Genomic DNA, 112,595 nt, shown 5'->3' with positions numbered 1-112,595 from the left:
ATTCTGATTCAGGTGCCAGGTATCGGCAGTGCATCTGAGTTGAAAGAGATCATTGGCACCACGGCCCAGTTGACCTTCAATCCGGTTGTCAGGCGTGGATCCGACCCGGATGCTGTTCCGGGGATTGGTGAGGAAATTGTACCCTCCATCGATGAAGATGGGGTGTATTACACAATCGAGTCTGCTCCGGTTGTGACCGGTGAAGAACTCGTGGATGCACAGCCTTCGTTTGACCAGAACGGGCGCCCGGCGGTCAGCTTCCGCTTTAACACATCAGGTGCCCGCAAGTTCGGTGACTATACGCTTGAAAACATTGGCGCACCCTTTGCCATTGTTCTGGATGACGAGGTAATCTCCGCTCCTGTGATCCAGAGCCATATCCCGGGCGGGTCTGGCATCATCACCGGTAACTTTACCGTTGAAGAAAGTACCAATCTGGCGGTTCTGCTGCGAGCAGGCGCATTGCCGGCCGGTCTGGAATTCCTAGAAGAACGCACCATCGGTCCGGAGCTGGGTCAGGACAGCATTGACGCAGGCAAGGTAGCTACAATCGTAGCATTTGTCGCGGTGCTGGTCTTCATGGCGCTCAGCTACGGTTTGTTTGGTCTCTTTGCCAATGTTGCGCTGATCATCAACGTGGGGCTCATCTTCGGCCTGCTGTCACTGATCGGGGCAACGCTGACCTTGCCGGGTATTGCGGGGATTGTTCTGACGGTTGGTATGGCCGTTGACGCCAACGTGCTGATTTTCGAACGTATCCGGGAAGAACTTAAATCCGCCAAAGGGCCTGCCCGAGCAATTGAGCTAGGCTATGAAAAGGCGCTGTCGGCCATTCTGGACGCCAACGTAACGACGTTCATCACGGCTGTAATCCTGTTTGCGATGGGTAGCGGCCCGGTTCGCGGCTTTGCCATCACTCTGGGCCTCGGCATTCTGACCTCGGTCTTCACCGCGATCTTCGTGACGCGTCTGATGATCGTCATCTGGTTCGAACGCCGCCGTCCGAAAATGATCGAGGTTTGATATGCGACTGAGACTTGTTCCCAAGGAAACCTCGTTCGATTTCTTCAGCCGCTGGAAAATCTGGCTGGGTATTTCAGGTCTGATGATGGTTGTAGCCTTTACCTCGTTCATGCTGCAGGGCCTGAACTTTGGTATCGATTTCCGCGGTGGTACGACAATCCGTACCCAAAGCGCGCAGGAGATTGATGTAGGCGCGTATCGTGATGCGATCGCTCCGTTGGAGCTGGGTGATGTTTCGATCACCGAGATCTTTGATCCGACATTTGGGCCGGACGAAAACGTAGCCATGATCCGCATTCAGGCTCAGGATGATGCCGAAGCGGTGACCGCAGCAACAATTACGGCTGTAGAAGAGGCACTCACCGGTGCCGCGCCTGACATTGAATTCGTGTCAGTTGAATCTGTTGGCCCCAAAGTATCTGGCGAATTGATCCAGACGGCGGTCATAGCGGTAGTGCTCGCGATTGGAGCGGTTCTTGTCTACATCTGGCTTAGGTTCGAATGGCAGTTTGCGCTCGGCGCCGTTGCTGCGCTGGTGCACGATGTGATCCTGACCATTGGTATCTTCTCGGAACTGCAGATCCGGTTTGATCTGGCGATTATCGCCGCGCTCTTGACCATCGTTGGTTACTCGCTGAACGATACCGTGGTCGTATTCGACCGTGTTCGTGAGAACCTGCGCAAGTACAAGAAGAAGGACCTGAAAGAGGTTCTGAACCTGTCCATCAACGAGACACTCAGCCGGACGGTCATGACCTCGGTTACGACCCTGCTGGCGCTGATCTCGCTTTATGTTCTGGGCGGTGACGTGATCCGCGGGTTCGTCTTTGCGATGATCTGGGGTGTTATCGTGGGTACTTACTCATCCATCTTTGTGGCCTCGACCATCCTGTTGTGGTTGGGGGTCAAGCGCGACTGGACCAAGCCTTCGAACACTGCGGGCAATCAGTTTGCCAACATAGATGCCTGAGGGTTTGCAAGCTGCCCTGGCTCTGCCGGGCATCGGATGGTTGATTTGCACCATAGGAGCCGCGGGTCTTGTCCGCGGCTTCACCGGTTTTGGCACAGCCATGATATTCGTGCCGATCGGAACCCAGTTCCTGCCGGCAACAGATGTCGTGTTTCTGATGGCTGCGACTGGTATTGTCTCCACCCTCGCGCTGGCTCCGCAGGCGTGGATGGAATGCGACAAGTCCGAAGTCGGGACACTTGCTCTGGCTGCTGCTGTGACTGTGCCACTTGGACTGTGGGTGATGGTACAAGTCGATGCGCTGGTCTTGCGCTGGATCGCATGCACGGTGGTTGGGTTAACCTTGCTTGCGGTGGCAACTGGCTGGCGTTGGAATGGACGATTGGGGCTGCCGGGGCGGCTTGCCATCGGCAGCAGCGCGGGCGCAGTCGGTGGAATGACTGGTCTGACTGGACCGGTTGTGATCGTCTTCTATCTGGCAAGCTCAACCAATGTTCGCAAGGTACGTGCGAATACGATTATCTTTCTGGCTCTGCTGGATATCGTCATCGTCACGAATATCATGATCGGCGGCCTCTCGGATACATCCGCGCTTTGGGTGGTTCTGTTGCTGAGTGTGCCTTATGTGATAACCACACTCATCGGCAAGGCGCTGTTTGATCCATCGCTGGAGAAGCTTTACCGGGTGGCGGCTTACTCCGTGATCGCGCTCGCGGTTATAACTGGCCTGCCGATCTTCGACTGAAGGGGTTTTGGAATGCGACTCAATCAGGTGACCTTTACGGATGCCAAGCCTGTTGATGGCTATGGTCCGGGCTTCTTTCGTATCGGCGGTGAGGTTTTTGAGGGCGCGGTGCTAACCGGGCCAACTGGAACAAAGGCGTGGGGGCAGTACACCGATGTTCAGCCGCTGCTTGATCTTTCAGAAGAAGTAGATGTTCTGTTCATTGGCACCGGCAAAGAGATGGCGCATATCCCCGGTGATTTGCGGTCGACCCTCGAAGCCGCAGGAATTGGCGTCGAGGTCATGAACTCGCCAGCCGCCTGTCGAACCTACAATGTGCTGCTCTCGGAAGGGCGTCGTATTGCTCTGGCCTTGATCCCGGTCTGATTGTTCGGACAAGGCGTGGGCTTGTACCTGCGGCAAATCCCTCCTTTTGCCCTTCACGACAATGAGATAAGCGAAGGCAATGACACTGACCGTTACCGATCTGTCGATTGCCCGAGGGGGTATTCCCGTGCTCGAAGGGTTGAGCTTTGTGCTGAAACCGGGCCGGGCACTGATCCTACGTGGACCGAACGGGATCGGAAAAACCACTTTGTTGCGCACTTTGGCTGGCTTGCAGCCATCGTTGTCGGGCCGCATTGAGGGTGCCGAAGATCAGATTGCCTATGCGTCGCACTCAGACGGTTTGAAACCAACGCTGACAGTGACTGAAAATCTTGATTTCTGGGCGTCGGTTTTCGGGACAAAGGATATTCAACCTGCGCTGGACGCTTTCAAACTGAACGATTTGTCCGACCGTCACGCTGGTAACTTGTCCGCCGGTCAGAAACGGCGACTAGGCCTTGCCAGAATGCTGGTCACCGGGCGACCGATCTGGATGCTGGATGAGCCGACCGTGTCACTGGACCGCGAGGCCGTGGCCCTGTTCGCCGATACGGTTCGCACACATCTGGGGCAGGGCGGGTCAGCACTGATCGCCACCCATATTGACCTCGGTCTGGAGGGAGAAGTTTTGGACGTCGGCGCCAACAAGGCTAAGCCCAAACCGATCGAAGACTTTGACGGAGGTTTCCTGTGATCGCCTTGTTGTTGCGTGATCTGAAGCTTGCGTTCCGTGCCGGTGGAGGGTTTGGGCTGGGTCTGGCCTTTTTCCTGATCGTGACTGTCCTGGTGCCATTTTCCGTTGGCCCGCAGTCTTCGCTGCTGTCGACCATTGCGCCGGGTGTATTGTGGCTGGGTGCGCTTCTGGCGTGCTTGCTGTCACTGGATCGGCTTCTGGCACTGGATTGGGAGGACGGATCTTTGGATCTGTTGGCAACGGCTCCCTTGCCGCTGGAGGGCGTAGTAACCATCAAAGCGCTGGCACATTGGATCACCACGGGGCTGCCTTTGGTATTGGCCGCACCTGTGCTGGGTGTGCTGCTGAATCTTCCGGTTCCGGGGTATCTCTGGCTTGTTATCTCGCTGCTGATCGGCACACCGGCCCTGAGTGTCATAGGGACATTTGGTGCGGCTTTGACCGTGGGACTGAAACGCGGTGGTTTGCTGCTCTCGCTGCTGGTCCTGCCTTTGTATGTCCCGACACTGATATTTGGGGCAGAAGTAGCGCGACGTGGAGCCATAGGTATGGAGACACAAACCCCGCTGCTGATGCTGGCCGGGATCACCGCAGCCACCGTGGCGCTATTGCCGTTTGCCAGCGCTGCCGTACTACGTATCAATCTTAGGTGACAGCGGGGAACATTGATTGATGTCAATTGAGAACCGCTCCGACTCGGACTAGATAAGGCACATGTCGATCGCAACAAAAGCCAACGCCCTTTGGGAATACGCCAACCCGCGAAAGTTCCTCGCGACCAGCGAGCGTGTCCTGCCGTTTTTCTGGATCACATCGGCTGTATGCCTTTTTGTCGGATTGATCTGGGGGTTCTTCTTCACCCCTGACGACTACAAGCAGGGATCGACCGTCAAAATCATCTACCTGCACGTGCCGGCAGCCCTTATGGCCATCAATTGCTGGCTCATGATGCTGGCGGCCTCATTGGTCTGGCTGGTACGTCGTCATCACGTCAGTGCGCTGGCCGCACGCGCGGCCGCGCCGATCGGCATCGTCATGACCTTGATCGCGCTTGCGACGGGTGCCATCTGGGGACAACCCATGTGGGGCACGTGGTGGGCATGGGATCCGCGCCTGACCTCGTTCCTGATCCTGTTTCTGTTCTACCTGGGCTATGTGGCCCTGTGGGAAGCGATCGAAGACCCTGATACTGCCGCAGATCTGACCTCGGTCCTGTGTCTGGTTGGCTCCGTGTTTGCGGTCCTTAGCCGCTATGCTGTGAACTTCTGGAACCAAGGGTTGCATCAGGGGGCATCCGTTATGCGGGCGGGTGCAGTAACGGGCGCAGATACAGAAGAAAAAGTCAGTAACATCTATTTCTATCCTCTACTGGTTTGCATCGTGGGGTTTGTGCTGCTGTTTGTTGCGTTGCTTCTGTATCGCACAGGCACTGAAATCCGGGCGCGCCGGATCAATGCGTTGCTTGCGCGTGAAAGGATAAATGGATGATCCCAGATCTGGGCAAATACGCCGACACTGTGTTGTCTGCCTACGCGGCATCGATCCTGCTGTTGATCGCGCTGGTGGTTTTCAGTGTCCTTCGTGGTCGCAAGGTCAGGGCCGAGATGGAGAAGGTCGAACAAAGGATGTCCAGGAATGGCTAAGATATCGCCTTTGATGCTTGCTCCGCCTCTGATTTTTGGTGCGTTTGCCTTGCTGGCAGGCGTCGGAATGTTCCGTGACGACCCGGATTCCCTGCCATCCGCACGTGAAGGGCAGCCTGCTCCTCCTGTTGTGATGACCGAATTCCCGGGGAAGCCATTCTTTGATGACGCGACCCTGCGGGATGGCGAAGTCAAGCTGGTCAACTATTGGGCATCCTGGTGCGCCCCATGTCGCGCCGAGCATCCAAACCTTGAGGCTTTGTCTCAAGAGGGCATCCCCGTCTACGGCATCAACTACAAAGATAAAGTCGGAAATGCCGAGTCATTTCTGGACGAATTGGGTGATCCGTACCGTGCTATCGGACGTGACGAGAACGGGCGCATGGGGCTGGATTGGGGCGTGTACGGCGTGCCAGAGACCTATGTGATCGACGGAGAAGGCACGATTATCCTGCGCTTTGCAGGGCCGATCACACAGCGCGTCATCGAAAGCACGATCCGACCCGCGCTTGAGAAAGCGGCCGGAGAATCTGACTAGCGGCGTAGCCAGATCCATAGCATCGCGCCGATAAAGGCGAACGTGACCAGATTCATCAACGTGTCTGTCAAATCACCGATCAGCACGGGATTCTCCTTCCTCACGAAGGCCACGGAACAGGCAGACCATCAACAATACTGAAATGAACACAAAGGGCAGGGCGCCCAGCGATATCAGGACTTTCACCGAGTCCACTGATCCTGAAAGGATCATTGCCACGCTTAGCAATCCAAGTAGTGCCCCCCAGATCAGGCGTATTTTGGGTGGAGGGTTGGCATCACCTGCTGTTGAAAACGTCCCCAAAACGAATGCTGCGCTTACGACACTTGTGACAATAAACAGGAACGCAGCCAGGACCGTTGCAAGAGTGGTCAGTACTGGGAACGGCAAACGTTCGAGCAGCCCAAAAGTAACACGTTCAACGTTCGTTTGAGTCATGTTCAGCAATTCACCCGCGCCATTCAACGCCTCGAACAATCCGATACCTCCGAATGCGCCAAACCAGAGTATTGAAAATAGGGTTGGAGTAAACAGTACGCCGATTACGAATTCGCGAATGGTACGTCCTCTTGAAATGCGAGCTACGAATACGCCGACGAACGGACCCCACGCGATCCACCAGACCATATAGGTGAGGGTCCAGTCGCTGAACCATTTGGCGACGTCATCGCCAAAGAATGTATAGGTTTGGAAACCCCGCGATATTACGTTTGTTGCATAGTCACCAAAGCCCTGCACAACCGTATTCAGCAAGTACTCGGTAGGCCCGAGGACGATTGTATAGGCGACCAACGCAATAGCGATAAGCATAGCGGCGTTCGAAAGACGTGACATGCCCTGGCCTAGGTCAATCATCAGCGCGGGAACGTACGCTGCGACCATCGCGATAAAGACCGCGCCGATAAGCAGCGTTCCCGCTACCTCGCGATTCATCATGACCGCGACGCCATCAGCAACTTGAAAAACGCCCATCGCCATAGAACCGCCAACCCCAATAGCGATAGCTATGATCGCCATTAAGTCCGACCACCAACCGACGATGACAGCCCATCTCTCGCCGGGAAAGAGGCTTTGAATAGGGGCACTGACCAGCATTCCGGTACCTCTGCGAAAGCTGAAATACGCAATGGTCAGCGCGGTTGAGCCGTAGATTGCCCAGGCATGCAGGCCCCAATGGAAATTAGTAGCCAGCATGGCCTGTTGCGCTGCGATGAAGTCCGGGGCCATACCGGATATGAAGCGATAATGCGTTAGGGGTTCGGCTACAGCCCAAAACAGTAACCCGACCCCCATACCCGCCGAAAAAAGCATCGCAATCCAAGAAGCAGTCGAGAATTCAGGTTCCTCATCATCTCGCCCCAACTTGATGTTTCCGTAGGATGAGAATGCCAGAAACAGACAGCCGATGAGCATACCTGAGGCGGCAAGCATTACAAACCAGCCCCGGCTGTGAAAGGTCTGTTGAACCAAGCCGCTTGCCCAACCGACCAAACCGTCGATATCGATGACGCCCCATATCCCCACCACAGCAATCACGCAGAGAGAGCAAATCAGCAATGCATTCGGTTTAGCCATCCTCGAACCTGTCCATCTGTGAAGCATAGAAAGATTGCAATGTTTTTGGGGTCGTTGCCACAACTTAGCTTCAGCAACCGTTGCTTTCTGTCGTTTCGGCAGTAACCAGACGCTGCTAAAGCCGATATCCGCCAGTTACCGGCAGTACCTCACCGGTGACGAAGGACGCGTTGTCCGACGCAAGAAAGCGAACCGCTTTGGCGATATCTTCTGGTGTTCCTGCGCGCCCCAATGCGGTGTCTTTCACAAAAATCGCAGTCAGTTCATCTGAACGCGGCGCTTCGGGTATGTTGATCGCGCCCGGAGCCACTGCGTTCACACGGATGCCCTCTGGTCCCAGTTCTTTGGCCATGGCATGGGTCCAGAGGTTAAGGGCCGCTTTGCTTGCGCCATAGGTCGCCGCATCCCGAGGGGGCAGTGTAGCGTTCATTGATGATATGTTCACGATCGCTGCACCCGGTTTCAAATGGGGCAAGGCAGCAGAAAGCAATGCGGCGGGCGCAAGCAAGTTGAGATCAAGAATTGCACGGTGATCTTCGTGCTCAAACTGATCTTTGGGCGTGCTCCTGACAAGACCGGCGTTGTTTACGATTACGTCTATCCGACCATAATGCTCAATGACCCTCCGGATGACCTCAGATGCCTGATCGGGCTCTCTCAGGTCAGATTGAATCGCGAGGTTGGTGTCGGCGCACAGTGCTGCGGCAGGCTTGGATGTAAGCCAGGTAAAGGCGACTGAGTGATCCGTGCCCAGGTCTTCGACGATTGCGCGGCCAATGCCTCGGGCACCGCCTGTAACCAATGCTACTTTTTCCATGCGATCCTCCTGCCGCCACCAAATCCGGAAAAGTGCCCGAAGACAATATCTGAATAGATTGATATAGCCGTTGCAATTAATTCAAATGAAAAGAGCGCCTTAAAAGGCGCTCTTTACGTCGGTCTTCAGGTTTGTTTTTAGTCAGCCTTGGCAAGATTGCGCAGCACATATTGCAGAACACCACCGTTCTCGATGTACTCGATCTCGGGTGCTGTATCGATACGGCACTTGAGCGTGATGGTCTTTTCGGATCCGTCACCATAAACGATTGTGCAGGGCACTTCCTGCAGGGGTTCAACCGTATCCAGGCCGTGGATCGAAACCGTCTCATTACCTGTTAGGCCAAGCGTTTTCCGAGTGTCGCCGCCAGTGAATTCGAACGGGATGACGCCCATGCCAACCAGGTTCGAGCGGTGAATACGCTCAAAGCTTTCGGCGATCACAGCTTTGACGCCAAGCAGAGCAGTACCCTTGGCAGCCCAGTCGCGTGAGGAACCTGCGCCGTACTGTTCGCCGCCAAAGACGACCAGCGGGGTACCGTTTTCCTGATGCGCCATTGAGGCATCAAAGACCGAAGTCTGCTCACCATCCGGGCCCTTGGTGTAACCACCTTCTACACCATCCAGCATCTCGTTCTTGATGCGGATGTTCGCGAAGGTGCCGCGCATCATGACCTCATGGTTGCCACGACGAGAACCGTAGGAGTTGAACTCGCGGGGCTGAACCTGACGATCCAGCAGGTATTTTCCGGCCGGGCTGGTGGAGGCAAAAGAACCGGCTGGTGAGATGTGGTCGGTTGTGACCATATCACCCAGGATCAGCAGAACCTTGGCGTTGTCGATATTTGAAATCGTGCCCGGTTCAGGCCCCATGCCCTGAAAATAGGGCGGGTTCTGAATATAGGTCGATGTTGGGGGCCAGTCATAAGTTTCCTGCTGCGGAACTTCGACTTCGCGCCACTTTTCATCACCTTTGAACACGTCAGCATATTTCGACTGGAACGCTTCACGCGTGACGGTCTGCTGAACCAGATCTGCGATCTCTTTCTGATCCGGCCAGATGTCCTTCATGTAGACGTCGTTGCCGTCTTTGTCAGTGCCAATCGGTTCTGAGGTCAGGTCGATGTCCAGCGTACCGGCCAGCGCATAAACCACAACCAATGGCGGCGAAGCGAGATAGTTGGCACGAACGTCAGGTGAAATACGGCCTTCGAAGTTCCGGTTGCCCGACAGAACGGAGGTAGCGACCAGATCACCTTCGGCAATCGCATCAGACAGTTCGGCCTGAATGGGGCCGGAGTTTCCGATACAGGTGGTGCACCCATAACCGACAAGGTTGAAGCCGATCTTGTCCAGATCATCCTGAAGTCCAGCGGCCTCGAGATAGGCAGAAACCACCTGCGATCCCGGCGCCAGAGAGGTTTTGACCCAAGGTTTGCGGTTCAGGCCCAAGGCGGCGGCCTTACGCGCAACCAGACCGGCACCGATCATGACATAGGGGTTCGAAGTGTTGGTACAGGATGTGATCGAGGCGATGACCACCTTGCCCGATTCCATTGTATAGTCTTCGCCCTTAACCGCGACTTCTTTGCCCATGGGACGCTTGAAGGTTTCTTCCATTTCTTTGTGGAAAGCAGCCTTGGCGTCGGTCAGCGCGACATAGTCCTGTGGGCGTTTCGGTCCAGAGATCGCGGGAACGATGGTACCCATGTCCAGTGACAGCGTGTCGGTGTAGATCGGAGCGTAGCTCTCATCACGCCAGAAACCGTTCTCTTTGGCGTAAGCTTCGACCAGTGCAATACGGTCTTCATCGCGGCCTGTGTTGCGCATGTAGCGCAGCGTTTCACCATCGATGGGGAAGAAGCCACAAGTCGCACCGTATTCCGGCGCCATGTTTGCGATGGTTGCACGGTCTGCCAGCGGCAGTCGATCCAGACCTTCGCCATAAAATTCGACGAATTTGCCGACCACGCCCTTTTCACGCAGCATCTCGACTACTTTCAGCACCAGATCGGTGCCAGTGGTGCCTTCGACCATTGCACCGGTCAGTTCAAAGCCCACAACTTCGGGGATCAGCATCGAAATCGGCTGGCCCAGCATTGCGGCTTCGGCTTCGATCCCGCCGACACCCCAGCCCAGAACAGCCATACCGTTGACCATGGTGGTGTGGCTGTCGGTTCCAACCAGCGTGTCAGGGTAAGCAACTTCTTCGCCGCTCTGGTCAGTGTCGGTCCAGACGGTTTGTGCCAGATACTCAAGGTTTACTTGGTGGCAGATGCCTGTGCCGGGCGGAACAACGCGGAAGTTATTGAACGCGTTCTGGCCCCATTTCAGGAATTGGTACCGCTCCATGTTCCGCTCATATTCGCGGTCCACATTCATCTGGAAGGCGCGCGGGTTGCCGAATTCGTCGATCATAACCGAATGGTCGATGACCAGATCGACTGGATTCAGTGGGTTGATCTTTTGTGCGTCGCCACCCAGAGCCTTAATCCCGTCGCGCATCGCAGCAAGGTCAACTACGGCAGGAACACCGGTGAAGTCTTGCATCAGCACACGGGCAGGGCGGTATGCGATCTCACGAGGGTTCTTGCCACCATTGGCACCCCATTCACCGAAAGCCTTGATATCATCAACCGATACAGAAAAACCGTCGTCCTCGAACCGCAACATGTTTTCCAGCACAACTTTCAATGCGGCAGGGAGCTTTGAAAAATCGCCCAGACCGGCTTCTTGAGCGGCGGGAATCGAATAATAGGAAATGGACTTGCCATTCACGCTCAGGCTGCGACGTGTCTTGGCGGTATCCTGTCCAACTTTGATGGGCATCTGTGGCCTCCCTCTCAAATGACTTAGATTTTGGGATTCGCTGAGGGCTATCTGTATCACGTTTGGCCACGGTTCAAGGCCTTACGAACAAGATGCGTCATTTTTGTATACTATTGTACACATTTTGGCGGAGCTTTGGTGTAAAACGTTTCAAGAAACCTTGATTGGAGGTTGATGTGTTAACCGTTTAAACCGGTCAGGCAGCCAAACGTACCGAGACGATAAAATGTTCAGATCCGCCGCCGCGACAGCTCTTGTTTCCATATTCTTTGCAGCTTCTGTAGCTGCTGAAAGCGATCCGGTCGTGGTCGAGTTGTTCACGTCACAGGGGTGTTCATCTTGTCCACCGGCAGACAAGATCATGCATGATCTGGCCAAGCGAGATGATGTTATCGGTCTGGCCTTGCATGTGGACTACTGGGACTACATTGGCTGGAAAGACGAATATGCCGACCCGGCCCATACATTGCGGCAGCGTGCCTATGCGCGCGAAGGCGGGCGGACAATGATTTATACGCCACAAATGGTGATTAATGGTCAGCATGATGTGGTCGGGGCCAAATCGCGTGAGCTGGACCGAATAATCAATGCACATCTGAAGGCAGCACCAGAAGCATCAGTTAAAGCCGTACGCTCGGGCAATGATGTGACTGTGGAAGTGACGCCTGTCGAACTGCCTGCGGGGGAGACCTATGAGATCCGGGTGGTGCAGTACTCCCCGATGCGTCACGCCTCGATCCGGCGCGGAGAGTTGGCCGGGCATGAGCTTGATTATGCGAATGTGGTCGAGACCTGGCTTACGGCAGGGCAATGGGATGGGGTAACGCCACAGCAGTTTTCGGCGTCCCTGTCATCGGATCTACCCGCCGTTGTTCTGGTGCAACGGGCAGGACATGGACCAATCGTAGCGGCCACGCGGGCCAAGTAATCAGGGCATATCTTCGGGCTGAACGCCCAAGCCATTCCACGCTTTCCAGCGGCGATGGATCCAAAACCACTGACCCATATGCTGACGCACCATGGTCTCTAGATCGTCATTGGTAAACTGGGTCATTGTTTTGGGATCCGTGTGCGGCACTGGATCATGCAGCACGATCTCAAAATCGATACCGTTGGGCTGGCGCACGGCATAACAAGGGATCAGAACCGCCTTGTATTTCATGGCAAGTTCAGCGTTCAGCACCGAAGTCACAGCCGGTTTGCCGAAGAACGTGAGCTCTTCGCCGCCTTGTGCGTGCAGATCTGAAACGATTGCAATGATGCCACCGCTTTTGAGCGTGCGAACCATTTCAACCATACCCCGGCGGCCTTGTTCGAACATGGGCTTTCCGGTCTTGTGGAATGCATCCACGTACATATCGTTGAAATAGGGGTTTGCCATACGGCGATACAGACAGCCAATCGGCTTCTGGCTGCGTGCTTGCAGCGCGATACGGGCAGCAAGGTAGTGACCGAAATGTGCCGTGATCATCATGACCGGACGCCCGTCGGCGACTGCGGCGTCAAAGGCTTCGATTCCTGGGCCTGAGATTTTTGCGTTTCTCTGGCGATCCGTGAACCCTTCGGGTGAAAAGTGTTCCATGATGGCCCGGCCGGCATTGTCAGGAACCGCCCTGCAAATACGTTTAACCTCGTCCTCGGGTAAATCCGGGCAAGTCAGTTTGAGATTGCGTCGAACACGCGTGCGAAACCCAACCACTGGTGCCAAAGTGCGCATGATTGCGCCCATCGCCGATATGCGACGCTCATAGGGCAGCAGCCTCATGGCACCGATGATCCCCTTAAGGCACAGGTTTGTCACATAGTATTGTCCAAGCTCAAATCGGCTTAGTTCCGACTTTTCGACAGGCATTCAGGGGACTCGCAAGAATTTCGTTCTAGGCGGCCAGACATACAGCCCCGATCCGCCGTTAACAAGTATTCGCAATTCCAGAACACAATGAACACGCTATGCTTGCCAAGCTGGGGTTCAGTTCCCGTCCTCTGTTTCGTCTTCACTTTCAATCAGAGTTATCGCACCCTCATCCGTTAGCGCGCGGATCACACCGACGATGTTTGCCATCGCCTCTTCAGCTTCGGTTTGTTTGACCTTCCCACGCTCAGTAATTTCCTCACGAAGGTTGTCGGCCATTCGGGTCGACATGTTAGAGAGCAGAAAATCGACCGAGGCATTTTCATCCTCGCCGCTGGCCCCCGCAAGAGCAGTTACCAGAACCGGCTGCTCGATCCCTCGCAGAACCACGGGGACGTCTCGCGGCATGATCCGGTTGGCAATATGCGCAAAGGTAAAGATCGATTGCCGCACGGCATTGGCGAAATCCTCATCCTCTTCGTCCAGCGCTGTAAGCAAGCCGTCGCGCGTAGCGGCGGCGGATTGGTTCAGAATCGCCCCCACACGTTCGTCCGGTCCGTCCTGAAATGCGGGGGTGGGGCGTTGATCCAATTGGGCAGCCAGCGACCAGCCAATCCGCTCCACGGCTTCGGGAGTTACATTGGCTGTCTTGGAAACGGCATAGGTGATCCTGCGCGCCACAGGACCGGGCAATTGACCAAGTAGTTGCGCAGCCTTCGGGGTGTCCAGTTTAGACAACATCACGGCAGCGACCTCGGTACTTTCTGCCTGAGCAATTCCGGCAAGGTCTTCTGGCGGCACTTCGCGCAGGCGCTGCCACGGATCGCCAATTTGCCGGACGCCTGCAACCTTACGAAGGCGGGCCGCCGTAGCGGGTGCGATCTTACCGTTGACGGCATCCAATGCTCCAGCCAAACCATGCGGGAAGGCCAGCCCGACGCTGTCCAGCGCATCTGCGAATTCCCCGGCAACAGCAGCCAACGTCACACGATCAACCAGTCCCATGCGTCCCAATTGATGGGTCAGCCTTTCTTGCAAATCATCTGGGAGTTCTTCCAGTGCGAGATCGGCCCCTTCGTTCAGCAAAAGTCGAACAACGACAGCTGCCTTTTCCCGGCTGTTCAGCGCGCGCGGGATCAGCCTCGCCTGGGTTTCCTCACTGTCTGCAACTGGTGCAGAAGCGCCCGGAGCCATTTGTATTAGTGCGGTTGTTTCCTGCATCTGCCTGTGGTGCCATTATTTTGTTCCACAGGCAGATTACGGAGAGTCGGGTAAAGAAACCCTGAAGTTTAGTAGCTGTATGTCAGCCCTGTCCGGATAGCCTCGCGCAATGATGCCTCGGCCCATGTGCCTTCGCCACCACGCGCTTTGATTTCGCGCCACTGCTGGATCGCAAGATCAGTTTTGCCTTCGGCAACAAATCCCTGACCCATATAGCTGCGGGCCAGAATGTTGTCCGGGTTCGTGTCGATTGCTTTCTCATAGAAAACGTTCGCCAGCTCGAGCTCTCCCATTTTACGGTATGTGAAACCCCAATAGGTTAGAACGCGATCATCGTTCTGATCGCTCATGACACGCAGAACATCCTGAGCATGTTCGTATTGGCCATCATAAGCCAATTCGCGAACCGCATCATAAAGCTGGTCGTCGGTGAAATTGGTTTTGTTCGGCTTGACGCAACGCCCCGCTGCCTCGTCATAGACGCGACCAAACAGGCATTTCTTGGTCGTACTGGTGGGCTTTGGCGGGCTGCTATCTCCGCCCGCAGCGTGAACTGCTGGCGCAAAGGCAAAAGCTTGAAACGCAATAGCTGAAGCTAAAACAAGGCGCATATTCCTACTCCGTTCTAAAGGCTGCTCTCAACAAGCATAGTGTGATCTGTAAAAAAGCTAACAATTGATGCTTCGCTTTTATTCACAAGTAGGAAAGAAAAATCTCAGCTGTTGACGGATTTCGCGCAGCTTTGGCTCTCGCTGTCCCAATATGTGCCCGGCGCACAGGATTGAGTTTGCTTGGAATGCGCGTTGCATGCTATCGCTGCCGAGGAAGCGCAGACAAGCGCTATTGAGCATAGAAGGGTTCGGATCATTGCGGTTCTCCCGATCTGGAAAATGCGGGATCAGGATAGCCGATTTTGTCATGTCTGGCAAAAGAAGAGGGCCCGAACCGCAATAAGCGCTTCGGGCCCCTGTCTGACGAATTAGATAGCGTGATTACTCGCCGAAAACACGGGCGAAGATCGTGTCGACGTGTTTGGTGTGATACCCGAGGTCGAATTTTTCTTCGATTTCTTCAGGACTCAGAGCAGCGGTGACATCTGGGTCAGCCAGCAGTTCCTCTTTGAAATCGGTGCGGTGTTCCCAAACCTTCAACGCGTTTCGCTGAACCATGGCATAGGCGTCTTCGCGGCTGACACCAGCCTGTGTCAGGGCCAGCAGCACCCGCTGGCTCATCACCAGGCCGGGGAACTTGTTCATGTTCTCGATCATGTTCTCGGGGAAGATCAGCATCTTGTCGATCACCCCAGTCAGACGGGCGAGCGCAAAGTCCAGCGTGATCGTGGCATCGGGTCCGATCATCCGTTCGACCGAGGAATGCGAGATATCGCGCTCATGCCAGAGCGCCACGTTTTCCATCGCGGGGATCACGGCAGCGCGCACCATGCGAGCCAGGCCGGTCAGGTTCTCGGTCAGGACCGGGTTTTTCTTATGCGGCATGGCCGACGAGCCCTTTTGGCCCATCGAGAAGAACTCCGCCCCCTCCAGCACCTCAGTCCGCTGCATGTGGCGGATTTCGATGGCAATGTTTTCTATGCTGCTGGCGATCACGCCTAGCGTGGCAAAGAATGCAGCGTGACGGTCGCGCGGGATGACCTGCGTGCTGATCGGTTCGGGGACCAAGCCTAGCTGATCGCAGACATGTTCTTCGACACGCGGGTCGATATTAGCGAAGGTGCCGACCGCACCGCTGATCGCTCCGGTTGCGATTTCGGCACGGGCATCGCGCATACGGGACAGGTTGCGGTCCATCTCGGCGTAGAAGCGCGCGAATGTCAGGCCCATTGTGGTAGGCTCTGCGTGAATACCGTGACTGCGGCCGATGCGGACAGTTTCCTTGTGCTCGTAGGCGCGGCGTTTCAGGGCGGCCAGCAGACCTTCGATATCTGCGATCAGGATATCGGCGGCGCGAGTCAGCTGTACGTTGAAGCAGGTATCCAGCACGTCCGAACTGGTCATGCCCTGGTGGACAAAGCGCGCCTCGTCGCTGCCAACATGTTCGGCCAGATGGGTCAGGAATGCGATTACGTCATGCTTGGTGACCGCTTCGATCTCGTCGATGCGAGCAACGTCAAATTCCACGTCCTTGGCTTTCCAGACGGCCTCGGCATTCTCGCGCGGGATTACACCCAGTTCTGCCATTGCATCACATGCGTGCGCCTCGATTTCGTACCAGATGCGGAACTTGGTTTCGGGCGACCAGTTGGCAACCATGTCGGGGCGGGAATAACGTGGAATCATTGGCAGCTGCACCTTTTTGTGATTTGGCAGGAGGCGATGCCGCGGGGTTTAAACCTGAGTAGGCGAGGGAACAAGGCGCGAGTGCTGATATGAGACGGTTTGCCCTGATTTTAGCGATCTGGCCCGGGGTTCCGGCTGCAGATGAGTTCCGGCAGCTTACCGGTGATGAAATACTGACCGCACTGACGGGCCAAAAGCTGGTTTACACCAATGGGGCCTGGCAGACATTCGATGACACGATGCTGACCCAGTACTTTTCGGGCCGGCCAAGCGCGGGTCATTGGGCCGTGCGCGATGATCAGTATTGCTCACTGTGGCCGCCCTCGGATCTGTGGGCATGTTATACGATTCAGCAGAGCGGAGATACAATCCGCTTTGTAGGTGAGAGTGGCGATCTGACAGATGGGACATATGAAAATTGACGGGACCGCGCGAGATTACTGATTTCGCAGGTAACTGGCAGTTAACGCGCGTGATACACGATGCCAAAGCAGGTCAGGTGTTTCAGGCTGACGGGGCCGCATACCTAACGACCTCTCAGACCGGGCTAATCTACGAAGAAGCCGTTACCCTGCGGTTGCCGGGCCAGCCCGCGATCAAAGGAACGCGGAAATACCTCTGGCAGGACGCTGGCGATGAGATTGACGTTCGGTTCGAAGACGGTAGGTTTTTTCATCGTCTGAAATTGGGTAAATCTGAAGCGACAGACCATCATGATTGCCCACCCGACAGCTATGACGTTGTGTATGACTTTTCGAAGTGGCCGCGTTGGGCTGCGCGCTGGACAGTTTCCGGCCCCCGAAAATCCTACGAAATGAAGACAGAATATGCTGCACTAGCGAAATAAACTTGCAGTGGCTGTTCTAAATAGGCATTCCTATTTCAGAATTTCTGTCTGAAGTGGGAGAAGACATGATGAATTCGAACGTATTGGCCGATGCAATCGGCCCGCGCGAAGGAACTGCGCTGCGTATCAAGCAAGTCGTCCTGGTTGTTCTGGGTATTGTCGCACTGGCGGTCGCCGCAAAGATCAAAGTGCCAATGTGGCCTGTTCCGATGACGATGGGTACTTTTGCAGTACTCACCATCGGGACTGCATTTGGTGCGCGTCTGGGTCTTGTTACCATGCTCGGTTATCTTTTGATCGGTGCGCTGGGCTTTGACGTCTTTGCGGGTTCTTCGGCTGAAAAATACGGCCTGACCTACATGATGGGCGGCACCGGAGGCTATCTGGTGGGTTACCTTCTGGCCACCGTCTTGCTGGGCGTTCTGGCGTCACGAGGCTGGGATCGCTCGGTCGGCAAAATGGCTTTGGCGCTGGTTCTGGCAAACGTCGTGATCTACGTGCCTGGTCTGCTTTGGCTCGGACAACTCTACGGCTGGGATAAGCCGATCCTGGAATGGGGTCTGACACCGTTCCTGCTGGGTGACGCGATCAAGCTGGGTCTGGCCGCTCTGCTGATCCCGAGCTTGTGGAAACTGATCGGTGATGCGCGCACTTGATTGGTGACCGTATCCTAAAACCGACCCGCGCTGATTTGGTTCGGCGCGGGTTTTTTGTTTTCTGAACAATGTCATACTGGACAAATGTCGTCGACAACGTGCAGTCTGATGGCGGACAACTGATCAGGTTATTGAGATATGCGTATTAATATGAGGTCAATGCTTGCCCCTTGCATTGCGGCCTTGATGGGGCTGGCAACTCCGACGGTGGCGGACACACCCGTCACATACACAGATAGTGGCAAGGCGTTGTTTCAATTCGAAGTTCCCGATTTTTGGACGCTTCGCGTTGGTGGACCGCGAGAGATCGAAGACTCTGCCGTCGGCGATACACGTGGTGTTGCCCGTGTCATGGGAATGCGGCCGGTTACAGATGATAATGTCTGGATTGGGTTCGTGTCGCCAACCGGTGTGAGCTCGATCGAGGGGGGTATTCGATATCTGCAGGACATCGACAAGTTTCTGGTCAAGGATCCGCAGGTATCAGGCAGTAGCAAAGCAACTATCGGCGGCCTTCCCGCGCAAGTGATCCGGGGAACTGGTCGTCGCGACGGGCGAGGTATCAATTTCACTGCGACCGTCATTGATTTGCCTGGAAACCGTGTCGCAGTCGCGGTCGCAATCCTGCGTGATGGTGCTGATCCCGCTTATGTGAATGATCTGAACGATATTTTCGGATCTTTCCGTTCAGCGCGGTGAGGAGGATCAGATGGCACATAAGCTTATGAAACGCACATTGCTGGCATTGGGACTGTGCGCGGCCGGTTTTTCGATTACCGGATGTGACGGTGTCTCAGTCGGTGTCGGATATGGTTATGATCCGTTCTATGACTCCATGCTGTGGAATGACTATTATCATGACGTAAACGTAAATGTTGACGTCAATCGTCCTGTCAGACCGGATCGGCCAATCAATCCCGATCGCCCGAGACCGCCTGATGGCAAGCCACCGGTGCGGCCTCAACCGCCCATTGCCAAACCACCCGCGCGACCACGGCCCCCGGTTGCACGCCCGCCTGTAGCGCGGCCACCCATACACAGACCCGGCCCCCGCCGTTGAGGCGAGATACCGCCTCCGACCAGATCGGAGGCGGTACACTCAGGTTGAGGGAAGGAGTTCGGTCGTGATGCGTGCCGAACCTTCCAGAGTTCGGTGGACCGGGCACTTATCTGCGATTTCCATCAGCTTGTCTCGTTGCGCCTGATCCAGTGGTCCTTCCAGCCTGATTTTGCGGCGGAACTGATCCACTTTGCCTTCGCTTGCCAGACCAGCGTCCTGTGCATGGACTTTGTCATGGCACACATCGACGCTGACGCCGGTGAGGGGCCATTTTTTGCGCCGGGCATACATGCGAATAGTCATCGACGTACACGCACCAAGGCCTGATGACACGAAACCATAGGGTGACATTCCCCGGTCCGTGCCCCCATAGGAGGTGGGTTCGTCTGCCACTGCGTGGTGGCGCGGTCCGGACTGAATATCCTGCATGAACCCGGATGGATCCGCCTCGGTTACGCGCACGACCCCTTCGGGTGCGCCCGGAGGTGGGGCAGGTGGCCTGAGATTGACGTAGCGAGAGACCCATGCCGCAATGACATCTGCTGCATAATCCGCATCCGCAGCCCGTGTGATCAGATGATCCGCATCGTCGAGTGTGACAAAGCTCTTTGGATGTTTTGCGGCCAGAAAAATCGTGCTGGCATTGTCAATGCTTACGGTTTCATCACGCGGTGCATGCAGGATAAGCAACGCCGCTTTCAGCTCTGCGATCGCAGGAGCCAGCGCAGATTCCGATATATCATCGACGAAGGCTCTACCGATCCGGAATGGTCGTCCACCCAGCGTGACTTCGGCGCTGCCTTCTGCTGCGATCTCTGGCAGGGCGGCTTCGAAATGATGAGAGACATGGCCCGGGTCAGCTGGCGCACCCAAGGTGACGACCGCCTTGACGGACGGAATGCCGGCACGTGCGCGCAGGACTGCTGCACCACCCAACGAGTGACCAATCAGCAGAGCAGGGGCCATATTGCGCCCGGCCAGATAATGCGATGCCGCGATCAGGTCTTCTACGTTCGAAGTGAAGGTTGTATTCGCAAACTCGCCCCCCGAATGGCCCAGCCCGGTGAAATCAAAGCGCAAAACGGCAATACCCATCGCAGCCAGTCGTGCAGAAATACGCCGTGCTGCCGGGATATCTTTGGAACAGGTAAAGCAATGCGCAAATAGCGCCGTTGCCAAAACCGGACCATCCGGCAGATCCAGGCGCGCGGCCAACTGACTGCCGTCATGACCGGAAAAAGTAATGCGTTCCGTTGGCATAGCTGCTCCTCGGAGTTGTTGGGATTTGCCTAATAGTGTGTACATCCAGGAAGGGTCACAACCCTTATGTCAGAAGCGTCACGGGAAGGTGAGTATCCGGAAGTAGAACTTGATAGGCGATGCAGGGTGAGGTTGTGGTGCTGCCGGCAATCTGATGTCGGATTGGCAGCTGTGCACATCTCATCAGAATCTGTGAAGTAAGGGCAAACAAATATTCGATTTAATTAAGTCCCATCAGCGCTCACATTGCGATTGTACCGACACCTTGAGCAAGGAGAGACAGATGGCACATGCTAATCCCCGTGCACACGATTTTCCGATACAACCGGGTTTACTGATTGCTCTTGCTTTGAGCGGCGCGATCGGATTTGCGCTTGGTCAGTACTCACCAACCTTCGGAGGAGCCAACTCAAGTTACCAGCCCCCGATAGAGGACTGGCATGGTAACGTTATGCGCTCACACTGGACAAAGTGAGCACTGCTTTTAGTTCTGCCCCATCAGCGCAGGATCGAATGGGTAAGTGGTCAGGTTCTCGTAGCCGTCTTCGGTGATCAGGACCTGATCCTCCAGCTTGATCGAGAAATCTCCGCCAACCTCACCGACGCAAGCTTCGACACACAAGACCATTCCGGGCTCGAGCGGATAGTCGTATGAACCCTCGACAGCCTTGTCAGGATAGGCCACCAGCGGCCATTCATCACACAGACCGACCCCATGCATCAGACAGCCGTATTTCTGGGCTTGGAATTTATCATCCAGCTTGTGCGCCATGGCTGTCAGTTCAGGGATCATCACGCCAGGCTTCAACATTTCCATGTTGGTCATGATGTGTTCGTGGGCATGTTGCATGGCATAGATCATGTCGGCACGCGGTTTCTCGTCCCCAATCCACCAGGTTCGTGAGATATCGATGCAGATACCGTAAGATCCAATCAGGTCGGTATCGAAAGCGATGATTTCATTCTTTTGGGTGATCCGAGGGCCGCACTCCTGAAACCAGGGGTTGGTGCGCTGACCCGAAGCCAGCAGACGGGTTTCGATCCATTCGCCACCACGCCGGATATTCTCGGCATGCAGAACGGCCCAGATGTCGTCTTCGGAGGTCTTGCCATCGCCGACATTTGCCCGGGCAAATTTCTCCATTTCGGCCACAGCCGTTTCGCAGGCATGATTTGCACAGCGCATGGCAAGGATTTCGTCTGGCCCTTTGATCGCACGGGTCTTTTCGGTCAGCTCTTCGCCTTCCATGATCTCAAAACCTTGCGCCTCAAGCGCGCGCAGGCCGTGCAGCATGATCTTGTCGACACCAAGCCGCTTGTTGTTTCCGCCGTGCTCCTCGATCAGTACGCGTACTTCATTGGAAAACACGTCTGCAGCAACATCAACTTTGTCGCCGCGGTCAAAGTAGAACAGGTCGGCGCCGGATCGTTGTTCGCGAACCAGCGGATTGAAGGTCGAGAGGAAGGGTGAGTTCTTGTAGTCCCAAATCACCATATAGCCATCGGCACACAAAAGAACGGCCCTGAACGGGTTGTGCGTGTTCCACAGCTGCATGTTCGTGCTGTCGGTGGCATAGCGAATGTTCAACGGATCGAACATCAACATACCACCATACCCGCGGTCTACGATGGCTTGCGTCAAGCGCTTCCAACGGTGTTCCCGCATTCTTTCCAGGTTTGGAAGCTCCAACCCTGCGTTGGCCCATTCACCAAATGCCAGTTGTGTTGGGCCGATTTCGATCCGGTCGTTCTCGTTCGGGGTTCCATCACCCAGCGTTGCGCCTCGGGTCGGATCAATCTTGCGGGTATCCCGGTAGTGGTGGTTCACGGCTCGCCTCCCTGCTTGCAGGTAAAGCTTGAAGAGACAAATCCGCCGCGTCTCGGTGAATTGCGACGATATGGCCGTCGCTTTTTGACCGACATGAGACGGATTGAATGCTAATTCAGGGTCATGACGGCAATTCTACAGCAAGAAATTCCATACAACCCCCTGATTCAACGTCCATTGCCGGGCATCCAACCGGCAAGCATGGAGACCTGGTTGCATCAGGATGATGCATTCGCCGAGCAGATGCAGCGAAGAGAATCTTTGCTGAGCGAGCGGAGATCCGAAGTTCTGGCGCTGGATCCTCAAGCAATGGCTCCTGCACAAGAACTTTTGGATATGGTTCTGGCGCAGGTTTATCCGACGGCATCGAATGTGGTCGTACGTCCAGATGGCGTTCAGGTCGCAATTGATCGAACGCAACCTCTCGATACTCTCTGCAGATTGGTGCAGGAGGATTTCTGCATCCTGCAAAAGATGGAAGATGAGCATGTGCTGACCGGTGCAATCCTGTGCTTTCCGGCAAGCTGGCGGCTGTCTGAGAAGTTCATGAGGCCGCTTCTCGATATCCACATTCCTGTTGCCAGCTATGATGCCAATGTTGCGCGACGCGTTCAGCGGCTCTTTGACGGGATACAGACGGGTCGTCCGCTCTGGCGGTTCAATGCTCTGTGGTACGAGGATGCAGAACTACATCAGCCCCGCAGTGCAAACGAGCCGCGGGAGATACGCGACAGGGGTAGGGCGCAATACATGCGAAGTGAACGGCAGACTTTGTTGCGCCTGCCAGAGACACGTGCGGTCGTGTTCTCGATTCACACCTACGTTCTTCCGGAACACGTGATGTCCGAAATGGAAAACCCCGCCTGATAGCGGGGTCTCCAAGGAGGGTCGTTGGTAGTAAGTTTACATGCCAAGCGCGTTGGCAACGTCGGCAAAAGCGTTACTTGCATTCAGTGCAACAATCGCGACGGTGAACACCAGAACCTGTGTATTCAAGCGAAAATCCTCACCACGGATGAGATTTACTGCAGCCATTGAAAGTGCGATCGGTGCAGAAAAACTTGCGACTGCCCCGGTCATGCCCCAGCTGGTAAGACGCAGAATATCACTGGGCTTTTCATCATCTGGTGCTTCAGCTTCTGGCTGGTCAACTTCGGTCACCGGCTCATTATCTGTTCTGAACGCGATGCTCAGCAACTGGTCATCAGTCAGCTTGATCGGGCGGCCTGATGTTCTTGATGCTGCGGATTCAAGATCGAATTCTTCCTGGTCGGCGATGTCGATACCAGCAAATTGACCCGTTACGGATTCGAAAATCTGTTTGCGCTCCCGAGGTTTTCGAGGAGTGAATGAATCGAACGTGCTCAGGAACTGTTCAATCGTCAGAACAGTGTTAGGCGACAGCCATTCAACTCGCTGGGTCGAACAGATATCGACCATGCGATATAGCATTACTACCAGGATCAGCTCGGAAATCTCGCTGTCGTCCAATAACTCGGAAACCGGGGTAATCGAAATCGCTAGCCTGTGCTTGGGACGCGAAACCGCAGGACGAGCCATGGTCTTCAACCCGGCCGCACGATCCAGACGTCCGTATCGGTCGTTCGCCTCATCATGCGTCGTTTCAAGATGCAGCCGAACAAGATAGTGGCTGGACACGATACTGGCTTCGGTCTTGCTGGTCAGCGTCTTGCGTTCGACCAGATGACCATAGTCTTCAAGTGTCGCAGAAACGGTGTGACAGAACCGCCGGAGCGCGCCTTCCGCGTCGCCGTTGAACTGAAGTCCACCATGGTATTTGTGCTTTGCAGTCACAGCACAGTCCTCTGCCATATGATTTCTGACACACAATCATAGCGAGAGAAGTAGGGGAAAATTTGACGAAAATGCAAAAAAATGAATTTTTCCGAGGATTGATTACGCTTTGGAAACCAATGAAACGTCGGGTCAACTGGTTAGATGTGGCGATAATGTGGCGAAAATTGGGTGCGGCCAGCTAAGGCGAAACTTGTCCTAGCTGTCGATTCGCAAGGCCATGATTGCGATGGATTGCTGATAAACAGATGCTGCGTTCCATTGCTGGATAACTGCAAAGTTTGGCTCGCCGGGTTGATAGCCCCGACCGGGTTTCCACCCTTTCTTACGCAAGAAATTTGCGGTCGAGGCCAGAGCGTCGGTCATGTTGTAGAAATCCACGCGGCCATCACCGGTGGCATCGACGCCATAGGTTATGGCGTTACCCGGCAGAAATTGCGTATGGCCCAGCTCGCCATGTTTTGCCCCTTTTGTCGCCATGGTGATGCTGCCCTGATCCACCAATTTCAGCGCTCCGATGGCATGAGGAATAAAAAACTCAGACCGGCGACAATCGTAGGCCAGTGTTGTTATTGCGGAAACAACCTGACTATCGCCCATGAAGTTCCCAAAGCCCGTTTCCATGCCGTGAATAGCGATCAGAACACCGGCGGGAACACCATATTGTCGTTCCAGAGCCGCATAGAATTGCGGGTTGCGTGCCTTCCGCTTGCGCCCTTGAGATACGATGGTATCTGCGCCCCGAACCCTCATGAATTTGTCTAAGGAATACTTGAAGCTTTTCTGATTGCGATCAGCTGCGATCGTCCTCGTGGCGTATTGGGTCTGCGCCAGCGCCTGCAGTCCCTTTTTGCGCACCCCTGCTTTGCGGGCCTGCTTGGCGAAACTCTGTTTCCAGGATTCAAAACCCGCACTGGTATTGCCGCATGACGCAGCCAATCCAACAGAGGCGAAAGAGATGGCAATGGCGGCAACGGGAGCAACAAAAAGCTTCATGAACAACACTCTTTCGATCTGACTAATCCGAATTTCAGGATAGCTGGCTCGGCTATCGCAAAGAAGTAAATTGATCAATTTGCGCCAAAACAGGCGTAAAACTACTTTGTCTGAGGCGCGTCGCCCTTGCAAGTGACCATGACTGGCTCCTTGACGGATCTCAGCCCTGCCATGTTCTATGAGTATGAAATCAGGTTTCTTTCTCAGGGGGAGGCGGAGTTCCAATGGGCAAGACGTCGAACAGTCGCTGGTGGGTTCTTACCGCGATGGGCGCAATTCTTGGTGTCATCCTTCTTGATGAAACCGTTGTGGGTGTTGCATTGCCAACGATCCAATCAGATCTCGGCCTGAGCAGTTTGAGTGCACATTGGGTCGTGAACATTTATCTGCTTGTGCTCGCAGCGCTTGCTGGTGCTGCGGGGCGGTTCGGTGACATCATCGGTACGCGGAACCTGATCATCGTCGGACTACTTGTTTTCGGCATTGCGTCACTCGCCGCAGGATATTCACAAAGTGGTTCAGGGATCGTCGTCGCGCGTGCAGTTCAAGGTATTGGGGCTGCCATTATCTTTCCGCTTTCACTTGTTCTGGTCTCGATGTCTTTTGATGAGGGTGAGCGTGGAATGGCCCTTGGCATCTACGGCGCGATCGGGACAAGTTTTCTGGCACTTGGCCCAGTGGTCGGAGGCCTGCTGACCGACTATCTGTCTTGGCGCTGGATCTTTTGGATCAACCCGCCAATCGTTCTGATCGTAGCTTGCATCACTTGGGTGCTCTGGCGCGATCCACCCCGACGAGCCGAGGCTGGATTCGACTGGGCAGGTTTGCTGCTTCTGGTCGGAGGTCTCACCCTCACCGTTTTCGGCATCATGGAAGGGCCCGAGCGCGGTTGGGAGCGGATTGATGTCATCGGGCCTTTGATCACCGGCATAGTGATGTTGGCTTTGTTCGTATGGGTCGAGCTGCGCACCACTGCGCCGCTTATCGCGATGCGACTGTTTTCCAATGGTACCTTTGCAGCATCAAACATGATCGTGTCGCTCGCCCAATTCGTCAAAATCGCGACCTTCGTCTTTGGTGCTTTGTATTTTCAGAAGTCTTCTGGTCTGTCTCCGCTGATGGCTGGGGTGGCACTGCTGCCAGCTGTGGTACCACCTGTGCTAACCGCGACCTTTGCAGGCAAAGCTGCAGATACTTATGGAACCAGACTTCCTTCATTGTTCGGAGTTTTGGGCACCCTGATCGGACTGGTCTGTATGGCGATCGGTATGGGTCTGGATCAGAATGTGTTCGTATTTGCAGGGTTGTTGATTTCGGGTGTGGCTATTTCCTTCCTCTTTGTTCCTCCGCAGCGAGCCGTGATGATCTCGGTTCCGCCTGGAATGCAGGGACAAGCCGGGGGTATCGTGCTGAGCAGCCAGTTGCTGGGAGGAACGTTGGGAATGGCGGTCTGCAGCAGCACCTATGCAATGCTGGGATCGTTCGCTGCAGTGTTCTGGATAACAGCAGCAATATCCGCTGCGGTTTTGATGTACGGCTACATCGCGATTGAGAGGAATGAGATCAACACGGCAGAAGGGACATGAAACGAAAAAGGGCGCCCATGAAAGGCGCCCCAGATCTTACCGCAAAGGGTTGAATTAGCAGCTGTAGTACATGCCGTATTCAACGGGGTGCGGGGTGTGCTCGTAGGTTTCAACCTCTTCCATCTTCAGTGCGATGTAGCCGTCGATCTGGTCTTTGGTGAACACGTCGCCCTGCAGCAGGAAGTCGTGATCGGATGCCAGAGCTTCCAGAGCTTCACGCAGTGAGCCGCAAACGGTCGGGATGTCGGCCAGTTCTTCTGCGGGCAGATCGTACAGGTTCTTGTCCATGGCTTCGCCCGGATCGATCTTGTTCTTGATGCCGTCCAGACCGGCCATCAGCAGGGCAGCAAAGCACAGGTAGGGGTTCGCTGCCGGATCGGGGAAACGAGCCTCGACACGCTTGGCTTTCGGGCTTTCGGTCCATGGGATACGTACACAACCCGAACGGTTACGTGCCGAGTAGGCGCGCAGAACAGGAGCTTCAAAACCTGGGATCAGACGCTTGTAGCTGTTGGTCGCAGGGTTGGTGAAAGCGTTCAGGGTTTTGGCGTGCTTCAGGACACCGCCAATGAACCACAGTGCTTCATCCGACAGATCGGCATACTTGTCGCCAGCGAACAGCGGTTTGCCGTCTTTCCAGATCGACATGTTCACGTGCATACCGGTGCCGTTGTCACCTGCGATCGGCTTGGGCATGAAAGTGGCCGATTTGCCGTATGCGTGCGCAACGTTGTGGATGACGTATTTGTATTTCTGCAGCTCGTCGGCCTGTTTGGTCAGGCTGTCGAAGATCAGGCCCAGCTCGTGCTGGCAGGACGCAACCTCGTGGTGGTGCTTGTCGACCTTCATGCCCAGACGCTTCATTGTCGACAGCATTTCCGAACGCAGGTCCTGTGCTTCGTCGATCGGGTTGACCGGGAAGTAACCGCCCTTGACGCCCGGACGGTGGCCCATGTTGCCCATCTCGTACTCGGTGTCAGTGTTCCACGACGCGTCGGTTGCATCAACTTCGTAAGATACCTTGTTGATGCTGTTCGAAAAACGAACATCGTCAAACAGGAAGAATTCAGCTTCGGGACCCATATAGGCAACGTCGCCGATACCCGATGCTTTCAGGTAAGCTTCTGCTTTCTGTGCAGTGCCGCGCGGGTCACGCTCATAGGCTTCGCCGGTGTCGGGCTCAACAACCGAGCAGTGCACGCAGATTGTCTTTTCTGCGTAGAACGGATCGACATAAGCGCTTTCAGTGTCGACCATCAGCTTCATGTCCGAAGCTTCGATCGATTTCCAGCCCGCGATGGACGAGCCGTCAAACATGAAGCCTTCTTCCAGAAAGTCTTCGTCAACCTGATCGGCCATCAGGGTCACGTGCTGAAGTTTGCCGCGCGGGTCGGTGAAACGAACGTCGACGTATTCGGCGCCTTCGTCCTTGATCAGCTGAAGAACTGCGTCCTTGCTCATTCTCTCATGTCCTCTGTTTGAGAATTCGATAATTGGCTTACAGAGCGTCCGAACCGGTCTCGCCGGTACGGATGCGGATGGCTTGTTCGACGGGCGAGACAAAGATCTTACCGTCGCCAATCTTGTCGGTTTTCGCTGCATCTACGATCGCTTCGATCGCTGCATCGACCTGATCGTCGTCCAGTACGACCTCGACCTTCACTTTGGGCAGAAAGTCGACGACATATTCCGCGCCGCGATACAGCTCGGTGTGTCCTTTCTGACGGCCAAAGCCCTTAACCTCGATCACGCTGAGTCCCTGGACGCCGACATCCTGCAGCGCTTCTTTTACTTCATCGAGTTTGAACGGCTTGATGATCGCTTCGATCTTCTTCATCCCGGGCTCCTATTAACTCTTGTCACTGTGGCACTGACCACGTCTAAATTTGGTCGGCAATGTGATTGCGAAAATGGTCCGGGTTGGGCGCCGAGAAAACGTGCGGCAGGTCAAATTTTGATCAGCTTGCACAAAAAGTAATCAAAATTGAATCGCCGAGGGATTTGAGATGACGGAATTGCTAACAGCGGCACAAATGCGGGCGATTGAACTTGCAGCAATCGAGTCTGGCGAGGTGACCGGTCTGGAGCTCATGGAGCGGGCTGGACGCGGCGTCGTTGAGGCGATTTTTGAAGAGTGGCCTGAGCTGTCGAAAACATCTGGTACAGCCGTGGTTTTGTGTGGTCCCGGCAATAATGGCGGCGACGGGTTTGTCGTGGCGCGGCTGCTGAAGGAGTGGGGCTGGGAGGTTGAGGTGTTTCTCTATGGCGATCCCGAAAAGCTGCCGGCAGATGCGAGAGTGAATTATGATCGATGGCTGGAGTTAGGAGAGGTTGTACCGCTGACCGAACAGAATATGCGCAAGGGTGGTTTTGCCGATCTTTACGTTGACGCACTGTTCGGGACGGGGCTGAAACGCGGTTTGGACGGTGAACTGTTCAAGGTCGTTCGGCATCTTTCTGGTGTGAATGGGGACCACTATACCGACCGCATGATCAGCATTGACGCGCCATCCGGCTTGTGTTTGGACAGCGGGCGGGCGTTGCATCAAGAGGCTTCGAACCCATGGTCTCGCGAGGTGCTGGACAGTTTTCCTGTAGAGATACGGAACAAGATTGCCCAAGCGGGCGGCGCGCGTGCTTTGCGCGACCGTTTTGCGTGGTTAACCGTTTGTTTCGACAGCCCAAAGCCCGGGCATTTCCTGGCGCAAGGGCCGGATTTGTGTGGCAAGCTTGTAGTTAAAGACATCGGTATCTCAATTCAGCGTTGCCGTTTTAACGGTGAACCATATGACGATGCGTTCACATTAGGCCCCAAACCTTTTCGCAGGGCGAGCCGCCCTGCATTTCTAACCCTTGCCGAAGCACCGGGCCGCGTGAAGGACGAGCGAACATGGGGTGGGTTGCCGCTCTATCGCTTGCTCAAATTCAAACAACATCACAAGTTCACCCACGGCCACGCCCTCATTTGCTCGGGTGGTCCGGCTAAGACCGGCGCTGCGCGGCTAGCCGCCCGAGGGGCTTTGCGCATTGGGGCTGGATTGGTGACGCTGGGTGTGCCTCCAGCGGCTCAGATGGAAGTCGCGGCGCAGGTGACAGCCATCATGCTACAGCAGGTTGAGGGGGCAGAGGGGCTGACCGACGTGCTGAAAGACGAGAGGCTGAACGCTCTCTGTCTTGGTCCTGGGTTGGGTTTAGAGTGTGTGCGGGATTTGGTGCCCGCAGCCCTTGAGGCAAAGCGCGCAACGGTTCTGGATGCCGACGCACTGACGGCTTTTACGGATGATCCGGCATTGTTGTTCTCTCGATTGCACGAAAACTGCGTGCTAACCCCGCACGGAGGTGAATTTGCACGACTGTTTCCGGATATTGCGGAGAGGCTGGAGGCAACGCCTACCAAAGGTCCGGCATATTCCAAGGTGGATGCAACGCGTGAAGCGGCCAAGCGGGCAGGGTGCGTGGTATTGTTCAAGGGACCGGATACGGTAATTGCTGCACCGAATGGGCGGTGTTCGATTAACTCAGCGCATTACGATCGTGCAGCGCCATGGCTGGCAACGGCAGGCGCAGGGGATGTGCTGGCAGGCTTCATAACCGGATTGTTGGCTCGCGGATTTAGTCCAATGCAAGCTGCCGAGACCGGAGCCTGGTTGCACGTGGAATGCGCGCGGCAGTTTGGACCCGGCCTGATCGCTGAGGATCTGCCCGAGCAACTGCCTAAAGTTCTTAAAAAGCTGAATGTTTGATTGCGTTGCGCAAATAGTGGCCTACTGAGCGTAGGATTGGCGACTTTATGCCGGTTCATTCTGCGTTAATGCATAGCGAGTGTTTGCCAGACGCATAACGGAAGGGCAGAATTTATTTGGGAGCAATTTGCTGCCACCTGGGCTTGTAAATGTAGCCTTTTGAAAAGAAATAATAATGTGTCTTTCATCGCTGTGTCGGCTGTGGCGGATTTGCAATGAATATACGGCATGGACTGAGCGCCTCTGGAACCATCGCGTTCAGTAAACATTTGAGCAGTACCTGAAACCGGAACTTTTCATGGTGAGTGAAATGACCCTTAATCTCAAACTCTCTTCCGCAGCTGCAGTACTGGCCGCAACGACGGCAATTCCAGCCGCTGCCGAATTGAAATACGAAAATAACAGTGGCGGATATGTCCTGCTGTACGGACAGTTCAACCCTGCACTCATCTCGGTAGATGATGGGCAGCAAACTGAGACACGCGTGTTGGACAACGATCTGTCAAACAGCCGCGTTGGTCTGCGCCTTATGCAGCCGTTTGGCCAAAACGAGTTCACGTTCCGGTTTGAATCGGCGCTGGGCCTGCCAAACTCGTCCGAATGGAACCAGCTTGGTACCAACTTCAGCGGCTGGACGCGTGAAGACATCCGCCACGTTGATTTTGCACTGAAGGGCAACTGGGGTAAATTCTCGGCCGGTCAGGGCAGCATGGTATCGGATGGTGCTGCCGAAGTAGACCTGTCCTATGTAGGTACGGCGCTTTACTCATTTACCAATGATGAAAACTCGGGCTTCTTTTACCGCGGCACTGACGGCATTCTGAGTGACATCACCGTCGGCGACTCCAGCAGCAACTTTGATGGCTCACGCCGCGGTCGTATTCGTTATGACACGCCCAGCTTCAACGGATTCTCTGCCGGTTTTGCATATGGTCAGAACATTCTGTCCAGCAGCGATGATGACGACTACTATGACGTAGGTGTTTTCTATAACAACACCTTCAGCGGTGGCGTCGAGTTCTCGGCGGGTGTCGCTTATGCAGTTCGTCAGGCAGACGATAACTCGGGTGATCGTAAGGACACCATCGGTTCGGCCTCGGTTCTGTTGCAAAACGGTCTGAGCTTTACCGTTGCAGGCGGTACGCGAAGCAATGATGCGGTCGGAGCATCTGATCCGAACTACTGGTATGGCAAGATCGCCTACGAGGATGACTGGATTTCGTGGGGTAAAACCGGGGTTGGTATCGACTACTACGACGGCGCTGATTTTGAGAATGACGGATCCAGCACAAGAGCCTGGGGTATCGCCGTTGTTCAGCGTATCGACAGCATTAATACGGATGCCTATCTGAAGTATCGCAACCATGACTTCAAAGACAGTGTGTCCTTTGACAAGAACGAAGCATGGGTGCTTGGCGCCCGTTGGAGGTTCTGACCAGATCTCTTTGTGATCTGAAAACGCCTCGGCTCGCACCGGGGCGTTTTTTTGTTTGTTAGGTCGGTAAAACAGGGCAGATCTGGCACTTGCCCCTTGCACGCGGGCGGCTGGGCAAATAGAAGGCGTCAAATTTGCCCGGCGCGCCGTTTTGCGCGCCCCGAATCCTATGGGGACTACCATAATGCAGGTTACCGAGACGCTGAACGAAGGTCTGAAACGCGGTTACAACATCACTGTCACCGCCGCCGAGCTGGACGAAAAGGTCAACGAAAAGCTGACCGAAGCGCAGCCGGAAATCGAAATGAAGGGTTTCCGCAAAGGCAAGGTGCCGATGGCGCTGCTGAAAAAGCAGTTTGGTCAGCGCCTGCTGGGCGAAGCGATGCAGGAATCCATCGACGGCGCGATGAACAAGCATTTTGAAGACAGCGGCGAACGTCCTGCCCTGCAGCCCGAGGTCAAGATGACCAACGAGGACTGGAAAGAAGGCGATGACGTCGAAGTCGCAATGTCCTATGAAGCGCTGCCTGAAATCCCTGAGGTAGACCTGAAGTCGGTCGAACTGGAAAAGCTGGTAGTCAAAGCAGATGACGCAGCTGTCGAAGAAGCACTGAACAATCTGGCCGAGACAGCGCAGGATTTCAAAGCGCGTCGCAAAGGCTCGAAAGCCAAAGATGGTGACCAGATCGTATTCGACTTTGTTGGTAAAGTTGACGGCGAAGAGTTCGAGGGTGGTTCAGCAGAAGATTATCCGCTGGTTCTGGGCTCGAACAGCTTCATTCCTGGCTTCGAAGAGCAACTGGTTGGCGTAAAGGCCGAAGAGGAGAAGGACGTCAACGTAACCTTCCCCGAAGAGTACGGTGCCGAGCACCTGGCTGGCAAAGACGCTGTCTTCACCTGCACCATCAAAGAGGTGAAGGAGCCGGTCGCTGCTGAGGTCAACGATGAACTGGCTACAAAGTTTGGTGCAGAAGATCTGGCTGCGCTGAAGGCTCAGATCGCCGAGCGTTTGGAAGCGGAATACGCCGGTGCATCTCGCGCAGTTATGAAGCGGGCCCTGCTGGACGCGCTGGACACCAAGGTATCGTTCGACCTGCCGCCGTCGCTGGTTGATGCCGAAGCCAAGCAGATCGCACACCAGCTGTGGCACGAAGAAAACCCGGAAGTGGAAGGTCACGACCACGCCGAGATCGAGCCGACCGACGAGCACAACAAGCTGGCTGAACGCCGCGTGCGTCTGGGTCTGCTGCTGGCAGAACTGGGTCAGAAAGCCGAAGTTGAAGTTACTGATGCCGAGATGACTCAGGCAATCATGAACCAGGCACGTCAGTACCCAGGACAGGAACGCCAGTTCTTCGAGTTCGTGCAGCAGAACGCACAGATGCAGCAGCAACTGCGCGCGCCGATCTTTGAAGACAAGGTTATCGACTACGTCTTCGAACTGGCTCAGGTTGCAGACAAAGAAGTCAGCAAAGACGATCTGCAGCAAGCCGTTGAGGCACTGGAAGAGGAATAATCCTCTTCCTTCCCCCGATCAGGGACCAAAATAAAGCGGAGCCGTCTGAAATAAGACGGCTCCGCATGGGTGGCTTTGACTTATGAGGTGAGGGGGTCAGGCCTCATGAGCAAAAGCACGGGGGGTCTTTAACAGAGCAGTCTTTTGCTCTGGGGTGAACCGATCCGAAAGTGCCTCGATCAATCTGAGAACAGCTTCGACTTCGGTTTTCGTTGTTGCCGAGTGCATTTGCTCGACAAAGTATTTTTCCAGTTCAGTGAGCGGTTGGTGGTCTAAATTCGCGGTCGTGGCGTCTTGCTGGAACGCAATACGGCCTGTTTCAAACCTTTCGAGTGCCTGCTCATCCGTCAGGAAGACGTCGTGATCAATATCGGCATATTCGCGAATGGCCGAGATACGTTCATCCGAGCAATCCATCAATGCCGCCATCGCAACAACCTTGCCCATTGGCTTTGCTGATCCGACATAATCGCACGGCGCATTGCCCGAACGCTGAAGAACCCGATTCATGACTGGGTCAATAACTGCGATCGCATCCAGAACACCCGCCTCCTGGGCGTATTCGAATGAGCCGATCATGACTTCGCTGGTTACGTAAGATACGGAATTCTTACCGCGTCCACGTCCAAGTTTCTTTGTGTCTACACAGAAGCGGGTTGCTTCCCAAACCTGAGAGCTTCGAATGGGCGGTTCGCCGTCCATGATCGAGCTGAATACATCGGCCAGCATGTGTGGCCCGGTGGTCTGCAACAGGCGCATGCACCCAACGACGTCCCCCTCGTCGTTGATGCTGACCACGTGTGCAGGATGCAGGTCGTCGAACTGGTCTTTTTCACGCCCGTCTTGGATATTTACATCCCACCCAAGGCGATCCCCGAACACACGTGCCCGCAGTTTATACATGTCATCCAAGACATGATTGAACTTATGCTGGTTGATACCATCAATTACGATGATCATTCCATCCCCCTACAGTCTGGTTACCGTAGAGAGGAGATTAACTTAGTTTCGAAACAAGACTATTGGGGATTTCCCGTAATTTTGGGCCTAATTTGATTACCCAGGGTAGATTAAACCCAGACCTATTGCCCTTCCGATGGCTTGCGGGGTAGTCAAAGCACCCAGTTTTTCGCGACCAGAACGCATATGAACTTCGACTGTACGGTGAGAGATGCAAAGAATATCACCGATATCCTGCTGAGACTTACCTTCAGCTGTCCATTGCAAGATCTCTTTTTCGCGCGATGACAGAGCAGGTAGATAAAGCGCCTTGGCCAGCAATCCTGACTGCATAACGGTATCATGCGCCTGTACAGCTGCCAGCTGAAGATCCCCCATGACGTGTTTCTTCAGCTTTTTCCATTCGGTGTCAGAACAATCCTTGGTGACACTCAACAAGCCACATTCGCCATATGGCCCCCGGATCGGAACAGTCAGCCCGCGATCGGTTATTCCGAAATCATGGGCGTCACGGAAAACGGCATTGAACTTGTCATCATGATTGAAACGCCCCCAATCAACGGGCGCAATACTCAGCGCGGATTGATAGAGCGTTGGATCAACCTTATGAAAGCCTTGGCTCCCATAATGAATCTTCCACTCGTCAGGGTAATTTGCATAACCCTGCACGTCGCCCTTAACTGGGTGTGTGGTCGCATAAGAGGCGTAGTCGAAGCCAAGCTCATCACATACAGAGTTAATGATGTCGTAAGCCGACTTCTCCTCGTGATCTATTGCGGCCAAGTCGATGAGCTTCAACTGTCCAACCTTTGTACCGTCGGCAGCGTTCCCCAACAAACTGCCATATCTTTCCCCATAGAAGTCTACGTTGCGTCAACCAAAGGGTCTTGTGCAAGCCATTTGTGTATATCACATGGGCTTATTGAGTGCTATTGGCAACAGATTAACGCGATTCTGTTAGTTTATTGCGGGTAATCCACACCAAACGGTCTTTGGCCGAGGGTTTTTCGCAAATCAGACGACATTATTCTTTGACCAACCCGGTCTCGACCAACATTCCACGCTTTTTTGCCTCGGGATAGTAGCCCTTGGCATACAAAAAGATTGCTCGTTGCTGATCACCGTCCGACAGAAGCCATGCGCCGCGCAGGTATTTTCCTGCAAACTCGAGATTTGTATCTGCATCCAGCAACCCTTGAGCATTTCCGGTGTAGCCCATCGATCGCGCGGTAGCGGGAAGGATTTGCAGTAAGCCATAGTAAGGGCGGTTTACGGCCCAGGGACGGTGGGTGCTTTCGCGAATGGCAAGTTTATGCAGCAATTCACGCGGCAGCTCGTAGTGATCCGCCCATTTGTTGATTGATTCACGCAGTTCGGGCGTTTCATTGGGGTAGAGTGGGGGATTGAATGTATCTTGCGTCGGCGTATCCGGGCCACCGCAAGCGGCCAGCGGAGCAAAGAGAACAAAGGCCAATACGCTGCGGCGAAAGTAGTCAGTCATGGGGAATCTCCGAGATGCGATGGCCGATGATATGGTGCCATCATCAGACTGCAAGCTTAGGTCTGAATTCTGGCCAAATTTTGCTCGTATGACGCAAAGAAAAAAGGCCGCGCAATCATACGCGGCCTTTCGTATCTGAAATCCAAAAGGATTAGGCTTTGGCTTCGTCTTCCTCAGCCGGAGCAGCTTCGGGAGCCAGCTCTTCGTCTTCCGAAGCGGCCGAGCCGATGTCGTCGAACAGTTCGGCGATCTCAAATTCAGCAGCGGCTTCTTCTTCGGCTGCCAGTTCCTGGATCGATTTGCCCGATGCCTGCAGTTCGGCTTCTTCTTCCGAACGGGCAACGTTCATCTTGATCTCAACTTCGACTTCGGGGTGCAGCTTAACTGCAACCGAGTGCAGGCCCAGTTCCTTGATCGGTGCGATCAGGATGACCTGTTTCTTGTCGACGGTGAAACCAGCGTCGGTTGCGGCGTCTGCGGCGTCACGCGGGGTGACCGAGCCATACAGGGCGCCAGCATCCGATGCCGAGCGAATCACGATGAACTGCTGGCCATCCAGCTTTTCAGCCAGTGCTTCAGCTTCTTTCTTGGTTTCCAGGTTGCGTGCCTCAAGCTGCGCTTTCTGGGCTTCGAACGAGGCGATGTTCGACTCGGACGCGCTCAGCGCTTTGCCTTGGGGCAGCAGGAAGTTGCGGGCGTAGCCGGGCTTGACGTCAACGACGTCGCCCATTTGACCCAGTTTCGCAACGCGTTCCAGAAGGATAACTTGCATGTCAGTCTCTCCTTACTTCACGGCGTAGGGCAGCAGGGCGAGGAAGCGGGCGCGCTTGATAGCACGGGCCAGTTCACGCTGCTTTTTCGCCGAAACGGCGGTGATGCGCGAAGGAACGATCTTGCCACGCTCAGAGATGTAGCGCTGCAGCAGACGAGTGTCTTTGTAGTCGATCTTCGGCGCGTTGTCGCCCGAGAACGGGCAAACCTTGCGGCGGCGGAAAAATGGTTTTGCGGCCATGGTATATGTCCTTTCGTCAGGCGTTGATCAGCGGCGCTCGCGGCGGCCTTCGCGCTCATCGCGCTTCTGCATCTGGACCGAGGGGCCCTCGGCATGCTCGTCGACCTTGATGGTCAGAACGCGCATGACGTCGTCATGCAGGCGCATCAGGCGTTCCATTTCCTGAACGGCGCCGGCGGGGGCGTCGGTCTTCAGGAAGGCATAGTGGCCTTTGCGGTTCTTGTTGATCTTGTAGGCCATCGTCTTAACGCCCCAGTACTCGCTTTCGACGACGTTGCCGCCGTTGTCAGCCAGAACGGTGCCGAAATGTTCGACTAGGCTTTCTGCCTGCGCGTTGGACAGGTCCTGACGCGCGATCATTACATGCTCATACAGTGGCATGTGCACTCCTGTTTCTATCAAGGCGCATTTCAAAGGCGGGGCCATCTGGTCCTTCGCGACCCTGCCACGAGAGGCTGCGCGATTCATGTATATTGCGAAGGATGGCCCCATATACACGTTTGTGCGGCAGGGGCAAGTCCCGCCACATATGCCTTGGTGAAGTCGTCCAATTTCCATTGGGGTGCCCAATTCCTGACGCTTTTCGGCTCAAAGTTGTTTGCAAGCCGGGAGTTACCCGGGTGGTCGGAAAACACAGACAGGGCAAAAGCGATGGCCGTGATGAATACGAACACATTTCAACAAGCGGCGCCGAACTCGGCGTATGATGAATCTGTACCGGTGATGATCACCTTCGCGCCGAACTGGAAAGCGCGACTGATCCTGTTCCGCGTACTCGGCGCATTTCTTATCGTTTCAGCGTTTTCGATGTGGCTGATGCCCGGTTCGGTGGCCGGTGCAGAGGTTTGGCCGATCAAGCTGGTGGCTTCGATGGTGTTCCTGATTGCAGGGGTAAGCCTGCTGACAATCGAAGTGCTGGATCCGCGCCCTGACGCTTATTTCGATCCGATCCGTCGCGAAGTACGCGTGTTGCAAAAGAACGAAAATGGACGTCCGCAGACGGTTCTGCGCCGCGGCTACGACTCATTGGGCGGTGCACGATTTGCAGATGATGAGGTCGAACTGTTTGATGTTGATGGCAGTGTTCTGATGAAGTTGCCGCTGGAATCGGCGGATGTCAGCCGAGCGCTGAAGGGTCAACTGAGCGGAAGTGTCGCGATTTTCGCTTAAAAACGCGTCTGTTCATTAAGGAACAGAATTTGTGAGAGAATAGAGGTTGTGTGCCGCCCTTGGGCGGCACATTTTCGTTGTTGAGCAACCCAATAGGTTTGCGAACACAAAATTGCGGAGATTGTCATGAAATCCACCCTCCTTGCTGCTGCACTGGCCGTATCAGCGACAACGGCGTTTGCGAGCGCCGAAAAATATGTTCTGGACCCCAGCCATAGCCAGGTCGTCTTCAGCTATAACCACCTCGGGTTTTCGACGACCTATGGCATGTTCTCAGGTTTCGAAGGCGAGATCATGTTCGATCAGGAAGATCCCGCAGCTTCGAGTGTAAGCGTCTCGATGCCTGTCGTTGAGATGATCACCGGCTGGAAGCCGCGCGAAGACCACTTCATGACTGAAGATTTCTTTGGCGTTGCCGAAGGTGACCTGATCACGTTCACCTCGACCGGAATTGAGGTCACAGGTGAAGGCACTGCGAACATCACCGGCGATCTTACTATGAACGGCGTAACTAAATCTGTGGTTCTGGATGCAAAACTGAACCAGGTTGCCGAGCATCCGATGGCAAAGAAGCCATGGGCAGGTTTCGACGCGACCACAACGCTTGTACGCAGCGATTTCGATCTGGGTCAGTTTGCACCCTTCGTCAGCGATGAAGTCGAAGTCAGGATTTCGGTTGAAGCTCAGAAAGCTGACTAAAGATCCGGTCATAAGACAAAAAGAAACCGCCGGTTGCTATCGCTCCGGCGGTTTTTTTTAATTTGCTCACATCTACTCGGACTCGGTTGCGGTAAGCTCAACCGAAACGGTGACGGCAAAAGCAAGCGAGTCTTCAGCAGGCATGGACTTTCCGACATCGAAATCAAGACGGTTCAGTTCCAATTCTCCTGCCATGTTCGCGGTGTCGTCTTCGATATCCAATGTGAAGGGTAGAACGACATCCAGTGTTTTATCTCTGATCGTCAAGGGGCCTCGGGCCTCGTACCCCTCGTCGGTTTTGTAAAGATCAGCCGAGAACTGCGCCGTCGGGAACTGGGCATTGTCGAAGAAGTCAGCTCCCATCGCCTGATCGGTGACGGTTCCAAGGCTGAGCGATCCAATTGCAACCGTGACGTCGACTGAACCGGCCAGCCCGGGATCATCGGTCTCGTCAAAGGTGATTGCAGCAGTCCAATCGGCAAATGTTCCGGTCACCGGGCTGCCAAGCTGAGTTATTGAGATGGATAAGTTGCCTTCCTGCACCTTCCAGTCGGATTGCACTTCGGTCAGTTCGGTCGCGTCAGTTTCGCCGTGTGCGTCATCATCGAAGGTGCCGGTCATCCAGCCACCGGACAACACGCCTACCCAGACAATAGCAGCAGCTAAAGCAGGAACCATCGAATGATGCTGATCGGGAGGTTGAGGGGCATCAGAGCGTCCAGGCAGCATGCGGCGCAAAGTGCTGTCCTTGTCCACGATATGGTGTTTCAAAGCGCCCATAATATGAAGAGCCAGTGCCCCGACCAAAGTCCACATGAACAGCCAGTGAAGGTTTGCGGTCAATTCGGCGAGATGCGCCGATTTGGGGACCAAGGGCAGGTTTTGTCCAAAGGGCCAGAGGATCGGAGCAAACCCTTCGGCAGCGGCGTGGTGAACCCAGCCACTGAGCGGGACGAGAACAAGCGATCCGTATAGAAGCCAGTGAACGGTTTCTGCGGCAAAGGCTTCGGGCTTGTTTTCTGCGTTCAAAAGACCGGGTTTTGTTTGCGTCAAGGCCCACAGAATGCGCGCAAGCGCGACGAAAAACACCGTGATCCCAATCGTTTTGTGCAACGAAAAAAGACGGGCTGCGCGCGCGATATCTTCTTCGGTTGACGCAATACTTGGGTCGTAGATTGCATGGGCCATACTTTCAGCGACCCAGCCGAGGGGCAGGGCCGTCAAAATCAGCAGGGCGGTTAGCCAGTGGAAGGCTTTGGTCACTCCGCCATAGCTGGATATGGTGTTAGTCAGGGGCATCTGTCGCAGGCTCCAATTGATTGGCTGCGGACACCCTAATTGGCTGGTGCAAACACACAATAGCGTAGTGCGCACAGAATAAGTGTCAGAATGCAGAGCTTGTGCGGCGGCGTCACTCGGTTTACACCCCGCCGCAACTTAACGTCATCCAAGAGGTCGCAATGACAATCGCGTTCGTTTTCCCCGGGCAGGGTGCCCAGACCATCGGAATGGGCAAAGCGCTGGCTGACGCATATCCAGCCGCGCAAGCCGTGTTTGATGAAGTGGATGAGGCACTGGGTGAAAAGCTCAGCACACTGATCTGGGAAGGCAACATCGAAGAGCTGACTCTGACACAGAACGCACAGCCTGCATTGATGGCAACGTCGATGGCGGCGATGCGTGCGCTTGAGGCTGAAGGTATTTCGATCGGCAAGGCATCTTTCGTAGCCGGTCATTCACTGGGAGAATACTCGGCGTTGGCTGCTGCTGGTGCGCTGTCCGTTGCCGATACAGCTCGTCTTCTGCGGACGCGCGGTCAAGCAATGCAGAGCGCCGTGCCGGTGGGTGAGGGCGCGATGGCCGCAATTCTTGGTTTGGACCTGGATGCTGTACGTGCAGTCGCAGATGAGGCTGCTCAAGGAGAGGTTTGCCAGGCTGCAAATGACAACGATCCGACACAGGTCGTGGTCTCGGGGGCTAAGGCCGCCGTTGAACGTGCTGCAGAGATTGCCAAGGAAAAAGGCGCAAAGCGTGCGATTATGCTGCCGGTCAGTGCCCCTTTCCACTGCGCATTGATGCAGCCTGCAGCGGATGTTATGGCCGATGCGCTGGCAAAGGTTGAGATCAAGGCACCTGCAGTGCCGTTGGTTGCTAATGTGTGTGCCGAAGCGGTCACTGACCCGGATCTGATCCGCCAGCTGCTGGTCGAGCAGGTCACAGGTTCGGTTCGCTGGCGCGAGAGTGTTCAGTATATGGCTGCACAGGGTGTGACCTGTGCGTGGGAAATTGGCGCTGGCAAAGCGCTGTCCGGTATGATCCGCAAGATCGAGCGGTCCATTGCATGTCAGGCAGTTGGTACGCCTGAAGATGTTCAAAAAGCCATTCAGGCAGACGCCTGATCATAATTTCTCGTCACTTTCGACGAACCAAGAGGGAAACCGAATGTTTGATTTGACTGGTAAGAATGCTCTGATCACCGGAGCTTCGGGCGGGATTGGCGGTGACATTGCACGCTCACTGCATGCGGCGGGCGCGACCGTTGCGCTTTCTGGAACCCGGGTTGAACCTTTGCAGGCACTTGCCGATGAACTGGGTGAGCGCGCGCATGTGTTGCCGTGCAACCTGAGCGATCTGGAGGCTGTGGCCGCGCTGCCGAAGCAAGCGGCCGATGCAATGGGTTCGGTAGATATTCTGGTGAACAACGCCGGTATTACACGCGACAATATCTTCATGCGGATGTCTGATGACGAATGGCAGAGCGTGATTGACGTGAACCTGACCGCAACGGCAAAGCTGTGTAAGGGCGTGCTGCGCGGCATGATGAAGGCGCGCTGGGGCCGGATCATAAACATCTCATCCGTCGTCGGTGCGACCGGTAATCCGGGTCAGGTAAACTATGCAGCATCCAAAGCCGGCATGGTTGGTATGACCAAATCACTGGCCTATGAGGTCGCAAGTCGTGGAATCACAGCCAACGCAGTGGCGCCTGGCTTCATTACGACTGCAATGACTGCAAAACTGACAGATGACCAGAAAGAGGGCATTCTGGGACAGGTGCCAGCAGGTCGGATGGGCGAACCGTCTGAAATTGCTGCGGCAGTTTTGTACCTTGCAAGCCCCGAAGCAGGATATGTTACCGGAACCACCTTGCATGTGAATGGCGGTATGGCCATGTTGTAGGCGCTGTCGGAGGCAGGTGCGAAAGCGTTTGCCTCTTGCGTAGTCTGTGTTATTAGGCGGCGCATAAATGCAGAGGCCGGTCATTTTGGTCGGCCTTCAACTTTCCCGGTGACCCGGGACGCAAACCGCCCGGTAAGGGCAAACAAAGCCACCCCGAGCGGGCAAGGGCAGAACCGGGCAAAGCGCCCTGAAATGGAATGAGGAATAGACATGAGCGACGTCGCAGATCGCGTTAAAAAGATCGTTGTTGAGCACCTGGGTGTTGAAGAAGACAAAGTGACCGAAAACGCTTCCTTCATCGACGATCTGGGCGCGGACAGCCTGGACACCGTTGAGCTGGTTATGGCCTTCGAAGAAGAGTTCGGCATCGAGATCCCTGATGACGCAGCCGAGACCATTCAGACCTTTGGCGACGCCGTCAAATTCATCAGCGAAGCTTCCTAAGAGTTTCGAAATTGATCAAAAGCGGCGCTTCCGGGCAACGGAAGCGCCGTTTTTTATGCCTGCAAGAAATTCGAGCTTGCGTGGTGAATCTCGGGTTTGCACTGTGAACCAGAGGCAAAACTTGAGCGGGCAAGGGCATGATAAGATCCACCCCGATGATAAATACTGCGCGTCTGACGCTGTGCGCGATGCGGCCAGAGGATTTCAATCGGTTCGCCGAAATCTGGCGTAATCCCTGTGTTGTGCGACATATCGGCGGCAAACCACGCAGCCGAGGAGAAGCCTGGGATTCCTTTCTGCGAAACGCAGGCCACTGGCAGATGGCCGGATTTGGCCAATGGGGCGTGGTCATGCAGTCGAATCGCGTACTCATTGGGCAAGCGGGATTCTTCTACGGTAATCGATGCCTGGGTGAGGATTTTGATACTTTCCCCGAAGCAGGTTGGGTGCTTGCTCCTGAGGCGCAGGGGCAGGGGTTTGGTTACGAGGCCGCGCAGGCTGCACATGACTGGTTCGACAGGGTCATTCCCGGGCCGCTTGTGGCGTTGGTGGATGCGACCAATACTGCTTCGCAGAGCCTTGCCGAGAAACTGGGATATGTGAAACTGCGCGAGTCTGTATACAATGATACGCCGGTTCATTTGTTTCGCCGCGACGGACCGCCTGCACGGATCTGAAACATATCCGGCCGGATGAGTGCCGCAAATAGAACCCGGTTTGCCGATACTGTAAAATGTGCACGCAATTGCCGCTTGTATGTTATTCTGGATTACCAGAGCGTAGGAGCGGGCTCATGATGATTTACCCCACCATGGAATTGCAGAATGGCCGTTGTGTCACATTGGACAAAGGCCGTCTGGACGAAGCGATGATCTGGCATGTCGACCCCGCCGAAACTGCGCGCGGATGGTCTACGGCCGGAGCAGAATGGATGCATCTGACCGACTTCGATGCGATCGAAGGCAGTGATACCAATGCTGAGTTGGTAGAGGAGATTATTCGTACAGCAGAAATGCCGGTACAACTGGCGGGTGGTATGCGCAGCCGTGAACAGGTCGAACATTGGATCGACAAGGGGGCCGGTCGCATCGTCATCGGCACTCTGGCAGCGCGCGATCCGCATCTGGTCAAGGAACTTGCCAAATTCTACCCGGACCAGATCGTTCTCGCGGTAGACGTCTGGCAGGGATATGTCATGACCGAGGGTTGGCGTAGCCAAAGTGCATTCACGCCCGAAGCGTTTATTGATGCGTTCGAGGGTACGCCCTTCGCTGCGATCCTTGTCACCGATATCGACAGCGACATGGAAGATGTAGAAGCGCAGCTCGGCTTGATCTCGGGGTTGGCAGCGCATTCTCGTACGCCAGTGATCGCAAGCGGTGTTGTCCGCACGGCTGATGACATTTCGCGACTGGCTTACATTCACAACATTTCCGGCGCGCTGGTCGGTCGGGCGCTTTTCCGCAAGTCGCTGGATCTGACCGAGGCTTTGGACGTTGCCAAAGCTGCTCACGAACCGGTGGCACAGTTCCAATAAAGCTGCCGAATTAAACGATGATCCGCTTCTTCTGATTTCTGAAAGGGGCGGATTTCGTTATTTCAATTCGAAATCTTCGGTTCAGAAGCCAGTTCTTACCCGTTTTGGCGGTATGATGCCGGTAGGGAATATGCTGTTGCTCTTGCCCCCGGACCCCGGGCCGGGGTATGAGCGGTTCTCAAACAGGAAGCAGGCAAGAGGCATTTCATGCGCAGAGTCGTTGTAACCGGTCTGGGATTGGTCACTCCTTTGGCCAGCGGGGTCGAGGAAACGTGGTCACGGTTGCTGGACGGAGAGTCGGGCGCAGGCCCAATCACTCAGTTCGATGCTGAAGCAAGTGGTGTAACCACCACCTATGCCTGCGAGGTTCCGCGCGGCGACGGGACAGACGGCACATTCAATCCTGACGACTGGATGCCGCCGAAAGAACAGCGCAAGATCGAGGACTTTATCCTCTATTCGATCGCAGCTGCCGAAATGGCCTGCAAAGATGCTGACTGGTTGCCCGAGGACGAAGAATCGCGCCTGCGCACAGGTGTGCTGATCGGTTCCGGCATTGGCGGTCTCGGTTCAATTGCCGATACTGCAAACCTGATCCGAGACAAGGGCCCGCGTCGGGTTTCCCCGTTCTTTATTCCGGGTGCGTTGATCAACCTTGCCTCTGGTCAGGTGTCGATCCGCCACGGGTTCAAAGGGCCTAACCACTCGGTCGTAACGGCCTGTTCAACAGGTGCTCATGCTATTGGCGACGCAAGCCGGATCATCCGCGCGGGCGATGCGGATGTTATGGTCGCTGGTGGTGGCGAAGGTTGTATCTGCGAAATCGGTATTGCCGGTTTCAATGCGTGCAAAGCGCTGTCCACCAAGTATGCTGACGATCCGAAGAAAGCCAGCCGCCCATACGATATTGACCGCGATGGGTTCGTAATGGGCGAAGGTGCCGGTATTGTGGTTCTCGAAGACTATGAACACGCCAAAGCGCGCGGTGCCAAGATTTACGCCGAAGTGCTGGGTTATGGCATGTCGGGCGACGCTTATCACATTACTGCACCGTCTGAGGATGGTGATGGCGCGGAACGTTCGATGAAAGCCGCGCTCCGCAGCGCCGGACTTGAGCCGAATGATCTGGACTACATCAACGCGCATGGTACTTCGACCATGGCCGACACCATTGAACTGGGTGCAGTTGAGCGTCTGTTGGGCGAGCACGCGAGTAAGGCGACCATGACTTCAACGAAATCGGCTACAGGTCACCTGTTGGGAGCAGCGGGTGCAATCGAGGCGATTTTCTCAATCCTTGCTATTCGCGATCAGGTCGCGCCGCCGACGATTAACCTGGACAATCCGGCTGTTGAAACTCCGATTGATCTGGCTCCTAACGCCAAGCGCGAGCGGGAAATCAACGTTGCACTGTCGAACTCGTTTGGATTTGGCGGCACCAACGCCAGCGTGATCTTCGGAAAGGTCAGTTAAATGTGGCGGGCTCTGGCGTCGAACATGCTGACCATCCTGGTGGTCGGCCTGTTTCTGATGGGTGGTCTGATCCTGTGGGGGCAGTCGCAATACAAGGCCGAGGGCCCGCTTGAAACCGCCATGTGCCTGCAGGTGAAGCCCGGGTCGAACATGACCAGAGTCAGCCGCGAGCTTGAGGATCAGGGAGCGATCAGCAGCGCCACGATATTCCGGATGGCAGCCGACTACGCTGACAAATCTCAGCAGTTGAAGGCAGGCAGCTTTCTGGTGCGTGAAGGCGCATCGATGGAAGAGATCGTCGATGAGATCACGCGTAGTGGCGCCAGCACCTGCGGAACCGAGATTGAATACCGTATCGGCGTGACCCGCACCCAGACGCGCGTGCGCGAACTGGATCCGGCGACACTGAATTTTGTCGAAATCGCTTCGTTCGAAGTCGGCGAGGATGAAGTTCCTGCAGTGTATGGTGAGAAGCGGAATGAGGCGGATACGCGCTATCGCATCTCACTGGCTGAAGGGGTGACAAGCTGGCAGATTGTAGAAGCTCTGAAATCGGTCGACATGCTGACGGGAGAAGTGGCAGAGATACCTGCCGAGGGCATGTTGGCACCGGATAGTTATGAAGTAACGCCGGGCGAAGATCGGAATGCAGTTCTGCAGGAAATGCAGGACAAACAGCAGCTAAGAATTAACGACGCTTGGGAAGCGCGTCAGGAGGGTCTTCCGCTGGAAAGCCCCGAAGAGATGCTGATCCTTGCCTCGATCATCGAAAAGGAAACCGGCGTTCCGGAAGAGCGCGGACAGGTGGCCAGCGTCTTTGTAAACCGACTGAACCAAGGCATGAAGCTGCAGACGGACCCCACGGTGATCTACGGTGTTACAAAGGGACAGGGTACTCTGGGTCGCGGTTTGCGGCGTAGTGAGCTGAATAGGCCAACCCCTTGGAATACCTATCAGATTGATGGTTTGCCGCCGACACCGATTGCAAACCCGGGTCTCGCAAGCCTTGAGGCAGCGGTATCGCCTGATCAAACGAACTACGTGTTCTTCGTGGCTGATGGTACGGGCGGGCATGCCTTTGCCGAGACACTGCAGGAGCACAATCGGAACGTTGCCAAATGGCGCGAAATCGAAGCCGAGCGGAATTCGGGTAACTGACCCTGTTAACAAAAGTTCGAAGCCATCTGCGTCTTGGCGCGGATGGCTTTCTTGTTCGATGAAAGAAGGTGTTCTTGGATAATTCGTGGTTCGCGACGAACCCTGAATTTCAAAGGCCTTAATCGAGAATGCGGACTTTTGAAGTTTCGCTTCCAAATGCCGAGCTTCGAGAGATCTTGGCCCATATCAATGGAATTCGCTGGACAGCACAACTGGGGCGCAGACCAACCGAAGTTTTCTGCTATATGCGACTGGCAGTCACGAGGATCAAAGGGCACAAGCCACACTGATCCTAGAGTTTTGGTTATGCAGCCGGACGGCGACGCGGACGCCGTTTTTTGTTGGCGGGCTTTGATGCACCTTCAGGCTTGAACTGAGGTCCTCGTCCTCGGCGGGGGCCATTGCCGCGGCGTCCTGCTGGTTTCTTGGGCTCCACAGCTTCGGGCATGGTGCCACTGGCCACCGGGATTTCGATCTTCATCAGTTTCTGGATCTGACGCAGCAGATCGACTTCCTCCGCCGAACAGAACGCAATTGCTTCGCCTTCGCGACCTGCGCGGGCTGTGCGACCGATGCGGTGGACATAGTTGTCGGGAACCTCGGGCAGGTCGTAGTTGATCACATAAGCAACGCCTGGAATGTCGATTCCTCGCGCTGCAACATCGGTTGCTACAAGCACGTTAATCTCGCCCGCACGGAACGCCTTGATGGCCCGGTCGCGCTGCCCTTGGCTTTTGTTGCCGTGGATCGACGCAGCGTTGTAACCATCCGCCACCAAGCCCTTCATCAATTTCTCTGCACCGTGTTTTGTACGGGAAAAGACCAGCGTGAGAGCGTCGGTATCCTGGGAGAGGATTTCGCGCAGCTTTGATGGTTTTTCGGGTTTGCTTACGAAGTGGATAGATTGGGTGATCTTGTCTGCTGCCTTGCCCGGAGGCGAGACCTGAACCCTTTGTGGGTTGGTCAGGTAAGCGCGGCTGAGTTCTTCCATCTGCTTGGGCATGGTGGCCGAGAACAACATTGTCTGGCGCGGTGTGCCCAGCTGTGGAGCAATCTTGCGGAGCGCGTGGATAAAGCCGAGATCCAGCATCTGATCAGCTTCATCGAGAACAAGGTGCCGTACCGAGCTGAGGTCAACGGCACGACGCTCCATTAGATCGATCAAGCGCCCGGGGGTCGCGACGAGAATATCCGTGCCTCGTGCCAGGAACATGATCTGTTTATTGATCGACTGGCCGCCAACTACTGTCGCCACACGCAGTTTGGTTTTCTTTGTGAGGTTGCGCAGGCTGTCAGCGATCTGGTTCACCAGCTCGCGGGTGGGGGCAAGGATCAACGCCTTGGCAGTTTTGGGGTCCGGCTTTCCGGGCTGGGCAAGCAGATGGTCGATCAGTGGCAAGCCAAAGGCCAACGTTTTGCCGGTACCGGTCTGCGCCAGCCCAAGAATATCATGCCCGTTCAGCGCCAGCGGGATTGCCTGGTTCTGAATTGGAGTGGGTTGAGTGAAATTGGCGCTTTTGAGCGCATCGTTAAGCGCTGGCGCAAGGCCAAGCATGTCGAAGTCGAACAATTAACTATCCTTTTGCGCCCATGAGGATGACTCATGGACAAGTCATGACGGGCCGCATCCGCGACCGACAGGGGTTGTGCGAGACCTCAGAAGTGCAAGCGCACCCTGCATCATCCGGTCGTCGCGTCAAGAACCCTGCGTGAATGGGAACTGGTGAAAGTCGGGCGCTGTGGGGGCTGTTCAGGGCCCACGTGCTCACGCGGCAGCGCGGTGTTGTGGTCGCTCATGCGGGGTATTGGGGGAAATGTCAAGTTTTGCCTCCAATCCGGGTTGATCTGGCGCTGGATTAGCGACGCAGGGATGTGTACTCAGAATATCCGAAAGCCATTCGTTGGAGCTTTGACCGTGAAAACTATTGGATCGATTGTTTTTGCGGGCCTTCTAGTGGCCAGCGATCCGGTTTCTGCCGAGGTTGATACATATCTGACCGAGCCGACGCGCGATTGCGTGTTTGGTCTCGCGACCGAAGCTGCCGAGGCCGAGTACGATCCTGGCTATTGGATACGGAGCACCCTTAGGATTTTGGTTCATCAGGAGCGTTCGGGTGCGCCTGATCACGCAGAAACGCGGGCAGCGTTTCTTGCCCATTTTGCAGAAAAATGGCCCGATGTGGCACGGCAAGGCGCACTGTTGAGGTTTCATTCAGACGTTTTGATTGGACCGTTGATGAACGAAGCGCCGGAAACGGCGGCGGATTTCGCGACGTATATTCTCGATCTCATGCCGGAGATTGAGCCCAAGAGGCAAAAACACGCGAAGGCCGCGGCGGGCTATTTCCTGATGTTTGCAGGAGATCGAGCAAAGGTTGAAGCGCTGCTTGAGGCGGCAACTGCCGAAGAGCAGGCCGTGCTTGAGCGCGAAGTGGTCAATGTTCTGATTCTGCAAGGGCGTTATTCGGAGGCGCTGCAACTTATCGAGACAGTTGGGGTGCCCAAGGAGCGGTTATTTCTGAAGGCTGACGGCATTGATACTCTTGTGAAGAAGAAAGAATATCAGAATGCGCAAGATCTTGCAGGTCATCTGCTGGATGCTGAAAATCGCGCTTTGCATCTGTCAAATATAGCCTTGGCCATGGCGATGGACGGCGAGGTAGATGGGGCTCTGGAACTGCTTGAGTTCATGAAGCAGCAAAATCTGGATCGCTACGATTCGAGCACCGATGACTTTGCCCTTGTCCATGCGGTTGCGGGCGATACGAAACAAATGGAGTTGCTGATTTGGTCCATTGAAAACTCTCATGTGTTTTCGAGCGTCACAGTCGATGGGATCAGAGCCGTTCATGCGGCATCTAGCGGGAACAACGGCGAGATATTACTATATTTGCAGGATGCAGAAGATCGCTTTGACTACGAGCGCCGGTTGTGGACCTTGGGGCGTGCTTATCTGCAATCCGGTTACAATGACTTGTCGCTGTTGGGTCTAAGTATTCCTGCAGAATATCAACGCGAAGGATTGGGTGTTCTTGGGTATTTGCAGGTGCAGCAAGGGGATATAGAAGGTGCTCTGGACACGTATGAAGACCTTTGGCGTTTGAACCCCAACTCAAATGGGCGTTCTGTTTTTGACGACCGGAATTTCGCGCTTGAGCGATTGATGATAGCGCAAGGTAGGGTCGGGGAAGCGGTCAAACTTGCCTATGAGCGCAAGGATTCCCCGGCTTTGTCGTTTCTTGCAACGATGATTCCGTAATGCGTCGCATTGCCTTTACAGGAATTGTTTTTGGTAAACCCAGGTGAGCGATTGTTGGGCCCTGTCTTAATGTTTCGTTCGGTTTCCGTACGCACCGTGTTGCGACCATGTTGCGTAACTCATTGACTTCGCGCACTTAATCGCATACACCTTGTGTCATGCTAGAAGAAGTGAACAACGGCCCGGGGCGACCCGGTGGCCGTTTTTCGTTTCTCTCGTGCGGAGATCACTCACGCATGAGGTCACAGGCACACATGACTTTGATTACCCCGGAAGAGCGGATGTCCCAGACGGCAGAACTTTTGCAGTCGCTTGAGGCATCCATTCGCGGTTTGCGCCAGGCAGCGGAAGAACTGCGCAGGCAAATCGGAACCGGGGAGGATGCAGATCTTGCTGGTTCAGCCAAGCAACTCGGGCAGTTAGAGGGGCTGATCCGAAGTTGTCAGAAAGTGGAGACAAGCTTTGTCGAACAACATCACAGACAAGCTGGAATTGCCCAAGGGGGATACGCGCTCGACCTTAACCGAGCTCGATTTGAGGTCGGGTGCCGGTTGGCTCGCCTCCGCACCTGTTGCGCTGCAGGACAGATTTCTGAGTGAGATCGGGGAGGGAGGGCTTTGTGCCCTTCCTTTCCTGTTCGAGTTCTGGGCGTTGCCGCATCAGTTGCCACCCGAGGGCGAATGGCGGTCATGGGTCATTATGGGTGGGCGTGGGGCCGGCAAGACGCGGGCCGGGTCTGAATGGGTACGGTCGATGGTCGAAGGGGCAAAGCCTTTGGACAGAGGTGAGGCCAGTCGGGTGGCGTTGGTCGGTGAGACCTTTGACCAGGTGCGCGATGTGATGATCTTTGGGGATAGCGGAATATTGCAGTGTTCTCCGCCGGATCGTCGACCTACCTGGAAGGCATCGGAACGGAAACTGATCTGGCCCAACGGGGCCGAGGCGCAGGCGTTTTCGGCGCATGACCCACAGGGGCTGCGCGGGCCGCAGTTTGATGCGGCCTGGGTGGATGAGTTGGCCAAGTGGAAGAAGGCTGGTGAAACGTGGGATATGCTGCAATTTGCGTTGCGGTTGGGGGATCGGCCTCGGGCCTGTGTGACGACCACACCGCGGAATGTGAAGGTTTTGAAGGAGTTGCTGGCGTCGCCCTCGACCGTGCAGACCCATGCGCCGACCGAGGCGAACCGGGCCAATCTGGCGGATTCCTTCTTAGATGAGGTGCGCGCGCGCTATGCAGGCACGCGGCTGGGGAGGCAGGAGCTGGACGGGGTGCTGTTGTCGGATGCCGAGGGGGCGTTGTGGACCGGATCGATGCTGGAGGCGGCGCGGTGCGCGCAGGTGCCTGCGTTGGATCGGATCGTCGTGGCGCTGGACCCGGCGGTGACGGCGGGGGCAGATGCGGATGCTTGCGGGATCGTGGTCGTGGGGGCTCGGGTGCAGGGATCGCCCGAAGACTGGCGCGCCTATGTGCTGGCCGACCGGACGGTGCAGGGCGTCGGTCCGGCAGGCTGGGCGCAGGCGGCGATTGATGCGATGGATGAATTCGGGGCCGAACGGCTGGTGGCCGAGGTCAATCAGGGCGGGCAACTGGTGGAAGAGGTGGTGCGGCAGGTGGACCCTCTGGTGCCTTATCGCGCGGTGCGGGCCTCACGCGGCAAGGTGGCGCGGGCCGAGCCTGTGGCGGCTTTGTACGAACAGGGGCGGGTGCGCCATGTGGCGGGGCTGGACGCGCTGGAGGAGCAGATGTGCCAGATGACCGCGCGCGGGTTCGAGGGTCAGGGCTCGCCCGACCGGGTCGATGCGCTGGTCTGGGCGCTGCATGAGCTGGTTGTGGGGCCTGCGGGGGTGTTTAGAAGGCCGAGGGTGAGGAGTTTGTAAGCGTTGCTAAGGGTGCCTGAACGCTATTCGAGCATCTGCTGCGGAATAGGAGAGCCAAACTGCCGCCGGAGCGTCCTCTTCGGTCAGTACGACGTTCTTTTTCAGCGCCTTACCAAGCCCAATGATGAACTCGGAGATTTCGTTCAGGCCTTGCTGTGAGGCAATGTGTTTGGGGTCAACGTCGAGTTCCAATTCAGATTCGGTAAAGAAATGGCAGTGGATTGTAGTACATCCAGTCTCAATTTTCATAAGTACCGATTGTTCTCTGTTTGAGTCGAATATGGCCGAGATATGCTCGGGCAGTTTCCGCTGTTCACCATCGCAATAGAAAGATGAGTCGAGCTTCGCAGCGAAATCAATAAATTTCTGCCAATCTGCTTCGGTTGTACCGAGCACATATATGTCCCGCAGTGTACCGTCTGCGGTAAAAGCAGCGCTGCATTCCGCCCAATCCAGATGACATTTCATAGTTTCAAGTCCGATTCATAGTAAGAGATTTGCTTTGTACTCAAACCAGCGTCCTAACCAAATTGCAGTTTGTGATAGGAAGATGAATATCTCAATGAATGGTTGTGATCTTGGGGGCTCTTTATCAACTTGACGCTAAAATTCGTGTTTTTTTGTTAGGTCTACTATACCCGTTGCCCACCCCCCGTACGCCCCATTCCCAAGCCCTAAACTTCTTTCCGTCATAACTCCTTTCAACAAGCCGGGCAGAGCGGCGGCAGAAAGGAGCACAGATGGTATTCGATTTCTTGCGTCGTGGATCGGCGGGTGAAGCGCCCGAGGCGAAGGCGAGCGCGGCGGGGCCTGTGGTGGCGTGGCAGACGGGCGGGCGCGTGGCTTGGAGCCCTCGGGATGCGGTGTCGTTGACGCGGACGGGGTTTTCGGGGAACCCGGTTGGGTTTCGATCCGTCAAGCTGATTGCCGAGGCAGCGGCGGCGTTGCCTCTGGTTCTGCAAGATCAGGCGCAGCGGTTTGATGTGCATCCGATCCTGTCGCTGATGCGGTGTCCCAATGCGGCGCAGGGGCGGGCGGAGTTGATGGAGGCGCTGTTCGGGCAGTTGCTGTTGTCGGGTAATGCTTATGTCGAGGCTGTTCAGGCCGAGGAAGGCTTGCCGGTTGAGCTGCATGTGCTGCGATCCGACCGGATGAGCGTGGTGCCGGGGGCGGATGGGTGGCCCAAGGCGTATGACTACGCGGTGGGCGGCAAGAAGCACCGGTTTGCGGCGGAAAATATCTGTCATATCAAATCGTTCCATCCGCAGGATGATCATTACGGGTTCTCGCCGATGCAGGCGGCGGCGATGGCGATTGATGTGCATAACAGTGCGTCTCGATGGTCGAAATCGCTGCTCGACAATGCGGCGCGGCCTTCGGGGGCGCTGGTGTGGAAGGGTGATGGCCATGGGGTGATGGCCGAGGATCAGTTCCGGCGTCTGTCGGACGAGATCGAGCAGAACTATCGCGGGGCGCGCAATGCGGGTCGGCCGATGGTTCTGGAAGGGGGGCTGGACTGGAAGCCGATGGGCTTCTCCCCATCCGACATGGAGTTTCAAAAGACCAAGGAAGCCGCCGCCCGCGAGATCGCGCTGGCCTTTGGGGTTCCGCCGATGCTGCTGGGGATCCAGGGCGACGCAACCTATTCGAACTATCAGGAGGCCAACCGGGCGTTCTATCGCTTGACCGTGCTGCCTCTGGTGACGCGGGTGGCGGCGGCGGTGTCGGAGTGGCTGGCAGGGTTCTCGGGTGAGGATTTGGTGCTGAAGCCTGATCTGGATCAGGTGCCCGCGTTGTCGGCGGAACGGGATGCACAATGGGCGCGGGTCAATGGGGCCGATTTCCTGACGGATGCCGAAAAGCGCGCTTTGCTGGGGCTGCCGGAACGTGCGGATGTCTGACGGGTATCCTCCGTTCGAATGTGCGCCGGGCCTGCGTCTGGCTGCGCATGAACGGGTGGCGGAGATTCAGCATGCGCATCTGTGCAGGCGGTTGGATCAGATCGAAGAGATGATGGAGCGGTTGGAGCGTCGGCTTTGGTTGACGGTCTACGGTGTGGCGGCAGTGATCCTGGCGCAGGCGTTTCAGTCATTTCTCACGGCTACGCCGTGAAATCAAGGATTTACGAGGAGGTGTTCATGGATTTGGAGCATAAATTCGCGCGGTTCGGCGATGGGCTATCCGTGACCGAGGACGCGGTGATCGAAGGCTATGCCAGCCTGTTTGGTCAGGCTGATCAGGGTAGCGATGTGGTGCAGCGTGGTGCGTATCGCGGATCGCTTGATACGCTGGCGAAGGCGGGTCGGCGGGTCAAGATGCTGTGGCAACACGACCCGGCGCAGCCCATCGGTGTCTGGGACGAGGTGCGCGAGGATGAGCATGGCCTGTGGGTCAAAGGACGACTTCTGGAAAGCACGCAGAAGGGCCGCGAGGCGGCGGAGCTGATCCGGGCGGGCGCGATGGATGGGTTATCGATTGGGTATCGCACCAAGCGGGCTGTGAAGAATGACAAGGGCCAGCGGGTCCTGACCGAACTGGAGCTGTGGGAGGTGTCGCTGGTGACCTTCCCGATGTTGCCCAGTGCGCGGGTGGCAGCGAAGGGCATTGAGCCTGATGTTGAGAATACCTGGCGCAGTATAGCTGAGGTGTTCAACGACGCCCGGCAGGAGCTGGCGCGGACATAGCGCGCCTCAATACCCACCCCAAAACAGGACATGCTGATGAGCAAGACCGAGACCCCGGCCTTGACCGGAGAGGGTGCGCCCCTGGTTCAGGAGGTGAAGCAGGCGATGGCTGGCTTCGTGAATGAATTCAAGGGCCTGAAGGCTGAAGTTAAAACCAAACTGCAACAGACAGAAGAGCGACTGACTATGCTGGATCGTAAATCAACCATCGCGGCGCGCCCGCATCTTACGGCTTCGCTTGAGGACGGAGCCCCGCATCAGAAGGCCTTTGATGCCTATGTGCGATCAGGTGAAGATGACGGGCTGCGCGGGCTTGAGATGGAGGCCAAGTCGCTATCCAGCGCGGTCAACAGTGAGGGCGGCTATCTGATCGACCCACAAACGGCTGAGACCATCAAATCCGTTTTGAATTCCACCGCTTCAATCCGTTCCATTGCGTCTGTAGTGAATGTAGAGGCGAATTCGTTCGATGTACTGATCGACCATACTGATGTCGGCGCGGGCTGGGCCGACGAGAGCTCGGCCACAACCGAGACCTCGACACCGACGATTGATCGCATCTCGATCCCATTGCACGAGCTCAGCGCATTGCCTAAGGCGTCGCAGCGCCTGTTGGATGACAGTGCCTTTGACGTCGAAGGCTGGTTGGCGGCGCGTATCGCAGACAAGTTCGCGCGAGCCGAGGCAGCGGCGTTCATCAATGGGGATGGCGTGGATAAGCCCAAGGGTATCCTGAACCACGGCACCATGGCCGAGGACAGCTGGTCCTGGGGGCGACTGGGGTATGTGGCTTCCGGCATTGATGGTGGCGTTGATGCGGACACTATTGTTGATGTGGTCTATGCGCTGGGTGCACAGTATCGGGTCAATGGCACCTTTGTGATGAACTCGAAAACCGCAGGTGTGATCCGTAAACTGAAGGACAGTGATGGCCGCTTCCTGTGGTCGGATGGCCTAGCCGCGGGTGAGCCTGCACGTCTTATGGGCTATCCAGTGTTGATCGCGGAAGACATGCCGGATGCGGCGACCGACAGTTTCTCTATCGCCTTTGGTGACTTCCACTCTGGCTACACCATTGCCGAGCGCCCTGATCTGCGCGTGCTGCGCGATCCGTTCAGCGCCAAGCCGCACGTTCTATTTTACGCGACCAAACGTGTGGGCGGCGACGTGAGCGATTTTGCCGCGATCAAGCTGGTGAAATTCGGCACCGCCTAAGCGGTGACGGATCCGAGGGGTCTAGTGCCCCTCGGACGGCGGGCGCGAGCCGGGGTGAATCCCCTGCGTTGTCTAGCTGCTCCCCTCCGTCCGAGCAACGTGGGGCGGCGCGTGCCCGTCATTTTCCAAGAAGCGGCCCCGGAGGGGTCCGAGATTGCGGAGTGAATGGATGATGTTGATCGAAGAAACCGCCATCGCGGATGCGGCGCTGCCGGTAGATCAGTTCAAAGCACACCTGCGGCTGGGAACGGGTTTCACCGAAGCCAGCGTGCAGGACGAAGTATTGAAGGGGTTCTTGCGGGCAGCGATCGCAGCGATTGAGGCGCGCACAGGCAAGGTTCTGATCGAGCGCGAGTTCTCGTGGAGCCTGAACAAATGGCGCGACCAAGTAGGTGAGGTGTTACCTGTTGCCCCGGTGACGGAGATATCTGTGGTGACGATGTCGGATGCCGCAGGATCTGAAACCGCCGTGGCGACTGATGCCTATCGGTTGGAGCGGGATAGTCAGCGGCCCAGATTGCGCCCCAAAGGTGCGAGTCTGCCTGCGGTCTCGATCGGAGGTTCCGTCAAGATTGTCTTTGTTGCAGGCATGGCAACTGATTGGGGTGGCCTGCCAGCTGATCTTGGTCAGGCGGTACTGCTGCTGGCGGCGCATTACTATGAATATAGAGATGAAACCGCACTGGGGGATGGGTGCATGCCCTTTGGTGTGACCAGTCTGATCCAGCGCTACCGCATGGTGCGCTTTGGGGCAGGGGTGGCGCGATGAAAGCACCGTATTTGAACCGGAAGCTGGTGCTGGAGTCACCAGTGAGAACTGCTGACGGAGCGGGTGGATACACCGAGACCTGGGAGGCTTTGGGAGAGCATTGGGCCGAGATCACTGCCCGTACTGGTGCAGAGCGATCAATCGCCGGAGTGCCTGTTTCGCGGGTTAGCTATCGCATCGTGGTGCGGAATGCACCCCAGGGATCGACGATGCGGCCTGCACCGGATCAGCGATTTCGCGAGGGTGAGCGCCGTTTCGTAATTCGCGCTGTCGCGGATCGGGACGCTCGAGGTCACTACCTGACCTGCTTTGCTGATGAAGAGGTGGCGGCATGAGCTATGGCGTTTCAGCTGCTTTGCAAGCGGCAGTGTTTCAACAGCTTTCGAACGACGCGCAAGTCAGCGCGCAATCCAGCGGTGCGATCTATGACGCCGTGCCCACGGGGACAGTTCCCCAGACTTATGTGTCGCTGGGTCCGGAAGAGGTTCGTGAAGCCTCGGACCGGTCCGGCGCGGGCGCGGTGCATCGGTTCACGGTTTCGGTGGTATCCGAAGCAGCCGGGTTTGGCGCGGCCAAAATACTGGCTGGCGCGGTCTGTGATGCGCTCGAGGATGCGCCTTTGACCTTGGATCGTGGCCGGCTTGTAGGGCTGTGGTTCGAGCGTGCTTCGGCCAGGCGTACCGGTACTGGTGGCGCAATTCGTCAGATCGATCTGAGATTTCGCGCGCGAGTGGAAGACAACTAAGCAATCATTGGAGAGAGCATATGGGTGCCCAGAACGGTAAGGACCTACTGGTTAAAGTAGACATGAACGGATCGGGTCTGTTCGAGACAATTGCGGGGCTGCGCGCCACGCGGATCAGTTTCAATGCCGAAAGTGTGGACGTGACATCTCTAGAAAGTCAGGGCGGATGGCGAGAACTGTTGTCGGGGGCGGGTGTCAAGTCTGCAGCTATTTCGGGTTCGGGTGTGTTCAAGGATGCAGGAACGGATGAACGGGCGAGGCAGCTGTTCTTTGACGGGGAGACGCCAGGCTTTCAGGTAATCATCCCTGATTTCGGTATCGTAGAGGGGCCTTTTCAGGTGACCGGCATCGAATATGCGGGCTCGCACAATGGCGAGGCGACTTACGAGATGAGCATGGCGAGCGCGGGCGCTCTGACATTCACGGCGCTTTGACCAATGGCCAATCCTTGGACGGGTGAGGTGGCACTGACCATCGATGAAGAGCGGCATGTGCTCAAGCTGACTTTGGGTGCCTTGGCGGAACTGGAAAAAGAACTGGGGGCGGGATCATTGGTTGAACTGGTGCAACGGTTCGAAGGTGGAGCCTATTCCAGCGGTGATGTGCTGGCATTGATTGTGGCCGGACTGAGGGGTGGTGGGGCCAAGGTTACCCGATCCGATTTGCTGAGCGCCGAAATCGAAGGCGGTCCGCTGGCGGGCGCGCGCGCGGCGGCTGAGTTGTTGGCGCGGGCCTTCATGGTCCCCGAGCAAGTATGAGCGGGTTCGACTGGCCCGTCCTGATGCGGGCTGGGTTTGTTGGCCTGCGTCTGACGCCAGACCAGTTCTGGCGTCTGACACCGGCTGAGTTGCGGCTGATGTTGGGGCAAGGCGCGGGGATCCCCGCGATGAACCGGGCAGGCCTGGATGCGTTGCTGTCGGCTTATCCGGACAAGGAACAAGGAGAGCGTGATGACGGATCGTGATGGGTTGGAGGATCTGCAGGAGCGTGGCGAGGCGCTGGGCGACTCGCTGGGTGATGCGGCAACCATGGCGGCGGCCTTTGATGGGCAGATGAAACGGATCAGCGCCGCTTTTGAGGAAACGGGTAAGGACGTTGCCACGCTGGAACGCGGCATGTCCAGCGGGTTGCGCAAAGCCTTTGATGGGGTCGTGCTGGATGGGATGAACCTGTCGGACGCCTTGGATGTGCTCAAAAACTCGATGATCCGCACTGCATATTCGGCAGCGATCAAGCCTGTGACGGACCACTTCGGTGGAATTTTGGCCAACACCGTGGGCGGATTGGTGCAGGGCATTCTGCCCTTCGCAGATGGCGGCAGCTTTTCACAAGGCAGGGTGATGCCTTTTGCAAATGGAGGGGTGGTCAGCGGGCCGACCACCTTTCCGATGCGGGGTGGCACCGGTCTAATGGGTGAGGCCGGCCCAGAAGCGATCATCCCGCTGGCCCGTGGTCCTGATGGAAAATTGGGTGTCCGTAACTCTGGCGGCGGTCGCGCAGTGAGTGTGGTGATGAACATCACCACGCCTGACGTACAGGGTTTCCGCCGTAGCCAAAGTCAGATTGCAGCACAAATGAGCCGTGCTCTGGGGCGCGGCAATCGCAACAGATAATCAGGGGAGCAGGTCATGAATTTTCACGAGGTGAGATTTCCCGCAAGTCTGAGTTTCGGCTCGGTCGGAGGGCCTGAACGACGAACCGACATCGTGACGCTGGCAAATGGTTTTGAGGAGCGGAACACGCCCTGGGCGCATTCCCGTCGCCGCTATGATGCGGGGTTGGGAATGCGATCACTGGATGACATCGAAACCCTGATTTCGTTTTTCGAAGCGCGTCAAGGTCAGATGTATGGATTCCGTTGGAAAGACTGGTCCGATTACAAATCCGGCGCGTCTTCGGCTGATGTGGACAAAGCCGATCAGATCATCGCACGGGGTGATGGGAAACAGACTGAGTTTCAGTTAATCAAGACTTACAGTTCGGGCGGGTTCAGCTATGTGCGCCCGATCGTGAAGCCGGTACTTGGAACGGTAAAGCTTGGCCTCGAGCAAGATGAAATGCGCGAGGGGACGGACTTTGAGATTAATCTCACTAGTGGCGTGGTTACCTTCGAGAATGCGCCACCCGATGAGGTTGAGATTACGGCCGGTTTTGAATTCGATGTGCCGGTGCGATTTGACACCGACAAGATTCAAACCAGCGTTGCGAGCTTTCAGGCAGGAGACGTTCCGAATGTCCCTGTAGTGGAGGTGCGGGTCTGATGAGTGGTGACAAGCAGGGACTGCAGACCCATTTGGAAAGCGGGTTGACGACGACCTGTCGGTGCTGGGCGATCAAACGCACCGACGGAGAGGTTTTTGGCTTTACTGACCATGACATGGAGCTGAGCTTTGAGGGGGTGGCCTTTCGGGCAAGTAGCGGTTTGACCGCTGCCGCGATTGAGCAGGCAACCGGATTGTCGATCGACAATTCCGAGGCCATGGGTGCTCTGTCGGATGCCGCCGTTCGCGAAGAGGACATCGAGGCTGGCCGCTTTGACGGGGCCGAAGTGCGGGCGTGGTTGGTCAATTGGACCACGCCCGAGCAACGTGTGCTGCAGTTCAGAGGAACGATTGGTGAACTGCGGCGGGGCGGTGGGGCATTTCATGCCGAGCTGCGCGGGCTGACTGATCTATTGAACCGCCCCATGGGGCGCATCTATCAGAAACCTTGCACCGCCGTTCTTGGGGATAGCTCGTGCCAGATCGATTTGAATAAGCCGGGTCATTCAGCCGAGGCAGAGGTGGCCAAAGCCGAGAGCGGAACTTTTTTGGTGCTGCGCGGCGGAATTGAGCCCTTGGACGATTGGTTCAAGCGGGGAAGGTTGGATGTCCTGTCCGGTCAGGCCAAAGGGTTGTGGGCTTCTATCAAACTGGACCGGCGGATTGAGGGCGGACGCGAGGTGACTTTGTGGTCTGGCATCAATGCGCCTGTGGCGGCGGGTGACCGGGTTCGTTTGCTGGCGGGATGTGACAAGGCCATGAATACCTGCCGGTTAAAGTTCAACAATCTTCTGAATTTTCAGGGTTTCCCGGATCTTCCCGAAGAAGATTGGGTGATGGCTGTGCCCAAATCCGGCAGGCCCAACAAAGGGGGTAGCAGGAGATGAGCGTTTCACAGCAATCCATCGTCGCCGAGGCCAGGCGTTGGCTCGGAACGCCCTATGTCCACCAGGCCTCGGTTCGGGGGGCTGGGGCGGATTGCCTGGGCCTCTTGCGTGGTGTGTGGCGCTCCGTCATGGGACACGAGCCAGAGGCAGTACCCGTCTACAGCATGGATTGGTCCGAACCGCAGGGTGAAGAGCGCATGTGGGCCGCTGCACAAAGACACCTTGTCGAAAAGAATGCGGCCGACATGCGGGTCGGCGATGTCCTTTTGTTTAGGATGCGCGACCAGAGTGTGGCCAAGCATCTGGGCATCGTAAGCGCTGATGGTGCAGTGCCGCGCTTCATCCACGCATATTCCGGGCATGGCGTTGTCGAGAACACATTAAGCGATCCTTGGCGACGCCGGGTCGTCGCTTGTTTTGAATTCCCGCTGGAGAATGGCTGATGGCTACTATCGTTTTGTCTGCAGCAGGCGCTGCAATCGGGGGATCCATTGGGGGGACGGTCGCAGGTCTTTCAACGGCAGTCATCGGTCGCGCCATTGGCGCAACTCTGGGCCGCGTCATTGATCAGCGGTTGATGAGTCAATCGGTCATGGGCGGAGGCAGCGAAGTTGTCGAGACTGGCCGCCTGGATCGTTTTCGTCTGACCGAGACTGGCGAAGGCGCACCGGTATCCACAACGTTTGGTCGGATGCGCGTTGGTGGGCAGGTGATCTGGGCCTCGGACTTTCTGGAGACCAAGAGCACGTCGACCCAAACTCAGACAACGGGTGGTGGCGGCAAAGGCAAGCCGAAACAGCCACAGGTGACGACAACGACCACCACGCATACCTACAGCTATTCGGTATCACTGGCGATTGCGGTGGGCGCCGGGATAATCTCGGATGTGGCGCGGATCTGGGCGGATGGAGAAGAGGTCGAGCGATCTTCTCTGAACATGAGAGTTTATCATGGTGGCCCGGATCAGTTACCAGATCCTTTGATTGAAGCCATCGAGGGCACGGGTCAGGTTCCAGCTTATCGCGGCACCGCTTATGTGGTGATAGAAGATCTGCAGCTGGGCGCGTACGGGAACCGGGTACCGCAGTTCTCGTTCGAGGTTGTGCGGCAGGAACAAGGCACCATGCCCCGCTTTACCGACGCGCTGTGTCAGATCATCAAGGGTGTGGCACTGATGCCGGGCACGGGCGAGTATGCGCTTGCCAGCACTCAGGTGAACTACACCAAAGGACAGGGTCGCAGCTGGGCTGCCAATGTGAACTCGCGCTCTGGGCGTCCTGATCTGGTGACCTCCGTCAGGGCATTGCGGCACGAATTGCGCGAGTGCCGGGCAACCTCACTGATCGTATCCTGGTTCGGTAGTGATCTGCGCTGTGGTCAGTGCAAGATCACCCCCAAGGTAGTGCGCGGAGATGTAGACGGTGAAAACATGCCGTGGAAGGTTGCGGGTCTGACCCGGCACTCTGCTCAGGTCGTGAAGCACGAGAATGATCGGCCGGTTTATGGCGGTACTCCGGCGGATGACGCTGTGGTGCAGGCTATTCAGCATCTGCGACAGTCTGGTCAGCGTGTCATGTTCTACCCGTTCATTCTGATGGATCAGTTGAAAGGGAATGGTCTGCCCAATCCCTGGTCAGAGTCAGGAGAGCAACCGCATTTACCCTGGCGCGGGCGCATATCTTTGAGTGTGGCTCCGGGACGCGTGGGATCGCCCGAAAAGACAGCAACGGCCGATGCACAAGTGGCTGCATTCTTTGGCGGCGCCCGAGCCAGCGACTTTACGGTCGCAAATGGTAAAGTCTCGTATCACGGTCCGCAGGACTGGGGTTTACGACGTTTCATCCTGCACAATGCCGCTTTGTGCAAGGCGGCAGGTGGTGTCGAGTCGTTTTGTATCAGTTCGGAAATGCGCGGGCTGACACAAATCCGGGGGGCGTCTGGTTTTCCAGCGGTGGCTCAATTACGCGCGCTAGCAAATGAAGTTCGTCAGCTTCTTGGGCCTAATACCAAGATCGGCTATGCGGCGGACTGGTCTGAATACTTCGGATACCAACCCGAGGATGCCAGTGGCGACAGGTATTTTCACCTCGATCCTTTGTGGGCAGATGCAAATATCGATTTCGTTGGGATCGACAACTACATGCCAATCTCAGATTGGCGGGACGGTGATACGCACGTGGATGCAAAGGCCGGTGTCCATTCAATCTATGATCTGGACTATCTGCGCAGCAATGTCGAAGGCGGGGAAGGCTACGATTGGTTCTATGCATCGCCAGAAGAAGCCAAAGCCCAGATCAGAACTCCGATCAAAGATGACGAACACGATGAGCCTTGGATCTGGCGTTACAAGGATCTGAGCAACTGGTGGTCCAAACCGCATCACGAGCGGATCGGAGGCGTCAGGCAGGCGACGCCGACGAGTTGGGTGCCAGGATCAAAGCCGATCTGGTTTACCGAACTGGGGTGTGCGGCCATCGACAAGGGCACGAACCAGCCGAACAAGTTTCTGGACCCCAAATCGTCGGAATCAAGTTTGCCGCGCTATTCCAATGGAATGCGTGACGACTTTATGCAGATTCAGTATCTGAAGGCCGTATTGGGCTATTGGAACGCACCTCAGAACAACCCGGTGTCGCATCACTACGGTGGCAGGATGGTTGATATGTCGAATGCCTATGTCTGGGCGTGGGATGCGCGACCGTACCCGACGTTTCCCAACCTTGGTTCACAATGGAGCGACGGGGTCAACTATGCCCGTGGGCATTGGCTGAACGGACGATCAGGCTCGCGCTCATTGGCTTCGGTTGTAACGGAAATTTGCCATCATGCCGGTGTTACGCAAATCGATGTTTCCCGCCTGTATGGTGTTGTCCGCGGGTATGCGATTGAAGATGTGATGGACGCGCGTGCTGCACTGCAGCCGTTGATGCTTCGCTATGGATTTGACGCTATCGAGCGTGATGGCATTCTTCATTTCCGAACGCGGGGCGGGTTTGGGGTACAGGAGATTACCCCGGACAAAATGGCGATGAGCTCGGAAATTGAAGGCACAGTTGAGTACCGTCGAGAAGCCGAGGCGGAAATGAGCGGTCGTGTGCGCCTGAGGTTCGTGCAATCGGATGCGGACCATGATGTAGTGGCAGAGGAGGCAATTCTGCCCGACGACAAAACCCATGCCGTGTCCGTGAATGAGATGCCGTTGTCGATGACACGAGCTGAAGGGCGTCAAACGGCTGAGCGCTGGCTGAGCGAAGCGCGAACATCGCGCGAAACAGCCCGGTTTGCCTTGCCGCCGTCTTTGTTGCACTTGGGTGCGGGCGATGTGGTTCGATTGGCAGGGACGGATCAGGATAAGGGGGCTCTTTACCGTATCGACCGGCTGGAGCAGGCCGAGATGCAACTGGCGGATGCAGTTCGGATCGAGCCGGGTGTCTATGCACCCTCGGACCTGCCAGATGACGAGGTAAAAGCCAAACCCTACAACGCCCCGGTACCAGTGCTGCCCGTATTCATGGATCTGCCATTGATCACAGGGGCCGAAGTCCCGTATGCGCCATATCTGGCTGTGACCGCTGATCCGTGGCCCGGTAATGTAGCAGTTTACGCAGCCGCGAGCGACGAGGACTATGTGCTACACGAATTGATCTCGGGTCAGGCAGTTATCGGCTTTACTGAAACCCCGTTGTTTAAGGCTTCTACGGGGCTTTGGGATCAGGGTAATCCACTGCGTGTGAACCTAATCGACGGTGTTTTGGAATCGCGCCCTCGGTCAGCATTGCTGAACGGTGCCAATTTGGCCGCCATAGGAGATGGGACGACAGGAAACTGGGAACTGTTTCAGTTTGCGAATGCAGAATTGAAAGAGACCGGAGTTTACGCGCTGTCCGGGCGATTGCGGGGGCAGTTGGGTACAGACGCCACGATGCCCGATGTATGGCCCGAAGGTTCGATGTTCGTACTGCTCGATGAACGGGTCTATCAGACTGGGCTTCTTCCAACTGAGAGACGCATAGCAAAGCACTATCGGATCGGCCCGGCCACGCGGGGCTACGAAGACCCGGCTTATGTACATCAGGTCGAAACTTTTCGGGGCAACGGATTGCGACCCTATGCGCCCGCACATCTGAAAGTGAAAAGATCGAACTCGGGAGATGAGATTGACTGGATACGACGTACGCGCATCGATGGCGATGACTGGAGCGGACTGGATGTGCCGCTGGGCGAAGAAAGCGAGTCCTATCTGGTGCGGGTGCGATCCAACGACGCCGTTCTGCGCGAAGCAGTAACGAGTTCCCCGAATTGGCAATATACCAGCGCCATGAAAACAGAGGATGGCCTAGCAGGCGCCTATGAATTTGAGGTGGCGCAGGTATCTGCAAGTTTCGGAGCAGGGGCATTTGCCCATCTGGCCATCGGATAGACAATTCTATGCGCCCGCTTCTCCACGGAGATGTCAGTGCTGCGGCACGGGCTCTGCTGGCCCTGCCGCAATCGGAGCGAGACCGGATCTGCATAGAGATGATCACCGAGGCGGAACTTGCTGATCAGCATGTTGCGCAAACGGGGAAGTTGCATCCGGCCTATGGAAACGGATCGTTGATGGCTGCAGCACGGACCCGAACACTTGCTGATGAACCTGCCTTCGATGATGTGGAGTATTGCCTGTGTTTCGAATTGGTATTGCGCCAATTGGTCCGGTTTCACATCAGCCAGAGGCACAGCTGACGCATTTGCTTGCTGCCAGATCAAGTTCCAGTCGTCCGCGTGGAATCTCATCTCCACAGTCTTCGCAATACCCGAACTCGTCCTCTTCAATGCGGGCGAGTGCTGCGTTTAAGCGATGAGATTCCATGTCCCGCCGTGTCTGCTGTGCCTTGGCCATCGCCTGATTCTGCAACGCGTCCATTCTGCTGAGCCTGCCGATTGCTTGCTGGTCCAGTTCCACAACCGACTGGGCATCTTGTCCGGCGACGGAATTTTGTTCCAGTTCGGCCAGCCGAGCAAGAATAAGCGTTTTGAAATGCTGCAGATCGGTCTCGTTCATTTTTTGTTGTGTCGCACATCAAGGGTTTGCGTTTGGCCTTTTTGAGCCTAGATGGCTATTCTAGGCGCAGCAAAGGATGAAAAGCCATGTTCGAAACGCGCACTCATGTGACCCCAGTGGACCCTGTTTGGGATCGTATCACGTCAGAGGCCCAGGCAGCGGTTGAAAAAGAGCCATTGATGGGCGGGCTGGTGCATGCCTGTATTCTGCACCATCGCAGCCTCGAGCGCGCTCTATCATATCGCGTGGCTGCCAAGCTGTGTTCGAATGAGATGTCGATGATGGTTCTGCGTGAAATCGTGGACGAAGCCTATGCCGACGACAAAAGCTTGCTTGAGGCTGCGCGCGCGGATCTGATGGCGGTCTATGAACGTGATCCGGCATGCCACCGGTTGCTGCAACCGATCCTTTACTTCAAAGGGTATCAGGCGATGCAGGCCTATCGCGTGGCACATTGGTTGTGGCGCAAGGGTCGTCACGATCTGGCCTATTTCTTCCAGATGCGTTCTTCTGAGATTTTCGGGATCGATATTCACCCGGCTGCGAAGATCGGTAAGGGGATCATGATCGATCATGCCCATTCCATCGTGATCGGCGAGACTGCGGTAGTGGGCGACAATGTATCGATGCTGCATTCGGTAACACTGGGTGGAACCGGCAAGGAAGAGGAGCAGCGCCATCCCAAGATCGGAGATGGTGTACTCATCGGTGCCGGGGCCAAAGTGCTCGGCAATATCGAAGTCGGTCACTGCAGCCGCATCGCCGCAGGTTCTGTGGTTCTTCAGGAAGTTCCTGCTTGTAAGACCGTGGCGGGTATCCCCGCCAAGATCGTAGGAGAGGCTGGGTGCGACCAGCCGTCAATTTCGATGGATCATATGCTGGGTAAAGACCAGTAAAATCTAGTCAGTTAACAAAAAAAGCCGCCTCGATCTTCGAGGCGGCTTTTTTGATGTTTGGATTGCTGGCTAGGCCAGCATGACCATCGGGTTTTCTAGATTGTCGACGATGGCCTGCAAGAGCTGAGCCCCCAGAGCACCATCAATAACCCGATGGTCGACGGACATCGTCACCGACATCACGGTCGCGACGGTCAGCTCTCCGTCGTCGCCGACAACAGGTTTTTTCAGGCCTGTGCCGACGGCCAGGATGCCGGCATGGGGCGGGTTCACGATCGCATCGAAATTATCGATGCCGAACATGCCCAGATTTGAAACCGCAAAGGTGCCGCCCTGATACTCGTGCGGGGCCAGCTTGCGTTCCCGTGCCCGGGCCGCGAGATCCTTCATTTCGGTCGACAAAGCAGACAGCGATTTGGTGTCGGCATCCTGCAGAACCGGCGTGAACAGACCACCTTCAATCGCAACGGCGACTGCCACGTCCGATGGTTTCAGTTGCAACACACGATCACCTGCCCAAACAGCATTGCACTCAGGAACCTGCTGCAATGCATTCGCGACCGCTTTGATGATGAAGTCGTTGACGCTGAGCTTAATTCCTCGGCCTTCCAGTTGCTTGTTCAACTGGCTGCGGAACTTCAACAACGCGTCCAGCTTGATATCGCGACGCAGGTAGAAATGTGGGATCGTTTGCTTGGCCTCGGACAGACGCGCCGCAATGGTCTTGCGCATGCCGTCGAGGGCAATCTCTTCGTATTCACGACCTTCGTACATCCGTGCAACAGCATCGGCGGAAGGACCAGCCGGTACTGCCGCAGCGGGGGCCGCCGCCGCAGGTGCCGGGGCTGCGGCCGGAGCGACAGCAGTAGCTGTTGCGCCTTCGACATCAGCCTTCACGATACGGCCATGCGGACCCGAACCGGTGATCTGCGTCAGATCGAGGCCTTTCTGAGCGGCAATCCGACGGGCCAAAGGTGAAGCGAAGATACGGCCACCATCGGCTTTGACCGCAGCAGCCGGAGCAGGGGCGGGCGCCTCGGGTGCCTCTGGGGCGGCAGCCTCGTTGCCCGCGGCGGCTGGCGCCGCATCCGGCGCTTTGGTCGATGTGGACGTGATATCATCCGCGCTTTCGCCATCTTCCAACAGCACAGCAATAGCCGTGTTAACCTTGACCCCTTCGGTGCCTTCGGGGATCAGGATTTTACCGACTACACCCTCGTCTACGGCCTCGAACTCCATCGTGGCCTTGTCGGTTTCGATCTCGGCCAGTAGGTCGCCGGAGGAGACGGTGTCGCCTTCTTTGACCAGCCATTTGGCAAGCGTGCCTTCCTCCATTGTCGGTGACAGGGCGGGCATCAGAATTTCTGTAGGCATCTGCGTCGCTCCTTACCGGTAGGTCACTTGTTTGACGGCTGCGATCACCTCATCCGTGGTCACCAGCGCCAGCTTTTCAAGGTTGGCTGCATAAGGCATCGGTACATCTTTGCCGGTGCAGTTGATGACCGGTGCGTCGAGATAGTCGAACGCCTCTTGCATCACCACAGAGGATATGTAGCTACCAACGGACCCTTGCGGCCAGCCTTCTTCGACAGTCACCAAACGGTTGGTTTTCATCACCGAGTTGATGATCGCGCCGGTATCCATTGGGCGGATGGTGCGCAGGTCAATCACCTCGGCATTGATGCCTTCCTCGGCCAGCTTGTCGGCAGCTTCGAGTGCGAACTGCATGCCGATACCGAAGCTGACGATGGTTACATCGGAACCTTCGCGCCAGATGCGGGCTTTGCCCAAAGGGATAGTCAGATCATCAACCTGCGGAACGTCGAACGACCGACCGTATAGGATTTCGTTTTCCAGAAACACCACGGGGTTGGGATCGCGGATCGCTGATTTCAGCAGCCCCTTGGCGTCGGCTGCCGAATACGGCATCACCACCTTCAAACCGGGGATCTGCATGTACCATGCAGCGTAATCCTGTGAGTGCTGTGCCGCCACGCGGGCCGCTGCGCCGTTAGGTCCCCGGAAGACGATGGGACAACCCATCTGACCGCCGGACATGTAAAGCGTTTTAGCGGCAGAGTTGATGATCTGGTCAATCGCCTGCATGGCGAAGTTGAAGGTCATGAACTCGACAATCGGTTTCAGGCCACCAAAGGCCGAACCAACCGCGATACCCGCAAAGCCATGTTCGGTAATCGGTGTGTCGATCACCCGCTTGCTGCCGAACTCATCCAGCAGACCTTGCGAGATTTTGTAAGCGCCCTGATATTCGGCGACTTCTTCACCCATCAGGTAGACGTCTTCGTCGCCGCGCATTTCCTCGGCCATCGCATCACGCAGGGCCTCGCGGACGGTTTCAGATTTCATCTCGGCATCTGCAGGCCAGTCGGGGGACAAGTCCACGACGGGCGCGGCAGGGGCTGCTGCAGCAGGAGCAGGGACCTCAACCGCCACTGGGGCAGCTTCGGCCACTGCAGCGGCTGCGGGCGCAGCAGCAGGCAGAGCGGAGATGTCTTCGCCGTCTTCCACCAGAACCGCGATGGGGGTGTTCACTTTGACCCCTTCGGTGCCTTCAGCGATCAGAATCTTGCCAACGATGCCTTCATCGACAGCTTCGAATTCCATGGTCGCTTTGTCTGTTTCGATCTCGGCCATAATGTCGCCGGATGATACGGTGTCGCCTTCCTTGACCAGCCACTTGGCCAATGTGCCCTCTTCCATCGTGGGCGAAAGGGCGGGCATGAGAATTTCGGTTGCCATGTCTTATTCGTCCTCTCAGGCGTAGATATCAGTCCAGAGCTCTTCGACCGAAGGCTCAGGGCTTTCTTTCGAGAATTCGGCGGCCTGGTTCACGATCTCTTTGATCTCTTTGTCGATCGCCTTCAGGTCATCCTCGGTCGCGTGCTTGCCGGACAGCAGCAGCTCACGCACGTGTTCGATCGGGTCGCTTTGCTCGCGGACTTTCTGAACCTCTTCGCGTGTGCGGTATTTGGCCGGGTCAGACATCGAGTGGCCACGATAGCGGTAGGTTTTGATTTCCAGAATGTACGGGCCTTTGCCCGCGCGGCAATGTGCAACGGCCTTTTCACCGGCTTCCTTGACCGCCAGCACGTCCATGCCGTTCACGATCTCACCCGGAATACCGAAGGCTTCGCCGCGGTGATAGATGTCTTTGGTCGAGGTCGAACGCGCCTGAGCAGTACCCATGGCGTATTGGTTGTTTTCGATCACAAAAACGACCGGAAGATCCCAGAGCGCCGCCATATTGAAGGTTTCATAAACCTGGCCCTGGTTCGCAGCGCCATCACCAAAATAGGTAAAGGTGACACGGCCATTTCCTTTGTATTTGTCCGCAAAGGCGAGACCTGCACCCAACGGCACCTGCGCGCCGACGATGCCATGGCCGCCGTAGAAATGCTTCTCTTTCGAGAACATGTGCATTGAGCCGCCTTTACCTTTTGAAAGGCCGCCCTCGCGCCCGGTCAGCTCGGCCATAACGCCACCCGGATCCATTCCGCAGGCCAGCATATGGCCGTGATCGCGGTAAGAGGTGATGCGCTTATCGCCTTCTTCGGCGGCAGCTTCGAGGCCTACCACAACAGCTTCTTGTCCGATGTAAAGGTGGCAGAACCCCCCGATCAGACCCATTCCATAAAGCTGACCGGCTTTCTCTTCGAATCGACGGATCAGCAACATTTCACGGTAGTAGAGTTTCAGCTCATCCGCCGAAACGTTTGGTTTCTTTGTGGTTTTTCGCGCGGCCATCGTGGCGATCTCCCCCTTACGGCAAGATAGTTTAGCGTTAAACTATCTCATAAAGCATTTGGCGCGATCTGGCGAGGGGAAATGTGACGCGACGTTGCCAGGGCTTTATCGTTGCGATTTTTCGCCTGTCAGATCAGTTGAGTTCTCGCCAGCCTGATAGGTGATCCACTTTGTTTTAAAGCCTATTCGATCATAAAGTGCTCTGGCCCTATAATTGGTTTCAGACGTCATCCAGCGCACGACGTCCCAGCCATTTTGAGATGCCGAGTCACAGACACTTTCGATCAATAGTTCAGCCAGACCGAGACCGCGGGCAGATGGGCAGACGAACATGTCATCGACATAGCAACCGATGGTGGCGGGTAGGGGCCTTTCGTATGCGCGAAAGTGAATGAAACCTACAGAACCGGCCTCATCGGTGCCCGCGATGTTGCAAAATACCTGCCTGTCAGGGTTTTGGACCCAATCCCAGACACGTGCGCGCATTTCAGCAGTCTGATCTTGCCGTCCGACACGCGCGTAGGCTTCAAACATGCTTTCCCAGCGCGTTCTGTCGCCCGGGCAGACGGGTCTGACCCATTTTTGGATTTTTACGTGGTCCATTGTTCTGTCCAAGTAAGGGAAACAGAAGACCTTGAATGGCAGAGCGGACTTAGCGGATCACAATTTCATCCGCACGGATCATGCCAAGGACCGAGCGTGCCTGTTGATCCAGCAAATCCAAATCCAGATAGGTATCGGACAGACGGCGCGTCAGGTTTTCCATTTCGGTGATTTCGGAATTCAGGGCTGCCAAATCGCGTGACAGCGCGTCCCGTTCCGCTGCGATCTCAACCCTGCGGAAAAGACCATAGTCGCCCTGCACGGCAGCGAAGGTGAAATAAACACCCAGCATGAAAGCCACCGAAAAGAAGACAACTGCGCCCAAACCGGGCCGATGGGAACGGGACACTCTGTTTACCGCCGTATGAATACTGCCTCAATAACGTGCCCTTTTCGGGCATCTCCCGGCACTATGTCATAGGTGATTCGGGTTGTGAATCCCCGAATGCAGAAAAAGTTGCGACCTGAGTCGAAAATGAAAAAGGCGCCTCGGTTGAGGCGTCTTAATCTTCGAGTCACTGATCCAGTGCAGCAACACCCGGCAAGGTCTTTCCTTCCATCCATTCAAGGAAGGCCCCACCCGCTGTTGAGATGTAAGAAAAGTCTTTCGCCGCGCCAGACGCGTTGAGTGCCGCCACTGTGTCGCCACCTCCGGCAACCGAAATCAGCTTGCCTGCGCGGGTTAGTTCAGCGGCTTTCAAAGCTGCTGCATCTGTTGCCGCATTGAAGGGTTCGATTTCAAAGGCGCCCAAAGGGCCGTTCCAGATCAGCGTCTGACTTTGTTCGAACACATCGACAATTGCCGCAACGCTTTCAGGACCGGCATCCAGGATCATACCTTCGGCAGAGCACTGATCTACTGGTAACGTTTGATGCGGGGCATTGGCCTCAAATTTCTCAGCGACAACAATATCGCGCGGCAGGATGATCTTGCATCCGGTGCTTTCGGCTTTGGCCATGATATCTGACGCGGTTTCGGTCATACCATGTTCGGCCAGAGATTTCCCGACGTTCAGGCCTTGCGCCAGCAGGAAGGTGTTCGCCATACCGCCGCCGATCACCAAATAATCCACTTTCTCGATCAGGTTGCCCAGAAGATCCAGTTTGGTTGAAACCTTGGCGCCACCAACAACAGCTGTGACTGGGCGCTTGGGCGACCCCAGCGCGTTTTCCAAAGCGCTGAGTTCCTGCTGCATCAGGCGTCCGGCACAGGCAGGTAGCAAGCGCGCCAATGCTTCGGTCGAGCTGTGCGCGCGGTGCGCGGCGGAGAATGCGTCATTGCAGTAGACATCACCCATCTTGGCCATGCCCTTTGCAAGATCGATGCTGTTTTTGGTCTCTTCTGCATGAAATCGGGTGTTTTCGAGCAAAAGGACTTCATCTGTGCCCAGTGCAGCCGCCGCTTTTTCGGCCTCATAGCCGACGCAGTCATCTGCAAATCGAACTGTTGTGCCAAAGGCCGCTTCCAAAGCCGGAACAAGCTGTTTGAGCGATAGGTTTGGACGGGGTTCACCACCCGGGCGTCCGAAATGGGCCAGCAGGATCGGTTTGCCGCCTGCCTTCAGGATATCCTGCACAGTCGGTACGATCCGCTGGATGCGGGTATCGTCGGTGACCTGACCGTCGGCGACAGGTACGTTGATGTCCACGCGCACCAATACTCGCTTGCCGTTCAGGTCCATGTCGTCCAGTGATTTCCAGCCCATTGTGCATACCTCGACCATTGCAACAGAATTAGGCGGTTCTTTTCCTGCATTTTGCCCTCAGGTCAATGCGTGACTTGGCATTCGCGCGCCCGGCGCATAGGTATTTGCGCAAGACCAATCGACAGGAGGGCCAGATGGCCGAGATCAAGGATCCCGAAAACACAATCATCGTCGAACTCAAAGACGGCAATGTCGTCATCGAGCTGCTGCCTGATGTGGCACCGCAGCACAGCGCGCGGATGAAAGAACTGGCCCGGGCTGGCGAATATGACAACGTGGCCTTCCACCGTGTGATCGACGGCTTCATGGCGCAGACCGGCGATGTGCAGCACGGTGACATGGAAGACGGGTTCAACCTGCGTATGGCGGGGACCGGTGGTTCGTCGCTGCCGAATGTTCCGGCTGAGTTCTCCAAGCTGCCTCATGATCGTGGCACACTGGGTGCGGCACGCTCGCAGAATCCAGACTCTGCCAACTCGCAGTTCTTTATCAACTTCAAGGACAACCACTTCCTGAACGGTCAGTACACGGTCTATGGCCGCGTTATCGACGGGATGGAGCACGTGGATGCGATTGTTCGCGGTGAGCCGCCAATGAGCCCTGACCGCATGATCAGCGTCAAGGTGGCTGCAGATGTATAAGCTGGCAGCTGCATTTGCCCTGCTGGCCAGCCCTGCGCTGGCCACCGGCCTGGAAATTGAGGTCGAAGGCGAGGGCGCCAACGGGACGATCACCGTCGATCTGCTCGAGGACGTCGCACCGAAGCATGTCGAGCAGATCACCGCTCTGGCTGGTGAAGGCAAGTATGACGGCGTGGTATTCCACCGCGTGATCGACGGATTCATGGCGCAGACAGGCGATGTCGAATACGGCAACATGAACTCTGATAGCTTCAACGTCAGTGCCGCAGGCCGTGGAGGTTCTGAGCGCCCCGATCTACCTGCCGAATTCTCGGATATTTCGTTTGATCGCGGTGTCGTCGGAATGGCGCGGGCTCAGGATCCCAACAGCGCCAATTCGCAGTTCTTCATCATGTTTGAGCCTGGCCCATTCCTCGACGGCCAATACACGGTTGTTGGCAAAGTAACCGGTGGCATGGATGTGGTTGATGCCATTAAGCGCGGCGCCGGCCAGAACGGTGCCGTCGTTGGCCAGCCAGACGTCATGAAAAAGGTCACCGTCGTCGAGTGACGCTATCGACCGGCACCAACCCTGGTGCCGGTCATTTTCTCTCATCTCATTTCCTGCACAATCCCTCACGTCTGCGTGTTGCAGGCTGTTTGCGTTATTTCGTCTGTATAAGATGAGGCAAATGGCGAGGTAACGAGATGCGCATCTTTACCTTCTTACTGATGATCCTGTTTGCATCCACGGCGCAAGCAAACCCGGATCAATGGCGTGGTGAGTGGCCTGATACCAATTTCGGAAAGACAAACATCGGGAGTTGGTCTGAGGTTCAATCGGGCGGTCCACCCAAAGATGGGATCCCGGCGCTAAGTGATCCGGCATTTGTGCGCACATCTGGCAAGTCAGGTCTCGCGGCATCAGAACCTGTCATTACGGTCGAACTGTCAGGCCAAAGCCCGCGCGCTTATCCCATTCGATACCTGATGTGGCATGAGATCGTGAATGACCGGGTTGGCGGAAAGCCGATCGCGGTGACCTATTGCCCGCTCTGCAATTCCGGCATCGTGTTCGACCGTCGCACTCCCCGCGGTGTGCTTAGTTTCGGGGTCAGTGGGAAACTGCGTAACTCGGACATGATCATGTATGACCGCGAAACCCAGAGCTGGTGGCAACAGGCCACCGGCGAAGCGATTGTCGGACGCCTGACAGGAACTCAACTCAAAGCACTGCCTGCTTGGATGGAAAGCTGGGCAGAGTTTCAAGAGCGTAACCCGAGTGGGCTTGTCATGGCTGAGCCGGGCTTCAATCGCGACTACGGGCGCAACCCCTATCGTGGTTACGATACTTCACGCCGACCATTCCTTTATTCCGGCGAAATGCCTCCGCATGGCATTGATCCGTTGGAACGGGTGGTGCGCGTGGGCAATCGAGCCTGGCCGTTGACACGTCTCAGTCGCGAAGGAGAAGTGAGCGAGGCGGGTGTGACAATCAGTTGGGTGCCGGGGCAGTCTTCGGCTCTGGATACCAGCCGCATTGGAAATGGGCGGGATGTCGGGTCAATCCGGGTGCGGGATGGTAACGGGCGCGATGTTGCCCACGACGTTATGTTCGCCTTTGCCTTCCATGCATTCTGGCCCAACGGGTCGTGGATGATTGACCCCTGAGAGGGGCGAGTCCGTTGAGTTTCAAGAACCCTTAGCTTGTTTGCTTGGGACGTTGACGCGCCCGCCCGGATACACTGCGCCTCACACGCGCCAGCATTCCATGTTCATTGATATGGCTCTTGTAGGCGCGATAGGATGGAGCTTGCGACAAGCATCTTTCTTCATGCCATGCCCGAAAATAGTAGATCCCATTGACCCCGAGCAGAGCAGTGCAATTCGCGATACCAGTCCAGAAATCAACTGCGATAAAGGGGATCGAGATAAGCCACCAGGTGATGTTTTTGCTGATATAAGACGGGTGCTTGCTGATGTTGTAGGGAAAGTCACATGCCAGCCCGCGATAGGTAAGATTTGAGAATCTGATCCCCATACGCGCGGCAGTCAGGCAGTAAATCGCCAGGAAGAAGAGGATCGTACTGCCCCATAAGACATAGAGCACCGGGTAGTCCCATAGCCAATTGCCCCATGCGAAACCTTCTTCGACATAGTTGAAATAGTTGCGCGACAAAAGTTGCCAGAATGGAGCGTAGCAGATGATACAAACCAGCCATCCGCTTACCGTTGCCTCAGTCCAGCGGATTTGTGAGATCAGCAGGCGGGTTGCCGTGGCATAGCCAATCACAACGATCGTCAGATCCAAAAAGAAGGCAAATCGGTAGAGATAGCGATAGGCTTCAGCGAAACTTGTTGAATCCCAAAGGGAACGGGTCTGCAGGAAAGACCAGTCGTAGACCAGATAGCAGAACATCAACGGCAGAAAGTACCCTTTGATCCCGAGGCCCAGCAGATGAACCTTCAGCCCGGGGGCATCAGTCGACTGACGACCAAAGGTCAGAACCACGCGTCCCAGATGCCAAAGCCCGTCGCGCGGATGCCGCATGGAAAAATGAACCGCAGTTACTGTCAGCAGGACAACAGCTAAGATCAGGCCCCAATAATCCGCTAGCAGGGAAAAGAAGGGCTGATACCAATCCCTTCGATAGATATCCGCAGTCAGATAAAACAGCGCCAGAAGTCCAAAACTGGCGGCCAGTCCGACAAGCTTGATCTGAAAGTCCAGAATGTACTGCGGATCTGAGAAGTTCTTGGGCCTGTAAACCAGACCGCTGCCCGGCTGGAGATGGATCCTTGCGATGAATATCTCGGACAGGGCGAGCAAACCAAACATCGACAGGGCAAACAGCACTGTCTGATCCCGATCCGATATCCCTGGCATGTCAGGCCATAGGTAATGCAGGATTGGAATTGCGGTAATGGCGATCACACCGGTTGTAGCCGGGATCGCCGATGCGGGGCGTTTAAAGCCGGGGCGGGCACTCATGAACTTGCTCTCTTGCACATGCGAATGGATTTTCGCGGCTTAATCCCGGATTTCAACACACCAGAGCGCGAAGGTCCAATTCTTGTCTCGGGTGTGTCTTGGTGAAGTCAAAGAAGCTGTCCGTTTAGGTGGAGCAGAGTTTGCCGAATTTCCATAAAAAAAGACGTTGCCAATTCGGCAACGTCTTTGTGGATTTATCTGTCTAAGACTTTGCTACTCGTCAGATGCCATCATCTTCCAGATAAGCGCACCAACGGCGCCGCCGATCAGCGGAGCGACCCAGAACAGCCAAAGCTGTGCCATAGCCGGGCCATCTGCAAACAGCGCCACACCTGTCGAACGTGCGGGATTTACGGATGTATTCGTCACCGGGATCGAGATGAGGTGTATCAGTGTCAGGGCCAGGCCGATGGCTATCGGAGCAAAACCGGCGGGAGCCCGATCAGATGTTGCACCGAGAATGATCAGAATGAAAAATGCGGTCAGGACAATTTCGATCACCAAAGCCGACATCATCGAATAACCCTCTGGTGAGGCCTCGCCATACCCGTTTGTCGCAAAGCTGCCGACACCCTCAAAACCCGGCGCGCCGCTGACGATCAGATACAAGACTGCCGCAGCAGCGATTGCACCGATGACCTGAGCGATCCAGTAAGGCAGAAGATCTTTCGCCGGAAACCGTCCGCCGATCATCAGACCAAGACTGACAGCAGGGTTGAAATGTCCGCCCGAGATATGTCCGACGGCGAAAGCCATGGTCAGAACCGTTAGGCCGAAGGCAAACGCGACGCCCAGCCAACCGATACCAACATCAGCGACACCTGCCGCCAGAACCGCACTGCCGCAGCCGCCAAGAACCAGCCAGAAAGTGCCGAAAAATTCAGCCAGAAGTTTTGATGACATTGAAAGTCCTCCACAAAACAATGGAGTTAAGGTTAATTCAAAAAACACTTTTTGTGAAACTGTGCCTGATGGGGAGTTTTTGCGCGTTGTCGTCAATTGTGTAAATTGTGGTGCTCAGAACGGTGTTCTGAGCCTTTGTACGAAACCTGCATCAAGCATATTTGCGGGTGGTTGCATGTCTTGGTGGAGCTGATTGACAGATAGACTTTATGCCGACGTCACTAGATTATTAGTGCGTATTCACGCCTAGTTCGCAGGCCAGATCTTCGATCGCATCCCATATCCTGCGCGGTATCCGTAAAGGTTGGTTTTGCGAAGCCGCAAACAGGTTTCGTTCGCGTTCCCCCGGCACTTCAACAACGTCGTGCCCCTTTGCCGGTGCCGAGCTGCGAATTTCAGATAGTATCTCTTCGGCAGCGATCTGCATCGATGGGGACGTGTTGTACCGACGACAATCGAGAGCCAGTACCAACCAGTTGATCTCACCCTCCAGTACCGGGCCAAGCATCGCTTCGCCGATCAATTCCGCAATCAACGCCAAGCCATATCCCAGCGGGCCGCCTTTGGGTAGGATCGCTCCGCCATCAAAATAGTCTTCGGGATTTCGCGTTGGTTCACCATCGCGGTTCACGATCAAACCGTCTGGGAGTTCTACACCCGCAGCACGTGCGGCGTAAATCCAGCCGCCGGCCGCTTGTGAGGTTGCGATGTCGATCACAACTGGCCCCCGTTCTCCGCCGGGCATTGCGATGCAGTAGGGGTTGGTTGGAAGCAGCGCTGTACGCCCTCCATACGGCGCTACCATACGCCAGCGTTTGCGATTGCCTCCGCCAATTGCGATAGAGAGACAACCTTTTTCAGCTGCGATTTCACCAAACGCTCCGAGTCGCCCCGTGTGTCCGGCACCGAGAACCGCAACAGCTGAAATGCCCCTGTCGATCGCGTTCTCTGCCGCCAGCTGGTGCGCCATTCGCATTGCGGGGATGCCGATACTGCCACGCGCATCGACGGTAAGGCGGCCACTGTCGCTCTTCTTGATCTCAGGTTTTGCGCCGGTATTCAGCGTACCGTCCAACATCTCTCGGGTGTATTGCAGCACACGTACGATTCCGTGGGATTCGACACCGCTTTGATCAGCTTCCACAAGGTGCTTTGCCACTTCTTCCGCAACCTCGGGCGTGGTGCCAGCCGCTATGAAAAGCGCCTTTGCTGTCAGAATGGCTTGTTCGGGGGAGACCTCGATCCGATCATCAGCTTGAAGTTTGCCCACTGTGCCTCCTGCAACACTATGTTCCGGATTCGGAGTGATTGCCACTGACGGTTACACATCTAAATCGGAACTGCAGTAATTTTCGAACAAGCGCCGATGCATCTGTAGCGAACAAAAAAACACCGCAGATTTCTCTGCGGTGTTTGAAACGATTGGGATGTCAGCTGGATTACTGGCTGACTTCGGCTGCCGGGTTTGCGCCCGACTTGCCGCTACGGCCCGGGTTCAGGGGGTCGTCCTGACGCTGAACCGAACCTTCGAAATGTGCGCCGCTTTCGATGGCGATGGTCTTGTGGATGATGTCGCCTTCGACGCGTGCTGTCGAAGTCAGGCGTACTTTCAATCCACGCACGCGGCCAACGATACGACCGTTGATTACGACGTCATCAGCGGTAACTTCACCTTTGATGGTCGCGGTTTCACCGATGGTCAACAGGTGCGCACGGATGTCGCCTTCGACAGTGCCTTCAACCTGAATGTCTCCGGTGGTCTTGATATTACCTGTGATATGCAGGTCAGAAGACAGTACCGACGCCGGTGGCTTTGGCTTGGGCGCAGTGCTTGCCTTTGTCTCTGCAGGGGCAGGGGTTGCCGGAGTTGCCGGAGCGGCGGGTTTGGCCGCCTCAGAAGCCTTGGGTGCGGGCTCGTTCATTTTGCTCTTAGAAAACATTTCTCGCAGCCTTGATGTAAGTCATTGGATTTACAGGTTTACCATTCACGCGTACTTCGTAGTGCAGGTGCGTGCCGGTCGACCGTCCGGTGCTACCCATATCAGCAATATGATCGCCGCGCGAGACCCTTTGACCGACCTTTACACGGATCTTGGTGTTATGAGCGTAAAGAGTCTCAATCCCGAAGGCGTGCTTGATCTTAACCAGCCTGCCGAAACCGGATTGCCAGCCTGCATGGGTTACAACGCCATCTGCTGTCGCAAAGATGTCGGTGCCGGTTGCACCAGCGAAATCAGCGCCATTGTGCATTCGGCGGCCCCCCGTCTTAGGGTCGCGTCGGGTGCCGAAGCCACTGGTAAAGCGCACGGCCGCACGCACCGGACTTGCAAAGGGGGCCTTTTCTGCAGCGATCCTGTACAGGTTCAACTGATCCATTTGCTGTAGCAGAGTATTCGCACGCACTTCGTCGGCAGAAAGTTCTGCCTCTTCACCGCGCGTGCTGAAGGATAAAGGGGTCAGCGGACCGCCCATACCGCTATATCCGCGCCGGACCTCTTCGATGATGCGATCTGTTGGCATGCCAGCCTGCCGGAACATCTTATCCAGCGGCTCGACCGAGATCACCATAGCTTCTTCCAACTGTCGGAAAATCTCGTCGCTGCGCTCCTGCATCAGCCGGATTTCAAGCTCAAGCTCATCGCGCTGCTCCAACGCATCCTGGGCGTTCGCGGCGATCTCGTCGCGTTCAAGTGCAGTGCGTGCCAGCGCATCTGTCATGAACGCCATCTGCGCAGGATTGGCCGAAGCCACCATGTACATTTCGTCGCTGTCTGTTTCCTGCTGGAGTTCGGCGAGTTCAACCCGTGCTTCTTCACGCTGCTTCATAGTCGCGCGGAGAGTGGTTTGAATAACTTCGATCCCGGTTTCCAGTTCGCGACGCCGGTTTTCCGACTTGAGCAACTCGGATTGCATTGCCGAAATTTGTTCCAGTGCGGCGTTGAACCGATCATGCGCAGCCAGTGCCTCTTCGGCGCGCGCATCGCGTTCTGCGGACAGAATGTTGAGACGTTCCTGATAGGTCGCCTGGTCGCGCTTGGCCTGATCGCGGAAATTCCCAGATCCGATACTGTCCATAAGCAATATTGCCGTTGAGACAGCGGTCCAGCCCACCATAACGGCAACGCCAGCAACAGCTGCGACCTGAGTTTCCGAACTCAGACGGATGAACCGCGTGTCATTATCGGACTTTAAAAATACCCGGCGTTCCGGAAAGTGCCGCTCGAGCAGTGAGTGTAGTTTGATTGCCAGACGTGTTCGCACGCGTCTTTACCTCTCATCCCCTGTTCGGGACCGGTCATGAGTGGGTAGCCGTCCCTTGGGCCGATTGCATAAAGGCCAAGTCGCGTTTGGGCAAGTTTGTTAACAATCAGGTCCGCCCGGACAGAGAATTACCGCACGGCATCGGCAGGAAATTGCCGATCTGAGGGAGGAATATCAGTCCTTCACAACCCCAGGTGGTGGCATATCATCCGCCAGTGGCCAGTAGAAATCCGGAGGCAATCCGGCCTCGGCGCGTTTCTCTTCATTAAAGGGCGGTTTGAGCGCCCCGTGAAAATAGCGACGTACAAGCTGATGAAACACATCTTTCGGGTCTGCGTTTTCCCGACCGCACAAAAAGTGGAACCACTTTGATCCATACGCTACGTGGCCGACCTCTTCGGAATAGATGATTTCCAGCGCTTCAATCGCCTGTTTGGCGTCAGCTTTGCGGAATATGTCAATCATGCCGGGGGTTACATCCAGCCCACGCGCTTCAAGCACCATTGGCACGACTGCCAGCCGACCCATCAGGTCTTCGGCGGTGTCTTCAGCTGCGCGCCACATACCGGCATGGGCGGGAAGGGCGCCATAGTGGCTGCCCATTTGTTCCAGACAGTCGCACACCATTTCAAAATGGCGCGATTCCTCTTCGGCGCACTTCACCCAGTCGTCATAAAACCCGATTGGCATGGGCACATGCCCGAACCGGGCGATGATGTCCCAGTGCAAATCCACAGCATTTAACTCGATATGTGCTACTGCATGCAGCAGGGCGATCCTGCCCGCTTCACTCCCGGGGCGGCGTCTTGGAACATCGCGGGGCGACAACAGCTCGGGACGATCAGGCCGCGCCGGATTAAGCGGAGGAGTTGCCGTTCCGACTTCGATCGGCTCAGAATCGCCTTTTCTGGATTCGAACCACGCAGCCGCATGTTTCTTTGACAGGGCGGTTTTCGCCCTGCCGTCCGCGGTGGTCAGAACCTCGGTCGCCATCTGAGTCAGTGTTTTTGGCACGGGTTTCCTCCGCCAATCGCTGTTTGTGGCGGGTGATAAACCGGATCAAGCCGAGGGTCGAGAGGACTGTGAACTTGACCGTTAAAGCGCCTGAACAGCTTCCAGCACTTCCTCGACATGGCCGGGTACTTTTACCTTGCGCCAGACGCGGGCGATCTTCCCCTCTGCGTCGATGATGAAGGTCGATCGTTCGATCCCCATAGAGGTTCTGCCATACATCTTCTTTTCCACCCAGACGCCGTAGTCTTCGCAAACAGATGATTGCTCGTCTGACAGCAGTGGCGTCGTCAGGCTGTGCTTGGCAACGAACTTGTCATGCTTTGCGATGCTATCACGCGAGATGCCAAAAACCTGAGCACCCGCGTCGGCAAAGGATTGAAGTTGTTCCGAGAAACCGATGGATTCCTTGGTGCAGCCCGGCGTATCATCACGGGGATAGAAAAACAAAACGACGGTACCGCCGCGCAGATTCGACAAGGTCACTTCTCCGCCGCCATCGCGGGGCAAAGTGAAATCGGGGGCGGTGTCTGAAACGTCGGGCATTGGAAACTCCGGCAAAGGTTTTTAATTGATGCTCGACATCATAGGGCGGCGTAGTCGGTTTGAAAGGCGTGGATAGCAAATTGATCCAGCAAGATCAGGAAGGTGCTGCGCAGGCAGAACAACAGCCGCGCCGCCGATCCCGTCGGCGTAAGGCTGGTCTGTGGACTTTGCGCGGCGTTGTCCTGTTGTTGTTTCTCGCGTTGTTCACGGGATTTATGGTGGTTGGTCAGCGGCTGCATGCACCTGAGTGGCTCAGCGATCGCGTCGAAGCGCGTCTTGAGCGGGCTTTGGGCGGTTTGCAGATCAGGTTCGGTGACGTCAGCTTTATCATTCACGAAGGCTGGCGACCCCGATTGCGACTTACGGATGTGACCGTGAGCGATGCGGCGGGACAGCAAATCGCTCAGGTCGCAGATGTACGTGCAAGTCTGGCGATGAGGCCGCTGTTGCGCGGCCAGGTGCGCCCCAAGCGCATCATCCTGAACGGAGCGCTGATTGCATTAACGCGCGGTCCCGATGGCGCGCTGTCGCTGACCGTCGGATCTGGAAGCACGCCTTTGCAGGAGGCACCGAATTTTGCACAGCTACTGGAAGGCTCGGACAGGATATTCCAATCCCCGGCATTGTCGGCCCTGACTTCGGTCGAACTTGATGCAATCACTCTTGATTACAAGGATTTGCGACTGGGTCGGTCGTGGCTTCTGGATGGTGGGCATATTCAAGCCAACCGCAATGACAACGAAGTACGTTTGGCAACGGGTTTCTCGGTACTGGCAGGGCGCGACTATGTCAGTTCAATCGAAGCCAATTATACGAGCACACTGGGCTCACCCGCGGCCCGGTTTGGCGTATCAATCACCGACTTGCCTGCCGAAGATATCGCCGGGCAGACCCCGGCTTTGGCATGGTTGCAGGTGCTCAACACGCCAATTTCCGGGGCATTACGAGGCAGCATTGATGCGCAAGCGGCTTTGGGTCCGGTCTTTGCGACCCTGAATCTGGGCGCTGGTGCAGTGCAACCGAACCCCGAAATTAAGCCTGTGCCTTTTGAATCCGCGCGCACGTATTTCACCTATGATCCGGTCGGTCAGGTTCTGGATTTCAACGAGGTCTCGATCGATTCAGCCTGGGGGTCTGTGCAGGCTGAAGGCAAGGCTTTTCTGCAAGGCGTTGATAGCGGCTTGCTAGAGAGCATGGCGGCACAATTTCGTCTGATCGGTATTCGTGTGAATCCGGCAAATCTGTTCACTGAGACCCTGGAACTGAGACGCGCTGATCTGGATTTTCAGATGAAGCTAAATCCGTTTCGGGTGCAGTTGGGACAGGTCACGATCGAGGATGGTGCGCATCGATTGCGCGCTTCGGGAAACTTGGTCGGTCTGACCGAAGGCTGGAGCGTGGATCTGAATGCGAATATTGACCAGATGCCATCTGAACAGGTTTTGCAATATTGGCCGCCACGGCTTGCACCCAAACCGCGTATTTGGGTGACTGAAAATCTGTATCAGGGTGAAGTATCTGACATGGATTTTGCACTCAGGTTGCGACCACAATCTGAACCCGACATTTATCTGGATTTCGATTTCGATAAAGCTCGCGTTCGGTTTGCCAAGACATTGCCTCCTGTGGAGGATGCTCAGGGTCAGGCAAGCCTGATTAATGACCGCTTTACGGTAACGGCTCAAAAGGGCGTCGTTATCGCAGACGAGGGCGGATCAGTTGATGCATCCGGCACGTCCTTCATCATCCCGGATGTGAGTATCAAGAAAACGACACCCGGTATCGCCCGGATTGTTGCAAACGGTAGCGTTACAGCGGCGCTTTCGTTGTTGAACAGGGCTCCTCTCGAAGTGATGACCAAAGCCGGTTTGCCAGTTGATCTGGCCAATGGCCGGGTTGGCTTGGTGGGCACACTGTCTCTACCGCTGAAAAAGAAGCTGAAATTTGAAGAAGCGGAGTTTCACTTCACAGGAAGTCTCGATGACCTGGCGAGCGATAAGCTGGTTCCCGACGTCAACGTCAGCGCAGATAATCTGCAATTGAGTGGAGACCAGACGCAGGTCAGTATTCAGGGGAATGGCTTCTTTGGGGTGGTGCCGATTCAGGCTCGTTGGCAACAACCGATCGGAGGCAAAGAACCTCAGCGCAGTGAACTGACAGGACAGATCGAGTTATCACCTCGGTTAATGGATGAACTCAGAGCAGGGCTGCCCAAGGGGATGTTAACCGGGCAGGGTACGGCAGCGCTCCGATTGGGGATTGGCGCGGGCGAGCCGCCAAAGTTGTCCGCGGAGTCCGATCTGGTCGGAGTGGCGCTGGCCATCCCTGAGCTCGGCTGGCGAAAAGGGGCCAACAGTAGTGGCAGCCTGACGGCAGAGGCCACATTGGGTGACCAGTTGCGGGTGGATTCACTCAGACTCGATGCAGCTGGCCTCAGAACGGTCGCGTCGATATCGTTCCGGGATGGTGATGAGCTGGATCGTGTTCAGTTCAGTTCGTTTGAGCTGGGTGAATGGCTGGCCGTTCCCGCCGAGCTGATTGGGCGAGGAGCCGCGTTGCCGGATATTCGCGTTCTCGGTGGCGTTTTGGATCTGGGAAAGGCGACCTTTGGAAATGGAACGGGTGGCGGAGGCAGCTCTGGGCCGGGACCAAAGCTTGAGGTTGCATTGGACCGGCTGCAGGTCACCGAAGAAGTTGCCCTGACAGGGATGCGGGGTACGTTTGAAACTACCGGTGGTCTTCGGGGGCCATTCTCAGCGCGGGTGAATGGAAAAGCAGCGATCAACGGTCAGGTATCCCCTCGTGGCGGGCGAAGTGCGGTGACCCTAACCTCGAATGATGCAGGTGCGGTTCTGAGTTCTGCCGGGCTTTTGACGCAGGCAAGAGAGGGTAACCTACGCGTACAATTGGATCCGATTGCCGAAGCCGGGAACTATGATGTCGACCTAAAGATCACCGATACCCGTATCAAGGATGCCCCGGCGATGGCTGCTTTGCTCAATGCCATCAGCCTTGTTGGCTTGCTGACCGAGATGGCGGGGCAGGGCATCTATTTTTCGTCCATTGACAGCAAGATGCGGATTACTCCCACCGAAGTCAAAGTTCTAAGCGGTAGCGCGGTAGGCCCGTCAATGGGCCTATCCTTTGATGGCACTGTGGATACGGTCAGGCAGACGCTGAACCTGCGTGGAGCGATATCTCCGATATACCTGGTCAACGCGATTGGCAGTGTTCTGACGCGAAAAGGTGAAGGGATATTTGCATTCAACTATACATTGACAGGGCCGATTGGCTCGCCTCAGGTTTCGGTAAACCCACTATCCGGACTCGCCCCACTGTTTCTTCGTGACCTGATGCGCGGACCACGACCCACGGTTTCTGACGGGCCTAACGCTCAGCCGCAGAATTCAGGTGGGACCCAACCCACTCAGGGAACTCGCGGTGAGGATCGGTAAGTCAGGCTGTGGCCGAATCTGTCAGAGCCCTGTAATGCGCCGCCATGCAACTGAGTGACTTTGATTTCGACCTGCCCGAAGACTTGATCGCGACGCGGCCTGCCAGCCCGCGCTCCTCTGCGCGTCTGTTGGTGGCAAATGGGGGTGAGATCACGGATCAGCAGGTTTTGGATTTGCCCAATTGGCTGCGCCCGGGTGACCGTCTTGTCCTGAACGATACACGGGTGATTCCTGCGCGATTGAATGGGCGTCGCCATCGCAATAGCGCGCAAGGGCCTGTCTCGGCCGCAATTGAGGCGACTTTGCTTGATCCGCAATCTGATGGCACATGGGCGGCACTGATCAAACCGCTTAAGAAAGTGAAGCTTGGCGAAGAGATCGTGTTCTCGGAACGGCTGAGTGCGACGCTGGAACGGGTCGAGGACGGACAAGCCTGTTTGCGTTTCAATCTGCAAGGCGATGATTTCGACGAAGCGCTTGAACAAGCAGGCGCAATGCCATTGCCGCCATACATCGCAGCCAAACGACCTGCGGATGAGCAGGACAAGACAGACTATCAAACCGTTTGGGCGCAGAATTCCGGAGCGGTCGCAGCCCCAACCGCATCGCTACATTTCGATGAGGCGCTGTTGCATGCGCTGGGCGAACGCGGGGTGACGTTTACACATGTTACTTTGCATGTTGGAGCGGGGACGTTCCTCCCGGTCAAGGTCGAGGACGTCACCACACACAAGATGCATGCCGAATGGGGGCGCGTCAGCGAACAGGCCGCCGAGGAAATTCGCGCGACCAAATCCGCCGGTGGACGGGTTATTCCCGTAGGTACGACTGCCCTGCGTCTGATCGAAAGTGCGGCCCGCAGCGGCAGCATTCAACCGTGGGAAGGCGAAACCGATATCTTTATCTATCCGGGTTTCGAGTTTCATGTGACAGACGCGTTGATGACCAACTTCCACCTGCCGAAATCGACGTTGTTGATGCTGGTGTCGGCGCTGATGGGGCAGGATCGGGTCAACGACATCTACGCGCATGCCATTGCTAGGAAATATCGTTTCTTCTCTTATGGAGATGCGTCGCTTTTGATGCCTTGAAAGCCGTGTTTTCCGGATCGCGCCTCTAGAATGTCGTAGACAAGCGCGACCAAAGGGTTTTTTGATCTCAAGACGTACAACACGTCGGCAATTCCGGGTGGCAGCATGCTTCAGGTTCTTTCCAGCGCTTGGGCGCTTCTTCTTGGTATGGGATTGCTGATGGTCGGCAACGGCCTTCAGGGTACGCTGCTGGGTGTGCGGGGTGAGATTGAGGGTTTCTCGACTCTGCAGATGTCATTCGTGATGTCGGCTTACTTTGTCGGTTTCCTAGGTGGATCGCGCCTTGCACCTGAGATGATCCGGCGAGTAGGGCATGTACGCGTGTTTGCGGCACTGGCGTCTTTCATCTCTGCCGTGATGATCATGTATCCGATGCTGACCGATCCGATTGCCTGGTCACTTGGGCGCGTTGTGATCGGGTTCTGCTTTTCCGGGGTGTATGTGACGGCTGAAAGCTGGTTGAACAATGCCGCAAGCAACGAAAACCGTGGGCAAGCGCTGTCGCTGTACATGATCGTACAGATGACGGGTATCGTCAGCGCACAGGCACTTTTGTTGATAGGCGACCCCGCAGGTTATGAGACATTCGTGATCGCATCGATCCTTGTCTCGGTTTCTTTTGCACCAATTCTGCTGTCGATTTCACCAACCCCTGCATTTGACACGACCAAACCCATGACCTTGCGCAAGCTGATGGAGACATCTCCGTTGGGTTGCGTTGGCATGTTCCTGTTGGGCGGCATTTTCTCGGCCCAGTTCGGGATGAGCTCGGTTTACGGCGCCCAGGCTGGTTTGTCGCTCGTCGAAATCTCGACCTTTGTAGCCTCGTTCTATGTGGGCGCGGTGTTGCTGCAATATCCGATTGGCTGGATTTCCGACCGTATGGATCGACGCATCCTGATCCTGCTTGTCGCTGTCGTAGGGGGCTGTGGCGCTTTGATCGGCATGTTCTTCGGTGCCACTTTCACGATCCTGTTGGCAGGCGCTTTCCTGATCGGTGGCATGACCAGCCCGCTCTATTCGCTGCTGATTGCCTATACCAATGACTATCTTGAGTATGACGATATGTCCGCAGCCTCTGGCGGCCTGATCTTCATCAACGGTCTTGGTGCGATTGCAGGCCCGCTCATTACGGGTTGGTTGATGGGTGAAGGCATCGTGGGACCTGCAGGCTTCTTCCTGTTTATTGCGACGCTCATGTTCATCATGGCGGTTTATGCGCTCTACCGTATGACACAGCGTGCCTACGTACCTGTTGATGAGACCAGTTCGATTGCTTCCATTCTGCCTACTTCGTCACCAGTTGCGCTTGAAGTGGCGCAGGAGGTTGCAATCGAGGCTGCGCAGGATGAACCGGATGCGCAAGAACCTGCCTGAGCGCCGGATTTGTGTCGCAAATGTTGCAATATGTTACTGTAACAATTCTGTAAAACGGACTTAAATGACCTTACGTCCCTGGGGAGGGCAATTACGGAGTCAAGGGCATGGTAGGTCCTGAAGAAGTATTGAGTTTTTGGTTAGATGAAGTTGGCCCCGAGGGGTGGTATCTGCAGGATGAAGCGCTTGATGCGCAAATCCGTGAACGGTTCCTCGAAACATGGGAAGCGGCGTGCGAGGGCAGGTTCTCGCTCTGGCTGACCTATCCCAGCGGCTCACTGGCGTACATCATTCTGATGGACCAGTTCCCGCGCAATATGTTTCGGGGTAGTGGAAAGGCGTTCTCGTCTGACAGGGCAGCTTTGACAGCCGCGAAATGTGCGGTCGACAAAGGCTGGGATCTGAAGATTGACGAGCCGGCACGGCAGTTCTTTTACCTGCCGATGATGCACTCGGAAAACCTGTGTGATCAGGAACGCTGTGTGCGGCTCATGTGTGAGCGTATGCCGGAAAACGGCGCAGGCAACCTATTGCATGCACGAGCCCACCGCGAAGTGATCCGCAAGTTCGGTCGGTTTCCATATCGGAACGAGGCGCTGGAGCGTCCGACAACCGAACACGAGGCTGCATATGTCAGCAGCGGTGGTTACGGCTCAACTGTTCGCGAGTTGCAGGGGGCCGCGACCTAGGTCGCGGGCTCACAGCCCCGAATAACAAGAATTCGGTCGGTCACGACATCAGCCGAAGTGGTGATGGCGTGATCGATAAGCTCTTCGGGTTTTTCTGCTAAACCCGCGAGTTGCGACTGGGTAGTCTCCAGTTTGGTTTCCAGATCATTCAGCCGCTGCAATGTGGCATTCAGTTTCTGCCTGACTACGCTGTCCAGTGTACCATCCTGTGCACGAATAGCCGCCAGATCGCTGCGCACGGCTGCAAGCTCTCCCCGAATACTCTGCGCCTGATCCCGCAGAGGCGTCACCAGTTGCAGGTTCTCAGCAAACCCATCCCGGATACTCTCGATCGATTGGCTAAGTTTTAGTCCCAGAAACAGGCACAAGGCCACAAGGATCAAAGTTGCGTTCAAAAGGGCGAGCACTAAATCTTTGAGCGTTTTGGCCATGATACGCCTTTCGGAAATCTAAGAGAATGAAATACCCGGTGGTCCGGGTACCTCTGTTCTAGCTATTGGTGTATCTCGGGTATAGGCTCAAATCTGTGTAATTCAGACACGCTGACCCCGCGTCATATATGTCGCGGGAACGGACATTGATGAGTTTGAAAAAATAGTTTAACGGTAAACTAGTTTTCAATCGACCTGCGCCGAGAGGTACACATGGCTGCACAATCCTTTGATCTGATCGTAATCGGGGCAGGGCCCGGTGGCTATGTCGCTGCTATCCGCGCGGCCCAGTTGGGACTGAAGACGGCCGTGGTTGAACGCGAGCATCTGGGTGGGATTTGTCTTAACTGGGGGTGCATCCCAACAAAGGCGTTGCTGCGATCTGCAGAGGTGTTTCACCTCATGGAGCGTGCCAAGGATTTTGGTCTGAGTGCTGACAAGATCGGCTATGATCTCAATGCCGTGGTCAAACGTTCGCGCGGGGTGGCAAAACAGTTGACCAGTGGCGTCGGACATCTGCTCAAAAAGAACAAAGTCACCGTCGTGATGGGTGAGGCAACGATCCCAACCAAGGGCAAGGTCAGTGTCAAAACCGATAAGGGTACCGAAGAACTGACGGCAAAGAACATCATCCTTGCGACCGGTGCCCGGGCGCGTGAACTGCCTGGACTTGAGGCTGACGGTGATCTGGTCTGGACCTACAAGCACGCTCTGCAGCCACCGCGCATGCCCAAGAAATTGTTGGTCATCGGCTCAGGTGCAATCGGTATCGAGTTTGCAAGCTTCTACCATACGTTGGGTGCTGACACGACCGTGGTCGAGGTGATGGACCGCATCCTTCCCGTCGAAGATGCCGAGATCAGCGCATTCGCCAAAAAGTCCTTTACCAAGCAGGGTATGACCATCAAGGAAAAGGCGATGGTCAAGCAGCTGGATCGTGGCAAAGGCAAGGTCACAGCGCATATCGAAGTCAATGGCAAAGTCGAGAAACACGACTTTGACACCGTGATTTCTGCAGTTGGAATCGTTGGTAATGTCGAAAACCTCGGCCTCGAGGCGCTTGGTGTCAAAATCGACCGCACTCACGTTGTGACAGATGAGTTCTGTCGCACCGGTGTCGAGGGTCTTTATGCCATCGGTGATATTGCTGGTGCGCCCTGGCTGGCGCACAAGGCCAGCCACGAAGGTGTCATGGTTGCCGAATTGATTGCCGGCAAACACGCGCACCCGGTCAAACCGGAAAGCATCGCAGGCTGCACATATTGTCAGCCGCAGGTCGCTTCGGTCGGTTACTCGGAAGCTAAGGCCAAAGAACTGGGCTACGAGGTCAAGGTTGGCCGTTTCCCCTTCATCGGTAACGGCAAGGCCATCGCTCTGGGTGAGCCCGAGGGCCTGATCAAAACCGTATTTGATGCCAAAACCGGGGAATTGCTGGGCGCGCACATGATCGGCGCAGAAGTCACAGAGCTGATTCAGGGCTATGTGGTTGGTCGCCAGCTTGAGACTACCGAAGAAGACCTGATGAACACCGTCTTCCCACATCCGACCTTGTCCGAGATGATGCACGAAAGTGTGCTGGACGCCTACGGCCGTGTGATTCACATGTAAGTTTGGGATGATCCCAAGGGAAAAGGCACCGCCACATCGGCGGTGCCTTTTTTGTTTACTTATTCAAAGCATCCAGAATGCGCGCCCACGAGCGGATACCCTTGTGGAAGCTCTTTACGTCATACTTTTCGTTGGGTGAGTGGATAGCGTCATCGTCGTTGGCATAGCCGACCAACATCGAATCCAGTCCCAGAACCGTATCGAAGTAGCCGACTACGGGGATCGAGCCGCCCATGCCGGTGAATACAGCCTCGCGATCCCACTCGTCTGACAGTGCGCCGCGCGCGGCTTCGAATTCGGGGCGGTCAAGGTTCATGACAGAAGCAGGGGAGCCTTCGAGGTCATTGTCCCAAACAACCTTCGCATCGGGGGACAGCCGCTCTTCCACGTGTTTACGGATCTTATCGCGAAGGGCATCCGGGTCCATGTCACCGACCAGTCGGCAGGTGATCTTGCAGTGCGCCTCTGACGGGATCACCGTTTTGGATCCGGCACCATTGTAGCCACCCCAAAGGCCGTTAACTTCCAGCGTCGGGCGCGCCCATTGCTGTTCAAGTGTGGAGTAGCCTTTTTCGCCGTGGGGTTGGGTATACCCCACCGAGTTCAGGTATTCAGCTTCGTCAAATCCGCAGCCTTCCCATTGGCGCAGCTGCTCGGCGGGAACTTCGTGAACGCCTTCGTAGAAGCCTTCGACCGCAACGCGTCCGGTTTCATCGTCATAGAAAGAGGCAACAATCTTGGAAAGCTCACGAAGGGGGTTCAGGCCAGGCCCACCGTAGTGGCCGGAGTGCAGGTCGATACGGGGGCCGATGATTGTGAACTCATCCTTCAGCATGCCGCGCAGTTGCGAGGCAATCGAAGGAACGCCGCGCGAGACCATCGAAGTATCGCAGACGAGGGCCAGATCAGCTTGCAGTTCTTCCTTGTTGGCTTCGAGGAACGGCACCAGCGACGGAGAGCCCGATTCTTCTTCTCCCTCAAAGAAGAATGTGATCCGGCAGGGCAGTTTACCGTGTACTGCCTTCCAGGCGCGGCAAGCCTCGACAAAGGTCATCAACTGGCCCTTGTCATCCGACGAGCCGCGGCCGCGGATGACTTGCCCATGCTCGGTATCTTCCAGCGCCGGATCAAACGGATCACGGTTCCACAGATTTAGCGGATCAACCGGTTGTACGTCATAGTGGCCATAGAACAGCACATGTGGCCCATCGCCATCTTCACCGACGTGCCCAACCACCATGGGGTGGCCGGGGGTCTCACGCTTTTCTGCCTTAATGCCAATGCTTTGCAAATCTGCGACCAGCCAGTCCGCGGCCTGATCAACGTTCTCCTTGAAGGCTGGATCAGTTGAGATGGACGGTATGCGTAGAAACTCCATCAACCGGTCGATGGAAGTGGTCAGATCGGTGTCGATCCTGCTCAGAACAGCGTCAAGCGACATAGGCTTCTCCTGAATGGATGTGAATTTGCGCGGAGCCTAGCAGCGCTGGCGGTGTCGTCCAGTGTGTATCGGCGGGAATTGGGGTATACTGTCGGAAATAAGGAAAGCGCCGTAGAACTACCTGCGTCGTTTCCTCGCGTCTTATAGCCGTAACTTTACTTGTCCGGGGGCGTGTTAAGGGATAATTGATGCAAATCAAAGTTAGGTCCCACTGATCAGCAGTAGGTAGTTGATACAGAGGAACGCAAAGTCGTACTAATGGTCTAGGCTAGGAGATACGGCGAACAAAGTGGTCCGGTTGTGGTCAAAACAATCCGGACATCGAAGGAGGGTCCGTTGGACTACACTGCTCAGCTCGATTCAGCGATTGCCAGGCTGCATGAAGAAGGACGATACCGGACCTTCATCGATATCGAACGTCGCAACGGCCATTTCCCTCACGCCGTTCGGACCCGTCCAGACGGTTCGCAGCAGAATATCACCGTATGGTGCGGCAACGACTATTTGGGCATGGGGCAGCATCCCGTCGTCCTGAACGCAATGCACGAGGCGGTTGATGCCGCGGGTGCAGGGTCGGGCGGCACACGCAACATCTCTGGCACAACTGTCTATCACAAGCGGTTGGAAGCCGAGCTCGCAGATCTGCATGGTAAAGAGGCTGCGCTGCTTTTCACCAGTGCCTATATCGCAAACGATGCGACGCTGAGCACGCTACCTAAGCTGTTCCCGGGCCTGATCATCTATTCCGACGCGCTGAACCACGCCTCGATGATCGAAGGTGTGCGTCGCAATGGTGGCGACAAGCGAATCTTCCGCCATAATGATGTCGCGCATCTGCGCGAACTACTTGAGGCCGACGATCCTGCAGTGCCCAAGCTGATTGCGTTTGAATCGGTTTATTCGATGGATGGTGACTTTGGCCCCATTGAAGAAATTTGCGATCTGGCAGACGAATTCGGCGCGCTGACCTATATCGACGAAGTGCACGCGGTCGGCATGTACGGCCCGCGCGGCGGTGGTGTAACCGAGCGTGACCGGCTGGCGCATCGTATCGACATCATCAACGGAACGCTGGCTAAAGCATACGGCGTGATGGGTGGCTATATCGCCGCCAGCGAAAAGATGTGCGACGCTGTACGCTCTTACGCGCCGGGCTTCATCTTTACCACGTCTCTTCCGCCCTCGGTTGCCGCTGGCGCTGCTGCGTCTGTTGCCTATCTCAAAGGTGCATCGGAACTGCGGGAACAGCATCAGACGCAGGCCAAGGTGCTCAAGCTGCGTCTGAAAGGGATGGGCTTGCCGTTGATCGACCACGGCAGTCACATCGTGCCGGTGATTGTCGGCAACCCGGTACACACCAAAATCCTCAGTGACAGGCTGCTGGATGATCATGGAATTTACGTTCAACCGATCAATTTCCCGACCGTTCCTCGCGGGACTGAACGCCTGCGCTTTACGCCGTCACCTGTACACGGGCCCGGCGAGATGAACCGTTTGATCCAGGCGATGGACGAACTTTGGTCACATTGTGCGCTAAATCGCGCCGAACTTGCCGGTTAACCTCACGCCAAAGTGTGCAACACGTTTGCCGCGTGTTAAGCTTACGCTAACAAACAAACAGACGAATCGTTATGGGGACGATTCGCTGTTCGCGCTAAGCACGCGGCAGGCAAAATGGGGCAGCAGGGATGATTGGGCGCAGGACACAGCGCGATTCCGAGGAAGACGTAGACGTCAGACCAAAGGGTTTCGATGACTTCGAAGTACGGCTTGGTGACATGATGCGCGGCGAGCGGGCAACCATGGGCAAGTCGCTACTGGATGTTCAGCGCGAACTGCGGATCAAAGCCAACTACATCGCTGCCATCGAAAATGCTGATCCTGATGCATTTGACACACCCGGCTTCATTGCCGGGTATGTTCGTTCTTACGCCCGCTATCTGGGGATGAACCCGGATGATACCTTTGCTGCCTTCTGTCAGGAAAGTGGATTTGAGGTCGCGCACGGCATGTCGGCAGAGGCTTCGGTTGTCAAAAAGGCAACTGGGGATTTGCCAAACCGCGGTCCTATGGGGCGCGATCCGTTCATCTCTCCCAACACGCCATACCTGCCCGGCAATGAATCGGTTTTCAGCCATATCGAGCCTCGCGCAATCGGGTCGTCTCTCGTCCTTCTGGCGCTGATCGGTGGGATCGGATACGGCGGTTGGTCCGTGCTGAACAAGATACAGCAGGTACAGGTGGCGCCAGTTGAACAGGCCCCGGTCGTGCTGTCGGATCTTGATCCGTTGCACGAAGCGCAAAGCCGTTCGCAGGAGCCAGAGATAGCCGGGTTGGAAAGCCCAAGTGCAGAGGCGCTTGACCGCCTCTATCGACCGCAGGCGTTGGACGTACCCGTTCTTGTTGCCCGTGATGCGCCGATATCGACGCTTGATCCGCGTACGGTAGGCACCTTCAGACCTCCAGAGGTTCCTGAAACGCAGATTGCCGATGTTCACACGGTCGAACGCCCTGCGTTGCCGCAGGTTGTAGAAAAACTTGATACTGCACTGCGGATTGTTGCTGTTGATCCAGCTTGGATGCGTGTTCGAGCGGCAGATGGTAGTGTGATTTTTGAGGGAACTCTTGGAACTGTTGAGCATGGCAACACCTTTGAGGTGCCTTTGACAGAAGAGCCACCTCAATTGCGCGCTGGTGCTGCTGGTTCGGTTTATTTCCAAGTAAATGGCAAACACTATGGGCCTGTCGGCGCGCCCGGCACAGTAGCTAAGGGCGTTGTGCTGTCCAAAGACTCGGTGTCCGAGCAGTTCATCGTGGCCGATCTCGAAGCAGACCAGAACAGTGCGCTCAAGCAATTGGTCGCCGAATTGCAAACTCAGGCGACAGAAGCGCCCGCCGAGTGATCTAACCATTGCGGTACCCCGGTCGCCGAACTATCTAAGGCGCAACCTAGGCAGACGCGGACCGGTTTTCATGTCTCTCAATCACGTACGTCCCTGGCGCGATATCTATCGCCGCAAATCCCGCCAGATCATGGTTGGGAACGTCCCGGTTGGGGGTGATGCACCCATCGCTGTTCAGACCATGACCAACACGCTGACGACTGACGTGGCCGGAACCATTGCACAGGTTCAGGCAGCAGCTGAGGCAGGCGCGGATATCGTGCGGATTTCGGTGCCGGATGAGGCGTCGTCAAAAGCGCTAAAAGAGATCGTGCGCGAAAGCCCCGTTCCGATCGTCGCTGATATCCATTTCCACTATCGTCGTGGTATCGAGGCTGCTGAAGCAGGCGCTGCATGCCTTCGCATCAACCCGGGTAATATCGGTGACGAAAAGCGTGTGAAAGAAGTCATCAAGGCTGCACAAGACCACAACTGCTCGATCCGCATCGGCGTGAACGCGGGCAGTCTGGAAAAGCATCTGCTGGAGAAATATGGCGAACCGTGCCCTGAGGCGATGGTCGAAAGCGGGCTGGAACATATCCGCATCCTTCAGGACAACGATTTTCATGAGTTCAAGATCAGTGTGAAAGCCAGCGACGTATTCCTGTCAGCGGCAGCTTATCAGGGTATTGCCGAGGCGACAGATGCACCGATCCATCTGGGGATTACCGAGGCTGGTGGACTGGTCAGTGGTACGATCAAATCTGCCATCGGGCTAGGCAACCTGCTTTGGATGGGCATCGGGGACACGATCCGTGTCAGCCTGTCGGCCGATCCTGTCGAAGAGGTCAAGGTGGGTTTCGAGATTCTCAAATCTCTGGGTCTGCGTCACCGCGGCGTCAACATCATCTCTTGCCCGTCCTGCGCGCGTCAGGGCTTTAACGTCATCAAAACCGTTGAAGAGCTAGAAAAGCGCCTTGAGCACATCAAGACACCCATGAGCCTGTCGATCATCGGTTGTGTCGTGAATGGTCCGGGTGAGGCGCTGATGACCGATGTTGGCTTCACCGGCGGTGGAGCAGGGTCTGGTATGGTCTATCTGGCCGGTAAGGCCAGCCACAAGATGTCGAACGATCAGATGATCGACCACATCGTTGAAGAGGTCGAGAAAAAGGCGGCAGAACTCGATGCTGCCAAAGAGGCAGCCGAGTAAAGCATAGCTTATTCAGGGCGTCGCCCGCGACCCGCGGCGCAGATCAAGTGACTGCTGGCATTTGTTGCGTTGCGCAGTGAATGCCGCCTCCCATCTCACCCAACGTGTCGACGTTAAGTGTGATGATTTCGCGACCAGGATAGTGCCGGGAAATCGCGTCCTGCGCGATCTGGTCGGTTTCACGATCACCGAATTCGGCAACGATTACCGCGCCATTGCAAACGTAGTAGTTTGCATAGGATGCGACGAATTCCTCATCGTCGATGCGGCGCTCAACCGGCTCGGGGATGACATCTACTTGTAGCCCGGCAGCGACAAGCACATCATGAGTGTCCAGGGCCGCCATATGGAACGGGTCAGCTGGATCCGGATCGTCCGGCAGGTTGATCAGGACACGCCCGGGGCCGGTAAACCTCGCCAGGCTGTCGATGTGGTAATCAGTAATATCCTCGTCCCAAACGCCTGCGGACCAGATCATGCGGTCGGCCCCGTATGCCTTCAGCAGTAGCGCTTCAATTTCATTGCGCGACATCCCCGGGTTTCGGTTGTCGTGTACCCATGAACTCTCATGCGCCATGAGCAAGCCGTGGCCGTCTTGTTCAACGCCACCCCCTTCACCGATCAGACCGGATTTGAGGAAGGGCAGGCCCAGATGTTCGGAAACACGTCTGGCGATTTGCGAGTCATTCGTGTTGATCTGCCTCTCGCCCCAGCCGTTGAACTGGATATTTGTGATGGCGAGATCGCCGTTTTCATTAACTACGAAAATCGGTCCAGAATCGCGGCACCAGAGGTCGTCGGTAGGAATGTCCCAAAGCTCGACGCTGGCAGAGAGCTTTTTGCGTGCCGATGAATGATCTTCCTTTGCAGCAAGCAGAGTGACGGGTTCAAAATCGGATATCGCATTTGCGATATCAGCGATCGTCTGCTGCGCCATTTTCCGGAAAACCCTGTCAGAGTGCACCCTGCGGTTCGCCGGCCATTGCATGAATGTACGCTGATGCGGGCCTTCCTCGGGTGGAACGAAATAGCCGGAGGTTGGGTTTGCGCTAAGGATACCTGGGCGTGTCATGAGGCCGAATGCTCCGCTGGCCAGCAACATTTCTCTTCTGTTCATCGCTATCTGCCTCTCAAGATCAACAGATTTGTTTGTGCAATCCAGCGGGCTGGCTGCGTATACGTCATCCAGGCCTGGTAAGTTCTCGCGATGGATAAGGGGCGGGGTGTCCGCCCCCTCTCAATCAGCTTTGATCAGCGCGAACGCCGTCGGCGATTTGCTGCATCTGATCTGCAGTCAGATAACCGCGCAACATTTCGGTTCCCAAAACAAAAGAGGGCGTGCCTGAAATTTTCATCCTTTGCGCCAGTGCGCGGGTTTGTGCGATTTCGTTGTTTACTTCGTCACTGTCCATAGCGGCAATGATCGCATCGCTGTCCAGCCCAAGACCATCCGAAATACGACGCAGAGTAACCTCGGAAACATCGCCACCGAATTCCATCAACGCATCGTGCACCTGTTTGTATGCATCATCGCCAGCAACGTTCTTGGTGGCCACGGCAAATCGCGAGGATAGCAGGGACGCTTCGCCAAGGATTGGGAATTCCTTGATCACCAGACGGATATTGCCGTCCTCTGACAACAGGCTTGCGACTTCTGGTACTGCTCGGCGACAATAGCCGCAGCGATAATCCATGAACTCGACAAGCGTGATATCACCATCAGGATTGCCGCCTACCCAGCTATATCCATCATTGAACAGTTCATCCGCATTCGCTGCGACCAGTTCCTTGTCAGCGACGGCTTCGACGGCAGCCTGCTGTTGTTCGAGAATGGTGATCGCTTCGACGATAACGCTGGGGTTTTCCAGCAGATACTCGCGGACCTGTTCGCCAAAAGCAGCTTTCTCCGCATCGCTCATCGAGTTGAGATCCAGCGCCGCCGCAGGGCTGGAGATCAGGGAAAGCCCCAGAAGGGCCGGTGCAGCATGTCTGAGGATCATTTCCGTTTCCTTTTCTCTTTCTTTGCTCGTTCCGAGGCAATCAACACATCTTGCGCCCTTTGCCAACCCGGAGAGCCCACGGGCAATTGCCCGACAGCACGTTTTGCATGGATGCCTGCATCGGCCAACCGGCCTTGCAAAGCATATCGTTCTGCGGTGACGGTCGATGCCATCCCATTATTGCCCACCTTGGAATAGGCAGAACCCAGATCCTGCATCAGTCGCGCGTTTCGATAGTCTCTTGCGCGAGCCTTTTCAAGGGCTTGCAGGGCGTTCTTCGTCTGGCCGTCGCTCAGCAGCGCGCGACCATAGCCAGCCAGAATGAGCGGGTCATTGGGCGCAAGCTCTACTGCTTTACCGTAGGCGTCAACAGCTTCTTTAACCCGACGGTTTTCCAGCAAGATCTGGCCTTTGAGTTCGTAATAGAACGGATCGTCAGGACGAACCTTGAGGGCGCCATTAATTGCAGCACGCGCACTCGCCAGATTTCGGTTCTGGTGATGTGCTGCTGCTTCGCGCATCAGGCGGATATCTTGCGCCGTTTCTTCTTTGGAGCGCCGCAGTGTCCATCCGGGGCTGCGCAGAAAAGCCGATAGTTTGCCTTTCACACGGGCAAACCAGTAGTCGGCATTCGGGTTGGACTTGGCCCTATCAGAAAACTCTTCCAAAAAGGCCTCGGCGGCACGCAAACGCTCGCGACTGGTCGGGTGCGATCGCATGTAAGGGTCTTGATTAATCGTACTCAACAACTCCTGACCCGCGAATTTCCGATGCAGCTCGACCATGCCGATCGGTGAAATCTCTGCCCATCGCAGATAGCTGGCAGCGCTTCGGTCAGCCGAAGACTCTTCGGCCCGTGTATGGCCCAGAAAGCTGCGTAATGCAGAGGACGAGGTTCCGGCTGCGATGCCTGCTGCAGCTTCGCCACCACCAGCAGCCGCAGCGACCAGTGCGAGTGCCAGACCCAGTTGAGCATTTCGCTGAGCTGCCCTCAGGTTCTCGGCGCGCCGGGCCAGATGACCGTTGGCGATATGGGCGGCTTCGTGGGCAATAACGGCCTGCAACATCTCGGGGCTGTCAACCGCCAGAATGAGGCCGTAGTTCACGTAGATCGTGTTGTAGTCGATGACGAAGGCGTTGAAAGTGCTGTCGTTTACGACAAGGACCTGTACCCGGTTGGTGTTCAGCCCAGCCGCGCGAAGGATTGGAAAGGCGAGTTCTCGTAAACCATGTTCGATATCCGGATCGCGTATCAGGCTTTGCGCATAGCTTTGAACCGCCGTTGCCATCCACATGCCAACAGCCAGTATCAGAGCCGGGATTGACGCCAGCCTGGATACGCGTTCAAAAGCCATGGCTGCAACATGGGAGATGGGCATGAGAAACTCAACCCGGTCCGGGGTCGATCCCTTCATCGTGATGGACGTGATGGAGGCTGCACGAAAAGCAGAAGAGGACGGGCGCCACATCATTCATATGGAGGTTGGTCAGCCAGGAACAGGCGCACCCAAAGGGGCGGTGCAGGCGCTGGCCAAGGAAATGGAGCAAGGACCGCTGGGCTATACTGTAGCGTTGGGTCTGCCTGCATTGAGGCAGCGGATCGCCCGGATGTATGGCGATTGGTACAATGTCGATCTGAACCCTGAGCGTGTCGTTATCACGCCGGGGTCTTCTGGCGGTTTTCTGCTGGCATTTACAGCGTTGTTCGATAGCGGTGATCGCGTAGGCATCGGCGCGCCGGGTTATCCGTCTTATCGCCAGATTCTCAAAGCGCTGGGGCTGGTGCCTGTCGATCTGCCTACCGCACCTGAACATCGGCTGCAGCCAGTGCCAGCAGATTTTGCTGGTATCGATCTGCAAGGGCTCATGGTCGCTTCGCCAGCCAATCCGACGGGCACCATGCTGGACCATGCCGCGATGGGGGCGTTGATTGAAGCGGCGCAGGGGCAGGGAGCATCGTTTATCAGCGACGAGATTTATCACGGGCTGGAATACGAGGCCAAAGCCGTCACCGCGTTGGAATTGACGGATGAGTGCTATGTGATCAACTCGTTCTCAAAGTACTTCTCGATGACCGGATGGCGTGTCGGTTGGATGGTCGTTCCCGAAGATCAGGTGCGTGTGGTCGAACGTATTGCCCAGAACATGTTTATCTGTGCCCCACACGCAAGTCAGGTCCCGGCACTGGCGGCGATGGATTGCGACGAAGAACTGCAAGGCAATCTGGATGTCTATCGCCGGAATCGTGAATTGATGCTCAAGGGTTTGCCCCAAGCAGGATTTACCAACATCGCGCCGCCGGATGGGGCGTTCTATGTTTATGCGGATGTCTCGGATCTGACCAATGACAGTCGCGCTTTTGCCGCCGAGATATTGGAGAAGGCAGGCGTTGCGGTGACACCGGGTCTGGATTTCGATCCCGAGCGTGGTCATGAAACGCTGCGCTTCTCCTACGCACGTTCAACTGCCGATATCGAGGAAGGTCTGGAACGTCTGCGCGTTTTCATGGCTGAACGCGGTAACGTTGCACTCAGTAGCGCCTGACGCCAAAAGCGTTCACAAAACCATGTCGGTGCTATAGGCTTTGCGCCGAACGATCTCGGGATAACTTGAGGCCATGAGCAGGATTTTCTATGTTCTAGCGCTGTTATGGGCGTTGACCGGCAATGCGCTTGCGCAGGATTTCAGTGCGCTTGCCAGGGTTATTCCCGATCAAAGCCAGATCACGGACAATGGCGCTTCGGGTGTTCGTCTGCGTATTGGTCTGACCCAGGGAGTGCCATATCGCGTTTTCACGTTGCAGGATCCGTACCGGATGGTGCTGGATTTTCAGGAGGTTGACTGGACTGGCCTTGACCGCGAGGCGTTTCTGAAAAGCAATCGGATCACAGGTGTACAGTTTGGAGCTTACGTCCCCGGCTGGTCCCGCCTTGTGATGGAACTTGGCGCGCCGCTGGCTGTGGATACGGCTGATATGCGCGTTGACGCAGCAACGGGGGCAGCGCTGCTGACGCTCAATCTGCGTGGAACTGACTTTGATACATTCGCGAAAGGTGCCGGTGCCCCACGCAACCCCGGCTGGGATTTGCCCGAGCCCGCGACGGTGGAAGAGGCTGAACCTCGCAAGGGTGATCAGCCTCTGCGCGTCATGCTGGACCCCGGACATGGTGGACTTGATCCGGGTGCCGAAGTGTCCGGAACCGATGAAAAAACGTTGATGCTAACCTTTGCGCGTGAACTGCGCGAGCTGTTGTTGCGGGCTGGCGGGTACGAGGTGGTCATGACCCGTGTTGATGATCAGTTCGTCTCGTTGGAACGTCGCATTGCGCTGGCACATCGGGCGGGGGCGCACGTGTTTATCTCGCTGCATGCAGATTCGCTGTCCGAGGGGCAGGCCCATGGCGCGGCAGTCTATACATTGTCCGAAGATGCCTCGGACGTTGCCAGCCTGAAACTGGCAGAGCGCCATGATCGGGGCGATTTGATTTCAGGCATCGACCTCAGTGGGTCGGATGATCAGGTCGCGGACGTGTTGCTGGACATGGCACGGCAGGAAACGAAACCGCGCACAGACGCGCTGGCACGGGCGATTGCCAACGGGATGGCACAGCAAGGCGGCCCGATGAATCGTCGCCCGATCCGCACCGCTTCGTTCTCTGTCCTAAAGGCAGCTGATATCCCTTCGGTTCTGGTAGAGCTTGGGTTTCTGTCCAGCCCCAGAGATTTGAAAAACATCAGGAATCCTGAATGGCGCGCATCGATGGCGCAAGGCATTTACAAAGGGCTTGAGAAGTGGCGGCAAGAAGACGTGATCAAACGGTCACTGATTGGACAGTGACCTGACGACGCAAACTGGCTAGAATGCGCCAAGGTGTTTTGACCCTTGGGCTGAGCGTCACTATATAGACGGCACCGCGAATAAAAGGCAGCAACGTGATCCGGTTCATTCTTTCGATTTTCGGGGCGATTTTCAGCCTAGTGACTTTGGGTATTTTTATGGCCGCGCTGGTTGTTGGTGCGGTCTTCTGGATGTATGGGCGCGATCTGCCCAGCCATGAATCCCTTGCACAGTACAAACCGCCGACCATCAGCAGAATCTATTCGGGCAAGGGCCAGTTGATCGACGAATTCGCGCAGGAGCGCCGACTGTTCACTCCGTCCGAAGAAATTCCCGACTTGGTGAAGCAGGCGTTCATCTCGGCCGAAGACAAGAACTTTTACACCCACCAGGGCTATGATCCACGCGGTATCGTTGCTGCCGGGGTTGAGGCGGTGAAGTCCAAGGGTGAAAACGTTCGCGGTGCTTCGACCATCACGCAGCAGGTGATGAAGAACTTTCTGCTGTCAGGTGACCGCCGCGCAGAACGCAAGATCAAGGAAATTATCCTCGCCACCCGGCTTGAGGATACGCTCGACAAGGAACAGATTCTCGAACTCTACATGAACGAGATCTTTCTTGGTCAGAACTCCTATGGTGTGACCGCTGCTGCACAAACCTACTTCAACAAGACGCTGCAGGAACTGGCGCCGCATGAGGCTGCAATGCTTGCCGCCATGCCCAAGGCGCCTTCGGATTATCACCCGGTCCGCCAGAAAGAGCGTCTGTTGGCACGTCGCAACTACGTTCTGCGTGAGATGCAGCAAAACGGCTATATCGATCAGGCAACGTATGAGACCGAAGTCGAAATGCCGTTGCGTTCTGTTCAGAACGGGGATTTCGAAAGCTTCCGCACTGCTTTGCCGCCTCGCGATTACTTCACCGATGAAATTCGTCGCCAGCTGAGCGAGGACTTTGGTGAGGGAGAGTTCTTTACCGGTGGCTTTACGGTTCGCGCTTCGGTGGACGAAGAGATGCAGGTCGAAGCGGCCCGCGCGCTGCGGGAAGCCCTGCAGAAATATGACCGTTCCCGCGGCAAATGGCGCGGCACGGGTGAGGTGATCGCAGAAGAAAAGCTGGGTGATGAGGCACAGTGGCGCGAAGCCCTGGCGATTCTTGAGATTCCGCGCGACGTTGTGCTGCCGACGCAGTGGTATCCCGCAGTTGTTATGGATGTCGCTGACCAGCAATTGACTGTTGGTATCGAAGATGGTCCTGCCAACGGTGTTATTCCGCGTTCAGACATCAAATGGATGCAGGGGGATTTCGCAGCCAATTTCAAACGCGGCGATGTCATTCTGGTGGTTGCTGGCGAGGAAGGTCAGTGGTCTGCACGTCAGGTGCCCGAAGTGCAGGGCGCGTTCATGGCGATGGACGTGAACTCGGGCCGCGTATTGTCGATGCAGGGCGGCTTTTCGTATCAAGACACGGTCTTCAACCGCGCGACACAGGCGCAGCGACAGCCGGGTTCAAGCTTTAAACCCTTCGTCTACGCCGCAGCTTTGGACAGTGGCTACAGCCCGGCCACCATCGTTGTGGACGCCCCGATTGAGGTGAACACCCCGCAGGGACTGTGGCGTCCCAAGAACTCGACAAATAAGTTCTACGGCCCGACACCACTGCGTACAGGGATCGAGATGTCCCGGAACCTGATGACCATTCGCCTCGCTCAAGAGGTCACGATGCCGGTTGTCGCCGGGTACGCCGAACGGTTTGGTGTCTATGACCGGATGGGCGCATTTTTGGCCAACTCATTGGGGGCCGAAGAAACCACGCTTTACAAAATGGTTGCGGCTTATGCGATGTTTGCCAATGGTGGTGAACGCGTAGAACCCACGCTGGTTGACCGTATTCAGGACCGGTTCGGCAAAACCATCTATCGCCACGACGACCGTCAATGTCTGGATTGCAACTCCAGCTGGTTAGAACCGGATGAGTCACCAACCATCGTCACCGACCGTGAACAGGTCATGGATGCGGTTACGGCCTATCAGCTGACGTCGATGATGAAAGGTGTGGTGGATCGTGGAACGGCATCCCGCGTTGTGAATCTGCCGGTGCCGACAGCTGGCAAAACCGGTACGACCAACGAATCCAAAGATGCATGGTTCATTGGCTTTACGTCGAACATCGTTGCAGGCTGCTACATTGGCTATGACCGTCCGCGTCCAATGGGGCGGGGGGCCTATGGTGGTACTCTCTGCGGTCCGGTTTTCCAGAGCTTTATGGAAAAAGCAGTCGAGAAATACGGTGGTGGTCCGTTCGAAGTGCCTCCGGGTGGGCATTTCATCAAGATCGACCGGTTCAGCGGCGCGCGCCTGCCGGATAACGCCTCAGGCGATTACGTCGTTGCCGAGTATTTCCGTGACGGCGTCGATGGCTTTATCGATCGTATCTATGACGGTGGTTTTGCCATGGGATCCGACCTGCCTCTGTTCGAAGAAGCCAGCTCGGGTCGTCAGGTAACCACGTCGACGGGTAACACCATCACAGTAGGACCAAACGCAAGCCAGGGTGATCTGCAGGGCGGCGGGCTTTACTAAGCCGCCGCTTGCAAGAACAGGCGCAACAGGTCCGCTTCTTTGTCTTCCGAAACCTGTTGGTGCGAACGCCAGTAGATTGACAATGCACATTTTGCAGCCGCCCATTTGGCTAGGCGTTCGGGCGTAATCGCCATCGCCTCTGAATATAGCTGTAGGCATTTCGCGATCTGTATGGGATCTCGCACAAGGTCCGGCATCCCTTTGGGATGTCGCAAGGCGTTTGCAAGCTCGAACGCCGGATCGCCGAGATAACCCTTGGCATCGATCACCTTTGGGCCAGCCTTGGTCAGTATGACATTGTCGGTGTGCAGATCTCCATGCAACGGAACCAGTGTCTGCTGACTATCCAGCAGTTCTCTGGCCAATGCTGCAGACTGCTGCATGTCGCTTTTTAGGTTAGGGTCACAAGTGTCTGTAAATTCACAGCGAAACAGAGGAGCGAAAACATCGTTTAGTGTTCTGAGACCGGAATTCTCCACCCGGGGCGAGCGATGCAGATCTGATGCTGCTTCGGCCAATAAATTCACAGCGGTTTCCGGGTCACCGTCGCGCGCCACATCCCCCAGTGACGGACCATCCAACCACTCCATCAGAACTGCGTTGTTCGCCTCTTCAAGAATTCGAACCGTACCGCGATCCTGCCACGCAGACAAAAGCCGCGACCCCGGGCCTTCGTTGCCGCGATCTGCCCGGCGATACACCTTAAGTGCCGCAACTGTGTCAGCCGTTTCGACCTTCCAGATGCGCGCATGGCCGGTATCTGCCACCATTGAAAGGATGGTCAGGCCCCATCGGTCCAACAACTCGTCCGGTGTATCCTTCATTCGCATCTCACTTGTCTTGTGGTGGCACGCACCTCTTGCTATCACGCAGGCCTGATTGAGCAAGTTGGGACCAGACCATGCGCGCCGAAACCCAGAACATCGTGGCGGAAATCCAAAAGTCGCTGGAGCTGCTGGAGCAGCGTATGGACTATGAGACCGCGCCGCACCGGTTGGAAGAATTCAACGCGCGTGTTGAGGACCCCAACCTTTGGGACAACCCCGAGAACGCGCAAAAACTGATGCGCGAGCGTCAGATGCTGGTCGATGCGATCGAGACATACGAGACGATCAAAACCGATTTGAACGACAATATCGAACTTATTGAACTCGGTGAGATGGAAGAGGACGAGGAGGTCGTCCAGGACGCCGAGGAGGCGATCAAGAAACTTGGGGCAAAAGCTGCCAAGAAAGAGCTCGAAGCACTGCTGGACGGTGAGGCCGATGGAAATGATACTTTCCTCGAGATCAACTCGGGCGCGGGCGGAACCGAAAGCTGCGACTGGGCCTCGATGCTGGCGCGCATGTACGTGCGGTGGGCTGAGAAAAAGGGATACACGGTCGAGCTGCAGTCAGAGACCGCGGGGGAAGAGGCCGGTATTAAGTCTGCGGCGTACAAGATCTCAGGTCATAACGCATATGGCTGGCTGAAATCGGAAAGCGGCGTGCATCGCCTCGTGCGTATTTCTCCCTTTGACTCGGCGGCGAAACGGCACACATCCTTCAGCTCGGTCTGGGTCTATCCCGTGGTCGATGACAATATCGAAATCGAAGTGAACCCGGCGGATATCCGGGTTGATACGTATCGTTCGTCGGGCGCTGGTGGTCAGCACGTCAACACAACCGACTCGGCCGTGCGGATCACGCACATTCCCACGGGTATCGTGGTTACAAGCTCGGAAAAATCGCAGCACCAGAACCGCGATATTGCGATGAAAGCCCTGAAATCCCGCCTTTATCAGCAGGAACTTGATCGCCGGAACGCCGAAATAAATGCGGCGCACGAGGCCAAAGGTGACGCAGGATGGGGCAACCAGATCCGATCTTACGTTCTGCAGCCCTATCAAATGGTTAAAGACCTGCGGACAAATTTCGAAACGTCTGACACCAAGGGAGTTCTGGACGGCGATCTTGACGGGTTCATGGCAGCTACTCTGGCTCTGAACGTTGCGGGCAAAAGCCGGTCCGAGGCGCAGGGCGAAGATTGACGAGAGGCGTCGGGACAGCATGTTCATGACGCTCCTTAAAGGGCACTGGCAGCTGATCCTGATCACCGTGCTGGTGTTCGTGTTTTGGAACACGCTTGTTATTCTGCCGCTCAAAATTCTGGTGGTGTTTCTGCATGAGCTATCCCATGGCATTGCAGGCATCCTGACAGGCGGTTCCATTGAGCGTATTTCATTGTCGATCCATCAGGGTGGCTATGCCCTGATCCGAGGTGGCAACCCGTTCCTCATCCTGACGGCAGGTTATCTTGGGTCTTTGCTGCTGGGGATGTTGTTGTTGACAGTTGCATTGCGTTCTCATGCAGACCGGTTCGTGTTGGGTTTGTTTGGTGGTGTGATGCTGTTGGTGACGCTGCTTTATATCCGCGATCCGTTTCCGATGGCGTTCTGTGCAGGTGTCGGGCTGGCGATGCTGGCAATGGCCCGGTTTCTGGAGCGTAAGGCCTGTGACATGGTTCTGCGGATCATCGGGCTCACCAGCATGATTTACGTACCCTACGACATTTTCGATGACACGATCCGTCGCCCGGGGGTTCGATCTGATGCCTATATGCTGGCAGAACAGTTTGGCGGAAACACAATGATTTGGGGCGGGCTGTGGCTGTTGATCAGTGTTGTCGCGATCTATTTTTGTCTGAAGAACCTGCTTGGTCGGGAAAGCAATCTGAGGTTCGATCTCAAGATTCGATAGCGGTCTCTGTCGAACAGGAAAAGATAGATCTAAACAGTGGCTTTAAATGATCCAAGCGCGTCGCTAGGCTGCCCGTGAGCAGCCAAAGGACACCTACCCATGGATCTGACCAAGGCATTTGCCAAGGACCTTCTGAGCGATCTGTCTGATCGTCGCCTGTCAGCTACAGAATTGATGCGCAGCACTCTGGATCGGATCGCGCAGGTCAACGGTCAGGTCAACGCCATCGTCGCATTGCGGGATGAGGACGATTTGATGTCCGAGGCGCAGGCAGCGGATGATGGGCCGAACCGTGGTGCCCTGCACGGCTTACCTATTGCAATCAAGGATCTGGTGAATGTGGCGGGTATTCCTTCGACGCAAGGATCACCGATTTACAAGGACCACGTTCCCGAATCCGATGATCTGATCGCCAAGCGATTGCGTGATGCAGGGGCAATCCTGATTGGTAAGACCAACACGCCAGAGTTTGGCTTGGGCTCACACACGTTCAACCCGGTCTACGGTGCGACCAGCAATCCTTATAACCCTTCGCGCACCTGCGGAGGTTCATCCGGGGGTGCTGCTGTGGCACTGGCCACAGGCATGGTCGCGCTGGCGGACGGATCTGACATGATGGGTAGCCTCCGAAACCCGGCAGCCTGGAACAACGTTTACGGGTTCCGCCCAACATGGGGCCGCGTCCCGTCCGAACCGGTAGGGGACGGGTATCTGCATCAGTTGTCCACCCTTGGCCCGATGGCGCGTAGCCCCGAAGACATAGGCATTCTGCTTGATGTCATTTCCGGTCCCGACATGCGACATCCGCTAGCTGGGCAATGCGATCCCGTTTCACCCGTTCAGATCGCTGATCTCAGAGGGATGCGAATTGGTTGGCTTGGTGACTGGGGTGGGGCGTTTCCCACGGAGCAGGGTATTCTCAATCTCGCTGCGGACGCTCTTAACGTCTTCGAAGAACTCGGAGCTGCGGTTGAGGTCGTGCCCCCTCCATTCGACGCGGATAAGATATGGGAGAGCTGGATTACGCTAAGATCGTGGAGCGTTGCCACCGGTTTGGAACCATTAATCGCTCAAAAGGCCGCTCTGAAGGATACGGCGCAATGGGAACTCGATCGGGGACTATCGTTCAGCGCGATGGATGTTCACCGTGCAAGTGTGCTCCGAACTGACTGGTTCCGTCGCTCTGTTGACTTGTTTGCAGATTATGATGCGCTGGTTCTGCCCGCTGCGCAGGTTTGGCCGTTTGAGATCGAACAGCCGTACCCGACCGAGATTGGCGGCGTTTCAATGGACACCTACCATCGGTGGATGCAGGTGGTAACGCCGGTCAGCCTGTTGGGGCTTCCGTGCCTGTCTATTCCCGCCGGGTTTGGTTCTGCAGGTTTGCCAATGGGCCTGCAGTTATTTGGCCCGAAGAACGCAGATGCAAAGCTGATTTCGATTGGTGCAGCTTACCATCAGGCGACTGAATGGCCGCAGAAGCGACCGGCAATGTGATGCAAGAATAAGAGCAGAGGAGAGACAGATCATGGATAGGCCCTTTGGTGTTCCCAAGATGAAACCTGTCACGACCGAAATGCTACGCGAGTCGCTGCGGTGCGCATGGCAGGATTTTCGGCGTGCACCTGTCTTTGGCCTTCTTTTTGCAGGGTTTTATGTCCTGGCGGGCTGGCTGATGACGTGGGTAACTCTCCAGACCGGGACAACGTACTGGCTGGTTCTGGCAGCTATCGGCTTTCCGCTGATCGGTCCTTTCGCAGCTGTCGGGCTTTACGAAGTTTCACACCGCTTGGAACAGGGCGAGCCTTTGAGCTTCGGAGCGATATTCGGCGTGGTCATCCAGCAGAGCCGCCGTCAGCTTCCGTCGATCTGCGCGATTATCGTGGTGATGTTCCTGTTCTGGTTCTTTCTTGGCCACATGATCTTTGCGCTTTTCATGGGGCTGGCCACGATGACCAATGTATCATCTTCGCTTGAGGTTTTTCTGACGCCAAATGGTCTGACGATGCTGGCCGTCGGCTCGGCCGTCGGTGCGGTGTTTGCGATACTTCTTTACATGCTGACGGTACTGTCGATCCCCATGTTGCTGGATCGCGAGCTGGATTTCGTGACTGCCATGATCTCAAGCTATGCATACGTCAGCACCAACAAGAGGATCATGTTCGGCTGGGGTGTCTTTATTGCGATCCTGACATTTGTGGCCATGGTGCCGTGGTTTTTAGGGCTGTTGATCGTGCTGCCATTGTTGGGTCACGCCAGTTGGCATCTTTATCGTCAGATCACAGAAGGCAGCCGTGATGTGCCTGACCCGGAAGCTGGAGTAACGACCTGAGAACAGGTACTACCTCGCTGCGCGGGCGCCACCCGTGCGGCGCTAGGCCCTACCAGAGGCGAGTTTCTTAAATGGTGCGGTTGGGCCGTGCCTAGCCTTGCGGCACGTCCCGACCCATTTTGATCAACCGATCCCGCAGTTGCTCGACGCTTGGCAAACCTGCTTCCAAAGCATGTACATAGGCATGGGTCAGGAAGAAACCGGCAGCATCATCGTCGGTCGTAGCGTCGGCTGCTTCTTCGTAAAGTGCTGAGATCAACTTAATGTCGCCTGCTGCATGGGCTTGCAGCAGGCGTGTGTTCAAATCGGTCATTCCGCTGCCAGATCGGTCCGGTGCGCCTCAAGCCGCAACGCGACCCAGTCATGAAACAGATGCGTCGGACCATCCATGGCGGGCGAGAAATGACCGCCATCGAAACCCGGCGCCGCACGACCGCGCTGCATACCCTCGACTACAAATACATCTTCTTCGAACACGACTTTCCACTGTTCAGTGTTCCGCGCACGAAGGTCTTTGTCAGTGTCAGGCGTGGCGTAGAACAGATGTATATGCTCCGAGGTCTTGTCCTGTGCCTCAGGTCTTAGGATGATCACAAAGGCATGATCTCTGTGAACGCCCAACAGCACGTTGGGAAAGACCGCGATGTATTCCGCAGCCTTGTCCCATTTGTCGCTCAACCCCTCGAAATCGGCAAACACATCGCCATTGTCGCCTTTCAATTGTCGGTAAACGAGCGTGCCCTGACCTGAATACAGGCCGGTCTCTTCGATATTGTAGTGATCTTCCAGTCGGGAGTAGCTGTTAAGGCCTGGATGAATCCAAGGCAGGTGATAGCTTTCGCAATAGTTCTCGACCGCCAGCTTCCAGTTGCAGTTCACGTCCAGCCGGAACGCGCTGTCCGCACCCCCGTGATACAAGGGTTTCTCGAACTCAGACCAACGCTCGATCAGTTTGGCGTTGGCATCTTCGAACTCGGGCGCTGTACCTGAGACATTGATCCAGACAATCTCGCGCCAGATGTGACTGCGCACCTCAATAAGGCCCAGTTCAGAGCGTTTTACATTTTCATGCGCATTCTGCCCGGGCCCGCCGACATGTGGCGTTGCGACCAACCGACCCTCGGTCGAATAACACCAGCTGTGATAGGGGCAGCGGATGGCCCCTTCGATTTTACGAGGCTCCTCGACCAGTATCATGCCACGGTGGCGGCATATGTTCTGGAAAACGCGGACAACACCAGAACGATCGCGAAGCAGCAGCAATGGAATACCCATAAATTCCAAGGGTACTGCATCTCCCGGTTCGGGGACGTCTGCTGTTACGGCCAGGCCTGACCAGCATTCCTGTAGCAGGGCCTGACTCTCTTCTGCGTGCAACGCAGGGTCGGTGTAGTGGCCGTTCGGCAATCCAAGAGCGTTTGCTATGGGCTTGCGAACTGCCGACAAATCGGTGGGTGTGCTGGCCATGTGGGTCTCCTCAATACTCTGCCAGCCTATGCACGAAGGGAGCTCGGTCGCTAATATTTCTGCGACCTCAGCTTTTCTCACAACGACACTCATGAGTGTTTATTGAGAAAATCAAACGCTGAGCATTTTAAGACTTTTCTTAATCAACCGGGGTTGGACGCCATTCTGGCGACTGCCAATGCGGCAGGGAAATCTCGACCCAAGTGGCGAAATTCAACATTCCGGGCAGCCGACAATTCTACGGCTGTTTCAGATAGATCGGCAACAAAACCCAACCATCGATCCTCTGGTTTATCGGATGACTTTGACAGCAGGAACATGCGACAGTCAGCGGCGCCATAGCGAGAGGCCAAAACGTAGAGCTTGTTGCCTGCACAGGCAACGAAGCCGCGTATTTCACGATCTCCGGGCAGTCGGGCGGGGCCTTTTGCTCGGGATAGATAGCTGCGCAATAGAGTACACTGTTGAACGCGGTACGCGTAATACAGGCTGTGGATCGCGGCTTCGGATTCAGACTGGGCGGTTTCAACGGCGTGATAAAACCCGTTTGGAAACTCTGCTTCTGTCAAGGCGGTAGGTCCGGAACCCAGAAACTGTGCCAAAGCTGCTCCGGCGGAGTATCCCCGGGGTGTCGATATTTCGTCCAGAGGCTTGAGCAGGATGCGGGCATCGACGTTAAAGAACCGACAGATCCGGTCCAGTACATCCGGACGCGGAAAGCTCTCCCCAGCCAGATATCGATTGAACTGCGTACGGTTTATCCCGAGCTGGCGGCAGAGTTCCGAGACAGAAGGGTATCTGTTTGCAAGCCGCCTCAGATTTGCGCCGAACATTTTGCGCAATTCTTCTGGGCTTCGGGTGTCTTTGATCATGTATGTCTCAGGTTTTTACCGCCATTTAAGGGAAAACAGGACCGATACGGTCCCGAAGGCCGCATTTCAGTCAAAAATCGTAAAGATGACCCCAGCGAACACGCCAAACGACGCATTGCGCGCTCGAAGCTAACGTGCCGGGCAGTAAAGGCAATAGGCTTTATGTTATTTTGCATGATCTTTTTCATGCGCTCAGTCAATTATGACTGACAGAGACCGGTGCAGTTTCGTCTGTCCGGGTGCCTGCTGTTTATAAGCAGGCCAGCCCCGGTCCAAATTGCAGTTTTCAGACCGGGGCAGTTGGTCGTTTAGTCTCCGCGCAAAAGCGCGGCAACGCCAGTTCTGGCAACTTCGGCCAGACCCAGCGGGCGCATCAGATCGGCAAAAGCGTCGATCTTGTCCGGCGCGCCGGTGATTTCAAAGATGAAAGAGTTGAGCGTGCTGTCCACTACGTTGGCGCGAAAGATATCGGCCAGACGCAGCGCTTCGACCCTTTTGTCTCCTTCACCCACCACCTTTATGATGGCAAGCTCGCGCTCGACCGAGGGGCCTTCGACAGTCAGGTCGTGCACATCATGAACCGGAACGATACGTCCCAGCTGCGCCTTGATCTGCTCGATCACCTGCGGCGTACCCGTGGTGACAATCGTGATACGGCTGAGATGGCCTGTATGATCCACCTCGGCCACAGTCAGGCTTTCGATGTTGTAACCTCGGCCCGAGAACAGACCAATCACTCGCGCCAGGACGCCGGGTTCGTTTTCAACGAGAACGGCGATCGTGTGGCGTTCTTGCACGTCCGAAAAAGTAGGGCGTAGGTTGTAGGCGGAATGGCGAGTAGAGCCTTTTTTGATATGTAGGGCAGACATTTACGTCCCTTTCATCATCTTGCGAAAGCCGGACGCCAAGCGCCCGGTAAATTCCGACGAATGTTGTTAAACCAGAACCGAACCTTTGGAGTCGATCACGCCCTGCGTCTCGGCCTCGCCCAGCAGCATTTCGTTATGCGCCTTGCCCGACGGGATCATGGGGAAGCAGTTTTCGTGCTTTTCAACCAGACAGTCAAAGATCACCGGACCGTCATAATTG

113 protein-coding genes (2 of these 113 cut by a window edge) are annotated in these 112,595 nt (G+C 56.0%); 66 read left to right on the top strand and 47 right to left on the bottom strand.

Annotation, left to right across the window (positions count from 1 at the left end; translation table 11 throughout):
* The 9 genes from secD to GOX61_RS02545 all read left to right on the top strand — a co-directional run.
* On the top strand, positions 1 to 1,023 hold the 3' portion of the coding sequence (secD, locus tag GOX61_RS02585) for a protein translocase subunit SecD (protein ID WP_155151191.1). Its footprint begins 639 nt before the window's first position; 1,023 of the gene's 1,662 nt are visible here — the last part of the coding sequence; the start codon falls outside the window, past its left edge; its stop codon occupies positions 1,021 to 1,023.
* Between the two features lies 1 nt (position 1,024).
* Positions 1,025 to 1,993, top strand: coding sequence for a protein translocase subunit SecF (secF, locus tag GOX61_RS02580; RefSeq protein ID WP_170331038.1), 969 nt, complete (start codon positions 1,025 to 1,027; stop codon positions 1,991 to 1,993).
* Positions 1,986 to 2,738 (top strand): sulfite exporter TauE/SafE family protein, encoded by a 753-nt coding sequence (locus GOX61_RS02575; protein ID WP_170331037.1) that lies wholly within the window; start codon positions 1,986 to 1,988, stop codon positions 2,736 to 2,738. The genes secF and GOX61_RS02575 overlap by 8 nt, the downstream gene beginning before the upstream one ends.
* Positions 2,739 to 2,750: 12 nt before the next feature.
* Positions 2,751 to 3,104, top strand: coding sequence for an Mth938-like domain-containing protein (locus GOX61_RS02570; RefSeq protein WP_170331035.1), 354 nt, complete (start codon positions 2,751 to 2,753; stop codon positions 3,102 to 3,104).
* Positions 3,105 to 3,183: 79 nt separating this feature from the next.
* Positions 3,184 to 3,798, top strand: a complete 615-nt coding sequence (gene ccmA, locus GOX61_RS02565; protein ID WP_170331033.1) for a heme ABC exporter ATP-binding protein CcmA — start codon at positions 3,184 to 3,186, stop codon at positions 3,796 to 3,798.
* On the top strand, positions 3,795 to 4,451 hold the full coding sequence (ccmB, locus tag GOX61_RS02560) for a heme exporter protein CcmB (protein WP_170331031.1): 657 nt from the start codon (positions 3,795 to 3,797) through the stop codon (positions 4,449 to 4,451). Before ccmA ends, ccmB begins: the two co-directional genes overlap by 4 nt.
* Before the next feature lie 61 nt (positions 4,452 to 4,512).
* Entirely contained in the window at positions 4,513 to 5,286 is a 774-nt protein-coding gene (locus GOX61_RS02555) for a heme ABC transporter permease (RefSeq protein WP_170331029.1), read from the top strand.
* The gene (gene ccmD / locus GOX61_RS02550) at positions 5,283 to 5,441 is read left to right on the top strand and encodes a heme exporter protein CcmD (RefSeq protein ID WP_155151176.1); all 159 of its coding nucleotides are present in this window, start codon (positions 5,283 to 5,285) and stop codon (positions 5,439 to 5,441) included. The genes GOX61_RS02555 and ccmD overlap by 4 nt, the downstream gene beginning before the upstream one ends.
* Positions 5,434 to 5,979, top strand: coding sequence for a DsbE family thiol:disulfide interchange protein (locus GOX61_RS02545; RefSeq protein WP_155151174.1), 546 nt, complete (start codon positions 5,434 to 5,436; stop codon positions 5,977 to 5,979). The genes ccmD and GOX61_RS02545 overlap by 8 nt, the downstream gene beginning before the upstream one ends.
* A gap of 72 nt (positions 5,980 to 6,051) precedes the next feature.
* Here GOX61_RS02545 and GOX61_RS02540 read toward each other — a convergent pair whose 3' ends face one another.
* From GOX61_RS02540 to acnA, 3 genes are all read right to left on the bottom strand, one after another.
* Positions 6,052 to 7,554, bottom strand: a complete 1,503-nt coding sequence (locus GOX61_RS02540) for a BCCT family transporter (RefSeq protein WP_170331027.1) — start codon at positions 7,552 to 7,554, stop codon at positions 6,052 to 6,054.
* A 115-nt stretch (positions 7,555 to 7,669) separates the two neighbouring features.
* Complete coding sequence (locus GOX61_RS02535; RefSeq protein WP_170331025.1) at positions 7,670 to 8,371, bottom strand: SDR family NAD(P)-dependent oxidoreductase; 702 nt, start codon at positions 8,369 to 8,371, stop codon at positions 7,670 to 7,672.
* Positions 8,372 to 8,508: 137 nt separating this feature from the next.
* On the bottom strand, positions 8,509 to 11,199 hold the full coding sequence (gene acnA, locus GOX61_RS02530) for an aconitate hydratase AcnA (RefSeq protein ID WP_170331024.1): 2,691 nt from the start codon (positions 11,197 to 11,199) through the stop codon (positions 8,509 to 8,511).
* A 226-nt stretch (positions 11,200 to 11,425) separates the two neighbouring features.
* Between acnA and GOX61_RS02525 the strand changes: the two genes are divergently transcribed.
* On the top strand, positions 11,426 to 12,127 hold the full coding sequence (locus GOX61_RS02525) for a DUF1223 domain-containing protein (RefSeq protein ID WP_170331021.1): 702 nt from the start codon (positions 11,426 to 11,428) through the stop codon (positions 12,125 to 12,127).
* On the opposite strand, the gene GOX61_RS02520 is transcribed toward GOX61_RS02525, so the two are convergent.
* From GOX61_RS02520 to purB, 4 genes are all read right to left on the bottom strand, one after another.
* Complete coding sequence (locus GOX61_RS02520) at positions 12,128 to 13,051, bottom strand: lysophospholipid acyltransferase family protein (RefSeq protein WP_170331020.1); 924 nt, start codon at positions 13,049 to 13,051, stop codon at positions 12,128 to 12,130.
* Positions 13,052 to 13,168: 117 nt separating this feature from the next.
* Positions 13,169 to 14,272 carry a flagellar motor switch protein FliG gene (locus tag GOX61_RS02515; protein ID WP_254436723.1) on the bottom strand — a complete coding sequence of 368 codons (1,104 nt, stop codon included), beginning with the start codon at positions 14,270 to 14,272 and terminating at the stop codon, positions 13,169 to 13,171.
* 68 nt (positions 14,273 to 14,340) lie between these two features.
* The gene (locus GOX61_RS02510) at positions 14,341 to 14,883 is read right to left on the bottom strand and encodes a tetratricopeptide repeat protein (protein ID WP_170331018.1); all 543 of its coding nucleotides are present in this window, start codon (positions 14,881 to 14,883) and stop codon (positions 14,341 to 14,343) included.
* Positions 14,884 to 15,264: 381 nt separating this feature from the next.
* On the bottom strand, positions 15,265 to 16,569 hold the full coding sequence (gene purB, locus GOX61_RS02505) for an adenylosuccinate lyase (RefSeq protein ID WP_170331016.1): 1,305 nt from the start codon (positions 16,567 to 16,569) through the stop codon (positions 15,265 to 15,267).
* Between the two features lie 89 nt (positions 16,570 to 16,658).
* Here purB and GOX61_RS02500 point away from each other — a divergent pair, with 89 nt between their 5' ends.
* The 5 genes from GOX61_RS02500 to GOX61_RS02480 all read left to right on the top strand — a co-directional run bounded on the left by GOX61_RS02500 (position 16,659) and on the right by GOX61_RS02480 (position 19,132).
* Entirely contained in the window at positions 16,659 to 16,991 is a 333-nt protein-coding gene (locus GOX61_RS02500) for a hypothetical protein (RefSeq protein WP_170331014.1), read from the top strand.
* Entirely contained in the window at positions 16,988 to 17,416 is a 429-nt protein-coding gene (locus GOX61_RS02495; protein WP_170331012.1) for a DUF6314 family protein, read from the top strand. The genes GOX61_RS02500 and GOX61_RS02495 overlap by 4 nt, the downstream gene beginning before the upstream one ends.
* A 68-nt stretch (positions 17,417 to 17,484) precedes the next feature.
* Positions 17,485 to 18,072, top strand: coding sequence for a biotin transporter BioY (locus GOX61_RS02490; RefSeq protein ID WP_170331010.1), 588 nt, complete (start codon positions 17,485 to 17,487; stop codon positions 18,070 to 18,072).
* 159 nt (positions 18,073 to 18,231) lie between these two features.
* Entirely contained in the window at positions 18,232 to 18,771 is a 540-nt protein-coding gene (locus GOX61_RS02485) for a hypothetical protein (RefSeq protein ID WP_254436722.1), read from the top strand.
* A 10-nt stretch (positions 18,772 to 18,781) separates the two neighbouring features.
* The gene (locus GOX61_RS02480; RefSeq protein WP_170331008.1) at positions 18,782 to 19,132 is read left to right on the top strand and encodes a hypothetical protein; all 351 of its coding nucleotides are present in this window, start codon (positions 18,782 to 18,784) and stop codon (positions 19,130 to 19,132) included.
* A gap of 39 nt (positions 19,133 to 19,171) precedes the next feature.
* On the opposite strand, the gene GOX61_RS02475 is transcribed toward GOX61_RS02480, so the two are convergent.
* Together GOX61_RS02475 and dddP are read right to left on the bottom strand one after the other, a co-directional pair.
* Complete coding sequence (locus GOX61_RS02475) at positions 19,172 to 20,392, bottom strand: bifunctional alpha/beta hydrolase/OsmC family protein (RefSeq protein ID WP_170331006.1); 1,221 nt, start codon at positions 20,390 to 20,392, stop codon at positions 19,172 to 19,174.
* A 484-nt stretch (positions 20,393 to 20,876) separates the two neighbouring features.
* The gene (gene dddP, locus GOX61_RS02470; RefSeq protein ID WP_170331004.1) at positions 20,877 to 22,220 is read right to left on the bottom strand and encodes a dimethylsulfonioproprionate lyase DddP; all 1,344 of its coding nucleotides are present in this window, start codon (positions 22,218 to 22,220) and stop codon (positions 20,877 to 20,879) included.
* A gap of 123 nt (positions 22,221 to 22,343) precedes the next feature.
* Between dddP and GOX61_RS02465 the strand changes: the two genes are divergently transcribed.
* Positions 22,344 to 23,087: a heme-dependent oxidative N-demethylase family protein gene (locus GOX61_RS02465; protein WP_170331002.1), complete on the top strand. Its 744-nt coding sequence runs from the start codon at positions 22,344 to 22,346 to the stop codon at positions 23,085 to 23,087.
* Between the two features lie 36 nt (positions 23,088 to 23,123).
* Here GOX61_RS02465 and GOX61_RS02460 read toward each other — a convergent pair whose 3' ends face one another.
* Together GOX61_RS02460 and GOX61_RS02455 are read right to left on the bottom strand one after the other, a co-directional pair.
* Positions 23,124 to 24,035 (bottom strand): hypothetical protein, encoded by a 912-nt coding sequence (locus GOX61_RS02460; RefSeq protein WP_367646926.1) that lies wholly within the window; start codon positions 24,033 to 24,035, stop codon positions 23,124 to 23,126.
* Between the two features lie 198 nt (positions 24,036 to 24,233).
* A complete protein-coding gene (locus GOX61_RS02455; RefSeq protein WP_170330998.1) occupies positions 24,234 to 25,031 on the bottom strand; it encodes a lytic murein transglycosylase in 798 nt (265 codons plus the stop codon).
* Between the two features lie 224 nt (positions 25,032 to 25,255).
* Between GOX61_RS02455 and GOX61_RS02450 the strand changes: the two genes are divergently transcribed.
* Positions 25,256 to 26,617, top strand: coding sequence for an MFS transporter (locus GOX61_RS02450; RefSeq protein WP_170330997.1), 1,362 nt, complete (start codon positions 25,256 to 25,258; stop codon positions 26,615 to 26,617).
* Between the two features lie 54 nt (positions 26,618 to 26,671).
* On the opposite strand, the gene glnA is transcribed toward GOX61_RS02450, so the two are convergent.
* Entirely contained in the window at positions 26,672 to 28,078 is a 1,407-nt protein-coding gene (gene glnA / locus GOX61_RS02445) for a type I glutamate--ammonia ligase (RefSeq protein WP_155151118.1), read from the bottom strand.
* Positions 28,079 to 28,115: 37 nt separating this feature from the next.
* Positions 28,116 to 28,454: a P-II family nitrogen regulator gene (locus GOX61_RS02440; RefSeq protein ID WP_108800222.1), complete on the bottom strand. Its 339-nt coding sequence runs from the start codon at positions 28,452 to 28,454 to the stop codon at positions 28,116 to 28,118.
* A 169-nt stretch (positions 28,455 to 28,623) separates the two neighbouring features.
* On the opposite strand from GOX61_RS02440, the gene GOX61_RS02435 reads away from it, so the two are divergent.
* From GOX61_RS02435 to tig, 3 genes are all read left to right on the top strand, one after another.
* Positions 28,624 to 30,360 (top strand): NAD(P)H-hydrate dehydratase, encoded by a 1,737-nt coding sequence (locus GOX61_RS02435; protein ID WP_170330995.1) that lies wholly within the window; start codon positions 28,624 to 28,626, stop codon positions 30,358 to 30,360.
* Between the two features lie 310 nt (positions 30,361 to 30,670).
* The gene (locus GOX61_RS02430; RefSeq protein WP_170330993.1) at positions 30,671 to 31,795 is read left to right on the top strand and encodes a porin; all 1,125 of its coding nucleotides are present in this window, start codon (positions 30,671 to 30,673) and stop codon (positions 31,793 to 31,795) included.
* Positions 31,796 to 31,979: 184 nt separating this feature from the next.
* A complete protein-coding gene (tig, locus tag GOX61_RS02425) occupies positions 31,980 to 33,311 on the top strand; it encodes a trigger factor (RefSeq protein WP_170331100.1) in 1,332 nt (443 codons plus the stop codon).
* A 96-nt stretch (positions 33,312 to 33,407) separates the two neighbouring features.
* Here tig and GOX61_RS02420 read toward each other — a convergent pair whose 3' ends face one another.
* The 6 genes from GOX61_RS02420 to rpsF form a co-directional block, all read right to left on the bottom strand.
* Positions 33,408 to 34,271, bottom strand: a complete 864-nt coding sequence (locus GOX61_RS02420) for an acyl-homoserine-lactone synthase (RefSeq protein WP_170330991.1) — start codon at positions 34,269 to 34,271, stop codon at positions 33,408 to 33,410.
* A 96-nt stretch (positions 34,272 to 34,367) separates the two neighbouring features.
* Positions 34,368 to 35,069: a helix-turn-helix transcriptional regulator gene (locus tag GOX61_RS02415; RefSeq protein WP_170330989.1), complete on the bottom strand. Its 702-nt coding sequence runs from the start codon at positions 35,067 to 35,069 to the stop codon at positions 34,368 to 34,370.
* A gap of 226 nt (positions 35,070 to 35,295) precedes the next feature.
* Positions 35,296 to 35,772, bottom strand: coding sequence for a lytic transglycosylase domain-containing protein (locus tag GOX61_RS02410; RefSeq protein WP_155151877.1), 477 nt, complete (start codon positions 35,770 to 35,772; stop codon positions 35,296 to 35,298).
* Positions 35,773 to 35,923: 151 nt separating this feature from the next.
* Positions 35,924 to 36,544 (bottom strand): 50S ribosomal protein L9, encoded by a 621-nt coding sequence (rplI, locus tag GOX61_RS02405; protein ID WP_170330987.1) that lies wholly within the window; start codon positions 36,542 to 36,544, stop codon positions 35,924 to 35,926.
* A 12-nt stretch (positions 36,545 to 36,556) separates the two neighbouring features.
* The gene (gene rpsR, locus GOX61_RS02400) at positions 36,557 to 36,784 is read right to left on the bottom strand and encodes a 30S ribosomal protein S18 (protein ID WP_005982441.1); all 228 of its coding nucleotides are present in this window, start codon (positions 36,782 to 36,784) and stop codon (positions 36,557 to 36,559) included.
* A gap of 27 nt (positions 36,785 to 36,811) precedes the next feature.
* Positions 36,812 to 37,165, bottom strand: coding sequence for a 30S ribosomal protein S6 (gene rpsF / locus GOX61_RS02395; RefSeq protein ID WP_155151103.1), 354 nt, complete (start codon positions 37,163 to 37,165; stop codon positions 36,812 to 36,814).
* Positions 37,166 to 37,444: 279 nt separating this feature from the next.
* Here rpsF and GOX61_RS02390 point away from each other — a divergent pair, with 279 nt between their 5' ends.
* Together GOX61_RS02390 and GOX61_RS02385 are read left to right on the top strand one after the other, a co-directional pair.
* Complete coding sequence (locus GOX61_RS02390; protein ID WP_209016419.1) at positions 37,445 to 37,954, top strand: hypothetical protein; 510 nt, start codon at positions 37,445 to 37,447, stop codon at positions 37,952 to 37,954.
* Between the two features lie 126 nt (positions 37,955 to 38,080).
* Entirely contained in the window at positions 38,081 to 38,653 is a 573-nt protein-coding gene (locus GOX61_RS02385) for a YceI family protein (protein WP_155151097.1), read from the top strand.
* Positions 38,654 to 38,725: 72 nt separating this feature from the next.
* Here the strand turns inward: GOX61_RS02385 and GOX61_RS02380 are convergent, their stop codons facing one another.
* Positions 38,726 to 39,952, bottom strand: coding sequence for a cytochrome b/b6 domain-containing protein (locus tag GOX61_RS02380; protein ID WP_170330985.1), 1,227 nt, complete (start codon positions 39,950 to 39,952; stop codon positions 38,726 to 38,728).
* A gap of 161 nt (positions 39,953 to 40,113) precedes the next feature.
* Here GOX61_RS02380 and fabD point away from each other — a divergent pair, with 161 nt between their 5' ends.
* From fabD to mltG, 7 genes are all read left to right on the top strand, one after another.
* Positions 40,114 to 41,052, top strand: coding sequence for an ACP S-malonyltransferase (gene fabD / locus GOX61_RS02375; RefSeq protein WP_170330983.1), 939 nt, complete (start codon positions 40,114 to 40,116; stop codon positions 41,050 to 41,052).
* Between the two features lie 43 nt (positions 41,053 to 41,095).
* A complete protein-coding gene (gene fabG / locus GOX61_RS02370) occupies positions 41,096 to 41,833 on the top strand; it encodes a 3-oxoacyl-[acyl-carrier-protein] reductase (protein WP_170330981.1) in 738 nt (245 codons plus the stop codon).
* Positions 41,834 to 42,043: 210 nt separating this feature from the next.
* Entirely contained in the window at positions 42,044 to 42,277 is a 234-nt protein-coding gene (locus tag GOX61_RS02365; protein WP_005982462.1) for an acyl carrier protein, read from the top strand.
* Between the two features lie 137 nt (positions 42,278 to 42,414).
* Complete coding sequence (locus tag GOX61_RS02360) at positions 42,415 to 42,954, top strand: GNAT family N-acetyltransferase (RefSeq protein ID WP_170330979.1); 540 nt, start codon at positions 42,415 to 42,417, stop codon at positions 42,952 to 42,954.
* Between the two features lie 116 nt (positions 42,955 to 43,070).
* Positions 43,071 to 43,814 carry a HisA/HisF-related TIM barrel protein gene (locus tag GOX61_RS02355; protein ID WP_170330977.1) on the top strand — a complete coding sequence of 248 codons (744 nt, stop codon included), beginning with the start codon at positions 43,071 to 43,073 and terminating at the stop codon, positions 43,812 to 43,814.
* 207 nt (positions 43,815 to 44,021) lie between these two features.
* A complete protein-coding gene (gene fabF, locus GOX61_RS02350) occupies positions 44,022 to 45,287 on the top strand; it encodes a beta-ketoacyl-ACP synthase II (RefSeq protein ID WP_155151081.1) in 1,266 nt (421 codons plus the stop codon).
* Positions 45,288 to 46,445, top strand: coding sequence for an endolytic transglycosylase MltG (mltG, locus tag GOX61_RS02345; RefSeq protein WP_170330975.1), 1,158 nt, complete (start codon positions 45,288 to 45,290; stop codon positions 46,443 to 46,445).
* A 304-nt stretch (positions 46,446 to 46,749) separates the two neighbouring features.
* Here the strand turns inward: mltG and GOX61_RS02340 are convergent, their stop codons facing one another.
* Positions 46,750 to 48,015: a DEAD/DEAH box helicase gene (locus GOX61_RS02340; RefSeq protein ID WP_170330973.1), complete on the bottom strand. Its 1,266-nt coding sequence runs from the start codon at positions 48,013 to 48,015 to the stop codon at positions 46,750 to 46,752.
* Between the two features lie 345 nt (positions 48,016 to 48,360).
* Between GOX61_RS02340 and GOX61_RS02335 the strand changes: the two genes are divergently transcribed.
* Together GOX61_RS02335 and GOX61_RS02330 are read left to right on the top strand one after the other, a co-directional pair.
* Positions 48,361 to 49,704: a hypothetical protein gene (locus GOX61_RS02335; protein WP_170330971.1), complete on the top strand. Its 1,344-nt coding sequence runs from the start codon at positions 48,361 to 48,363 to the stop codon at positions 49,702 to 49,704.
* Positions 49,705 to 50,403: 699 nt separating this feature from the next.
* A complete protein-coding gene (locus GOX61_RS02330) occupies positions 50,404 to 51,582 on the top strand; it encodes a DNA-packaging protein (RefSeq protein ID WP_254436733.1) in 1,179 nt (392 codons plus the stop codon).
* Between the two features lie 6 nt (positions 51,583 to 51,588).
* On the opposite strand, the gene GOX61_RS02325 is transcribed toward GOX61_RS02330, so the two are convergent.
* Complete coding sequence (locus tag GOX61_RS02325; protein WP_170330969.1) at positions 51,589 to 52,050, bottom strand: hypothetical protein; 462 nt, start codon at positions 52,048 to 52,050, stop codon at positions 51,589 to 51,591.
* Positions 52,051 to 52,322: 272 nt separating this feature from the next.
* Between GOX61_RS02325 and GOX61_RS02320 the strand changes: the two genes are divergently transcribed.
* The 16 genes from GOX61_RS02320 to GOX61_RS02245 all read left to right on the top strand — a co-directional run bounded on the left by GOX61_RS02320 (position 52,323) and on the right by GOX61_RS02245 (position 64,868).
* Positions 52,323 to 53,483, top strand: coding sequence for a phage portal protein (locus GOX61_RS02320; protein ID WP_170330968.1), 1,161 nt, complete (start codon positions 52,323 to 52,325; stop codon positions 53,481 to 53,483).
* Entirely contained in the window at positions 53,476 to 53,694 is a 219-nt protein-coding gene (locus GOX61_RS02315; RefSeq protein ID WP_170330966.1) for a GTA head formation protein, RCAP_rcc01685 family, read from the top strand. Before GOX61_RS02320 ends, GOX61_RS02315 begins: the two co-directional genes overlap by 8 nt.
* A gap of 26 nt (positions 53,695 to 53,720) precedes the next feature.
* On the top strand, positions 53,721 to 54,266 hold the full coding sequence (locus tag GOX61_RS02310; protein ID WP_170330964.1) for an HK97 family phage prohead protease: 546 nt from the start codon (positions 53,721 to 53,723) through the stop codon (positions 54,264 to 54,266).
* Between the two features lie 36 nt (positions 54,267 to 54,302).
* A complete protein-coding gene (locus GOX61_RS02305; protein WP_170330962.1) occupies positions 54,303 to 55,481 on the top strand; it encodes a phage major capsid protein in 1,179 nt (392 codons plus the stop codon).
* Positions 55,482 to 55,650: 169 nt separating this feature from the next.
* Complete coding sequence (locus GOX61_RS02300) at positions 55,651 to 56,250, top strand: head-tail connector protein (RefSeq protein WP_170330961.1); 600 nt, start codon at positions 55,651 to 55,653, stop codon at positions 56,248 to 56,250.
* The gene (locus tag GOX61_RS02295; protein ID WP_170330959.1) at positions 56,247 to 56,585 is read left to right on the top strand and encodes a phage head closure protein; all 339 of its coding nucleotides are present in this window, start codon (positions 56,247 to 56,249) and stop codon (positions 56,583 to 56,585) included. The genes GOX61_RS02300 and GOX61_RS02295 overlap by 4 nt, the downstream gene beginning before the upstream one ends.
* A complete protein-coding gene (locus GOX61_RS02290; protein ID WP_170330957.1) occupies positions 56,582 to 56,995 on the top strand; it encodes a DUF3168 domain-containing protein in 414 nt (137 codons plus the stop codon). Before GOX61_RS02295 ends, GOX61_RS02290 begins: the two co-directional genes overlap by 4 nt.
* 20 nt (positions 56,996 to 57,015) lie before the next feature.
* Positions 57,016 to 57,429 carry a phage major tail protein, TP901-1 family gene (locus GOX61_RS02285; RefSeq protein WP_155151056.1) on the top strand — a complete coding sequence of 138 codons (414 nt, stop codon included), beginning with the start codon at positions 57,016 to 57,018 and terminating at the stop codon, positions 57,427 to 57,429.
* Positions 57,430 to 57,432: 3 nt separating this feature from the next.
* Positions 57,433 to 57,753, top strand: coding sequence for a gene transfer agent family protein (locus GOX61_RS02280; RefSeq protein ID WP_170330955.1), 321 nt, complete (start codon positions 57,433 to 57,435; stop codon positions 57,751 to 57,753).
* Positions 57,750 to 57,959: a rcc01693 family protein gene (locus GOX61_RS02275; RefSeq protein WP_170330953.1), complete on the top strand. Its 210-nt coding sequence runs from the start codon at positions 57,750 to 57,752 to the stop codon at positions 57,957 to 57,959. Before GOX61_RS02280 ends, GOX61_RS02275 begins: the two co-directional genes overlap by 4 nt.
* Entirely contained in the window at positions 57,946 to 58,608 is a 663-nt protein-coding gene (locus GOX61_RS02270) for a phage tail tape measure protein (RefSeq protein WP_170330951.1), read from the top strand. The genes GOX61_RS02275 and GOX61_RS02270 overlap by 14 nt, the downstream gene beginning before the upstream one ends.
* 15 nt (positions 58,609 to 58,623) lie before the next feature.
* Positions 58,624 to 59,256, top strand: a complete 633-nt coding sequence (locus GOX61_RS02265) for a DUF2460 domain-containing protein (RefSeq protein ID WP_170330949.1) — start codon at positions 58,624 to 58,626, stop codon at positions 59,254 to 59,256.
* Positions 59,256 to 60,143, top strand: coding sequence for a DUF2163 domain-containing protein (locus GOX61_RS02260; protein ID WP_170330947.1), 888 nt, complete (start codon positions 59,256 to 59,258; stop codon positions 60,141 to 60,143). The genes GOX61_RS02265 and GOX61_RS02260 overlap by 1 nt, the downstream gene beginning before the upstream one ends.
* On the top strand, positions 60,140 to 60,586 hold the full coding sequence (locus tag GOX61_RS02255) for an NlpC/P60 family protein (RefSeq protein WP_170330945.1): 447 nt from the start codon (positions 60,140 to 60,142) through the stop codon (positions 60,584 to 60,586). Before GOX61_RS02260 ends, GOX61_RS02255 begins: the two co-directional genes overlap by 4 nt.
* A complete protein-coding gene (locus GOX61_RS02250; RefSeq protein ID WP_170330943.1) occupies positions 60,586 to 64,563 on the top strand; it encodes a baseplate multidomain protein megatron in 3,978 nt (1,325 codons plus the stop codon). Before GOX61_RS02255 ends, GOX61_RS02250 begins: the two co-directional genes overlap by 1 nt.
* Positions 64,564 to 64,571: 8 nt before the next feature.
* Positions 64,572 to 64,868 (top strand): DUF7742 family protein, encoded by a 297-nt coding sequence (locus GOX61_RS02245; RefSeq protein WP_170330940.1) that lies wholly within the window; start codon positions 64,572 to 64,574, stop codon positions 64,866 to 64,868.
* On the opposite strand, the gene GOX61_RS02240 is transcribed toward GOX61_RS02245, so the two are convergent.
* On the bottom strand, positions 64,849 to 65,187 hold the full coding sequence (locus tag GOX61_RS02240) for a TraR/DksA family transcriptional regulator (protein WP_155151029.1): 339 nt from the start codon (positions 65,185 to 65,187) through the stop codon (positions 64,849 to 64,851). The genes GOX61_RS02245 and GOX61_RS02240 overlap by 20 nt on opposite strands.
* Positions 65,188 to 65,273: 86 nt before the next feature.
* Here GOX61_RS02240 and cysE point away from each other — a divergent pair, with 86 nt between their 5' ends.
* Positions 65,274 to 66,083 carry a serine O-acetyltransferase gene (gene cysE, locus GOX61_RS02235; RefSeq protein WP_155151026.1) on the top strand — a complete coding sequence of 270 codons (810 nt, stop codon included), beginning with the start codon at positions 65,274 to 65,276 and terminating at the stop codon, positions 66,081 to 66,083.
* A 69-nt stretch (positions 66,084 to 66,152) separates the two neighbouring features.
* Here cysE and GOX61_RS02230 read toward each other — a convergent pair whose 3' ends face one another.
* The 6 genes from GOX61_RS02230 to GOX61_RS02205 form a co-directional block, all read right to left on the bottom strand.
* Positions 66,153 to 67,457 carry a pyruvate dehydrogenase complex dihydrolipoamide acetyltransferase gene (locus tag GOX61_RS02230; RefSeq protein ID WP_170330938.1) on the bottom strand — a complete coding sequence of 435 codons (1,305 nt, stop codon included), beginning with the start codon at positions 67,455 to 67,457 and terminating at the stop codon, positions 66,153 to 66,155.
* Positions 67,458 to 67,469: 12 nt separating this feature from the next.
* On the bottom strand, positions 67,470 to 68,843 hold the full coding sequence (locus tag GOX61_RS02225; protein WP_170330935.1) for a pyruvate dehydrogenase complex E1 component subunit beta: 1,374 nt from the start codon (positions 68,841 to 68,843) through the stop codon (positions 67,470 to 67,472).
* 15 nt (positions 68,844 to 68,858) lie between these two features.
* Positions 68,859 to 69,848, bottom strand: a complete 990-nt coding sequence (pdhA, locus tag GOX61_RS02220) for a pyruvate dehydrogenase (acetyl-transferring) E1 component subunit alpha (RefSeq protein WP_155151018.1) — start codon at positions 69,846 to 69,848, stop codon at positions 68,859 to 68,861.
* A 105-nt stretch (positions 69,849 to 69,953) separates the two neighbouring features.
* On the bottom strand, positions 69,954 to 70,451 hold the full coding sequence (locus GOX61_RS02215; protein ID WP_170330927.1) for a GNAT family N-acetyltransferase: 498 nt from the start codon (positions 70,449 to 70,451) through the stop codon (positions 69,954 to 69,956).
* A 49-nt stretch (positions 70,452 to 70,500) separates the two neighbouring features.
* Complete coding sequence (locus GOX61_RS02210) at positions 70,501 to 70,800, bottom strand: FtsB family cell division protein (protein WP_170330925.1); 300 nt, start codon at positions 70,798 to 70,800, stop codon at positions 70,501 to 70,503.
* Positions 70,801 to 70,966: 166 nt separating this feature from the next.
* A complete protein-coding gene (locus GOX61_RS02205; RefSeq protein WP_170330923.1) occupies positions 70,967 to 72,157 on the bottom strand; it encodes a phosphoglycerate kinase in 1,191 nt (396 codons plus the stop codon).
* A gap of 134 nt (positions 72,158 to 72,291) precedes the next feature.
* On the opposite strand from GOX61_RS02205, the gene GOX61_RS02200 reads away from it, so the two are divergent.
* The 3 genes from GOX61_RS02200 (at position 72,292) to GOX61_RS02190 (ending at position 74,448) form a co-directional block, all read left to right on the top strand.
* Positions 72,292 to 72,798: a peptidylprolyl isomerase gene (locus tag GOX61_RS02200; protein ID WP_155151010.1), complete on the top strand. Its 507-nt coding sequence runs from the start codon at positions 72,292 to 72,294 to the stop codon at positions 72,796 to 72,798.
* Positions 72,791 to 73,348, top strand: coding sequence for a peptidylprolyl isomerase (locus GOX61_RS02195; RefSeq protein ID WP_170330921.1), 558 nt, complete (start codon positions 72,791 to 72,793; stop codon positions 73,346 to 73,348). The genes GOX61_RS02200 and GOX61_RS02195 overlap by 8 nt, the downstream gene beginning before the upstream one ends.
* 137 nt (positions 73,349 to 73,485) lie before the next feature.
* Positions 73,486 to 74,448 carry a DUF3179 domain-containing protein gene (locus tag GOX61_RS02190; protein ID WP_170330919.1) on the top strand — a complete coding sequence of 321 codons (963 nt, stop codon included), beginning with the start codon at positions 73,486 to 73,488 and terminating at the stop codon, positions 74,446 to 74,448.
* Positions 74,449 to 74,479: 31 nt separating this feature from the next.
* Here GOX61_RS02190 and GOX61_RS02185 read toward each other — a convergent pair whose 3' ends face one another.
* The 7 genes from GOX61_RS02185 to GOX61_RS02155 form a co-directional block, all read right to left on the bottom strand.
* On the bottom strand, positions 74,480 to 75,769 hold the full coding sequence (locus tag GOX61_RS02185; RefSeq protein ID WP_170330917.1) for a hypothetical protein: 1,290 nt from the start codon (positions 75,767 to 75,769) through the stop codon (positions 74,480 to 74,482).
* A gap of 213 nt (positions 75,770 to 75,982) precedes the next feature.
* Positions 75,983 to 76,672: an aquaporin Z gene (gene aqpZ, locus GOX61_RS02180; RefSeq protein WP_170330915.1), complete on the bottom strand. Its 690-nt coding sequence runs from the start codon at positions 76,670 to 76,672 to the stop codon at positions 75,983 to 75,985.
* 229 nt (positions 76,673 to 76,901) lie between these two features.
* A complete protein-coding gene (locus tag GOX61_RS02175) occupies positions 76,902 to 77,942 on the bottom strand; it encodes an Ldh family oxidoreductase (RefSeq protein ID WP_170330913.1) in 1,041 nt (346 codons plus the stop codon).
* A gap of 169 nt (positions 77,943 to 78,111) precedes the next feature.
* On the bottom strand, positions 78,112 to 78,612 hold the full coding sequence (locus GOX61_RS02170; protein WP_155150996.1) for a bactofilin family protein: 501 nt from the start codon (positions 78,610 to 78,612) through the stop codon (positions 78,112 to 78,114).
* The gene (locus GOX61_RS02165; RefSeq protein WP_170330911.1) at positions 78,602 to 79,933 is read right to left on the bottom strand and encodes a DUF5930 domain-containing protein; all 1,332 of its coding nucleotides are present in this window, start codon (positions 79,931 to 79,933) and stop codon (positions 78,602 to 78,604) included. Before GOX61_RS02165 ends, GOX61_RS02170 begins: the two co-directional genes overlap by 11 nt.
* Positions 79,934 to 80,107: 174 nt before the next feature.
* Entirely contained in the window at positions 80,108 to 80,926 is an 819-nt protein-coding gene (locus tag GOX61_RS02160; RefSeq protein ID WP_170331096.1) for a ferritin-like domain-containing protein, read from the bottom strand.
* Positions 80,927 to 81,028: 102 nt separating this feature from the next.
* Positions 81,029 to 81,490, bottom strand: a complete 462-nt coding sequence (locus GOX61_RS02155; RefSeq protein WP_170330909.1) for a peroxiredoxin — start codon at positions 81,488 to 81,490, stop codon at positions 81,029 to 81,031.
* 68 nt (positions 81,491 to 81,558) lie between these two features.
* On the opposite strand from GOX61_RS02155, the gene GOX61_RS02150 reads away from it, so the two are divergent.
* The 4 genes from GOX61_RS02150 to GOX61_RS02135 all read left to right on the top strand — a co-directional run bounded on the left by GOX61_RS02150 (position 81,559) and on the right by GOX61_RS02135 (position 88,102).
* On the top strand, positions 81,559 to 84,945 hold the full coding sequence (locus GOX61_RS02150) for a YhdP family protein (protein WP_367646925.1): 3,387 nt from the start codon (positions 81,559 to 81,561) through the stop codon (positions 84,943 to 84,945).
* A gap of 44 nt (positions 84,946 to 84,989) precedes the next feature.
* Positions 84,990 to 86,036: a tRNA preQ1(34) S-adenosylmethionine ribosyltransferase-isomerase QueA gene (queA, locus tag GOX61_RS02145; protein WP_155150993.1), complete on the top strand. Its 1,047-nt coding sequence runs from the start codon at positions 84,990 to 84,992 to the stop codon at positions 86,034 to 86,036.
* Between the two features lie 105 nt (positions 86,037 to 86,141).
* Positions 86,142 to 87,413, top strand: coding sequence for an MFS transporter (locus tag GOX61_RS02140; RefSeq protein WP_155150991.1), 1,272 nt, complete (start codon positions 86,142 to 86,144; stop codon positions 87,411 to 87,413).
* Between the two features lie 107 nt (positions 87,414 to 87,520).
* Positions 87,521 to 88,102, top strand: a complete 582-nt coding sequence (locus GOX61_RS02135) for a DUF924 family protein (RefSeq protein WP_155150989.1) — start codon at positions 87,521 to 87,523, stop codon at positions 88,100 to 88,102.
* On the opposite strand, the gene GOX61_RS02130 is transcribed toward GOX61_RS02135, so the two are convergent.
* On the bottom strand, positions 88,099 to 88,533 hold the full coding sequence (locus tag GOX61_RS02130; protein ID WP_170330905.1) for a hypothetical protein: 435 nt from the start codon (positions 88,531 to 88,533) through the stop codon (positions 88,099 to 88,101). The two genes, GOX61_RS02135 and GOX61_RS02130, sit on opposite strands and share 4 nt — an antisense overlap.
* A 213-nt stretch (positions 88,534 to 88,746) precedes the next feature.
* On the opposite strand from GOX61_RS02130, the gene lpdA reads away from it, so the two are divergent.
* Positions 88,747 to 90,141 carry a dihydrolipoyl dehydrogenase gene (gene lpdA, locus GOX61_RS02125; RefSeq protein ID WP_170330903.1) on the top strand — a complete coding sequence of 465 codons (1,395 nt, stop codon included), beginning with the start codon at positions 88,747 to 88,749 and terminating at the stop codon, positions 90,139 to 90,141.
* Between the two features lie 55 nt (positions 90,142 to 90,196).
* Here the strand turns inward: lpdA and GOX61_RS02120 are convergent, their stop codons facing one another.
* Positions 90,197 to 91,582 (bottom strand): dipeptidase, encoded by a 1,386-nt coding sequence (locus tag GOX61_RS02120; RefSeq protein WP_170330902.1) that lies wholly within the window; start codon positions 91,580 to 91,582, stop codon positions 90,197 to 90,199.
* 336 nt (positions 91,583 to 91,918) lie between these two features.
* Here GOX61_RS02120 and hemA point away from each other — a divergent pair, with 336 nt between their 5' ends.
* The 3 genes from hemA (at position 91,919) to ispG (ending at position 95,677) form a co-directional block, all read left to right on the top strand.
* Positions 91,919 to 93,142 carry a 5-aminolevulinate synthase gene (hemA, locus tag GOX61_RS02115; RefSeq protein WP_155150981.1) on the top strand — a complete coding sequence of 408 codons (1,224 nt, stop codon included), beginning with the start codon at positions 91,919 to 91,921 and terminating at the stop codon, positions 93,140 to 93,142.
* A 128-nt stretch (positions 93,143 to 93,270) separates the two neighbouring features.
* The gene (locus GOX61_RS02110; protein ID WP_170330900.1) at positions 93,271 to 94,485 is read left to right on the top strand and encodes a helix-turn-helix domain-containing protein; all 1,215 of its coding nucleotides are present in this window, start codon (positions 93,271 to 93,273) and stop codon (positions 94,483 to 94,485) included.
* A 70-nt stretch (positions 94,486 to 94,555) separates the two neighbouring features.
* Positions 94,556 to 95,677: a flavodoxin-dependent (E)-4-hydroxy-3-methylbut-2-enyl-diphosphate synthase gene (ispG, locus tag GOX61_RS02105; RefSeq protein ID WP_170330897.1), complete on the top strand. Its 1,122-nt coding sequence runs from the start codon at positions 94,556 to 94,558 to the stop codon at positions 95,675 to 95,677.
* 43 nt (positions 95,678 to 95,720) lie between these two features.
* Here the strand turns inward: ispG and GOX61_RS02100 are convergent, their stop codons facing one another.
* The 3 genes from GOX61_RS02100 to GOX61_RS02090 all read right to left on the bottom strand — a co-directional run bounded on the left by GOX61_RS02100 (position 95,721) and on the right by GOX61_RS02090 (position 99,056).
* Positions 95,721 to 96,794: an agmatine deiminase family protein gene (locus GOX61_RS02100; RefSeq protein WP_170330895.1), complete on the bottom strand. Its 1,074-nt coding sequence runs from the start codon at positions 96,792 to 96,794 to the stop codon at positions 95,721 to 95,723.
* A gap of 124 nt (positions 96,795 to 96,918) precedes the next feature.
* The gene (locus GOX61_RS02095) at positions 96,919 to 97,677 is read right to left on the bottom strand and encodes a DsbA family protein (RefSeq protein WP_170330893.1); all 759 of its coding nucleotides are present in this window, start codon (positions 97,675 to 97,677) and stop codon (positions 96,919 to 96,921) included.
* Positions 97,674 to 99,056 carry a M48 family metalloprotease gene (locus GOX61_RS02090; protein WP_170330891.1) on the bottom strand — a complete coding sequence of 461 codons (1,383 nt, stop codon included), beginning with the start codon at positions 99,054 to 99,056 and terminating at the stop codon, positions 97,674 to 97,676. Before GOX61_RS02090 ends, GOX61_RS02095 begins: the two co-directional genes overlap by 4 nt.
* On the opposite strand from GOX61_RS02090, the gene GOX61_RS02085 reads away from it, so the two are divergent.
* The 3 genes from GOX61_RS02085 to GOX61_RS02075 all read left to right on the top strand — a co-directional run bounded on the left by GOX61_RS02085 (position 99,055) and on the right by GOX61_RS02075 (position 104,097).
* Positions 99,055 to 100,221, top strand: a complete 1,167-nt coding sequence (locus GOX61_RS02085) for a pyridoxal phosphate-dependent aminotransferase (protein WP_170330889.1) — start codon at positions 99,055 to 99,057, stop codon at positions 100,219 to 100,221. The genes GOX61_RS02090 and GOX61_RS02085 overlap by 2 nt on opposite strands.
* A 73-nt stretch (positions 100,222 to 100,294) precedes the next feature.
* Positions 100,295 to 101,515, top strand: a complete 1,221-nt coding sequence (locus GOX61_RS02080; protein ID WP_170330887.1) for an N-acetylmuramoyl-L-alanine amidase — start codon at positions 100,295 to 100,297, stop codon at positions 101,513 to 101,515.
* 95 nt (positions 101,516 to 101,610) lie between these two features.
* A complete protein-coding gene (locus GOX61_RS02075) occupies positions 101,611 to 104,097 on the top strand; it encodes a penicillin-binding protein 1A (protein WP_170330885.1) in 2,487 nt (828 codons plus the stop codon).
* Here the strand turns inward: GOX61_RS02075 and GOX61_RS02070 are convergent.
* Positions 104,094 to 104,921: an aminoglycoside phosphotransferase family protein gene (locus tag GOX61_RS02070; RefSeq protein ID WP_170330883.1), complete on the bottom strand. Its 828-nt coding sequence runs from the start codon at positions 104,919 to 104,921 to the stop codon at positions 104,094 to 104,096. The genes GOX61_RS02075 and GOX61_RS02070 overlap by 4 nt on opposite strands.
* A gap of 77 nt (positions 104,922 to 104,998) precedes the next feature.
* On the opposite strand from GOX61_RS02070, the gene prfB reads away from it, so the two are divergent.
* The 4 genes from prfB to GOX61_RS02050 all read left to right on the top strand — a co-directional run bounded on the left by prfB (position 104,999) and on the right by GOX61_RS02050 (position 109,167).
* A complete protein-coding gene (prfB, locus tag GOX61_RS02065) occupies positions 104,999 to 106,126 on the top strand; it encodes a peptide chain release factor 2 (protein WP_155150955.1) in 1,128 nt (375 codons plus the stop codon).
* A 25-nt stretch (positions 106,127 to 106,151) separates the two neighbouring features.
* Positions 106,152 to 106,835, top strand: a complete 684-nt coding sequence (locus tag GOX61_RS02060) for a M50 family metallopeptidase (RefSeq protein WP_170330881.1) — start codon at positions 106,152 to 106,154, stop codon at positions 106,833 to 106,835.
* A gap of 99 nt (positions 106,836 to 106,934) precedes the next feature.
* A complete protein-coding gene (locus GOX61_RS02055) occupies positions 106,935 to 108,332 on the top strand; it encodes an amidase (RefSeq protein WP_170330879.1) in 1,398 nt (465 codons plus the stop codon).
* Between the two features lie 31 nt (positions 108,333 to 108,363).
* Positions 108,364 to 109,167, top strand: coding sequence for a DUF2189 domain-containing protein (locus GOX61_RS02050; protein ID WP_170330877.1), 804 nt, complete (start codon positions 108,364 to 108,366; stop codon positions 109,165 to 109,167).
* 91 nt (positions 109,168 to 109,258) lie between these two features.
* Here the strand turns inward: GOX61_RS02050 and GOX61_RS02045 are convergent, their stop codons facing one another.
* From GOX61_RS02045 to GOX61_RS02025, 5 genes are all read right to left on the bottom strand, one after another.
* Positions 109,259 to 109,480 (bottom strand): hypothetical protein, encoded by a 222-nt coding sequence (locus tag GOX61_RS02045; protein WP_170330875.1) that lies wholly within the window; start codon positions 109,478 to 109,480, stop codon positions 109,259 to 109,261.
* Positions 109,477 to 110,634 carry an aromatic ring-hydroxylating oxygenase subunit alpha gene (locus GOX61_RS02040; RefSeq protein ID WP_170330873.1) on the bottom strand — a complete coding sequence of 386 codons (1,158 nt, stop codon included), beginning with the start codon at positions 110,632 to 110,634 and terminating at the stop codon, positions 109,477 to 109,479. The genes GOX61_RS02045 and GOX61_RS02040 overlap by 4 nt, the downstream gene beginning before the upstream one ends.
* Before the next feature lie 143 nt (positions 110,635 to 110,777).
* Positions 110,778 to 111,506, bottom strand: coding sequence for a helix-turn-helix domain-containing protein (locus tag GOX61_RS02035; protein ID WP_254436721.1), 729 nt, complete (start codon positions 111,504 to 111,506; stop codon positions 110,778 to 110,780).
* Positions 111,507 to 111,814: 308 nt separating this feature from the next.
* Entirely contained in the window at positions 111,815 to 112,375 is a 561-nt protein-coding gene (ilvN, locus tag GOX61_RS02030; RefSeq protein WP_155150935.1) for an acetolactate synthase small subunit, read from the bottom strand.
* Between the two features lie 66 nt (positions 112,376 to 112,441).
* Positions 112,442 to 112,595 carry the 3' end of an acetolactate synthase 3 large subunit gene (locus GOX61_RS02025; RefSeq protein WP_170330871.1) on the bottom strand. The gene runs 1,598 nt beyond the window's last position, so only the last 154 of its 1,752 coding nucleotides appear in the window; its start codon lies off the right edge, out of view; the stop codon is at positions 112,442 to 112,444.

This window comes from Ruegeria arenilitoris (genome assembly GCF_013030265.1).
Lineage (GTDB): Bacteria > Pseudomonadota > Alphaproteobacteria > Rhodobacterales > Rhodobacteraceae > Ruegeria > Ruegeria arenilitoris_E.
Note: the sequence above shows the minus strand (reverse complement) of the source record. Positions and strands in the feature narration are given on the sequence as shown.

What these genes read in the sequence shown, in the direction of transcription:
- GOX61_RS02100 (WP_170330895.1), bottom strand. Translation starts at nt 96,794, where the DNA reads ATGAACAGAAGAGAAATGTTGCTGGCCAGCGGAGCATTCGGCCTCATG.
- ccmD (WP_155151176.1), top strand. Translation starts at nt 5,283, where the DNA reads ATGATCCCAGATCTGGGCAAATACGCCGACACTGTGTTGTCTGCCTAC.
- GOX61_RS02250 (WP_170330943.1), top strand. Translation starts at nt 60,586, where the DNA reads ATGGCTACTATCGTTTTGTCTGCAGCAGGCGCTGCAATCGGGGGATCC.
- GOX61_RS02050 (WP_170330877.1), top strand. Translation starts at nt 108,364, where the DNA reads ATGGATAGGCCCTTTGGTGTTCCCAAGATGAAACCTGTCACGACCGAA.
- GOX61_RS02090 (WP_170330891.1), bottom strand. Translation starts at nt 99,056, where the DNA reads ATGCCCATCTCCCATGTTGCAGCCATGGCTTTTGAACGCGTATCCAGG.
- GOX61_RS02330 (WP_254436733.1), top strand. Translation starts at nt 50,404, where the DNA reads ATGGGTGGGCGTGGGGCCGGCAAGACGCGGGCCGGGTCTGAATGGGTA.
- GOX61_RS02200 (WP_155151010.1), top strand. Translation starts at nt 72,292, where the DNA reads ATGGCCGAGATCAAGGATCCCGAAAACACAATCATCGTCGAACTCAAA.
- GOX61_RS02275 (WP_170330953.1), top strand. Translation starts at nt 57,750, where the DNA reads ATGAGCGGGTTCGACTGGCCCGTCCTGATGCGGGCTGGGTTTGTTGGC.
- ispG (WP_170330897.1), top strand. Translation starts at nt 94,556, where the DNA reads ATGTCTCTCAATCACGTACGTCCCTGGCGCGATATCTATCGCCGCAAA.
- GOX61_RS02295 (WP_170330959.1), top strand. Translation starts at nt 56,247, where the DNA reads ATGAAAGCACCGTATTTGAACCGGAAGCTGGTGCTGGAGTCACCAGTG.
- GOX61_RS02480 (WP_170331008.1), top strand. Translation starts at nt 18,782, where the DNA reads ATGGCACATAAGCTTATGAAACGCACATTGCTGGCATTGGGACTGTGC.
- GOX61_RS02535 (WP_170331025.1), bottom strand. Translation starts at nt 8,371, where the DNA reads ATGGAAAAAGTAGCATTGGTTACAGGCGGTGCCCGAGGCATTGGCCGC.
- rpsF (WP_155151103.1), bottom strand. Translation starts at nt 37,165, where the DNA reads ATGCCACTGTATGAGCATGTAATGATCGCGCGTCAGGACCTGTCCAAC.
- GOX61_RS02290 (WP_170330957.1), top strand. Translation starts at nt 56,582, where the DNA reads ATGAGCTATGGCGTTTCAGCTGCTTTGCAAGCGGCAGTGTTTCAACAG.
- fabG (WP_170330981.1), top strand. Translation starts at nt 41,096, where the DNA reads ATGTTTGATTTGACTGGTAAGAATGCTCTGATCACCGGAGCTTCGGGC.
- GOX61_RS02440 (WP_108800222.1), bottom strand. Translation starts at nt 28,454, where the DNA reads ATGAAGAAGATCGAAGCGATCATCAAGCCGTTCAAACTCGATGAAGTA.
- GOX61_RS02140 (WP_155150991.1), top strand. Translation starts at nt 86,142, where the DNA reads ATGCTTCAGGTTCTTTCCAGCGCTTGGGCGCTTCTTCTTGGTATGGGA.
- GOX61_RS02575 (WP_170331037.1), top strand. Translation starts at nt 1,986, where the DNA reads ATGCCTGAGGGTTTGCAAGCTGCCCTGGCTCTGCCGGGCATCGGATGG.
- GOX61_RS02035 (WP_254436721.1), bottom strand. Translation starts at nt 111,506, where the DNA reads ATGATCAAAGACACCCGAAGCCCAGAAGAATTGCGCAAAATGTTCGGC.
- prfB (WP_155150955.1), top strand. Translation starts at nt 104,999, where the DNA reads ATGCGCGCCGAAACCCAGAACATCGTGGCGGAAATCCAAAAGTCGCTG.
- GOX61_RS02160 (WP_170331096.1), bottom strand. Translation starts at nt 80,926, where the DNA reads ATGGCGACCGAGGTTCTGACCACCGCGGACGGCAGGGCGAAAACCGCC.
- GOX61_RS02320 (WP_170330968.1), top strand. Translation starts at nt 52,323, where the DNA reads ATGGTATTCGATTTCTTGCGTCGTGGATCGGCGGGTGAAGCGCCCGAG.
- GOX61_RS02085 (WP_170330889.1), top strand. Translation starts at nt 99,055, where the DNA reads ATGAGAAACTCAACCCGGTCCGGGGTCGATCCCTTCATCGTGATGGAC.
- GOX61_RS02490 (WP_170331010.1), top strand. Translation starts at nt 17,485, where the DNA reads ATGAATTCGAACGTATTGGCCGATGCAATCGGCCCGCGCGAAGGAACT.
- GOX61_RS02205 (WP_170330923.1), bottom strand. Translation starts at nt 72,157, where the DNA reads ATGGGCTGGAAATCACTGGACGACATGGACCTGAACGGCAAGCGAGTA.
- GOX61_RS02230 (WP_170330938.1), bottom strand. Translation starts at nt 67,457, where the DNA reads ATGCCTACAGAAATTCTGATGCCCGCCCTGTCACCGACAATGGAGGAA.
- aqpZ (WP_170330915.1), bottom strand. Translation starts at nt 76,672, where the DNA reads ATGTCATCAAAACTTCTGGCTGAATTTTTCGGCACTTTCTGGCTGGTT.
- GOX61_RS02355 (WP_170330977.1), top strand. Translation starts at nt 43,071, where the DNA reads ATGATGATTTACCCCACCATGGAATTGCAGAATGGCCGTTGTGTCACA.
- GOX61_RS02520 (WP_170331020.1), bottom strand. Translation starts at nt 13,051, where the DNA reads ATGCCTGTCGAAAAGTCGGAACTAAGCCGATTTGAGCTTGGACAATAC.
- GOX61_RS02080 (WP_170330887.1), top strand. Translation starts at nt 100,295, where the DNA reads ATGAGCAGGATTTTCTATGTTCTAGCGCTGTTATGGGCGTTGACCGGC.
- GOX61_RS02555 (WP_170331029.1), top strand. Translation starts at nt 4,513, where the DNA reads ATGTCGATCGCAACAAAAGCCAACGCCCTTTGGGAATACGCCAACCCG.
- GOX61_RS02315 (WP_170330966.1), top strand. Translation starts at nt 53,476, where the DNA reads ATGTCTGACGGGTATCCTCCGTTCGAATGTGCGCCGGGCCTGCGTCTG.
- GOX61_RS02310 (WP_170330964.1), top strand. Translation starts at nt 53,721, where the DNA reads ATGGATTTGGAGCATAAATTCGCGCGGTTCGGCGATGGGCTATCCGTG.
- GOX61_RS02195 (WP_170330921.1), top strand. Translation starts at nt 72,791, where the DNA reads ATGTATAAGCTGGCAGCTGCATTTGCCCTGCTGGCCAGCCCTGCGCTG.
- GOX61_RS02435 (WP_170330995.1), top strand. Translation starts at nt 28,624, where the DNA reads ATGACGGAATTGCTAACAGCGGCACAAATGCGGGCGATTGAACTTGCA.
- fabD (WP_170330983.1), top strand. Translation starts at nt 40,114, where the DNA reads ATGACAATCGCGTTCGTTTTCCCCGGGCAGGGTGCCCAGACCATCGGA.
- GOX61_RS02190 (WP_170330919.1), top strand. Translation starts at nt 73,486, where the DNA reads ATGCGCATCTTTACCTTCTTACTGATGATCCTGTTTGCATCCACGGCG.
- GOX61_RS02300 (WP_170330961.1), top strand. Translation starts at nt 55,651, where the DNA reads ATGATGTTGATCGAAGAAACCGCCATCGCGGATGCGGCGCTGCCGGTA.
- rplI (WP_170330987.1), bottom strand. Translation starts at nt 36,544, where the DNA reads ATGCAAGTTATCCTTCTGGAACGCGTTGCGAAACTGGGTCAAATGGGC.
- queA (WP_155150993.1), top strand. Translation starts at nt 84,990, where the DNA reads ATGCAACTGAGTGACTTTGATTTCGACCTGCCCGAAGACTTGATCGCG.
- GOX61_RS02475 (WP_170331006.1), bottom strand. Translation starts at nt 20,392, where the DNA reads ATGCCAACGGAACGCATTACTTTTTCCGGTCATGACGGCAGTCAGTTG.
- GOX61_RS02510 (WP_170331018.1), bottom strand. Translation starts at nt 14,883, where the DNA reads ATGCGCCTTGTTTTAGCTTCAGCTATTGCGTTTCAAGCTTTTGCCTTT.
- GOX61_RS02265 (WP_170330949.1), top strand. Translation starts at nt 58,624, where the DNA reads ATGAATTTTCACGAGGTGAGATTTCCCGCAAGTCTGAGTTTCGGCTCG.
- GOX61_RS02185 (WP_170330917.1), bottom strand. Translation starts at nt 75,769, where the DNA reads ATGAGTGCCCGCCCCGGCTTTAAACGCCCCGCATCGGCGATCCCGGCT.
- GOX61_RS02325 (WP_170330969.1), bottom strand. Translation starts at nt 52,050, where the DNA reads ATGAAATGTCATCTGGATTGGGCGGAATGCAGCGCTGCTTTTACCGCA.
- GOX61_RS02420 (WP_170330991.1), bottom strand. Translation starts at nt 34,271, where the DNA reads ATGATCATCGTAATTGATGGTATCAACCAGCATAAGTTCAATCATGTC.
- GOX61_RS02430 (WP_170330993.1), top strand. Translation starts at nt 30,671, where the DNA reads ATGACCCTTAATCTCAAACTCTCTTCCGCAGCTGCAGTACTGGCCGCA.
- purB (WP_170331016.1), bottom strand. Translation starts at nt 16,569, where the DNA reads ATGATTCCACGTTATTCCCGCCCCGACATGGTTGCCAACTGGTCGCCC.
- secF (WP_170331038.1), top strand. Translation starts at nt 1,025, where the DNA reads ATGCGACTGAGACTTGTTCCCAAGGAAACCTCGTTCGATTTCTTCAGC.
- GOX61_RS02060 (WP_170330881.1), top strand. Translation starts at nt 106,152, where the DNA reads ATGACGCTCCTTAAAGGGCACTGGCAGCTGATCCTGATCACCGTGCTG.
- glnA (WP_155151118.1), bottom strand. Translation starts at nt 28,078, where the DNA reads ATGAGCAAGGACGCAGTTCTTCAGCTGATCAAGGACGAAGGCGCCGAA.
- GOX61_RS02390 (WP_209016419.1), top strand. Translation starts at nt 37,445, where the DNA reads ATGAATACGAACACATTTCAACAAGCGGCGCCGAACTCGGCGTATGAT.
- GOX61_RS02380 (WP_170330985.1), bottom strand. Translation starts at nt 39,952, where the DNA reads ATGCCCCTGACTAACACCATATCCAGCTATGGCGGAGTGACCAAAGCC.
- GOX61_RS02305 (WP_170330962.1), top strand. Translation starts at nt 54,303, where the DNA reads ATGAGCAAGACCGAGACCCCGGCCTTGACCGGAGAGGGTGCGCCCCTG.
- GOX61_RS02110 (WP_170330900.1), top strand. Translation starts at nt 93,271, where the DNA reads ATGATTGGGCGCAGGACACAGCGCGATTCCGAGGAAGACGTAGACGTC.
- GOX61_RS02385 (WP_155151097.1), top strand. Translation starts at nt 38,081, where the DNA reads ATGAAATCCACCCTCCTTGCTGCTGCACTGGCCGTATCAGCGACAACG.
- GOX61_RS02215 (WP_170330927.1), bottom strand. Translation starts at nt 70,451, where the DNA reads ATGGACCACGTAAAAATCCAAAAATGGGTCAGACCCGTCTGCCCGGGC.
- cysE (WP_155151026.1), top strand. Translation starts at nt 65,274, where the DNA reads ATGTTCGAAACGCGCACTCATGTGACCCCAGTGGACCCTGTTTGGGAT.
- GOX61_RS02225 (WP_170330935.1), bottom strand. Translation starts at nt 68,843, where the DNA reads ATGGCAACCGAAATTCTCATGCCCGCCCTTTCGCCCACGATGGAAGAG.
- GOX61_RS02120 (WP_170330902.1), bottom strand. Translation starts at nt 91,582, where the DNA reads ATGTCGCTTGACGCTGTTCTGAGCAGGATCGACACCGATCTGACCACT.
- GOX61_RS02245 (WP_170330940.1), top strand. Translation starts at nt 64,572, where the DNA reads ATGCGCCCGCTTCTCCACGGAGATGTCAGTGCTGCGGCACGGGCTCTG.
- GOX61_RS02540 (WP_170331027.1), bottom strand. Translation starts at nt 7,554, where the DNA reads ATGGCTAAACCGAATGCATTGCTGATTTGCTCTCTCTGCGTGATTGCT.
- GOX61_RS02095 (WP_170330893.1), bottom strand. Translation starts at nt 97,677, where the DNA reads ATGATCCTCAGACATGCTGCACCGGCCCTTCTGGGGCTTTCCCTGATC.
- pdhA (WP_155151018.1), bottom strand. Translation starts at nt 69,848, where the DNA reads ATGGCCGCGCGAAAAACCACAAAGAAACCAAACGTTTCGGCGGATGAG.
- GOX61_RS02525 (WP_170331021.1), top strand. Translation starts at nt 11,426, where the DNA reads ATGTTCAGATCCGCCGCCGCGACAGCTCTTGTTTCCATATTCTTTGCA.
- GOX61_RS02045 (WP_170330875.1), bottom strand. Translation starts at nt 109,480, where the DNA reads ATGACCGATTTGAACACACGCCTGCTGCAAGCCCATGCAGCAGGCGAC.
- GOX61_RS02410 (WP_155151877.1), bottom strand. Translation starts at nt 35,772, where the DNA reads ATGACTGACTACTTTCGCCGCAGCGTATTGGCCTTTGTTCTCTTTGCT.
- GOX61_RS02070 (WP_170330883.1), bottom strand. Translation starts at nt 104,921, where the DNA reads ATGAAGGATACACCGGACGAGTTGTTGGACCGATGGGGCCTGACCATC.
- GOX61_RS02040 (WP_170330873.1), bottom strand. Translation starts at nt 110,634, where the DNA reads ATGGCCAGCACACCCACCGATTTGTCGGCAGTTCGCAAGCCCATAGCA.
- GOX61_RS02130 (WP_170330905.1), bottom strand. Translation starts at nt 88,533, where the DNA reads ATGGCCAAAACGCTCAAAGATTTAGTGCTCGCCCTTTTGAACGCAACT.
- GOX61_RS02545 (WP_155151174.1), top strand. Translation starts at nt 5,434, where the DNA reads ATGGCTAAGATATCGCCTTTGATGCTTGCTCCGCCTCTGATTTTTGGT.
- GOX61_RS02455 (WP_170330998.1), bottom strand. Translation starts at nt 25,031, where the DNA reads ATGAAGCTTTTTGTTGCTCCCGTTGCCGCCATTGCCATCTCTTTCGCC.
- GOX61_RS02365 (WP_005982462.1), top strand. Translation starts at nt 42,044, where the DNA reads ATGAGCGACGTCGCAGATCGCGTTAAAAAGATCGTTGTTGAGCACCTG.
- GOX61_RS02500 (WP_170331014.1), top strand. Translation starts at nt 16,659, where the DNA reads ATGAGACGGTTTGCCCTGATTTTAGCGATCTGGCCCGGGGTTCCGGCT.
- lpdA (WP_170330903.1), top strand. Translation starts at nt 88,747, where the DNA reads ATGGCTGCACAATCCTTTGATCTGATCGTAATCGGGGCAGGGCCCGGT.
- GOX61_RS02240 (WP_155151029.1), bottom strand. Translation starts at nt 65,187, where the DNA reads ATGAACGAGACCGATCTGCAGCATTTCAAAACGCTTATTCTTGCTCGG.
- fabF (WP_155151081.1), top strand. Translation starts at nt 44,022, where the DNA reads ATGCGCAGAGTCGTTGTAACCGGTCTGGGATTGGTCACTCCTTTGGCC.
- GOX61_RS02485 (WP_254436722.1), top strand. Translation starts at nt 18,232, where the DNA reads ATGCTTGCCCCTTGCATTGCGGCCTTGATGGGGCTGGCAACTCCGACG.
- GOX61_RS02280 (WP_170330955.1), top strand. Translation starts at nt 57,433, where the DNA reads ATGGCCAATCCTTGGACGGGTGAGGTGGCACTGACCATCGATGAAGAG.
- GOX61_RS02260 (WP_170330947.1), top strand. Translation starts at nt 59,256, where the DNA reads ATGAGTGGTGACAAGCAGGGACTGCAGACCCATTTGGAAAGCGGGTTG.
- GOX61_RS02055 (WP_170330879.1), top strand. Translation starts at nt 106,935, where the DNA reads ATGGATCTGACCAAGGCATTTGCCAAGGACCTTCTGAGCGATCTGTCT.
- mltG (WP_170330975.1), top strand. Translation starts at nt 45,288, where the DNA reads ATGTGGCGGGCTCTGGCGTCGAACATGCTGACCATCCTGGTGGTCGGC.
- GOX61_RS02255 (WP_170330945.1), top strand. Translation starts at nt 60,140, where the DNA reads ATGAGCGTTTCACAGCAATCCATCGTCGCCGAGGCCAGGCGTTGGCTC.
- ccmA (WP_170331033.1), top strand. Translation starts at nt 3,184, where the DNA reads ATGACACTGACCGTTACCGATCTGTCGATTGCCCGAGGGGGTATTCCC.
- GOX61_RS02170 (WP_155150996.1), bottom strand. Translation starts at nt 78,612, where the DNA reads ATGTTTTCTAAGAGCAAAATGAACGAGCCCGCACCCAAGGCTTCTGAG.
- GOX61_RS02285 (WP_155151056.1), top strand. Translation starts at nt 57,016, where the DNA reads ATGGGTGCCCAGAACGGTAAGGACCTACTGGTTAAAGTAGACATGAAC.
- acnA (WP_170331024.1), bottom strand. Translation starts at nt 11,199, where the DNA reads ATGCCCATCAAAGTTGGACAGGATACCGCCAAGACACGTCGCAGCCTG.
- tig (WP_170331100.1), top strand. Translation starts at nt 31,980, where the DNA reads ATGCAGGTTACCGAGACGCTGAACGAAGGTCTGAAACGCGGTTACAAC.
- GOX61_RS02515 (WP_254436723.1), bottom strand. Translation starts at nt 14,272, where the DNA reads ATGCAGGAAACAACCGCACTAATACAAATGGCTCCGGGCGCTTCTGCA.
- GOX61_RS02270 (WP_170330951.1), top strand. Translation starts at nt 57,946, where the DNA reads ATGACGGATCGTGATGGGTTGGAGGATCTGCAGGAGCGTGGCGAGGCG.
- GOX61_RS02450 (WP_170330997.1), top strand. Translation starts at nt 25,256, where the DNA reads ATGGGCAAGACGTCGAACAGTCGCTGGTGGGTTCTTACCGCGATGGGC.
- GOX61_RS02570 (WP_170331035.1), top strand. Translation starts at nt 2,751, where the DNA reads ATGCGACTCAATCAGGTGACCTTTACGGATGCCAAGCCTGTTGATGGC.
- GOX61_RS02155 (WP_170330909.1), bottom strand. Translation starts at nt 81,490, where the DNA reads ATGCCCGACGTTTCAGACACCGCCCCCGATTTCACTTTGCCCCGCGAT.
- rpsR (WP_005982441.1), bottom strand. Translation starts at nt 36,784, where the DNA reads ATGGCCGCAAAACCATTTTTCCGCCGCCGCAAGGTTTGCCCGTTCTCG.
- GOX61_RS02135 (WP_155150989.1), top strand. Translation starts at nt 87,521, where the DNA reads ATGGTAGGTCCTGAAGAAGTATTGAGTTTTTGGTTAGATGAAGTTGGC.
- ilvN (WP_155150935.1), bottom strand. Translation starts at nt 112,375, where the DNA reads ATGTCTGCCCTACATATCAAAAAAGGCTCTACTCGCCATTCCGCCTAC.
- GOX61_RS02465 (WP_170331002.1), top strand. Translation starts at nt 22,344, where the DNA reads ATGACGGCAATTCTACAGCAAGAAATTCCATACAACCCCCTGATTCAA.
- GOX61_RS02360 (WP_170330979.1), top strand. Translation starts at nt 42,415, where the DNA reads ATGATAAGATCCACCCCGATGATAAATACTGCGCGTCTGACGCTGTGC.